The following is an 84,024-nucleotide window of genomic DNA, read 5'->3' on the forward strand; positions in this document are numbered from 1 at the left end:
GGGATCCGTCCGTAATGGACGGGTCCCTTTTTGCATTTGGCACCGAGATGCGCAATGCTGCCGGGCTGTCCACAGGCTATTGGATTGTCGGTGCATGAAAAAAGCCGACATCCCGCCTCGGGGAGGAGGCGGGAACACACCGAGTAGACGGAGGGGTGCGGAGCGCGGTCGCGTCTCGACTGACGACGTTGCCCATCGACAGGACCATTGTAGCGCATGGCGGTTCTTGGTTTATCGTGTCGAGCGTTTGCGTTGTGCCATTGCCTGCGGCAACGGTGTGTTACACTTTTGCACTGCTGAGTGGGCCAGACGGTCGCGCGATGTGCTGCTTGCAGTACGCGTGAGGAAAGTCCGGGCTCCAGAGGGCGGGATGCCGGCTAACGGCCGGGCGGAGTGATCCGACGGAAAGCGCCGCAGAAAAGAAGACTCCCACCTGCGCCGCAAGGCGTAAAGGGAAAAGCTGAAACGGTGGTGTAAGAGACCACCAGCGTCGTGGCAACACGGCGGCTTGGCAAGCCCCATCCGGAGCAAGCGCGAATAGGAACGCTATGGGCCGGCCCGGTCCGCGTTCGGGTAGCGTGCGTGGAGCTGCACGGTAACGTGCAGACAAGATAAATGACCGTTCACGACAGAACCCGGCTTACAGGCCCACTTAGCAACTATGTTGACGCTGCGACGGCGTCAGCTGGCCGATTTGGCGCTCATTCGTCGGTCGCCGCCATAAGGCGTGCTCCCTCCTCTTTCGGGCCAAATCGACTCAGCTGACGCCGTCTCGCTGTCTTTATCTGATCATCGATAGCCTCATTTTTGTTGCGGCCTCGCCTTTCAAGGCACCTTGCTCACGCTGACGGGTTCTCGCTTTCGTTGACGGAATCATCGGCGGTTCCGTTCTTAGCGTTTCGCTGCCTTTGCCTGGTCATCGGCGTCGCCGTTCTTTTTACCGGGGTTATCGGTACGGCCTTTGCCGTATTATTGAGGCTGTTTGTTGCTTTGCTTGTTGTTGAGGGGCTTTTTTGGACAGCTATTTTACTCTGCAATTGAATATTGAGGCTTCGGGCGAGTTTGTGGACCGCAAGAGCCGGTTTATTGCCCAGTTGATCCATATTGAGTCCGAGGACGAGGCGAATGCTTTTATCGAGATGGTTCGCAAGCGTCATTATGACGCTCGGCATAATGTGCCCGCGTGGATTTTGGTCGATGGACGCGAGCGCCAGAGCGATGATGGCGAGCCAAGCCGCACGAGCGGAATGCCGACGCTCGAGGTGTTGCGCGGTGCGGGACTTAAAAACGTATGCTGTGTTGTGACGCGTTATTTTGGCGGCACGTTGTTGGGGCCCGGTGGTCTGGTACGAGCCTATACGACGGCGACACAGGAGGCGGTGGCGGCTGCTCGGGAGGCCGGGCAAATCGTCGAGATGACAAGTGTCGTGCCGGTTGACGTGTATGTTGCCTATCCGCAGTATGAGCAGGTGCTTCGTTTGGCGCAGGATTCGGGTGCCAAGGTTTTGGATACCGATTACGCGGATGCCGTGACACTTCACTTGGCGTTTAAGGCGGGGGAGCAGGAGCTGTTTTGCGCCAAGATGCGCGAGCTTATGGCGGGGCGTGAGGAGATTGAGGTCGGCGCTCCCGAATTTGCTGAGTTCTAACGGCGACGGCTGGCGTGCTTTTGGATGAATCTCAAGCGCGCCGGCCGTCGTTTTCTGTTGCTATCGTTTACTCAGCGAGCTGCTTTAGCATATCGCAGGCGATTTCGACGGCATCGTCGATGCAGCCGGGACAGCTGCGGAGCGGACCCTTGTCCGATCCGACGCCCTTGAGCGTGCCGCAGACGGTCGTCGTGTTCTTCTCGCCAAAACGCTTGGCGATTTCGCGCGACAGCTTGTAGGTCTGGCCCTTGGTCTTGGGGTTTTCCATGCCGTCGCTCATTACAAAGCCCATGATGGCCACGGCGCCCGAGATGGCGCCGCAGGTTTCGGTCATGCCGCCCATGCCGGCGCCAAAGCCCTCGGTGAGGGTAAAGGCGACTTGGGGGTCAAGCCCGACGGCGGGTGCGAGCGTGCAGGCGACGGCCTGCGCGCAATTAAAGCCACGGGCGTGGTACTCGGCAGCCTGAGCCTGACAGGCGGTGATGTCGAGCTGGGCTGTATCGATTTGCTTCATCGTTGTCTCCTTGGTCACGGTGTACCCGCCTATGGTACCCGTGACGGGGCATGTAATCATCGAGAGCTTCATGTATGCCTCATGTATATCCATCGAATAAATGCCTAAGGCTGAGACGAATGCCCCTGATTTATTTGTCTCATAACCTATCGGCGGGATGGGTTGAGAGGGGTGCGGGGTAGCGGTATCGTGAACCGAATAAAATCAAAACCCAAGTAAGGGAGTTGGATATGAGCGAGCAGACCATCGGTACCACGTGTGTTCAGGGCGGTTATCGCCCGGGCGATGCAGAGCCGCGTCAGGTGCCTATCTACCAGTCAACCACGTGGAAGTACGACACGTCCGAGCACATGGGCAAGCTGTTTGACCTGGAGGAGTCGGGCTACTTCTACAGCCGTCTGCAGAATCCCACGTGTGATCTGGTTGCCGCCAAGATCTGCGAGATGGAGGGCGGCACTGCTGCGATGCTCACGAGCTCGGGCATGGCTGCGAACTTCCTCGCGATCTTTAACGTGGCCGGTGCCGGCGATCACGTGGTCGCGAGCTCTGCCATCTACGGCGGTACCTACAACCTGCTTGCCCATACCATGGGCCGCATGGGCGTTACCTGCACGTTCGTTGCTCCCGACTGCACCGATGAGGAGCTGGAAGCAGCCTTCCGGCCCAACACCAAGCTCGTCTTTGGCGAGACGATCGCCAACCCCGCCCTCGCCGTGCTCGATATTGAGCGCTTTGCCAAGGCCGCGCATGACCACGGCGTGCCGCTGATGGTCGACAACACCTTCCCGACGCCCGTGATGTGCCGTCCCTTTGAGTGGGGCGCCGATATCGTCACGCACTCCACGACCAAGTACATGGACGGTCACGCGGCCTACCTGGGCGGTGTGATTGTCGATCACGGTCAGTTTGACTGGATGGCCCATGCTGACAAGTTCCCGGGTCTCACCACGCCCGATGAGAGCTACCATGGCGTGACCTATGCCGAGAAGTTCGGTCGCGAGGGTGCCTTCATCACCAAGGCCACCGCGCAGCTCATGCGTGACCTTGGCCCCATGCAGAACCCGCAGGCGGCCTTCTTCCTGAACAGCTCGCTCGAGAGCCTGCATGTGCGCATGCCGCGTCATTGTGAGAACGGCCTGGCCGTTGCCAAGTTCCTGCAGAGCCATCCCAAGGTACGCTTTGTGAGCTATCCGGGCCTGGAGGGCGATAAGTACTATGACCTGGCTCAGAAGTACATGTCCAACGGTACTTGTGGCGTCGTGAGCTTTGGCTTTAACGGTGGTCGCGCGGCGGCCGAGACCTTTATGAAGAGCCTCAAGCTCGCCCAGATCGCCACGCATGTGGCCGACGCCCGCACTTGCTGCCTGCATCCCGCTAACGCCACGCATCGCCAGATGAACGATGAGGAGCTCATCGCCTGTGGCATCTCCGCCGACATGGTGCGCCTGTCGTGCGGCCTCGAGGACACGGCCGACCTGATTGCCGACCTTGAGCAGGCTCTCGAGCAGTGCTAGGCTAGCGTTCGCATAAGTCGCCGATGCCGACAGAGGGCTTCGGCGACCTTTACGTTCCGATTCCGTAGGCGGGACCCCAATCGCGGCTGTTTGCAGGCGATTGGGGCCCCGTTTTTGTGTTGGGCCACTCGAAAGGATGGATATGGAGAAAACCGCAGAGCAGCTGCGCCGCGAGCACATTGCCCTAGAGGGCGACACCCATGGCAAGAACAAATGGGCGATTCTGTTTACCGTGCTCATCATGACGTTTATGGCGTGTCTGGATTCGACCGTCGTGACCGTGGCACTGCCCGTGATGCAAAAGGAGCTGGGCGTGGGCCTCGACCGCATCCAGCTGGTGAGCTCGGTGTATCTGCTTGCGACATGCGTGGCTATGCTGCCGTTTGGCCGTCTGGGCGACGTGCGCGGCAAGGTGGGCGTATTCCAACTGGGCGTCATCGTCTTTACGGTCGGCTCGCTGCTGTGCGGCCTTTCGGCCTCGCTCGAGGTTCTTATCCTGGCACGTATTGTTCAGGGAGTCGGTTGCGCGGCGGCCATGGCTAACAACATGGGTATCATCACCGAGTCGTTTCCGGCGCGCGAGCGCGGTCGTGCCATGGGTATCCTCGCGACTTTCGTGGCCCTCGGCATGATGTGTGGCCCCGTGCTGGGCGGCATGCTGGTGGCAAGCTTTCCCTGGGAGAGCATCTTCCTCATCAACCTGCCCATTGGCGTCATCTCGTTTATCGTGGGGCTTTACACACTGCCGCATGTTAAGCCGGAGGCCGGTGAGCGCCCCATGTCGCTGGCGGAGGCCGCGCGTCGCTGCTTTGCGAGTTCGGCTTTTACGATTAACTTGGCATGCATGCTTATTGTGTTTATCGGCATCGGTGCATCTGAGTTTGTGCTGCCGTTCTATTTCCAGGATGCTCATGGCTTTAGCTCCGATATTTCCGGACTGCTCTTTTTGGCGCTGCCGATGGTAAATGCCTTTATCGGGCCGCTTTCGGGTACGGTTTCGGACCGTGTTGGCTGCGAGGGTCCCACGGCGGTCGGCCTGGGTGTGTACGTGTGCGGTCTCTTTGCGGTAAGTACGCTCGACGAGCACTCTTCCATCCCCGTGATCGTGTGCTGCGTCGCGTTTATGTCGTGCGGCACGTCGATTTTCCAGAGCCCCAATAACTCCCTGTACATGGGCTCGGCTCCGCGCGAAGCGCTCGGTTTTGCTGGCAGCTTGGGCAGTTTGGCGCGCTACGCCGGCATGGCACTCGGTATTACGGTGGCGTCGAATATCCTGTATGGGCAGATGAGTGTGGCGATGGGCGAGGCCGTGACCAGTTTCGTTGCAGGCCGTCCGGATGTGTTCTTATTCGGCTTTCGCTCGGTGTTCTACGTGCTCATGGCTGTGGCCGCTGTGGGCTTTGCGCTCGCCATGGTGCGTTTGGTGAAGATGCGCGCCCGCCATTAGCGTGTTGGGAGGCCGTCTGCCACGATTCGCGCCGTCCCAAAAAGACTGGTTTGTGGTGCGATGTGGCTTGTGGGACGGGCGGGGGTCGGTCCGTGGTAGACTATCGAACAACGTTTATTAATCGCGCGGTATCGTTGCCGCGAGAAGGGGTTGCGCCATGCAGGAGCTTGAGGATCGTATTCGCCATGACGGCATCGTAAAGGCCGGTAACGTCCTTAAGGTTGATGCCTTCCTCAACCACCAGTGCGACGTTGAGCTGTTCGATCACATGGGCGCTGAGTGGGCCCGTCTGTTCGAGGGCGTCGAGATCAACAAGATCCTGACGATCGAGGCTTCGGGCATTGGCATGGCCTGCATTGCAGCTCAGCATTTTGGCGGCGTGCCGGTGGTCTTTGCCAAGAAGGCCCAGTCCATTAACCTCGACGGCGAGCAGTATGCCACGACCATCTACTCCTTTACCAAGCAGAAGGAGTACCCGGTCATCGTGGGCAAGCGCTTCCTGTCCGAGGGCGATAAGGTCCTAATCATCGATGACTTCCTGGCCAACGGCTGCGCACTTGAGGGTCTTATCAAGATCTGTGAGGCCGCGGGTGCCGAGGTTGCTGGCATTGGCATTGCGGTGGAGAAAGGCTTCCAGGGTGGTGGCGATAAGCTCCGCGAACGCGGCTTCCGCGTTGAGAGCCTGGCTCGCATTGCCGATATGGACTGCGAGAACGGCGAGATCACCTTCGCCTAAGCGCGCAACACAAGCGATTGGTATGCGATGTGACAAAGGGACTGTCCCTTTGTCACATTTTTTTTGTATGAGGGGAGGTGTTGATATGGATGAGAACAAGATGGGATGGCGCGAGTATGCGCGCTATGCCGCGATGGCGGCCGAAGAGTTGGCGCGCGATTGCGAGGTGCAGGTGTTTCGCGCTACGGGCCCGGGTGGTCAGGGTGTGAACACAACGGATTCAGCGGTGCGCATGAAACATATCCCTTCGGGGATTACCGTGACGGCGCGCGAGAGCCGCAGTCAGTTCCAAAACCGTAGTAGCTGCCTGCGTAAGCTGCGCGCTGAGCTTGAGCGTCGCGGGCGTCCACCGCGCCGACGCGTAAAGACCAAGGTACCCCAGCGCTCTCGCCAACGCAGGCTTAATGACAAGCACTTCAAAGCCATTAAAAAGGCCAACCGTCGCAAGCCGGGCAGCGACGAGTAGCCGTTTGTCCCGCTGGCCTTGCTAGCGGGCGGGGTGCCAAACTTGGAGGGCGCTGCCGAGGACGTCAACCTCGATGTGCGAGGCGACAATGGGCTCGCCGTCGGCCTGGATGGGGTAATCGGGCTGCTCGAAGGTGAGCTCGGCATGGCGGCAGCGGCGCATACGAACCGGCGGCAACTTGGTGTGGTGGCCGTCCTTGGCCGAAAGAAACATAGGCAGGGCAACGGCGCGGGGGACGGGGCCGCAGGCGTAGCAGACATCGAGTATGCCGTCGCAGGGGTCGGCATCGGGGCAGATGCGATAGCCCGAGCCATAGGTGGGGCCCAGCTGAATCGCCATGATAATCGCCCGCACGCGCTCGGCGGGCGCGCCGTCAAAGCTGACTGTCATGGGGTAGTTGCGATAGCGCAGACCAAACTGCTCAAGCCCCGAGAGGGTGTAGAGCGGCGCGCCCGTCAAGCCGGTCTTTTTGCGCAGCTCGGTGGTGCCAAGGCCGATGGCGGCATCGATGCCGACCGAAAGCGTCTGGTCGTTGTACTCCACCGAAGCCTCGCCGCTTCCGCTTGCGGGATTCCATGAGCGAATGCGTCCGATATCCTGGTGCTGCAGCTCGCAGGTGAGCAGGGCGCCAAAATCTTTGCCGGAGAAATCGTCGATACCGAGGGTCTGGGCAAAATCATTGCCGGAGCCTACGGGCAGGACGGCAAGCGCCGGTCGAACCGTCTCTTCCTGCGTCATAAGCCCGTTGACGACCTCGTGAATCACGCCGTCGCCGCCAAGGGCGATAACGGTGCGATAGCCCTGAGCCTGTGCGGCCAGCTTCTTGGCGTGCCCGATGCGCTCGGTCAGCACCAGGTCAAACTGGGATGCGCGTGCAGTCATGTCCAAAAAGCGTTGCAGGCGCTCGGCAACTTCGCGCGCCGCACCCGACTGGGCGGCTGGGTTGGCGATGATGAGCGTGCGACCAAAATCAGTTGCGTGCATGGGGCGACTCCCGACGTATAACGTGACGGTGCGGTCGCGCTCGGGTCGAATTGCCCCCGATTGTGGCTGCACGGCGAATACTAACGTCTACTCTATCAGGTCGTTGTGGCGCTCGATAGCATCCGCTACCGTACCGCCCTCATCCACAATAAGCGAACGGCGCTTGGGTGAGATGATGCGCTGGGCGGGGTACACGCCGCGGTGTCCGCCGGTTAGGTAGCTGATAAAGGCCACGATGACAAAGAACCCGGCGGCCGTGCCGTGGAACAGGTCGATGGCCATCATGCAGGTGGTGATGGGCACGTTGAGGCCGGCGCAGAACACGCCGAGCATGCCGAGAGCCGCCAGAAAACTGGGGTCGAGCCCAGTAAGGCAACCGATCCAGCCACCGAGTGCCGCACCGATGCCAAACAGGGGCGTGACCTCGCCGCCTTGGAAGCCCGCGCCCAGGGTAAGCGCTGTGACGACCAACTTGATGACTGCGTCCGCCAGGGTGGTGTTGCCTGCAAATCCGGCGCCGGAAAGCCACGTGGAAAGGCCGGCGTAGTCCCAGGCGTCGAGGAGGGCATAGGCGGCCAAAACCACGAGTGCGCCTATAAGTGCGCGAATGAGGTAATTGGTGATAAAGCGACCGTACAGGTTCTTGACGGTTCGAACCGACCACGCAAAGAGGCGCGCGGTGAGACCAAAGATAATGGCGCTGATAACAACGATGGCAACCGTCCGCGGCGTCATGTCGGGGACGCTGGCGATGACATTCACTTCGTACTCGGTACCCAGGGCGAGTGATGTAAAGTAGCCGGTAAACGAGGCGACCAGACAGTAGATGCCCGCGGTGTAGTCGATCTTGCCGATAAAGCACATCTCCATGCCAAAGAAAGCTCCGGCAAGGGGCGAACCGAATACGGCTCCAAAGGCCGACGAGATGCCGGCGAGCATGAGGTCGTGGTGGTCATGCTTTTTGAGGTGGGCGAGGTTCGAGATGTTGCTGGCGATGGTGCCGCCAATCTGCACCGCGGCTCCCTCGCGACCGGCCGATCCGCCCGTTAGGTGCGTGAGCGTGGAACAGACGAAGGTGAGGACGGCCATGCGCATATGGATGAGGCGTGTGCCCAGAGCGGAGTCGATGACCAGGTTGTTGCCACGCTTGGCGGCGAGGCCGTGGTTTTTGTACACCCATGCGGTGGCAACGCCCACAACGGGGAGCAGCGCGTAAATCCACTCATGGTGCTCGCGATAGTCGGTCGCGATATTCAGCGAGGCCAAAAACGCCCAAGCGGCAACGCCCATGGCGAGCGAGACGATAACTACGAGCACGAGCAGCTTGGCGCTCGCGAGTAGGTTGCGGGCGTTGCGGCGCGTGTCGGCAGCCAAGAGATGCTCGGAGCGGGTGAGCTGTTGCCTGCCTGCCATGATGACGTCGTTAAGGGAGAAAAGGCCGCCGTCGTCGAGCGGCTGGGAATGGTCCTGCGCCTCGTTTGCGCTTTCGGGTTTGTCGGTAAAAGCCATACGTTCCTCTTTTTGGGTTGCAACACGAGCATTATAAAACGCGGTAAACGCGACGAGCCGGTGGGTTGGTTTCCATTCTGTTTCGCGGCTTGCAACCGACAGGTGTATTTGCGGGTACAGGCCGAGTCGCGGTCGTGCGTCGGGGGATTATACTGAGACAAGCATAAAGAATCGGCGCTCCCGTTGTGCGCCGTGGCATTAAGAGGTGCATATGGCTGAGAAACTCATTCCGTTGGAGGACGCACAGGCGATCGTCTTGTCGCACGTGAATCGCACCGAAGTTGTCGAGATTCCCGTGTGGCAGGCCGCCGGTCTTCCCTTGGCAGAGGACGCGGTGGCCGATATCGACATTTCGCCGTTTGCCAACAGCGCTATGGACGGATATGCCGTGCGCTCGGCGGACTTGGCGCAGGCATCTGGCGAGGTGCCGGTGACGCTCGACGTTGTCGGACACGAGGCCGCGGGCCATGTCTTTGAGGGCGTGGTCGGCGTGGGCGAGACGGTCCGCATCATGACGGGCGCGCCGGTACCCGAAGGTGCCGATGCCGTGGTGAAATACGAGATCGTCGAGGTGCTTGACGGCGACGGCAACGAGGGCTCGCACGTGAGCTTCTCGGCGCCTGCCAAGGTAGGGGAGAACGTTCGCTCTGCCGCCGAGGAGGCCCATGTCGGCGATGTTGTGATGCACGCCGGCGAGGTTGTGGCCCCGGCCGGCGCTGGCCTGCTGGCGAGCGCCGGGTATGCGAGCGTGAAGGTGCATGCTGCGCCGCGTGTGGGCATTATCTCGCTGGGCACGGAGCTGGTCGCGCCGGGTGAGCTGCCGGCGCGCGGGCAGATTCGCGACTCCAACTCGTCGGCGTTGATGGCCGAGGCACTCGATGCCGGCGCCGAGCCGGTGTTCTTTGGCATCGCTCCCGATGATGAGCAGGCAATCGCCGAGCTCGTGCATCGCGCCGTGCAGGAGTGCGATTTTGTCATTACGAGCGGCGGTGCCTCGGCGGGCGATTACGACTATGTGACGGCGCTCGTCCGGCGCGAGGGCGAGGTGCTCTTCGACCGCATCTCGATGCGTCCCGGCAAAGCCATCACGTTTGGCCTGCTTGGGGGCAAGCCGTATTTGGGGCTTTCGGGCAATCCCGCGGCGGCGTATGTGGGCTTTGAGATGCTCGCCCGCCGCGCGATCCGCAAGATGCGCGGCTTTGCCGAGGGTACGCGTCCCGTGCAGCAGGCGATATTGACGCACGGCGTAAAGAAGCGCCAGGACCGACGCTTCTTCGATCGCGCCACGGTTTTGCGTGACCCCGAGACCGGTGAGCTGTTGGTGACCGAGGCCAAGACGCAGAATTCGGCGCTGCTCGGCACGATGCAGCGGGCCAACTGTCTGCTGCGTATTGACGAAGGGCCGTGTGAGCTCAAGCCGGGCGACGTCGTGGGCGTCGTTCGTGTCGATCTGCCTGAGGATGCCGTGTTGTAGGAGGAATGCTATGGAGCTGAAGATATCGATCGTGACGTGTTCGGACACGCGCGATCTTGCCCAGGATGAGGCCGGAGCCGCACTCGAGGAACTTATCGAGGCGCAGGGCTGGACGGTCGCCTCACATGTGGTTGTGCGCGACGACGTCAGCGAGATCGGTGATGCCATTGTGGAAGCCGCCGATGAGTGCCACGCCAATGTCGTGCTCACCTGCGGCGGCACGGGGCTTTCGATGCGCGATGTGACGCCCGAGGCGACGCGTGCCGTCTGCGACCGCGATGTGCCGGGTATTGCAGAGGCGATCCGTGCGTACTCCATGACCAAGACGCACCGCGCTATGCTCTCGCGCGCTATTTGCATGCAACGAGGTCATACACTTGTCGTAAACTTTCCCGGTTCTACGAAGGCCGCCCGCGAAAGCTGGGAGGCCGTGAGCGATCAGCTGGAGCATGCGGCTCAGATGACAGCGGGCGGCGGACATACCAACTAAGCGGTTTACCTGCGGCGGGGCGACCTGAACGGCTGCTCCGCCTATTATTTGCGCCCAAGGGAACGGCATTCTGTAGGCATGCCTGAAACTATATTCTCAGACGAGAATAATTTCTCAGAATCATTATTCGCACCGAAGTATAATCTAATTACAGAATAAAGCCTGCGGCGAGGTGCCCGGGTGTACCGTTCGAAAGGGTTGAACATGTTCGATATGGTTTCTCGCCGCGGATTCGTCTCGCTCTCTGCTGTCGCCGCTGCCGGCCTTGGCCTTGCCGGCTGCTCCGGCAACAAGACGTCTGAGCCGACTGGCTCCGATGCCGGTTCTGCTAAGGCATCTTCCAAGAAAGCTGTCGAGCTTCAGGTCTTCGCTGCCAACTCTCTCGAGAAGGCCCTGCCCGAGGTTCAGGAGCTCTACACCGACCAGACCGGCACTACCTTTGCCGACACGCAGTTTAAGGCCTCCGGCGATCTCGTCGAGCAGATGCGTGCCGGCGCCACGGTCGATGTGCTCATTACCGCTTCCAAGGGCACCATGGATGATGCTGAGACCGCCGAGCTCGTCGACACCGACACCCGTGAGGATATGTTCGTCAACGACCTTGTGATCATTCGTGCTGAGGGCTCCGACACCAAGATCGAGGCCATCGCCGACGTCGCGAATCTGGACGGCAAGATCGCCATCGGCGACGCCAAGACCGTCCCCGCCGGCAAGTACGCCAACCAGGCCTTAGCTTCTGTGGGTCTCTACACCGGCACCGAGGGCGACGACGGCGAGTATGCACCCGAGCTTGCCGACAAGGTGGCCCTGGCCGACAAGGTCGGCACCGCTGCGTCTTACGTCTCTACGGGCGACTGCGTGGCCGGTTTTGTCTACAGCTCCGATATCTTCCGCTATGACGGCATCGAGGAGGCCTTCGTGTGCCCCGAGGATTCGCACAAGCCCATCGTGTACCCGGGCGCCGTTGCCGAGAGCTCCGAGAACGCCGATGAGGCCAAGGCGTTTATCGACTTCTGTCTGACCAACAAGAAGGCTCAGAAGATTTGGGCTAAGTACGGCTTTGAGCTTTCCGAGTAGTGCGGCTTGGCGCGATAATTCCATCGTTTTGTGTTTCACTTCGTCCTTGTATTCGCTTGGAGCTTTTCGTGCTTAATAGATTCCGCATGCTTGTCGCCTGTGCTTTGACCTTCGCGCTTTGCTGGGTGCCGGGATTTGCGTTTGCTGGGGACGCTGAGGACGGGGCCCAGGTTGCTGCGACCGCTCATGGGCTTTCCTATGGGATCGAGGGTTTTGAGCGGTTGGCCAAGGGGACCGCTCGTGCCATGGAGGGCCAGCCTGAGGGCTACCGGTTTCCCGTTGACGAGGACGTGGACCTTGTAGTGGTGCCTGCTGCCGATCGCGTTGTGGTGTGGATATCGCCCAAGGCGGTCGAGAAGTTTGGATTGGATTCGCAGGACAACGAGTGCGTATCGGGTCTCAAGGCCCTCGTCTACGAGCTCGACAGCGCAAACTCCATGGGAGGTGCGCAGCTAGGGGACGTTGATCTTCCTTGGTATGTCACGGCGGAAACAACTTTTGATGCCGGCGGTTATACCTATGGCTTTGACGAGCACGGTGCGGATGGGGACCGCTATGTGGTGATTGCATCGGCCTCGGGTGATGCCAAGGGCGGCGCGCGTTGGCTTGATAGCGCTCAAATGGTAGAGGCATCGTCTGTCGTGTTGCGGGATGAGCAGGGGCCCTTGACCTCTCTGGCTTCCTTTTTGGGCGACATCGACTATCGCCCGTTTTGGGTGTCCATTAAAACGAGCGGCCTTGCCCTGCTGATCTCCTTTGCGCTGGGCTTGTTTGCCGCGTGGAAGACTATGGGTACCTCGAGTCGCATCAAGGGCCTGCTCGATTCGGTTTTTACGATTCCTATGGTGCTGCCGCCCACGGTCTGCGGCTTTCTGCTCCTCATGCTGTTTGGCCGCTCGACCGGGGTGGGCCAGTGGCTGATCTCGCACGGCATCTCGATCGTCTTTACCTGGCCCGCGGCGGTTATTTCGGCCGTCGTTGTGTCGTTTCCGCTGGTCTACCGCACAGCGCTCGGAGCCTTCGAGAGCCTCGACACGCAGATGCTCGACGCCGCACGAACCCTGGGATGGTCCGAGCGTCGCATCTTTACCAAGCTTATGATGCCGCTTGGCTGGCCTTCGATTGCCGCCGGCGCGGTGCTTGCCTTCGCGCGTGCCATGGGCGAGTTTGGCTGCACCCTGTTCTTTGCGGGCAACTACGCCGGCATTACCCAGACCATCCCCATCGCCATCTACTTTGAGTGGATGGGCGGCAACACGTCGGTGGCCCTCTTTTGGGTCGCCGTCGTGATCGTGTTCAGTTTCCTGGTCATCCTGTTCATCAATATGTACACGGCGCATTCGCAAAAGTACCGCGGGCGCGGCCTGTCCCGCGCGGAGCGCAAGCAGGCCAAAGAGCTCGCCGGACAGGGCGATTCGCTTGACCCGGTGGGCGGTGATGCCTTGCGTATCGATCGCGAGGCGCTGGCCGAGCTTATGCGCGATGGCGCGGTCGCAAAGGGAGGTCGATAAGCCATGTCGCTCGTTCTGGATATCAAAAAGCGCTATCCGGGCTTTACCCTCGACATTCAGCTCGATGCCGGCGAGGAGCGTGTGGCGCTGCTGGGCGCCTCGGGTTGCGGCAAGAGCTGCACGTTGCGCTGCATTGCCGGCGTGGAGACACCCGACGAGGGCGAGATCGTCGTTAACGGCGTGACCTTTTTTGACTCGGCGGCGGGTGTCAACCTGTCGCCCCAGGAGCGAAAATGCGCCCTGCTGTTCCAGAACTATCAGCTGTTTCCCAACATGACGGTGGCCGATAACGTATGCGCCGGTGTTAAGGATGCGGGCGACGCCGCCGCGCGCAAAAAGCTCGCCGAGCGCTATCTGGGCATTTTCGGTCTGGCCGATTTTGCCGACCGCTACCCCGCGCGCCTCTCGGGCGGTCAGCAGCAACGCGTGGCGCTTGCGCGCATGGTGGCGGCGCATCCGGGCATTTTTATGTTCGACGAGCCCATGAGCGCGCTCGATTCCTATCTTAAGAGCGCGCTCGAACAGAACATGCTCGACCTGTTCGATGTGTGCAACCGTACCGTGCTCTACGTGAGCCACGACATCGACGAAGCGTGCCGTCTGTGCGAGCGCATTTGTGTGATGCACGACGGGCATATGGAGGAGATCGGCTCCGTCGAGGACGTGGTCCGCCGGCCGCAAACTTTGGCTGCGCTGCGCCTGACGGGCTGCAAGAATACGAGCCGCGCGCGCAAGATCGGCGACGAAGAAGTTGAGGCCCTCGACTGGGGCATGACCTTCAACGTGGGCCGTGAGGTTCCCGATAACGTGGCGTACCTGGGTATTCGTGCGAGCTACTTCCATGTGGACAACCGTGCTGAGCGGGGTCGCAACAGCTACGACCTGCATGTGGCCCGCGTGAGCGATTCACGTTTTGAGCGCCTGGTGCTGCTGGACGTGCCGCGCGCCGACGCGCCGACGCGCCTGCAGTGGAAGGTCAACAAAGTGCGCATGCCTGTTGACGAGCTGCCGCAAGCAGGCGAGACGCTGCGCATGCATTTTGATGCCAGCAGGATCCATTTGGTTTGTCGATAGCGCCGGGTAATGCCGTCGGGGAATATAAGCCTCGGCGGCTTTGTTTTTGCCGTTCGCCGAATGAGGAATGACAAACTCTTATCAATCAAGATAATTATTTATTAAACGACGGCACACGACGCTGTCGTACGAATGTCAACGGTGTTCGCATGGTCGATGACCGTTGGTATAGTTGACCTCAACTTGTAAAGGAGGGTGCGCACATGCCGCAGACGACATGCATTCGCCGCGTTGCCGCGCGTGCCCTATATATGGCTCGGAGCCGCATATGAGCAGGTATGTTCACGGCTCCGGGAGAGACGACGCACAACTAAATAATCGACCGCAAAGCAGGTTCCCTAAAATTCCGGGTTTGAGCACGGTCGGGCAATCGCCGTCCGTCGTGCATCGATACCGCTGTTATCCGTTTTTGGTTCGAGAGGGGAACCGTTATGGCTGAAGAATTTGATTTCCATCCGATGTGGGAGAGCCTCGGCATGAATCTTGCCGACCACGACATGCTGCTGGGCGCCGTGGGCCAGATGTACGGCGATATGTTCCTGACGCAGAACAATCGCCCCAAGTCCACGTCCTACCTGGATTTTGTCGCCACCAACATCCACAGCGGCCGTATTAAGGAGATGCTCGACAAGAAGGAGGCCGGCGAGGCCACCAAGATCGTGGGCAGCTTCTGCGTCTACGTGCCCGAGGAGATTGTGCTCGCCTGCGACGGTATCCCCGTGGGTCTGTGCTCGGGTGCCGATTGGGCGACCGACAAGGTCGAGGAGCACTTGCCGCGCAACACTTGTCCGCTCATCAAGAGCTTTGCCGGCTTTAAGCTGGGCGAGGTCTGCCCCTACATTGAGTCGAGTGACTTGGTGGTAGGCGAGAACACCTGCGACGGCAAGAAGAAAGCCTACGAGTTCTTTGCCACGCAAAAGAACATGTACGTCATGGATATTCCCAACGTACACGACGAGTCGACGCTTGTGACCTGGAAGGCCGAGGTCAAGAAGCTCGCCGCCAAGATCGAGGAAGAGTGCGGCGTCACGATTACGCCTGAGCGTCTGAAAGCCGCCATCCACGCCGTCAATGAGAAGCGCCGTGCCCTGCAGCGCCTCGCTGCCACGCGCGCTGCCGACCCAGCGCCCATCAGCGGTCTCGACAGCCTGCTGACCGTTCAGGCCGCCTTTATGGACGACACGCCGCGTCTGACCGGGGCCATCAACGATATGGCGGCTGAGTGCGAGCAGCGTGTCGAGGCCGGCGAGGGCGTGGCGCCCAAGGGGACCAAGCGCATCCTGTATACCGGCACGCCCATGGCCGTGCCCAACTGGAAGCTGTTCAACCTCATCGAGAAGGCCGGCGGCGTTGTGGTAGGCGAGGAGTCCTGCACGGGTTCGCGCTATTACAAGGACCTGGTCGACGAGTCCGGTGAGACGGTTGACGAGATGCTCGATGCCATCGCCGAGCGCTACTTTAAGATCAACTGCGCCGTCTTTACGCCCAACGACCAGCGCATGAAGGACATTGTCCAGATGGCCAAGGACCTGCACGCCGACGGCATCGTCGACGTGGCCCTGCAGTTCTGCACGCTCTACGAGATGGAGTCGTTTGCCGTGGAGAAGGCCGCCGAGGAGGCAGGCATTCCATTTATGCACATCACGACCGACTACGCCGGCGAGGATGCAGGCCAACTGCAAACCAGGATTGAGGCTTTCTTGGAAACCATTTAGGACTATTCGTTCCGGCGGCTTCCCCAGGCACCCGATCTTGCTGTTCAAACCGTCGCTTGCGTACCAAAGTACGCGACGCTCCTCTTTCACGGCAACCTCGGGCACCTGGGAAAGCCGTTTCCTTGGTTGGTTAAAAGGTTTGTTAAGGAGTTATATGTCGGAAAATATTGAGCAGCCGTTGCCGTCCACGTTTGAGGAGTTCAACGAGCAACGCAAGGCGGCGTTTATTCGCGTCAAGGATTATAAGCAGGCGGGTAATCGCCTGGTCGGCTATTTGTGCAGCTATACGCCGCTCGAGATTATCGATGCCGCGGGCGCTGCAAGTGTGGCCTTGTGCGGTACATCCGACGAGGTGATTCCCGAGGCCGAGAAGGTGCTGCCGGCAAATCTGTGTCCGCTCATCAAATCGACGTACGGCTTTGCCTACTCGCAAAAGTGCCCGTTTACGTACTTTAGCGACATGATCATCGGCGAGACCACCTGCGACGGCAAGAAGAAGATGTACGAACTGCTCAACGAGCTCAAGCGCACGCACATTCTGCATCTTCCGCAGGGTCGCGATCGCGCCTACGAGCGTAAAGGCTGGTACGAGGAGTGCCGCCTGCTCAAGGAGGAGCTCGAGGGCTTCTACGGCATCACGATTACCGACGATGACCTGCGCGCTGCCGTCCGTCGTCGCAACCGTCTGCGTGCGGCCCAGCTCGAGATGTTTGCGCTGCAGGCCAACCAGCCGGCTGCCATGAGCGGCGTTGACCTGATGAGCACCATGTTCGCCGGTACGTTCAGCTTTGATATCGAGGCCTATACGCAGCAGCTGGAGCAAAAGGTTGCCAAGCTGCGCGAGACCTACGACGCGGGCGAGCGCCCGGTTGCGGCGGATGCCAAGCGCATTCTGATCACTGGCTGCCCGGTGGGCGGCGTGATCAACAAGATCGGCCGTACTATCGAGTTCAACGGCGGTGTGGTCGTGTGCATGGACGACTGCTCGGGCGAGCGCACGGCGGCCATGATGATCGACCCGGAGGCTCCCGATATCCTGCGCGCCATCGCCGACCGCTACCTGGATATCAACTGCTCGGTCATGACGCCCAACGACGGTCGTATGGAAAACACGCTGGCCATGTGCGAGAAGTATCACGTCGATGGCGTAGTGGAGAGCGTGCTCCAGGCGTGCCATACCTTTAACGTGGAGAGCGCACGCATGCAGGAAGCTGTCGAGGGTGCGGGCATTCCGTACATGAAGATTGAGACCGACTACAGCAACGGCGACATGGGCCAGATCGAGACGCGCATCGCTGCCTTCATCGAAACCCTGTAGGTGACGGTATGTGACAAAGGGACTGTCCCTTTGTTACATGTGAGGGAGGATGCCAAGGCGCCTGAACGCGCCGCTACCTTTGATGTTTAGATTTGGAGAGAGCCATGATAGGGATCGGGATCGATATCGGGTCTACGGCGGCTAAGGCTGCTGTGGTCGATGGGGAGGGTTCGGTGGCGTGGACGTGCGTGCAGCCAACCGGGTTCTCCTCGGTCGATGCGGCCGAGCGCCTCCGCGGTGAGCTCGCTGCAGCCGGCTATGACGTGACGGGCGACGATGTTCGCGTGGTCGCGACTGGCTACGGCCGTGTCGCGGTGCCCTATGCCAACAAGGTAGTGACCGAGATCACCTGCCATGGTGCCGGTGCGGTCCGCCTGTTTGGCGAGCAGGGCACGGTGATCGACGTGGGCGGCCAGGATACCAAGGTCATCCAACTCAAGGGCGGCCGCGTGGTCAAGTTCGCCATGAACGACAAGTGCGCCGCCGGCACGGGGCGCTTTCTGGAGATCATGGCCGACCGCTTGGGTATTACCCAGCAGCAGATGGCAGACCTCGCCCGCACCGGCGAGCCTACCAAGATTTCCAGCATGTGCACCGTGTTTGCCGAAAGCGAGGTTATCAGCCTGATCGGACGCGGTGAGCCGCGCGAGAACATTGCGCGTGGCGTGATCGACAGCGTGGTCTCGCGCGTGGCGACCATGGCCGGGCAGGCCGCGGGCGCCCCGTACTACCTGACCGGTGGCCTGTGCGAGAACGCCTTCGTGGTGGAGCGGTTGGGCGAGCTACTGGGGTCGCCGGTGACCACCTCGCCCCAGGCTCGCTTTGCCGGAGCGATCGGCGCGGCTGTCCGCGCCGCCGCCTTGGCCTAGGGGTGTACCGCGACATGCGCATCCTCAATATCTCGGCACAAAAACCAGATAGCACTGGCAGCGGCACCTACCTTGCCGCGCTCGTACGCGAGCAGATCGAGACGGGGCATCGCGCCGCCGTGCTTTGCGGCGCGGCACCGGGTGATACCCAAGGCGAGCTGGACCGGCGTGCTGCCGTGTTTGCCGTACCGTTCGAGTCGCCCGAGCTGCCGTTTCCCATCTGTGGCATGTCCGATGTCATGCCCTATCCCTCCACACGCTATCGTGATCTGACGCCTTCGATGCTCAAGGCATTTGAGCGGGCATTTGCTGCTGCAATCGATCGGGCGGTGGCTGAGTTTCGGCCCGATCTGGTGCTCTGCCATCACCTGTATCTGGTGACCGCATTGGCGCGCGAGTGCGTCCGAGGCGTGCCGGTTGTTGCCGTGTGTCATTCGACCGACCTGCGCCAGCTGCGTTCGCATGCGCTCGAGCGCGATCGCATCGTAAGTGCGGTTCGTCGGCTCGATGCCGTCTTTGCGCTCCATGCTGAGCAGGCTGAGCAGATTGGCCTGGTGTGCGGCGTCGATGCCGATCGCATCCACGTGATTGGGACGGGCTACGACCATCGCGTCTTCTGCCGCGACGCAAGCGTGGCGAGGCAGCCGGGGTCGCTTGTGTACGTGGGTAAGATTTGCTTTAAAAAGGGCGTCGAGTCGCTGGTTCGAGCCGTGTCATTGCCGATTGACGATGGCGTCCGCCCATCTGGCTTGGTACTTGTGGGCGGCCGCGGGGACGATGCCGAGTACGCGCGTATCGAGCGCTTGACCGCGGCCTCGGATGTGCCGGTGACGCTGGCGGGGCGCCTGGATGGCGATGGTCTCGTGCGTGCCTACCGCAGTTCCGACGTCTTTGTGCTGCCTTCGTTTTACGAGGGTCTGCCGCTCGTGACGATCGAGGCCCTCGCGTGCGGCTGCAAAGTTGTGGCGACCGATTTGCCCGGCGTTCGTCCCTGGATGGAGGCGATGCTTCCCGGTGCTCCCGTGACGTGGGTGGCGTCGCCGCGTATGACGGATGTCGACACGCCCGTGGCGGCCGACCTTCCGTTGTTTGAGCGCGCACTGGCAGATGCTATCGCGCAGGCGCTTGCGGCGCCGCCTCCGACGTTCGAGCCGTCGGCGGCCTCTTGGGAAGCGTGCCTGGCGCGTATACTTAAAGTCGTTGATTTGTTGGAAGGGGGTTCGTATGGCTAAGGACACCATGAGGCTCACGTCTATGACTGCCGCGAGCGGTTGAGCCGCTAAGTTGGCTCCTGGAGCCCTCGCCCAGGTCCTGGGCGACTTGCCCAATGTGCATAACGACAACCTACTCGTGGGGTTCGATACCTCCGACGATGCGAGCGTCTTCCGCGTTGGCGAGAACTTGGGTCTCGTGCAGTCCATCGACTTCTTCCCGCCGATGGTCGACGACCCGTTTCTGTTCGGTCAGATTGCCGCGGCCAACTCGCTGTCGGACATCTACGCCATGGGCGGGCGGCCGAGCCATGCCATGAACCTGCTCTGCATACCCAGTTGCCTGGGTGTTGAGGTTGCCGGCAAGATTTTGGCAGGCGGTGCCGATAAGTGCGTCGAGGCCGGTTGCTCTATCGCGGGCGGCCATACCATCAACGACGACGAGCCCAAGTACGGCCTGTCCGTGAGCGGCTTTGTCTCGCTCGACCGCATGCTCGCCAACAGCGGCGCACGCGTGGGCGATGTTCTGCTGCTGACCAAGGCGATCGGCTCGGGCATCATCACCACGGCCATTAAGGGCGAGCTCATCGAGCAGGACGAGGCCGCAGCCATGTTTGACTCGATGCGTACCCTCAACGAGGCCCCGATTCGCCTGGCCGAGGGACTCGAGCTTCACGGCTGCACCGACATCACGGGCTTTGGCCTGATCGGGCATGCGTGCGAGATGGCCGAGGGCTCGGGCGTGCAGATTGAACTTACGTCGGGGGCGGTGCCGCTCTTTGACCAGGTGCTCGATATGGCGCGTCTGGGCATTATTCCTGCCGGTGCCTACCGCAACCAGGACTTCTTTGGCCCGCGCGTGGCTGCCGACGAGGACCTGGAGCCGGGCATGTTGGATGCGCTGTACGATCCGCAGACCTCGGGCGGTTTGCTCATCGCGGCGCCTGCTGCCGATGTGGATGGGCTTGCGCGTCGCCTGCATGCCGAGGGGCGCATCGCGGCCGTTGTCGGGCGCGTGTGCGAGGCGGAGCCGGGCGGTCCTGCCGTCCGCGTTGTTCGCTAGCCCGCACGTTTATGTAACTGTTTGCCGTTCTCTAGAACGGCTCTTTCGAAAGGAATTTGCTATGTCTACCAAGATTGAAGTCAATGCCATGGGCGATGCCTGCCCGCTGCCCGTTGTCAAGACGCTTAAGGCGCTCAAACAGCTTGACGGCGAGGGTGCCGTGGTGACCTCGGTCGATAACGAGACCGCCGTCAAGAACATCTCCAAGATGGCGCAGGAGAAGGGCTGCACGGCCTCGGTCGAGAAGGTTTCTGACGCTGAGTGGCACGTGACCGTGGCGACCTCTGGCGCCATTGCCGTGGCCGATCCCGAGCAGGATGGCGCTGCCTTCTGTGGTGCCAGCACCGGCAAGGGCGAGCTCGTCATTTCCGTCTACACCGACTGCATGGGCCGCGGCGACGACGAGCTGGGCCACAAGCTCATGAAGGCCTTCATCTTTGCCGTGACGCAGCAGGAGGAGCTGCCCGCGACCATGCTGTTCTACAACGGCGGAGCCAAGCTCACCGTCGAGGGCTCTCCGGTGCTCGACGACCTGAAGGGGCTGGCTGAGCAGGGCGTCGAAATCCTCACCTGTGGCACCTGCCTCGACCACTATGGCATTAAAGACCAGCTTGCGGTGGGCGAGGTCACCAACATGTACGTGATCGTGGAGAAGATGGAGCAGGCCGTGCGCGTCGTGCGCCCGTAGCGTATTGGTTGGAGTTGCCATGAGGGAGAAGCGCCCGGCGCTTGTCATCACGTTTCCCACCACGGCGGCCGCCATGGGCTGCGAGTCCCTGTGCATCGAGCGCGGCCTTCCCGGGCGAACGATTCCCGTGCCCGGGGAGGTCGCTGCCGGCTGTGGTCTGGCGTGGAAAGCGTTGCCTGCCGATGAGGAGCTGCTGCGCGGCGAACTCGCCGCGGCGGGCGTTCCCACCGAGGGCTATACCGTGATTGATATGTGGGAGGTCGTGCGATGATCTACCTGGATAACGCGGCGACGACCATGCACAAGCCGCAGACGGTCATCGATGCCGTGACGCAGGCGATGTGCTCGCTCGGCAATGCCGGGCGCGGCGCCACGTCGGGTGCCCTCGATGCCGCTCGTACGATTCACGGTTGCCGTGCCAAGCTCGCGCGCCTTTTAGGTTGCCCGAGGGCGGACCATGTGTGCTTTACGCCCAACTCTACGGCGGCGCTCAACACCGCCATCTGTGGCGTGGTGCGCCCCGGCGACCGCGTGGTCACGACGGTGCTCGAGCACAACTCCGTGCTACGTCCGCTCAATCGCTTGGCGGCAGAGCAGGGTGTGACGGTTGAGCATGCGGGTTGCGACGCGAACGGCGCGCTCGACTACGACGAGCTCGAGCGGCTAGTCACGCCCGGTACGCGTGCCGTGGTGGTGACGCACGCCTCAAATGTGACCGGCAACGCGGTCGACATTGCGCGCGTGGCGGCCATGGCCCATGCGGCCGGTGCGCTGGTGATCGTCGATGCCTCTCAGTCTGCCGGCACGGCGCGTATCGATATGCATGCCATGGGGCTCGACATTGTGTGCTTTACCGGCCACAAGGGGCTCATGGGACCCCAAGGCACCGGCGGCCTGGCCGTGGCGGAGGGCATTGACGTGTCTCCGTGGGCCATGGGCGGCACGGGCGTGCACAGCTTTGACCCACTGCAGCCACTTGAGTGGCCCACGCGTCTTGAGGCGGGCACGCTCAACGGCCACGGCATCGCGGGACTTTCTGCCGGTCTCGACTTTATCGAGGCGCAAGGCGGGGTCGAGGCGATTGCGGCGCATGAGCGCTCGCTTGCAGAGCGCTTCCTCGCCGGTGCTCGCGAAATCTCCGGCATTGCGCTCTACGGTGCGTTTGACCAGCCCGTGCGCTCGGCGATCGTCTCACTCAACGTGGGTGATATCGACTCGGCCGAGATCTCGGACGCGCTCATGCAAGGGTGGGGGATTGCGACGCGCCCCGGTGCCCATTGCGCTCCGCTCATGCACCGTGCGTTAGATACCGAGCGCCAGGGTGTCGTCCGCTTCTCGTTTGGGTATTTCAACACGACCGAAGAAGTCGACACGGCTATCGATGCTCTGCGCAATTTAGCCTGCTAAAGCTGCTGGACCGTTTATACTTGCGGGACGGGTATTTTGCCCGTCCCGTTTTTGTTTCGACCCGAAAGGTGTGCCTATGGCTTCATCCGCCCCGCGCGGTCTGCGTTCCGACCATGTCGTTACCGTCGGCATTGCGCTGTTCTCGATGCTCTTTGGCGCCGGTAACCTCATTATTCCGCCGCTGCTGGCGCTGCAGGCAGGTTCTGCCACGCCGGTTGCCATGATCGGCTTTTTGATTGCCGCTATCGGTCTGCCCGTTATGGGATTTATCGCCGTCGCGCTCGCTGGCACGGCCCGAGAGCTGGCCGGGCGTGTGCATCCTAAGTTTGGCGAATTCTTCGTTGCGGCGGTCTACCTGGCCATCGGTCCGTGCCTGGCCATTCCGCGCACAAGCTCTACGGCGTTCGAAATGCTGGTGCCGCTGCTACCCGAGGGCGTTTCGCTCGGCACGGCACGTCTGGTGTTTGCCATCGGGTTCTTCGTCGTCGCGTTTGCGCTCACGCTACGTCCAGGCGTCATCACGCGCGTGCTCGGCCGCATTACGGGCCCTGCGCTCATTGCGCTCATCGTGCTGGTCGTGGGTGCTGCCGTGATCTCGCCGCTGGGACCGGCTGCCGCGCCGCAGGCCCCTTACGATGCAGGCGCCGCTGTGCAGGGCTTTCTGACTGGCTATCAGACCATGGACCTGCTCGCGTCACTTGCCTTCGGCATCATCATCGCCGAGACCATCCACGAGCTGGGTGTTACCGATGACAAGCGCGTGGCCTTCGAGATCTCGCGTTCCGGTGTTATCGCCGGCGTGCTCATGGCCATCATCTACTGCGGCTTGGGCCTTGCCGGTATGCAGCTCGGCACCGTGATGCCCGACGCTACCAACGGCGCCGCCATCCTCGCCCGTTCGGCCTCCATGCATTTTGGGCTTGCCGGCACGGTCGTGGTCTTTGCGATCTTTTTCCTCGCCTGCATGAACGTGTGCATCGGCCTCATCAGCTGCTGCTCGCGTTACTTCTGCGAGACGTATGTGGTCGAAGGGGGAGCGGAGGCCTCTGAGGAGGCCATGCGCCGTCCCTTTGCGGTTCTCGCCTTTGTGTTCGCAGCGTTTTCGTGCGTGCTCTCCAACGTGGGCCTCGACGTGATCCTTATGTTCTCGGTGCCCATGCTCAACGCTTTGTACCCCGTTGCCATTGTGCTGGTGCTTATGGGCCTGGTGCACGGCTTTTGTGACGCTCATCCGCAGGTGTGGGTCTGGGTCGGCGGCGTAGTCGCTGTGCAGAGCGTGATCACCTCGGTCCGCGATGCGTTCTTTGCTGGAGCGTGGCTACCGTTTGATGTGCTGCCGCTGGCAGACATCGGTGCCGCGTGGGCGCCGGTCGCCGTAGTTGCCTTTGTGATCGGTCTGCTCCACAGCAAGTTTGTCGCACATTCGAGGAGCTAGGGTTTCTGCGCTTGCACGGGCGGGGAGTCTCCCCTATAATTTCCTTCGCTTTGGGACACGCAAGGTTTAGACCTTAGCTGCTCAACACCTTCGGGACGTGGCGCAGTTTGGTAGCGCGCCTGCTTTGGGAGCAGGATGTCGCAGGTTCAAATCCTGTCGTCCCGACCATATCTTGCGGGCGTAGTTCAATGGTAGAACCCCAGCCTTCCAAGCTGATGACGCGGGTTCGATTCCCGTCGCCCGCTCCACAAGATAGATGAATGGCTCTGCTTCCTTTTGGGAACAGAGCCATTTTCATAAGTGTGCCGGGTGACGGAAATCGATCCCGCACCGCAACTTAGGAGGGGATGGGGTTAGCTGCGGGGGCGGTGGCGGAGCTTGTCGATGGTGGAGTCGATGCTGCGGCTGCGGGCTTCGGCGGCGGTTTGGCGCTTGCGGCGGTAATCGATCATGCCTTGGATGATGGGCTTGCCAAAGCTCACGACATCATCGTTGTAGATGGCGGTTCGGGTTGCGAGGAGGCAGTCGGTAAAGTCCATATGGGTCTTGCCAAAGAGTTTGATGGCAAGGGCGACAACGGTGGGCTCGTCGACCATGACGTCATCGAGCAGCCTTTTCATGGCCGCAGCAATCTCAACGCGGGGAACCTTATAGACGTCGCGCAGCGTGACCACGACGCGCGTGATGATTTCGGGGTAGACACGAGCGGTGCGGGTGGCGATGACCTTGGCGGCGCGCGGTGACAGAACTTCGTCGTCGTCAAGCAGGTAGCGTAGGATGACGGTCTCGTCGATGATGGTGCTACTCATGGATATCTACTTCCTCGGGACCCAAAATCGAATCGTCGCTTTCTGTAGCAAGGTATTCAATCCAGACATTGCGCTCCTTGGAGCGGCGATTGGGGTCCCCATATGCTTTGAGCGATCCATAGGCGGCGGTGCCGTCCTTTGAGCGCACGGCGACCGGCTGAAAGGGGAGCTTGCGCATCAAAATGCTCTGCGCGACAAATAGACGTACGGCCTCGGCGAGCGATGTGCCCATGGCGTCGTAGAGACGTTCGGCATGCTGCTTGTCTTCCTCGCGAATGCGCACCTGCAGGATGGCTCGTTTTTGAGTCGATGACATCACTGGCCCCCTTAATGAGCGTGCAATACAGTCGGTCAAATGCGGCATGTGCCGATACTTGAGCATCTTATAACGATTACTTTATTTCACTCAAGTTGATAACCATTAACACGAATACAAGCGTAGTACATCCAAAACGAGAGCGCGTAAAAATCTCTGCAGCGTACGCGTGTAATACACTCGCCTTTATATCCTATTGAGAATAATCCTAACCAGCCCAAACTCCTGCAATACACCCGTATTGCAGGGCCTATGCTCAAGCTTACCCCCTGCAACTGCGTATATTCAACTTGTATACCGTTGGAGAAATTCTACCGAGTGCCTGTTTCGCCGCATGCATTCGATACGCCGATGCCAGGCCACGGGCTGCTTGGGGCAACGTCGACAGGATCTCTCCAGCATGGGATTCAGGAGGGAGTGAACAACATGGGCAATAAACGAGTCGTAGCCGATTCCTCGCGCTGCATTGGGTGTCAAACCTGCATGGCAGCGTGCATCGAGGCACACGACATCCCCGGCAACATCGCCGCGCCGCGCCTGCGCGTGACGCGTACGTACGAGATCTCCGCACCGGTGGCGTGCCATCACTGCGAGGATGCTCCGTGCGCCAAGGCCTGCCCCACGGGCGCCTTGTTCTTTGATCCAAAGAACCATCGTATCGGCGTCAACGAGGACAACTGCATCGGCTGCAAGAGCTGCGTCATGGCCTGCCCCTTTGGTGCCGTGAGCGTGGCGACCACGCAGGTCCCCGTCTTGATGGGCGACGTGCGCGTGGGTTCGCAGACTAAGAGCTTCGTGCTCAAGTGCGACCTGTGCGTGGACCGTCCCGGCGGTCCGGCGTGTGCCGAGGCGTGCCCGACCAAGGGCCTCACCCTGGTAGACGAGGAGCGCCTGGCAGAACTGACTGCCGAGCGTGCCCGCGCCACCATCGAAAACGAGGCGTAGGCGGGCGGCCATACAGGCCCAAAGATTGTCAAATACGTACCGATTAATCGGTAGCAGAGAAAGGAAGGAGGGTGTTATGGAGAAGCATAAAGTGATCTGCCCGTACTGCGGCGCCGGTTGCCAGTTTAACCTCCTGGTCCAAAACGGCCAGGTCGTGGGTACCGAACCGCTCAACGGCATCACCAATCAGGGCGAGCTGTGCCTTAAGGGCATGAGTGGCTACGACTTCATCAACGACACCAAGATCTTGACTCCTCGCGTACTGCACCCGATGATCCGCCGCACCAAGGGCGCGGATCTTGAGCGCGTAAGCTGGGACGAGGCACTGGATTTCACCGCATCTAAGATGCAGGCCATAATTGACGAATATGGTCCTAACGCTGTCATGACCACCGGCTCTTCGCGAGGCGGCGGCAATGAGGCGAACTACGTCATGCAGAAGTTTACGCGTGCGTGCATCGGCACCCACAGCGTGGACAACTGCGCCCGTACTTGACACGGCCCTACTGTCCTCGGTCTGATGGACACGGTTGGTTCAGGTTGCATGTCATGCTCCATCCCCGGTATGGAGGATGCGGGCTGCATTTTCCTCTTCGGCTATAACCCTGCCGATTCGCACCCCATCGTCGCAAGGCGTATCGTGCGAGCCAAAGAAAAGGGTTGCAAGATCATCGTCGCCGACCCGCGCCATATCGAAACCGCGCGTATCGCCGATCTCTACCTTCCGATCAAGAACGGTTGCAACGTTGCGTTCCTCAACGCCTTTGCCAACTGTCTGGTCAACGATGGCCTCTACGACAAGGAATTCGTCGCCGAGCACACGAACGGCTTTGACGAGTGGTGGGAGACCATCAAGAACTACACTCCCGAATCCGTACAGGACATCACGGGTGTCGAGCCCGCGTTGATCCACCAAGCTGCCGAGATGTACGCCACGGCGAAGCCCTCTGCCATCATTGGCTGGGGCATGGGCGTATGCCAGCAGAAGCAGAACCTGAAGACGGTGCACACCATCGCCTCCATCGCCTGCGTTGCCGGCCAGATCGGCAAACCCAACTCCGGCCTCGCGCCCGTGCGTGGCCAGAATAACGTCCAGGGCTCCTGCGATATGGGCATGCTGCCCAACCTGTACCCTGGCTACCAGAAAGTCACCGACTCCGCAGTGCGTGCCAAGTTTGCCAAGGCTTGGGGCGTGCCCGAGGAAAAGCTCCCGCTCGAGGAGGGCTACAAGCTCACCGACCTGGGCCACCTGGTCGACGAGGGCAAGGTGCACTGCTTCTACAACTACGGCGAGGACCCGGTGCAGACCGAGCCCGATTCGGCCGGTATGCGCAAGACGCTCTCCGAGCTGGATCTGTTCATTTGCCAGGACATCTTTATGACGCAGACGACCATGCTCGCCGACGTCATCCTGCCCGCCACCTCTTGGGGCGAGCACGAGGGTGTCTTTACCGCATCCGACCGTAGCTTCCAGCACTTTGACGCAGCCGTTCCGCCCAAGGGCGAGTGCCGTCACGACTGGGAGATCTTCGCGGACCTGTCCACGCGTATGGGCTATCCCATGCACTACGACAACACCGAGCAGATCTGGAACGAGTGCATTAGCCTGTGCCCCAACTTTGTGGGCGCGACCTACGAGAAGATGGCTCCCGAGGGCGGCTACGCCCAGTGGCCCGTCAAGAGCACCGATGTCAACGACCACGGTACGCCCGACATGTTCGCTGGTGGCAAGTTCACCACCAAGGACGGCCGCGCCAACCTGATGGCGCACGACTGGGAGGCGCCCTCCGAGCTTCCCGACGATGAGTACCCGCTCATCCTGTGCACCGTCCGCGAGGTCGGCCACTACAGCTGCCGCTCGATGACCGGCAACTGCAAGACGCTGGCGCTGCTTGCCGACGAGCCCGGCTTTGTCCGCATGAATCCCGCGGACGCCCAGGCGCGCGGCATCAAGAACGGCGACATCGTCTCGATTCACAGCCGCCGCGGCCAGGTATACAGCCGCGCCGACGTGAGCGACCGTATCAACAAGGGCACGGTCTATATGACCTACCAGTGGTGGATCGGCAAGTGCAACGAGCTGACCATGCACAAGGTCGACCCGGTCTCGCACACGCCCGAGGACAAGTTCTCCGCCTGCCAGGTCGACGCCATTGCCGACCAGGTTTGGGCCGAGGGCGAAGTCGAGCGCCAGTACACCGAGCTCAAGCAGGCTCTGGTCGACGCCGCCGCTCCCCAGGACGTTGAGCCTGGCGCCGCCAAGTTCGACGACGAGACGCACGTGAACCAAATCGTGTAGTCCCGTTCTCGTTGGCTTTTTGGGCCGGGCGTCCCGTACGTTCGGGAGCCCGGCCCGTTATTGTGAAAGGAAGTGGGGATGAACCGCTTCATCGACATCAACCCGGAGAGGTGCATCGGCTGCGGAACATGTCAGTCCGCCTGTGCCGACGCCCACCGGATGCAGGGTCTTCAGGATACGCCGCGCCTGGCGCTCGTGAAGACCGGCGGTATTTCGGCCGCCCTTGCCTGCCACCATTGCGAGGGTGCCCCCTGCGCCGAGGTCTGCCCGGTGAATGCCATCGAGCACGATGGCGATCGCATCCACGTCAAGGAGCAGGAGTGCATCGGGTGCAGGCTGTGCGCCATCGCGTGCCCCTTCGGAGCCATCCACCCCGATGGCACGTCTATCGCCGGTGTCGCAGGCATGTGCGACCCGACGCCTTCGTATCCTAAGTCCCTGAGCAGCCTTCTTACGTGGGCTCCCGGCCAGTACACCTGCGCTGTCAAGTGCGACCTGTGCGCCTTCGATCCGGACGGCCCGCATTGTGTGGCGGCGTGCCCCACCAAGGCGCTGACCGTCATGGGCGGCGCGGCCGATCGCGAGCTCGACGAGGCCAAGCGCCTGCGCTCGATCGAAAACGGTCCGGTCGTCGACGTTACCGCTGTGGCCCAGGGCCTGTCCGAGAAAGCAGAAGGGAGCGTAAACAATGGATAGCATGACGCTGTTTATCGCATCGCTTGCCGTCTCGTGCATCGGTGCGCTCGCCTCGGTTCTGCTGATCAAGGCCGATAACGCCGCCAAGACCGCCGGCTGCCTTATCGGCGCCGTCGCCGCGGTGCTTTCGTTCATCGCGGGCCTCGAGGCCGTGCTTGGCGACGTTTCGTCCCTCAACACGGTCTTCTTCTTCCCGTTCGCCCGTCTCGAGCTCTTGCTCAACGGCCTTGCGGGCCTGATCGTGGTCCTCATCTCGATTCTCGCCTTTGCGGGCTTCATCTACGGTCTGTCCTACTTCGACGAGTACCCGGGCAAGGTCGGGCGCGCCGGCTTCTTTATGAACACCTTCGTCGCCTCGATGATGCTCGTCATCACCGCCGACAACGTGTTCTGGTTCCTGGTCGCCTTTGAGCTCATGTCCCTTACGAGCTACTTCCTTGTCGTTATCGAGGAGAACAAGAACTCCATTAGGGGCGGTTGGCTCTACTTCGTCATCGCGCACGTGGGCTTCGTTCTCATCATGGCGAGCTTCCTGCTCATGACCAACGGCGTGGGCGGTTCCTTCAGCTTCAGTGATTTCCGTACGCATGACTTTGGACCCGCCGTCTCCTCCGCGTGCTTCGTCCTCGCGTTCTTCGGATTTGGCGCGAAGGCCGGTATCATCCCGCTGCACTCCTGGCTGCCCCAGGCGCACCCCGAGGCGCCGTCCAACGTGTCCGCCCTCATGTCCGGCGGCATGATCAAGATCGGCATCCTGGGAATCCTCAAGGTCGGTCTCGACCTGCTCGCGGGTTCGGGCGTCCAGCTCTGGTGGGGCCTCATGGTCCTGGTCTTCGGATCCATCTCGTCGGTCCTGGGTGTCGTCTACGCCCTCCACGAGCACGACATCAAGCGCCTGCTTGCCTATCACTCCGTCGAGAACATCGGCATCATCTTGCTCGGTGTCGGCGCGTCCATGACGGCGCACGCCCTGGGCAACGACGTCATCGCGACGATCGCGCTCATGGCTGCCCTCTACCACACGCTCAACCACGCCATGTTCAAGGGCGAGCTGTTCCTCGGCGCGGGCTCCCTGCTCTATGCCACGGGTACGCGCAACATGGAGAAGATGGGCGGTCTGTTCCGCCGCATGCCGGTCACGGCCGTCTGCTTCCTCATCGGTGCCCTTGCCATCTCGGCCATCCCGCCGCTCAACGGCTTCGTTTCCGAGTGGTTCACCTACCAGTCCCTGTTCAACATCTCGACGCTCTCCGACCCGGTCGTCATGGTGTTCGCCGTCGCCTCCGCGGCCGCCCTCGCCATCACCGGTGCCCTGGCCGTCACGTGCTTCGTGAAGGCCTACGGCGTCTCGTTCGCGAGCAGCCCTCGTTCCCAGGAGGCCGCGAACGCCAAGGAGTCCCCGGCTCCGATGTTGTTCTCGCAGATGCTCCTCGCGGCCATCTGCGTGGTACTGGGAATCGGCTCCCCGGTCATCGCCCCGGTTCTGGGCGACGTCGCCCAGAGCGTGCTTGCCGGCTCCGCCGTCACAGCCACCTCGGGCGTGTCTCTCGTGAACGAGATTTCCGGTGCCGCCACCTCCACCCCCGCGATCGCCATCGCGCTCGTGGTCCTCACCGACCTCGCGTTCGCGCTGAGGTCCTGCCTCGGCGCCAAGGCCCCCGCTAAGAAGACCGACCCTTGGGCGTGCGGCTACGAGCCCAACGAGCACATGCCCGTCGTCGCCACGAGCTTCGCGTCCGACGTCGAACTCTTCATGGGCCCGCTCTACACCCTGCGCGAGGTATGCACCAAGATCTGCTGGTCCATCGCGCACGTGTTCCAGAAGCTCACCGGTGTCGCCCAGGGCGTCGAGCCCCTGCCCGACCGTTTCCTGGTCGATGCACCGAGCGAGGGTGCCGACAAGCTGGCCGGCCTCGCCTCCAAGATCGAGGGCGGCAACTACTCCGTATACATCTGCTACATCGTCGCGGCGCTCGTGGTCTTCCTCGTGCTCGCCGTGGTCATGGTCTAGAGAGGGGAGAGGATATTATGAACATCGTTCTTGCGATGGCGCAGGGCCTCGTGGTCATGCTGGTCGCGCCCTTCTTCTCCGGCCTCGCCCGTGTGATTCGCGCGAAGATGCACAATCGCCGCGGTCCGTCCATCCTTCAGGATTACCGGGACCTCGCGAAGCTCATGGCGCGTCCCGAGTCCGTGAGTTCCGACTCGAGCTTCGTGCTGCGCATCATGCCGCCGCTGTTCCTCGCGGTGTCGTTTATGCTCGCCATGGGCCTGCCCATGTTCACGCTCCAGAGCCCCATGCCCGTCTTTGGTGACGCCATCACCATCATGTACGCGCTCGCGCTGTCCCGCTTCTTCTTCGCGCTGTCCGGCGTGGATTCCTCCAACGCCTACGCGGGCTTCGGCGGTATCCGCGAGCTCCTCATGAGCGTGCTCATCGAGCCGTCCATGCTCATCGCGCTGTTCACCGTCGCCATCGTGTGCGGCTCCACGGACATTGCGACCATGGGTCAGCACATCGTTACGGGCAACGTCTCGAGCGTCGTCGCCGTTATCCTCGCCGGCGTCGCCTTCGCGGCCGCCTGTTACATGGAGCTCGGCAAGCTTCCGTTCGATCAGGCCGAAGCCGAGCAGGAGCTCCAGGAGGGCCCGCTCGCCGAGCTCTCCGGCCCGTCCCTGGCCATGATGAAGCTCGCCATGGGCATGAAGCAGGTCGTGGTCGTCGCTTGGTTCACCTCCATCTTCATCCCCTGGGGAGAGCCCGCGACCATCGGCGTCACCGCTCTCGTGGGCGCCGTCGTCTTCCTCGTCAAGTGCCTGGTCGATTTCGTCGTCTGCGGCGTGCTCGAGAACTCCGTTTCCCGTTCGCGCTTCAAGGTGCTCGGTAACCAGACCTGGGCCGTCGTCGGCATCGCGGTCCTCGCGTTCGTCTTCGTCGTCGTAGGCGTGTAGGGAGAAGGGAGAAACTATGTCAATCGAATCGAGCTTGTCCCTCTTTGCCATGGTGGCGATCGCCGTCCCCATGCTGGGCTCCCTGCTCATCGTCATGCTGCCGCGTCCCTACGCTAAATGGATCTGCGCCTTTGCCGGCGGCATCGCCACGGTCGCTTCCGTTGGCTTGGCCGCGACGTTTGCCGGAAACGGCATGAACGCGGTCGATGTAACCTGGGCGAGTATGGGCCAGACCTTGGTCATGGGCTTCATATTCGACCGGATGAGCACGCTGCTCGCACCCGCGTTCGTCGCTATCGGCCTGCTCGTCGTCATCTATTCGTTCCCGTACATGAGCGATAAGAATAAGGAGCATCCCGACGCGCCCCGTCGTCGCTTCTACGTGTACTTCTCCACGTTCATCGGCGCCATGGCCGGTCTCGCCTACAGCTCCACCATCGTCGGCCAGCTCGTTTTCTTCGAGATCACCGGTGTGTGCTCCTGGGGCCTCATCAGCTACTACATGACGCCCACGGCCAAGAAGGCCGGTATGAAGGCGCTCATCATCACCCATATCGGCGCTCTGGGACTCTACATCGGCGCGGCCTTCCTGTTCGCCGGAACCGGCACGTTCGCGCTGAGCGCGATCTCCCAGCTCGATTCCGGTATGAAGACCGTCGTGCTGCTGCTCATCCTGTTCGCTGCTTGGGCCAAGTCCGCCCAGTTCCCGCTCTACATGTGGCTGCCCTCCGCAATGGAGGCCCCCACGCCCGTTTCCGCCTACCTTCATGGCGCGTCCATGGTTAAGGTCGGCGTGTGCGTGTTCGCCCGCGCTCTTGCGAGCGCCGGCGATATCCCCGAGATCGTCGGTTGGGTCGCCATCATCGACGCCGTCGTGACCATGCTCTTCGGCTTCCTCATGTACCTGCCCCAGAAGGATATGAAGCGCCTGCTCGCCTTCTCGACGATCGCGCAGCTCGCCTACGTGTTCTTTGGCCTGGGCCTCTCCGTGTTCGGAAGCCAGATGGCGTTTAACGGCGCCGTCGAGCACATCTTCAACCACGCGTTCACCAAGACCCTGTTCTTCCTCATCGCTGGCTCTCTCAGCTTCACGCTGGGAACCCGTATGCTGCCCAAGATCCAGGGCCTCATGAAGAAGTACCCGGTCACGGGCGTGGGCTTTGCGGTCGCCGCGACCGCTATCGCCGGCGTGCCCCCCATGAGCACGTTCTTTTCCAAGTTCCAGATCATTTCCGGTGGCTTCGCGGTTGGTGCTACCAACACGGTCATCTTTGTCCTCGTGTGCGTCATGGTCGTCGAGACCGTCGCCACCTTCGCATGGTTCCTGCGTTGGATGGGTAAGGTCCTGCCCGGTGAGCCGAGCGAGACCGTGGCCGCCGGCCAGCCCCTTCCGCGCGCCATGGCGTTCGTGTTCGTCGTCCTCATGATCATGGTCGTCGTCGCCGGTCCTCTGTCCTCTAGTTGGATGGGTTAGGAGGTAGGACATGGGTTATTCGTTAGTCAATATCCTGGGCGGTCTTCTGATCGTGACCTCCACCATGGTGGTCGTCTCGAAGACCATCCCGTCCGCCATCAAGTGGTACGCGATCCAGTCGGTTGTCCTGGTGGGCGTGCTGCTCACCCTGGGCCTCACCACCGGTGCCACCGAGCTTCTCATGTGGGCCGCGTCGGCCTTCGTCACCAAGGTGATCCTCGTTCCGTTCATTCTCAACCGTGCCTACAAGAAGATGGGTTCGCCTGCCGATAGCACGCTGACCTCCTCCATCAAGCCGGCCTGGACCATCATCCTCACCGGTCTGGAGGTGGCCGTCTGCTTCGCGGTGGTCACGCGCCTGAGCCTGCCCACCGCCGAGGTGGCCACTCCGGCCCTCGCCATCAGCTTCGCGCACTTCTTCGTCGGCCTCACGTGCATCATCTCCCAGCGCAACATCCTCAAGCAGATCTTCGGGTACTGCCTTATGGAGAACGGTAGCCACGTGACGCTCGCTCTGCTCGCGCCCACGGCCCCCGAGATCATCGAGATCGGCATCGCCACCGACGCCATCTTCGCCGTCATCATCATGTCCGCCGTCGTCGTGAGGATTTGGAACGACACCAAGTCGCTCGACTCCCACGACCTGACCGAATTGAAAGGGTAGGCCATGGATGTTTCAATGCTGACGGTCGCCCTGCTCGCTTGTCCTCTCGTGTTCTCCCTGATTATGGCTGCGCTCCCCAAGACGACGTCCTACAACGTCTTCGCGGGGCTCAACACCATCTCCGTCGCGGCGACCCTTGTCCTTTCGGTCGTCACCGCGGGAACCATGCTCTCGAGCGGGCAGAATATCGACGCTTTGGGCCTGTGGCTCCATCTCGATTCGCTCTCGTCGATCTTCGTCCTTCTGGTAGGCATCATCGGGTTCATCACCGGCGTGTACTCCATCTCCTATATCAAGATCGATATCGAGGAGAAGACCATGCCGGCCGAGCGCACCAAGCAGTACTACGCGCTGTTCAGCCTGTTCGTCTTCACGATGCTGCTCGCCTGCCTGTCCAACAACATCATCCTCACCTGGGCGGCGGTCGAGGCCACTACGCTGTCGACCGTGTTCCTCGTGGGCATCTACAAGAACAAGCAGGCGCTCGAGGCGTCTTGGAAGTACGCGATGGTCTGCACCGCCGGTGTGGCCTTCGGCCTGTTCGGCACGCTGCTCATCTACGCGAACGCCGCCGATATCATGCCCAACGCGCATGAGGCCGCCTTCCTCACCTCCATCATGCCCTACGCCGACCAGTTCGACCCGATGCTCGTGCGCCTCGCGTTCGCGTTCATTGTCATCGGCTTCGGCACCAAGGCGGGCCTGTTCCCCATGCACACCTGGCTGCCCGACGCGCACTCCCAGGCTCCGAGCCCGGTCTCCGCGCTGCTCTCGGGCGTGCTGCTCAAGTGCGCCATGCTGGTGATCATCCGCTTCTACTCCCTGTCCATCATCACGGTGGGCGACACCTATCCGCGAACGCTCCTGCTCATCCTGGGCACGCTGTCCATCCTGGTGGCTGCCCTGTGCATCTTCAAGCAGGACGATATCAAGCGCCGCTTCGCGTACTCCTCCGTCGACAACGTCGGCGTGGTCGCGCTGTGCCTGGGTATCGGTGGCCCGCTCGGTATCGCCGCCTGCCTGCTGCACTGCATCTTCCACGGCTTCACGAAGGCGCTCGCCTTCTGCATGGCCGGTAACATCCAGCACATCTACCACACCCGCGACCTGAACAAGATCAAGGGCGTCGTCGAGATCGCTCCCGTCACGGCAGCGCTCACCATCATCGCCCTGCTCGCGCTCGCCGCCTTCCCGCCGTTCGCCCTGTTCATCTCCGAGTTCCTCACCTTCGTGGCCGGCGTTCAGTCCGGTCCCATCTGGGTGGTCGTGCTCGTGGCCATCGGCCTCACCGGCGTGTACTTCGCCCTTACCGGCATCGCGCTCAAGTCCATCTTCGGCAAGGCGCCCGAGGGCATGAAGCGCCACGAGGTGCCCGCCCTCATGATCATCCCCGAGATCGCCCTCGCGATCGTGGTCATGTGGTTCGGTATCGCCACCCCGGTCGCCATCACGAGCGGCGTCGAGGATGCAACGTCCGTCGTTTTGAACCAGAGCGTCGAAGAGCTCCACGAGGCCCCTCTCTACCGCATGGTGTTCAGTTCCCAGACCAAGACAAGTGAGGTGAATTAGCACCATGGCAGAACCTGAAAAGAAGGACTACGCTCGTCGCTGCGAAAGCCACGTCGAGGCCCTGCGCGCTGCAGTGCCGGGCGCTATCGAGAAGGTCGAATGGCAGTGCGAGGACCAGCTGACGATCACCGTCAAGCAGGACAAGCTGCCCGAGGCCGTCCACTACCTGTATTACGAGCGTTACGGCTGGATTCCCGTGATCATCGGCAACGACGAGCGCAGCCTGTGCGGTCGCTACGCCGTGTACTACGTCATCTCCATGGAGGGGGAGGACCCCGGCTGGGTGACCGTGCGCACCGAGGTCGATCCCGCCAAGATGACGTTCCCGTCCGTGACGCCGTTCGTCCCCGCCTGCGTGTGGGGCGAGCGCGAGCTTCGCGACATGTTTGGTCTGATTCCCGAGGGTCTGCCCGATCGTCGCCGCCTGGTGCTGCCCGACGATTGGCCCAGCGGCCTGTATCCGCTGCGCAAGGACTCCATGGACTACCGTTTCCGTCCCGCTCCCGCGAGCGACATGGAAAACTACGAGTTCTTGGCCGATACCAAGGGCAAGGAGACCACGCTCGTCCCCATGGGCCCGCTGCACATTACCTCCGACGAGCCCGGCCACTTCCGCCTGTTCGTTGAGGGCGAGACGATCGTGGACGCCGACTACCGTCTGTTCTACGTGCACCGCGGCATGGAGAAGGTCGCCGAGACGCGCCTGAACTATGACGCCGTGACGTTCCTCGCCGACCGCATCTGCGGCATCTGCGGCTGCGCCCACTCGGTGGCCTATGCCGAGGCCGTCGAGCGCGCCCAGGGCATTCATGTTCCGCCGCGCGCCCAATACATCCGCGCCATCATGCTCGAGGTCGAGCGTCTGCACTCGCATCTGCTCAATATTGGCCTCGCATCGCACTACACGGGCTTCGACTCCGGCTTCCAGCAGTTCTTCCGCGTCCGCGAGAAGTCCATGGACCTGGCCGAGAAGCTCTCCGGTCACCGCAAGACCTACGGTCTCAATGTGATCGGTGGCGTGCGTCGCGATATCCTGGCCGAGCAGAAGCTTTCCACGCTCACGACCATCCACCAGCTGCGCTCCGAGGTCACCGAGCTCGTCGACGTCTTGCTCTCCACGCCCAACTTTATTGAGCGTACGAGTGGCATCGGCATCTTGGATCGCAAGATCGCACGCGACTTCTCGCCGGTTGGCCCGCTCATGCGTGGCTCGGGTTATGCCCGCGACGTGCGCTTTGACCATCCCTTCGACGGCTACGCCGATCCGGACATCCAAAAGATGCATGCCGCCACGGCCGACACCTGCGATGCTTTCGGCCGTACCGCCGTCCGCATTCAGGAGGTCTACGATTCGATCGACATGATCGAGACCATGCTCGAGAACTGCCCGTCGGGCCCCATCCTCACCACGGATTGGGAGTACACCCCGCACAAGTACGCCATCGGTGCCACCGAGGCGCCGCGCGGCGAGGACGTGCACTGGGCCATGCTCGGCAATAACCAGAAGTGCTACCGCTGGCGCGCCAAGGCCGCCACGTACAGCAACTGGCCGGTCCTGCGCTACATGTTCCGCGGCAACACCGTGGGCGATGCGGCGCTGATCGTCGGCTCGCTCGACCCGTGCTACTCCTGCACCGACCGCGTGACGGTGACCGATGTTGCCGCCAAGCGCGACCACGTGCTCGACAAGGAGCAGTTCGAGAACGTCTGGCGCGACAAGTCGCCGCTTGCGGGCGAGGGCACCATGGCCGCTCCGCTCGATGAGGAGGCGCTCTAATATGCTGAAGCTTTGGAAGATTAACGCCAAGGCCGGCGACGCGACGGTCAAGTACCCGTTTGCGCCGTTCCCCACCAACAAGGACATGCGCGGCAAGCCCGAGCACAATGCCGAGCTCTGCATCGCCTGCGGTGCCTGCGGCGTGGCGTGCCCGGCCGATGCCATGCGCATGGACACCGACCTTGCGGCCGATACCATCACCTGGTCGATCGACTACGGTCGCTGCATCTTTTGCGGCCGCTGCGAGGAAGCCTGCCCCATGGAGGCCATCAAGCTCACCGAGGAGTTTGAGCTGGCCGTCATGAGTAAGGACGACCTCACCAGCAAGAGCGTCTACACGCTCGAGCACTGCTCGCGTTGCGGCAAGCCGTTTGCCCCGCACAAGGAGATCGACTACGCCAAGCGCCTGCTGCAAAAGGCCGGCGGCATGGAGGCCGAGCAGGCCGCCCGTACCGTCGGCATGTGCCAGGAGTGCAAGCGCGAGCTCGACGCTCTGCGCGCCGCCTCGGCCGTCAAGACCGGCAACGCGCGCGGCATGGCTGCCAACGAGACGCTTGCGTCCGGTGAGCCCCAGGGCCCCGGCATGGAGTATCTGGGCGGCCACGGCGTGAACCCGGAGTATATCGACCGCGAGCTCAACCCCGATGCGCCCGAGATTCCCGCCGGTCCTGCACCGGTCGAGGGCATCATCATGAATTTTGATACGAAGGAGGAGTAACCATGGCCGAACCCACGCTTTTGCCCGAGCGGCTTCAGTACCGCCCGACCAAGATCGAGCTCGACGAGAGCATCGAGAAGGCCAAGGCGACCCTTCTTAAGAAGATCAAGCGCTCGGTGTACGTCTACCGTGTTGACTGCGGCGGCTGCAACGGCTGCGAGATCGAGATCTTTGGTTCCATCACGCCCGTCTTCGACGTCGAGCGCTTTGGCATCAAGGTCGTGCCCTCGCCCCGTCACGCCGATGTGCTGCTGTACACCGGCGCCGTAACGCGTGCCATGCGCATGCCGGCCCTGCGCGCCTTTGAGGCCGCGCCCGATCCCAAGATCGTGGTGTCCTATGGCGCGTGCGGCTGCACCGGTGGCATCTTCTACGACAACTACTGCGTCTGGGGCGGCACGGACAAGATTCTGCCCGTCGATGTCTACATCCCCGGCTGCCCGCCCAGCCCTGCGCAGACCATCTACGGCTTTGCTATGGCGCTCGGCCTGCTGGACCAAAAGCTCCATGCCGAGACCACGGTGGAGGCCGCCGGCGAGCAGGCTGATATCCTGCACTCCGGCGTGCCGTACAAGCTGCGTGTTGCCATCGAGCGCGAGGCTCGCGCCATGAGCGGCTACCGTTATGGCCGCGACCTGGCTAACGAGTTTATGGATACGCTCGAGGGCGCGCCCAAGGGCGATATCCGCGGTGCCATGGCGCTGCTCATCGACAAGCAGGACGATCCGCGCCGCGTCGAGGTGTACTCGGCGCTGCAGGATCTGGTGCTGGCCGGAGGTCGCTAGATGGAGCTCACGGACCGCTCTGGTTACTTTGCGGGCCCCGGCATGCTCGGCGGCTCCTTTGGCGATGCCTCGCGCGCAAGCGACGAGGCTGCCGAGGGCGTCGCCGACCCTTCCCTGGGCCATGCGCCCGACCAGGTGGTCTTTTACGAGCTCACGCGTAAGTTTGTGGAGACCGAGGAAGACGTTCCCCAGGAGGCCTGCGACGTGCTGTACTACACGCTCGCCGTGGGCCACCACACCGGCGTGCTCGACTGCTTTGAGCCGCGCCTGTCGGTGCCGGTGGATGTGTTCTATACGCTTATCGACGCGCTGCCGGAGGGGGAGGCCAAGACCAAGTTTGAGGCCATCCGCTCCTTTGGTGAGTGCCAGCTCGACAAGGCGGCGGTGCCGTCGCTGCTCGAGGCCTGCGATGCGCTGCTCGACGAGCGCGGTTTTCGCGGGTCGGCCAAGGCCGGCATCTCGGTGTTCGACGACGACTTTGGCTTACATGCCCAGCAGGTCGCGTTTCTGATGAAGTTTCGCGATCTGGTGGAGCGCGTGCGCGATGTGTCGGGCGTGTATCTGACGGGGAGGTTGCAGTAATGGGTTGCGTTGTGGACGGACGTGTGAACGGCGCCCCGTTTGCGGGCATTGTGCTCACGGCGGGAAGCGTGTTGCGTGCCGACGATGCCGCCGGCCCCGTGCTCTCCAAAAAGATGGAGGACGCGCCCATTGCCGGTTGGTACACCATCGACGGTGGCCAAACGCCCGAGGATGACATCATCGAGGTCAAGCGCGAGCGTCCGCCTCGCCTGGTCTTGGTCGATGCCGCCGACATGGCGCTGCCCGTCGGGTCCATCCGTTTGCTCGACAAGCGCGATGTGGCCCGCAAGTCGATGTTCACCACGCATTCGCTTCCCTTGTCGATTCTGATCGAAGAGATTGAGCAATCGTGCGATGATATCGTCTTCGTCGGGATTCAGCCGGGCGACACGGAGTTCTATAACCCCATGTCCCCGGAAGTCTTTGACGCCGTCGACGCCGTGTACGACGCCGTGGCCGCCAACGACTTTTCCCACTTTGTCCGCTTGGGGCAAGAGCAATAGGTTCACTTGTCCCTGCTGATTAGGAAAGAAGTGATTGACATGGCAGATTCCAAGGTGGAGTATCCCGCTCCCGATTGCCTGGCGCCCGCCGCGATCGAGGCCAAGACCGAGGCCGCCGGCGTGACCAAGGCCAACCTGCCGGTCGCTAAGGCCTTTCTGTTGGCAATGTTCGCCGGTGCGTTCATTGCCTTCGGCGGCCTGTTCTTTACGGTGTTTTTGAGCGACAACACGCTGGGCTGGGGTGCCCAGCGCGTCGTGGGCGGCCTGTGCTTTTGCCTGGGCCTGGTGCTGGTACTGGTGTGCGGCGCCGAGCTGTTTACCGGCAATTCGCTTATGGTCTGTGCGCTCAAGAGCAAAAAGATCACCCTGGCTCAGATGCTCAAGGCCTGGGTCGTCGTGTGGGTCGGCAATTTTGTCGGTGCCCTGTTCATCGTCTTTTTGGTGTACATGGCCGGCATCTATAAGCTCAACGGCGAGGCGGTCGCCAATTCCATGGTGAGCGTCGCCGCTGGCAAGGTGACGATCGACTGGGTGACGATCTTCTTCCGCGGCATCCTGTGCAACATCTTTGTATGCCTGGCCGTGTGGATCGGTACCGCCGGCAAGACCGTGGTCGATAAGGTTGTGGGCATTCTGCTGCCCATCGCTGCCTTTGTGGCCTGCGGTTTTGAGCACTGTGTCGCTAACATGTACTTTTTGCCCATGGGTGCCGTGATGCACGCGTGCGGCTATGGTGCCGACGTCGCCGGCGCCGATGCGCTCAACGTTGCGGGCATTGCGTTTAACCTGTCCGCTGCCACGCTGGGCAACATTGTGGGCGGTGCGGTTCTGGTCGCGCTCGGCTACTGGTTTATCTACGCCAAGAAGTCCGAGGCGTAAGATACCGTCTGTTTGACGTTGGGCCTCCCGCGGGGCGTTGCCGTGCGGGAGGCTTTTTTGGTCTGGGGCTCGTTGCCGGGCTGTTGACCTGTTGTGTTTGGCTGGTGAAAGGGGTAATCGAGATGGCATCTGCTGTGAAGCGTGACGGTCGCGCCGTGGTGACCACATGCGGGGGATGCTATGCCGATTGCGCCTTTGCGGCCCGCGTTGAGGACGGTCGCGTGGTGGCCGAGTTGCCGGTGCCGGGGCATCCATGCGCGGCGCGTGCCCTGTGCGCCCGCGGGCGGCATCGCCTGGACATGCCGTTTGACGAGCGCGATCGCATCGTGCACCCCATGCGCCGACGAGCTGATGGCTCGGGGTTCGATGCGATTTCGTGGGACGAGGCGTTCGCGCAGATCGCGGCGCGCCTTGGGTGGATTATTGACGAGCGTGGTCCGCGTGCGCTGGGCATGACGCTCGGTGTGCCCTCGTTCGACCGCTACTGGGCGTATCGCTTTATGCATGCGCTGGGCTCGCCCAACGTATACGGAGCCGACGGTGCCTGCGAGGTAAGCCGACTTACCGGCTGGGAGCACAGCCTGGGCTACAGTCCCGCCTCCGACCTGGCACATACCGATTGCATCATGTATTTGGGGCGTTCCATTGTCGATTCGTCGACGATGGGGGCCGTTGATGCGCTCAACGATGCCCGTCGCCGTGGGGCGAAGATTATCGTGGTTGACCCCCGGCGCAGCGGCTCGGCTGCACTTGCCGACCGCTGGTTGCGCGTGCGCCCGGGCTGCGACTTGGCGCTGCTGTTGGGTATTGCGCATGTCTTGATTGCCGAGGACCTGTATGACCACGAGTTCGTGACCCGCTATACCACGGGTTTTGACGAGCTGGCGCAGGCGGCCCGTGCTTGGACGCCCGAGTGGGCCGAGTCGATGTGCGACGTGCCGGCCGCAGAGATTGTCGCCACGGCGCGCGATCTGGCTGCGGTCGCGCCTGCCGCCGTGGTCGATGCGGGCTTTCACGGTGGCATCGGCATTGCGTATGCCAACAGCACCCAGACGGCGCGCGCCATCTGCCTGGTCGATGTGCTGCTGGGCTGCATCGGGCACGCGGGCGGTGCCCTCAATCCGCCCACGCCGCTTGCGCTGGGCGACCTTGATCCCGCGCGCTTTGCGACGCCGCCGGTGCCGCGTATGTCCAAGCTGGGGTCCGAGCGCTATCCGCTGGTCGATCCGGTGCGCGGCCTGTGCACGACCATCGGCCAGTCGATTCTTGCCGGCGATTTGTGCGGGCTCATTGTCTATGCCAGCAATCCCGGTGCGGGCTATGGCAATGCGCAGGCTTGGTTGGGTATTTTGCAGCAGCTCGACCTGCTCGTGACGATTGATATTCGCTGGTCCGAGACGGCGCGTGCTTCTGACTTCGTGCTGCCCGACGTGACGTATCTGGAGGCCGACCGCGGTGTGGGCACAGTCGTGGGCGTCAACGATGCGCGGGTGTTCTACCGCAACGCCGTGCTGCCTGTGCGGCATGACGACACACGTCCCGGTCGGGAGATTTTTGCCGGTCTGGCGCATGCGTGTGGCGCGGGCGAGTACTTCCAGTTTACATCTGACGATCTGGCGGCTGCCCAGGTGGCGCCTTTTGGGATCAATCTGGACGAGCTCAAGGAGCGCGGCTGGGCCGACACGGGTGCTGCGTTGCCGTCGCGTACGGGCGAGCCGGTGATCCCCTTGAACGGCGGCAGGATCGCGCTGGCAAGCGACGTATGGGAACGAGCCGGTCTGGGTCGTGTGCCCAACTGGATCGCTCCCATGGTGGAGCCTGGCCCGGGGATGTTTCGCCTCATTAGCGGCAACCGTCCCTTTGAGTCGCATACCTCGCGAAGGCTTGCAGCCCAAGGTGCCGCTGAGGCTGGGTCGGACCTGGATGCCGTGCAGATGAATGCCGATGCTGCTGCGCACATGGGCATCGCCGACGGCGAGATCGTCGAACTCGTGAGCGATATGGGCCGCGACCGCGCGCGTGTGGAGACGACGCCGTATCTGCATCCGGCGTGCATCTTCACCTCGGCCGCCCCCGGTGGGCGTTCGTTTGACGCCGATGCCGGTGGCGCTCAAGGCTTGGGCGTGGGCCCGCTCGACCATACGCCGTTGCGTTGGGACCCGTTGACGGGTGCCGCGCTCACCCAGGAAAACGCCGTTCGCGTGGAAAAGGTCGCGGCGCGCGAGGATAATAGTGATTGATTGACTCAGCCGATCGAATTGGCTGATAGTTTGATGTCCGAACGATTGATTCACCTTTGGTTTTGAAAGGCCGCACATGAGCGATAGCCAGAACATGTCCGATGAGGTGCGCGCCCGCCTGCGCGCCATTCCTTCCGTCAACGAGCTGCTTGCCGAGTGGCCGGTGGTGAAGGCGGCGGGGGAGACCTGCGACGCGGTGGTCCATGCTGCCGTGACGGCCGAGCTCGACGAGGAGCGCGCCGCCATTCGCGCCGGTGCCGCCCCGCGCTCTAAGCGCGACCTGGCCTCGGCCATCGAGTGGCGTGCGCATCGCTCCGCACTGCCGAGCCTGCGCCCCGCCGTCAACGCCACGGGTGTGGTCATCCATACCAATCTGGGCCGTGCCCCGCTTGCGGAGTCGGTGGCAAAGGCCGTGGCCGAGGTTGCGCGCGGGTATAGCACGCTCGAGTACAGCGTCGACACCTGTTCGCGCGGGTCGCGCAAGGAGCACGCTGCGCAACTGATCCGCTCGCTCACCGGTGCCGAGGACGCTCTCGTGGTCAACAACAACGCCGCTGCGGTGCTGCTGGTGCTGGCAACCCATGCCGCGGGCAAAGAGGTCATAGTCAGCCGTGGCGAGCTCGTCGAGATCGGTGGCAGCTTCCGTATTCCCGACGTCATGGCGGCTTCGGGCGCCAAACTCGTCGAGGTCGGCGCCACCAACCGCACGCACCTGTCGGACTACGAGCGCGCCATCACGCCCGATACGGCCATGATCCTTAAGGTCCATCCTTCTAACTATCGCATCGAGGGTTTCCACGAGGAGGTGGGTTCTCGGGAGCTTGCGGCGCTTGCTCACAAGCATGGCCTGCTGTTCTACGAGGACCAGGGTTCGGGCGCGCTGCTGCCCGATGACATCTTGGTTCGCGGCGGCGAAGAAACCACGCCGGCTTCGGTTTCGGCAGGGCTCGATCTGGTGTCGTGCTCGGGCGATAAACTGCTCGGTGCCGCACAGGCGGGCATTATCATGGGCCGTCGCGATCTGGTCCAGGCCTGTGGGTCGCATCCGCTTATGCGCGCCCTGCGCCCGGGTAAGTTGGCACTTACTGCGCTCGAGGCCACGTTGCGTATCTACATGGACGGCGCCGATGTTGCCCACCGTGATATTCCGGTGCTCAGTATGCTTACGCTGCCGCAGGCCCATTTGGAACGACGTGCCCGCAAGCTTCGCGATCGTATGGTTGTCGGGCTCGATAAGGTCGGTTGCCCGTGCGCCGTTCAGGTGGAGATCGTCGAGGAATCGTCGACCCCCGGTGGCGGCTCGCTGCCTACCGTGGAGCTGCCCACGATGTGCGTGGCCGTCTGCCCGGTCGACGGGCGCCTGTCCGTCGATGCGCTCAAGCGCTCGCTCGTCCAAGACTTCGATACGCCGGTCGTCACGCGAACCTCGCACGATCGCATTTTGTTTGACGTCCGTACGCTCGTGGGCGATCGCGATATCGAGACGGCGGCATCGACGCTCGTCGCGTGCGTTGAGAAGGCGATTGCTCGATGAGTGAGGTTCAAGCACTGGTGGAGTGTCCCGTTATCGTAGGTACGGCGGGACATGTTGACCACGGTAAGTCGGCGCTCATCGAGGCGCTGACGGGTAAAAACCCCGACCGCCTGGAAGTTGAACGTCGTCGCGGCATGACCGTTGAGCTTGGCTTTGGTGAGCTGGCGCTGCCGAGTGGCAAGATCGTTGGCCTGGTCGACGTGCCGGGCCATGCGCATTACTTGCGTGCCATGGTGCAGGGCGCCACGGGTATCGACGTGGCCGTGCTGGTGGTTTCGGCCGTCGAGGGCGTGATGCCGCAGACCCGCGAGCACGTGCATGTGCTGGAGCTGCTGGGCGTCACACACATGGTGGTCGCGCTGACGATGTGCGACCTGGCCGATGCCGAGATGACCGAGCTTGCCGAGCTCGACGTGGACGATTTTCTTTCGGGTACCGTGTTTGCCGACGCGCCGATCGTGTCGGTGTCGTCCAAGACCGGCGCGGGGATTGATGACCTGCTGGCCGCGCTCGACGAGCAGGTTGCTGCTTGCTGGGATGTCTGCCGTGCCCGTGCCGAGCTCACCGATGCCGCACCGCGTCTGCCCATCGACCGCTGCTTTACGATCAAGGGCGCCGGTACCGTGGTGACGGGAACGTTGCACGATGCGCCGGTTGCGGTGGGCGATGAGCTCGTCGCGCTGCCGTCGCGTACGGTCTGTCGCGTGCGCGGGATTCAGGTGCATGGCGATACGCCGCGGGCATTGCCCGGTCAGCGTGTGGCGCTCAACTTGGTGGGCGATGCCGTCGCCGCGCTCGATCGCGGAGAGATGCTCGGCGTGCAGGGTCGCTTTGGCCAGACGATGCGCTTTATGATGGTGTTCACTTACCTGGGCCGCGAGGGTGCCAAGCCGCGCGTGCTCGAGTCGGGCGCGCGCGTGCATGTGATGGCGGGTACGGCCGAGGTTGTCGGTCGCATCATGTTCATGGAGGGCGAGGCCCCCATGGCGGTGGGCGAGACCCGTATTGTTCAGGTGCGCTTGGAAAACTCGCTGCCGCTACGTGCCGGGGATCATGCCGTGGTGCTGTCCTATTCGCCCGTGATGCTTATCGGCGGCGGGCGCGTGCTGCTTTCGCGCTGCCGTCGCTCGCGCGAGCTTGCTGATGGGGAGCGTGCACTGTATGCGGCGCTCGAGTCCGGCGATACCGCGGGCGGTGTGGGCGCTTGGCTGGCGCTGCAGGCGCTGCCGGTTACGGCGGTTGATGTTGCCGAGGCGCTGGATCTTGGCGTCGGCGAGGTCGATGCCGTACTGCGCGGGTTGGTGGCGCAGGGCTCCGTTCGCAAACTTGCCGCGGGTGATTCGGGCCTCTTGGCGGACGCCGTGGTGCTCGACGCCGCGATGGATGCACTGGCAGCGACCTTGTCGGCCATGCATGCCGCGGCTCCCAAGGAGACGGGCTTTACGCCCGGCGCCGTTGCCCATGCTGCGTGGCCTTCCGCTGATGAATGCGTTTCCGCGGCTCTGATTGCCGAGGGCTGCTCGCGTGGCGTGTGCGCCGCCGAGGGTGCCGAGGTGTTCGACCCGCATTCGGCCGCCGCTGCGGCGCGCGTGGTGCACGAGGCTTGCGAGCGCATCGTTTCCTTGCTGGACGAAGCTGGCCTCGATGCGCCGACGTTGCCAGAGGTAGGCGAGCAGTTGCAGCTCGATCGCGACACCATGACGCGAGCTCTGCGCGAGCTTTCGCTTAACCGTTCCATCGTGAAGATCGAGCGCGACGTTGCCCTGTCTGCTATCTCGGAAGCCCATGCGCGCGAGCTTGTTGCCGTTGCCATTGAGGCAGCCGGTGGCGCTGCCACCACGAGTGTGTTGCGCGAGGCCCTGGGTGTGTCGCGCAAGCGTGCCATCAGCATCTTGGAGCACCTGGATGCCGTGCGCTTCACGGTGCTCGACAAGGAGGCCGGCGGCCTGCGCTCCCTGCGCTAGATTGGCTGCTCGGTTTGGTAAAATACCGCCGCACTTGGGAACGGATGGGCTCCGGTGGGCTCCGCGGTCCTCAAAACCGTTGCGAGGCGTGCAAAACGTCTTGGATGTGTTCGATTCACATACGTTCCCGCCATACGCTACCAGCGCTTTTGTGCTCGCGGTCTTGCTGCGTGCCGCAAAGGCGCTGTTTTGTTTTTGCACGAGCTTTTCGAAGCGCCGTTATTTCGGCGGCTGTATTTAGCTTCGTGCACCGGGTTTCGAGCATGCCGATGGAGGTGTTTTGCCGTATGACTACCGTAAGACGGGCCGATCTTTCTTGTGTCGTTCAAGCGGGCGGGTTGTCGTCGCGCATGGGCCGCGATAAGGCTCGCATGGCGTTTTGCGGCGAGCCGCTCATCGAGCGCGTGCTGGGTCGGCTGGCGCCAATTGCCGGCGAGTTGGTTGTGACGACTTCGCGTCCCAGCGAGCTTGCCTATCTTGAGGAACTTATGTTTGATGGCCTGCGCCCCCGCGTGGTGATGGACGTCGACGGTCCCGCCGGTGCCATGCGTGGCATCGCGAGCTCGTTGGCCGCGGCCCGATTGCCGCTCGTGGCGATCGTCGCCTGCGACATGCCGTTTGTCTCGCCGGAACTGATCGGCGCGCTTGCCGATCGTGTCGAGACCGAGGCGCTCGATGTGTGCGTGCCGCGCGAGGAGCGGGGGATTGAGCCGCTTTGCGCCGTCTGGCGCTGTGATGCGTGTGCGCCGGTTGCCCACGAGCTGCTTGCCTGCGACCGCCAGCGCATTCGCTGCCTGATCAATCGCGTTCAGGCTGGTTATATGGATGAGCCGCAGATTGTTAAGGCCGCGGGCTCGACGCTCTGCTTCGAGAACGTCAATACGCCCGAGGAGTTTGCGGCGGCCGAGTTACTCGCCTAGACGATGGGAGATGCCATGTCTCACGATATTTGCCCCGACACGGGAGAGCCTTGCACTTGCGACGGGTCCGAACCCTGTACCTGCGGATGTGGTGGCTGTGGACATACCGCGGAAGAGGAAGCGGCTGCCGCGGCGTATCGTGAGGCACACCGCGAAGGCCCGTCCGGTGATGCCCTCGACCACGAACGCAAGATCATCGTGTCGTTCGACAGCACCTTCAATGTGATGGAATGCGAGCAGCTTTGCCTTGCCGCCGGCGTGCCCGGGCGCATCATGCCGCTGCCCGGCTCCATTACCGCAGGTTGCGGGCTGTGCTGGGCTATGCAGTTCTCGGGCGATGCGCTCGCCGCCTTCCGCGCTGCCACCGAAGGCCGCATAACCCCCGCCGACTACCATCAGCTCGTCCTCTAGCCACCAAAACCACCACAAAGGTGCCTGTCCTCAATGTGGTGGTTTGGAACACGTGGACGAAACAGGTTTGAAACACGGGTTTTGCGCGTCAGGCACTCAAAAACGCTTCTACCTGCATCGTAATCAAAACGAAACATCTGCTCGTCGGCTTATGCGAAACTTTGCTGCAACAGTGCGATATTATCCATACTCGATAAAGCTCGGGGCGCATGGGGCGCCTCGAACGACACTTTTCTTTTCCATCAATTGGAGGAAGCATGAGCTACACGCAGAAAGTTCTCGACGAGCTCAAGGCCCGCTATCCCGAGCAGCCTGAGTTCATCCAGGCCGCGACCGAGATCCTCGGCACCATCCAGCCGGCGCTCGACGCCCATCCCGAGTACGAGGAGGCCGCCCTGCTTGAGCGCCTCGTCGAGCCCGAGCGCATCGTCATGTTCCGTGTTCCCTGGGTCGACGACCAGGGCAAGGTCCAGGTCAACCGCGGCTACCGCGTCGAGTTCAACTCTGCCATTGGACCCTACAAGGGCGGCCTGCGCTTTAACCCGACGGTCACCCTGGGCATGCTCAAATTCCTGGGCTTGGAGCAGATCCTCAAGAACAGCCTGACCACCCTTCCCATGGGCGGTGGCAAGGGCGGCTCTGACTTTGACCCCAAGGGCAAGTCCAACAACGAGATCATGCACTTCTGCCAGTCCTTCATGACCGAGCTCTATCGCCACATTGGCCCCAATACCGACGTTCCCGCCGGCGACCTGGGCGTTGGCGGCCGCGAGGTTGCCTACATGTTCGGTCAGTACAAGCGCCTGACCAACGAGTGGACCGGCGTCCTTACCGGCAAGGGCCTCTCCTTTGGCGGCTCGCTCGCCCGTACCGAGGCCACCGGCTACGGTTTGGTCTACTTTGTGGACGAGTACCTCAAGAGCCGCGGCGACTCCTTCGAGGGCAAGAACGTCGTCGTTCACGGTTCCGGTAACGTCGCTATCTACGCGGTCCAGAAGGTCTCCCAGCTCGGCGGCAAGGTGCTGGCCTGCTCCGACACCCACGGTTGGGTCGAGGATCCCGACGGCATCGACTACACCGTGCTCGAGCATGTCTACAACAAGAAGCGCTCCGGCCACGACAAGGGCGTTACGCTCGCCATGTACGTTGACGAGAAGCCCAAGGCCGTGTGGCACGAGGGCGACGGCCGCGGCGTGTGGCAGCTTCCCTGCGACATCGCGCTGCCCTGCGCTCGCGAGAACACGCTGCTGCTCGAGGATGCCCAGGCACTCGTCGCCAACGGCTGCAAGGTGGTCGGCGAGGGCGCGAACATGCCCACGACCATCGAGGCCACGACCTACTTCCAGGAGAACGGCGTCGCCTTTATGCCCGGTAAGGCTGCCAACGCCGGCGGCGTGCTCGTGTCCGGCCTGGAGATGAGCCAGAACGCCGAGCACCTGTCCTGGACCTTCGAGGAGGTCGACGGCAAGCTCGAGCAGCTCATGCGCGGCATGTTCCACAACGTGGACGACACCGCCAAGGAGTACGGCGAGGAGGGCAACTTCGTCATGGGCGCCAACATCGCCGGCTTCCTGAAGGTCGCCGACGCCATGCTCGCCCAGGGCGTCTGCTAAATCTTCGCTCGATATAGCATCGCAGAAGGCTCCCAGTCATCTTGGCTGGGAGCCTTTTTTGATCCGCATGCGACGGAGGAAAACGGTTCATTTTGTCCCGACACGAGCTATGCCCCCTCGTTTGGTACACTTAAAGGTACTGGACAAGTGAAGAGATGGGGGAGAACGTGCTCAAGTTCGGTACCTACGTCCGTGTTGGAAACGCGGCCGAAGCCTATGAGCTCTTACAGAAGAACCGCAATAACAAGATTGTGGGCGGTGGCATTTGGATGCGCCTGGGTTCGCGTCGCGTCGCGACGGCGATTGACCTTTCGGCCTGCGGACTCGATCAGATCGAGGAGACCGAGACCGAGTTTCGCATCGGTGCCATGTGCACCCTGCGCCAGCTCGAGCGCCATGCCGAGCTCAACGCGCTTGTCAACAATGTCTTCGAGTTCGCCGTTCACGATATCGTGGGCGTGCAGCTGCGCAATACCGCCACGGTGGGCGGCAGCATCTACGGCCGCTTTGGCTTCTCGGACGTGCTCTCGGCATTCCTGGCGCTCGATTCGTATGTCGAGCTGACGGGTGCCGGTCGCGTGCCGCTCGCCGAGTTCGTGGACATGGGCTATGTGCGCGACGTGATCGAGCACGTCGTGGTCGTTAAGCACGACTACCGTGCGAGCTACGAGGCCGTGCGCAAGGCCGCGACCGACTTCCCCTCCTTAAACGTCACCGCCGCCTGGTGGAACAACACTTGGCACGTCACCGTGGGCGCCCGCCCGCTGCGCGCGACCCTGCTGCAGGGCGTGGCGTGCGGCCTTACCAACGAGCAGCCTTCCGAGGACGAGCTTCGCGCCCTTGCTGCATCCGTGCGTGCCCTGAGCTACGGAACCAACCTGTGGGGCTCGGCCGACTACCGCCGTCGCATCTCGGCCCCGCTCGCCGTCCAGGCCGTGCGCCGCGCCGCCGGCATCGAGCTTTCGGCCGCGCTTGCCCGCGAGCTCGAGACCGTGCAGGTCCCTAAGTTTGCCACGGACGAGTATTCCTGCCGCCGTGTGCCCGGTGTCGATTCTAGCGAGGTGCGCTAATGGCTGCCAAACTCATCGATCTTTCCTTTACGCTCAACGGCCGCAAGGTCAAGGTTCAGATTGCCCCCGACACTATGCTCCTTGCGCTTTTGCGTGAGCAGGGTTGCGTGTCAGTGCGCTGCGCCTGCGAGACCACCAACTGCGGCCTGTGCACGGTGTGGCTCGACGGCGACCCGGTGCTGAGCTGCTCGGTTCCCGCCGCGCGCGTCGAGGGCCATACCATCACCACGCTCGAGGGTCTCAAGGCTGAGTCCGAGGCGCTTGCCCGCGCGATGGCTGCCGAAGGCGCCGAGCAGTGCGGTTTTTGCGCCCCCGGCCTTATCATGAACGTGCTGGCGCTTGCCCGCGCCGCCAAGGAGGACCCGAGCCTCGTCGCCACGCGCGAGGAGCTGTCGCGCCAGCTCGCCGGCAACCTCTGCCGTTGCAGCGGCTACGAGAGCCAGCTGCGCGCCATTGTCCGCTTCCTCAACGAGTCCGGCGTGCAGGTGGGCTTTGAGATGCCCGAACTGCCGGTCAACGACACCAGCTGCGACGGTGTCTCGTACAAGCAGATCACCCATAAGCAGCCTAAGAAGGACTCGAAGGCGCTGCTCGAGGGCCGTCCCGTCTACACGGGCGATATGGTGCCCGCCGGCGCGCTCATCGTCAAACTCAAGCGCAGCCCCTATGCCCGCGCCAAGATCCGCTCCATTGATACGTCGCGCGCCCTGAAGGTGCCCGGCGTGGTGGGCGTTTACACCTATGAGGATGTGCCCAAGCGCCGCTTTACCATCGCCGGTCAGAGCTATCCGCAGCCGAGTCCCTACGACCGCTTGATCCTCGAGAACCTCGTCCGTTACCAAAACGAGGAGGTGGCGATTGTCGCCGCCGAGACCGAGGAGGCCGCCGACAAGGCGCTCAAGCTCATTAAGGTCGACTACGAGGTGCTCGAGCCGCTGCTCGACTTTACCCAGGCGCTCGATAACGACATCGTGGTCCACCCCGAGGGCGACGTGACCTTTATGTTCCCGCAGGGCGGCGACGTCCCGCGCAACTTGGTATGCAGCGGCACGAGCGACTTTGGTGACTTGGACGAGGCCTTCGCCCAGAGCGATATCGTCTTTGAGCGCACCTACACCAGCCAGGCCACGCAGACCGCGCCCATGGAGACTTTCCGCGCCTTCGCGACGACCGACGCGTTTGGGCGCATCTCGGTGACCACTTCTACGCAGGTGCCCTTCCACGTGCGCCGCATGGTCGCTCAGTCGCTCGATATTCCGCAGTCGCAGGTGCAGGTCATCAAGCCGCGCATCGGCGGCGGCTTTGGCTCCAAGCAGACGGGCTGCTGCGAGATCTTCGTGGCATTCGTTACCCAGCAGACCGGCCGTCCGAGCTACTGCTGCTACACCCGCGAGGAGACCATCACCGCGGGCAACTCGCGCCACCAGATGCAGATGACCGTTAAGCTGGGCGCCATGAACGACGGCACCATCACGGCCATCGACCTGCACACGCTGTCCAACGCCGGTGCGTATGGCGAGCACGCCACCACGACGATCGGCCTCTCGGGCCACAAGAGCCTGCCGATCTACAACCACGTGAAGGCGAGCCGCTTTAGCTGGGACGCCGTCTACACCAATACCAACCGTGGCGGTGCGTATCGTGGCTACGGTGCCACCCAGGGCCAGTTTGCCGTGGAGAGCGCCGTCAACGAGCTCGCCGACATGCTGCACATGGACCCCGCCGACCTGCGCCTTAAGAACATCGTGCGCGAGGGCGAGATCATGCCGCAGTACTACAACGAGAGGCTCAACGCCTGCGCGCTCGACCGCTGCTTGCTGCGCGCGATGGACATGATCGGCTGGCGCGACAAGCCGCTTGCCGTCGATCTGGGCGACCGCGTGCGCGCCCTGGGCTGCGCGCTCACCATGCAGGGCTCGGGCATTTCCAACGTGGACATCGCCGGCATCGACATGCGCCTGGAAGAGGACGGCTTCATTACCATCGGCACCGGCGCCACCGATAACGGCATGGGCGTCGACACGATCCTGGCGCAGATTGCCGCCGAGGAGCTGGGCGTGGAGAGCTCGCTGATCGTGGTGCGCGGCGTGGACACCGACGTGTCGCCGTTCGACGCCGGCTCGTACGCGAGCTCCGGTACCTACGTGACGGGCCTTGCCGCCAAGAACGCCGCGACCGAGCTGCGCGAGAAGATTTGCGCCAAGGCCGCTCAGATGTGGGACGTTGACGCCGCCGACGTGGTCTTCGACGGCCAGTACGTGCGCCTGTCCGACGAGCGTGCCGCTCGTGAGCAGAACCGCTACCTCACGCTGCGCGAATTTGCCAACCTATGCGTCAAGAACATCGCGGGCGGCGACGCGCTGACCTCGCACGCCTCTGCCTGCCTGCCCGTTTCGCCCCCGCCGTTTATGGCCGGCATTGCCGAGGTCGAGGTCGACAAGGCCACCGGCAAGGTGACTGTGGTGGACTACGCGGCGGCTGTGGACTGCGGCACCGTGATCAACGAGGCACTCGCGCGCGTCCAGGCCGAGGGCGGCATTGCCCAGGGCATCGGCCACGCGCTCTACGAGATCGTCGAGCACGACGACCGCGGCCGCCTGCGCACCGGCAACTTTATGAGCTACAAGCTGCCCACGCGCCTGGACATCGGCAGTATTCGCGTGGCCTTTGAGCCGAGCTACGAGCCTACGGGCCCGTTTGGCGCCAAGTCGATCGGCGAGGTCGTCATTAACACGCCGCTCGCCGCCGTGGCCTCGGCCGTGGCACACGCCACCGGCCACCAGGTGCGCTCGCTGCCGATCACGCCCGAGAAGGCCCTGCTGGGGGAGTAGCGGGTCGGCGAACAAGTCGTAATGGGCGGGGCGGGGCAACTCGCCCCGCCTTTCGCACTCGTGGTGAGGTCGTGAGCCTGTAAAACGTGTGCGTGCGCTTGTCGTTCGTATCTGCTATCATTCCTAGTCTGTGCGCTCATGCGGGCGTGGCGGAATTGGTAGACGCGCCAGATTTAGGTTCTGGTGGGATTCCCGTGAAGGTTCGAGTCCTTTCGCCCGCACCAACGCATCTGCGTCGGCTTCGGCCGTCGCGACTCTTTGTTGCATAAAGGTACCAGCACCTCAGATAAGCTGGGCAGTATGAGGAGGAACGTGTTGAACATCACCGCTTCTGACGTCAAGGACGCCAAGCTCACCGCTACGGTCACCATCCCGGCCGCCGACGTCGACGCCGCGATCAAGAAGGCCTACAAGGACACCGCCAAGAAGTACCGCTTCCCGGGCTTCCGTGCCGGCAAGGCTCCCCGTCCGGTCATCGATTCCGCTCTTGGCGCCGAGGCTACCCTCGCTCAGGCCACCAACGACCTGATCGCCGCCAACGAGCCCGCCGTCCTCAACGAGCTGGACATCGTCCCCACCAAGAGCGGTGACTACAAGGAGCTCGACCTCGCCAAGGATCACGAGGACTACACCTACACCGTCGAGTTCTCCCTGCGTCCCGCCGCTGAGCTCTCCTCCTTCGACGCTGTCGAGATCGAGATGCCCCCTGCGGAGGTCACCGAGTCCGAGATCAACAACCAGGTCGAGATGCTCCTCAACTACCGTGCCACCTTCGAGGACGTCGAGGGTCGCGCCGTCGAGGCTGACGACTATGTGACCGTCGACCTCAAGGCCGTCGAGAACGCCGACAACTTTGCCGCCGAGGGTCGCATGCTCATCGCCGGTAGCGACAGCAACCCCAAGGAGTTCAACGAGGCCCTGATCGGCGCTAACGTTGACGACGTCAAGACCGTCACCTGGACCGACGAGGTCGAGGAGGGCGAGGAGGCCGAGACCCACACCGTCGAGGTCACCGTCAAGGGCATCAAGGTCCGCAACACCCCCGAGCTCACCGACGAGCTCGTTAAGTCCGACTTTGGCTTCGACAGCATCGACGCCATGCGCGACGCCATCAAGATCGAGATCGAGCAGGACAAGGCTTCCCGCCTCCCTGCCGAGAAGGAGAACCGTTGCGTCTCCGCTCTCGCTGAGCGCCTGCAGCTCGACGAGATGGATGCCGACTACGAGCAGTCCGTCTTTGAGGAGCTTGGCCAGAACTTCCTGTCCAACCTCGCTGCCCGCGGCATGACCCTGGACACCTGGCTGCCCGCTTCCGGTCTGACCATGGAGCAGTTCATCGGCGACCTGCACAAGCAGGCCAACGACGTTGCCCGTGAGTCCCTGGCGCTCGACGCCCTCGCCCGTGAGCTCAAGATTGAGGTCACCGAGGACGACATCAACGCCGAGTTCGAGAAGGCCGGCGTCAAGGACGTCGAGGCTTCCAAGGCCGAGTTCATCGCCGATGGCCGCATGCCTGCCGTCCGTGAGTCCATCCGTCGCTCCAAGGCCGTCGACCACCTGGTCGAGAACGCCAAGGTGACCGAGGTCGACGAGACCGCCAAGGACGCCGAGTAATTCTCGCCACCTTGCCCGCGAGCGCATGCGTGCGCCTGTGATGGGGTAAAGTTATAAGCCGGTTATCCGGTTGCTTCGTACGGTGCCAGCCAATGCATAGCATGCGGGCACCGTACGTTTATCTAGAACCAATTTGGTCCGCAAGAGAGAAATGGAGATGCGTATGATCGCTAAGTTCGATTCCGCCCTCGTGCCATACGTTATCGAGCAGACGCCGCGCGGCGAGCGCAGCTACGATATCTATTCGCGCCTGCTCAACGATCGCATCATCTTCTTGGGCGAGGAGATCAACTCCGTCAGCGCCAACCTGGTCGTTGCCCAGCTACTGCATCTTGAGAGCCAGGATGCCGAGAAGGATATCTCGCTCTACATCAATTCGCCCGGCGGCGAGGTTTACTCCGGCCTGGCGATTCTTGACACCATGAACTTTATCAAGCCGCAGGTCTCCACCATTTGCGTGGGTATGGCCGCGTCCATGGCCGCCGTGCTGCTTTCGGCTGGCGCCAAGGGCAAGCGCTTCTGCCTGCCGCACTCCAAGGTTATGATTCACCAGCCCAGCGGCGGTGCCCAGGGTCAGCAGACCGAGATCGAGATCGTTGCCGAGGAGATCAAGAAGACCCGTCGCGAGCTCAACCAGATCCTGTCCGATGCCTCGGGCCAGCCCATCGAGAAGGTCCAGGCAGATACCGAGCGTGACAATTACCTGACCGCCGCCGAGGCCCTCGACTACGGCCTGATCGACCGCATCGTCACCTCGCGCGACTTGGCCGCGAAGGACGCCTAGGATGGCCGGTAACATGCAGGACAACTTTGACGAGAACGGCAACCCCATTCGCTGCTCCTTCTGCGGAAAAGAACAGGGCCAGGTCCGACGCCTCGTAAAGGGCCCGACCAACATCTTTATCTGTGACGAGTGCGTCGCCGCCTGCTCCGAGATTCTGGAGGAGTCGCTGGCTTCGGACTTTATGGACGCTGCCCGCAACGGCAAGCTGCCGGGCTTCCTCAATGATCACGGCCAGGCTGCCGGGCAGCCCGCCATGGATCCCGAGGCCGAGGGCTTTGAGCTCGAGGACGACCGCCAGGTCATCACGCACGTGCCGACGCCGCACGAGATCTATGACGAGCTTTCGGCCTATGTCATGGGCCAAGAGGACGCCAAGCGCGCCATGTCGGTTGCCGTGTACAACCATTACCGCCGCGTCATCGAGGGCGGCGCCGCGGTGTCTGCCTTTGACGAGGCATCGGGCATGGGCTCGCAGTTCGATGACGATATGGACGAGGTAGAGCTCGCCAAGTCCAACATCCTGCTGCTCGGTCCCACCGGTACCGGCAAGACCCTGCTCGCCCAGACGCTCGCGCGCATCCTCGAGGTGCCGTTTGCCATCGCCGATGCTACCGCGCTTACCGAGGCTGGCTATGTGGGCGAGGACGTGGAGAACATCCTGCTCAAGCTCATCAACGCTGCCGATGGCGATATCGAGCGCGCGCAGGTGGGCATCATCTACGTTGACGAGATTGATAAGATCGCCCGCAAGGCAGAGAACCTCTCCATCACTCGCGACGTCTCGGGCGAGGGCGTTCAGCAGGCGCTGCTTAAGATTCTTGAGGGCACGGTGGCCAGCGTTCCGCCCACCGGCGGCCGTAAGCATCCCCAGCAGGAGCTCCTGCAGATCGACACGACCAACATCCTGTTCATCTGCGGCGGTGCCTTTGTGGGCCTGGATAAGATCATCGCCGATCGCGTGGGCAACAAGGGCGTGGGCTTTAACTCCGAGATCGCCGGCCCCACCTCGGTCGACGAGAACGACCTGCTGCGTCAGGTGCTCCCGCAGGACCTCAACGCCTTTGGCATGATCCCGGAGTTTGTGGGACGTACGCCCGTTGTCACCCAGACGCAGGCGCTCGACGAGAACGACCTGGTGTCGATTCTGACCGAGCCCAAGAACGCCGTGGTGCGCCAGTACCGCAAGATGTTCCAGCTTGAGGATGTCGATCTTGAATTTGAGGACGCGGCCCTGCACGAGATCGCCCGCATGGCGCTCGCCCGCAAGACCGGCGCCCGCGGCCTGCGTTCCATCTGCGAGGACGTGCTTCAGCAGACGATGTTCGACCTCCCCAGCGAGGAGGGCGTTTCCAAGGTCATCGTGACCGAAGCCTCCGTAAAGGGCGAAGAACAGCCCCAGCGCATCTATGGGTAAATAGCGCCCGTTTAGGTCCCGCGGCAACCACCGCGGGACCTGCTATTTAGGGACAGGTTTATTTTGGTCGGTTTTATATGGGCAACTGTCGTTTCCCCTGATAAAACCTACCAGAATAAACCTGTCCCTATTCGGCAGGTATGCCTGTGCTATTCTGTGAGATTGTCAAGTTAGTACCTTCAGACTGAAGTAATCGATACCTAAGGCGTGTCCGCCTGCTTGGTTTTCGTAGATTCCGCACGAGCCGAAGAGCACTAAATGTGCTCTTCGTGCGAGCCAGGACCTGACCGAGCGAAAACCAAGCAGGCGGACACGCCGGCGGGACAGGGAGAGATATATGGAAGAAATGCCCAAGAACTACGATCCGTCGACCAACGAGCCGGCGATCTTGCAGAAGTGGCTCGACGGCGGCTACTACAAGCGCCGCGAGGGCGTGGGCGATTGCACCGTCACCATTCCGCCTCCCAACGTGACCGGCAAGCTCCACATGGGCCACGCCACCGACGACTCCATCCAGGACGCCATCATCCGTATGGCCCGCATGCGCGGCAAGTCCACGCGCTGGGTGCTGGGCACCGATCACGCCGGTATCGCCACGCAGACCAAGGTCGACAAGAAGCTCAAGAGCGAGGGCATCAGCCGCCTGGAGATCGGTCGCGATAAGTTTGTCGACGCCTGCTGGGACTGGACTCACGAGTACGGCGGCATCATCGTCGAGCAGATCAAGCGCATGGGCTGCTCCGTCGACTTCGACAACGAGCGCTTCACCATGGACGAGGACTATGCCCAGGCCGTGCGTAAGGTCTTCTGCGACTGGTACCACGACGGCCTGATCTACCGCGGCAAGCGCATCGTCAACTGGTGCCCCAACTGCACCACTGCCATCTCGGACGACGAGGCTGAGTACAAGGACGAGAAGGGCCACCTGTGGCACCTGCGCTACCCGCTGACTGAGCCGGTCAACGGCCAGGACTACATCGTCGTCGCCACCACGCGCCCCGAGACCATGCTCGGCGACACGGGCGTCGCCGTCTCCCCGAAGGACCCCGAGAAGGCCGCCTTCGTGGGCAAGACCGTCATGCTGCCGATCGTCAACCGTGAGATCCCCATCTTTGAGGATTGGCATGTCGACGCCAACTTTGGCTCCGGCTTTGTTAAGGTCACCCCGGCCCACGACCCCAACGACTACGCCATGGGTCAGGCGCACGACCTGCCGCAGATCAACATCTTCGACGAGCACGCGGTGGTCGTCGAGGGCTACGGCGAGTTCACCGGCATGAACCGCGACGAGTGCCGCGAGGCCGTCATCAAGTGGTTCGAGGAGCACGACCTGCTCGATCACGTCGAGGACCTCGATCACTCCGTCATGCACTGCTACCGTTGCGACTCCGCCCTGGAGCCGTGGCTGTCCGAGCAGTGGTTTGTGGCCGTCGACAAGCTCAAGGGGCCGGCGCTCGACGCCGTCAACTCTGGCAAGGTGACCTTCCACCCCGCGCGCTGGACGCAGACCTACACCACCTGGATGGAGAACCTCAAGGACTGGTGCATCAGCCGTCAGCTGTGGTGGGGCCACCGCATCCCCGTGTTCTACTGCGAGGACTGCGGTTGGGAGGACGCCCTGACCGAGGACACCGACGTGTGCCCCAAGTGCGGCGGCCATCACGTGCATCAGGACGAGAACGTGCTGGACACCTGGTTCAGCTCGCAGCTGTGGACCTTTGCCACGCAGGGCTGGCCGCAAAAGCCGGAGCTGCTCGAGGGACATCACCCCACGACGGCGCTCGTCACCGCGCGCGACATCATCGCGCTGTGGGTTGCCCGCATGGTCATGAGCTCGCTGTACTTCCTGGACGAGGTGCCGTTTAAGGATGTCGTCATCTACCCGACGATCCTTGCCAAGGACGGCAGCCGCATGTCCAAGTCCAAGGGCAACGGCGTTGACCCCATGGACCTCATTGGCATGTACGGTGCCGACGCCATGCGCTACAACTTGCTCACGCTGTGCACCAACAACCAGGATGTCAAGTTTGACGCGAACATCGACAAGAAGACCAAGCGGCTCATCGACAGCCCGCGCACCGAGCAGGCCAAGTCGTTTGTGACCAAGATCTGGAACGCCAGCCGCTTCCTGCTCATGAACATGGAGGGCTACACGCCCGGCGAGCCCGTCGTGGAGACGCCGGCCGACGCCTGGATGTTCAGCCGCCTGGCCAAGGCTGTCAAGATGGTCACCGAGGGCATCGAGAACTACACCTTTGGCGACATGGCCCGCGGCGTGCAGCAGTTCTTCTGGAACGAGGTCTGCGACTGGTACGTCGAGGTCACCAAGTCCCGCCTGAAGGGCGAGGGTCGTCTGCAGGCGCAGCGCAACCTGATCTTTGTGCTCGACACCTCCATTCGCCTGATGCACCCGCTCATGCCGTTTGTCACCGAGGAGATCTGGGACAACATGCCGGCGAGCGTGCTCGACCTGGACGCCGAGGGCAACGTGAACCGCGCCGAGGCGCTCATGATCGCCAAGTGGCCCGAGCCCGCCGACTACGACAAGTATGTTGACGAGGACGCCGAGCGCGCGTTTGAGCTGTGCCGCACCGTCGTGTCTGCCGCTCGCGCCACGCGTTCGCGTTATCGCTTGAGCCCCAAGGCCGAGCTCGACGTGGTCGTGCGCGCCGGCGCCGAGGACATCGAGAAGCTCGAGAGCCTGCGCTCGACCATCGAGCCGCTGGCGAACGCCGTCTCGCTGATCATGGGTACCAACGTTGAGAAGCCGGCCGCGAGCATCGCCGTGGTCGACAGCGGCGTCGAGGTCTTTGTGGTGCTCGAGGGCAAGGTTGACCTTTCGGCCGAGAAGGCACGCCTGGAGAAGGAGATCGCCGCGGCCCAGAAGGAGCTCGCCGGCTGCGAGAAGACCCTTGCTAACGAGGGCTTTGTTGCCAAGGCCGCGCCTGCGGTGGTCCAGAAGAAGAGGGACCGTGCAGCTGAGCTCAAGGAGATCCTGGCGGCGCTGACTGCTCAGGTTGCTGACTTCTCGTAAGGTTTACTCGGGGGCGCGTCCCGACGCTTTGCTCGCTACTGCGGACACCTATTCCGCCGTTCTAACGAACGGCGGCTGACTCGACGCTGCAAACGCCTCTGATGGCCAATCTGCCGTTCAACTTCGGGCGCATGGGCATAAGCCCTATGCGCCCTTGTTTCACGGCACCTTGGCTCATCAGAGGCGTTTTCGCTGACTATCCTCAACCTATACTGTTTTATTTTTCTATGAATGGCGGTTCTAAAAATGCCTAAGCGTTCCGGCTTGTATACCGTTCCTTTTGAGTTTGATTTGCTTTCGTTTGATGAGGCTGTTGGGCTGGCTGCTGATACGGGGCGGATTTCTGGGGATGCTGGTCCTTTGCTTGAGACGGTTGTCGATATGCTTGATGAGCTGGGACGTCCGGACGAGTATTTCGATTGCATTCAGGTTGCCGGTACTAATGGCAAGACTTCGACCACGCGTTTTTCGGCTGCCATCCTTCGTGGTGAGGGGTTAAAGACCGCGCTGTATACGTCGCCGCAGCTGGTGCGCTATCCCGAGCGCATGGAGGTTGATGGGCGCGTTGTGAGCGACGAGTCGTTTGCCCGTGGTGTTTCTGCTGCTGTTGAGGCAGGACATCGCGTGAATGCCCGTCGTGTGGCGGCGGGGGAGCGCGCCTATTCCATTACGCCGTTTGACCTGCTGACGGCTGCCGCACTTGTCGTGTTTGCCGAGGCCGCGGTGGATGTTGCCGTGCTCGAGGTCGGCATGGGCGGACGCTGGGACGCCACGAGTGCGACCGATCCCGTCGCCGTTGCCATTACGGGCATTGGGCTCGATCACACACGCATTTTGGGCGATACGCTCGAGGCCATTGCGGGGGAGAAGGCTGCGGTTATTAAGCCTGGACGCCTGGTTGTTTTGGGCGAGGGTACGCACGAGGCGAGCGTTCAGCGCGTGATGGATGCACGTTGTCGCGAGTGCGGCATAGTGCCGCTGGTGGTGAACCATGCCACGACCAAGGTGCCGGCACATGTGGGCGACACGGTTGAGTTTAGCTGCACCACGCCGCGTGCGATCTATACGTCTAGCATGGTCAAGCCGGCGTATCAGCCGCAGAATGCCGCGTGCGCGATTATGCTGTGCGAGGGGTATCTGGGTCGCGAGCTCGATCATGACAAGCTCGATGCGTCGCTTATGGGCTGCCCCACGCCGGGTCGCTTTGATGTGCTGGGAACCAATCCGCTCAAGCTGATCGACGCCTGTCATAACCCTCAGAGCTGCGAGAACTTTGTGAGCGCACTGGACGAGATCGATTCGTGCGTAGAGAATCGCCCCACGTTGCTGTGCGCCGCGCTGGCCGATAAGGACGTGGCGGGCATCGTCGACGTGCTAATCCCGGCCTTCCCACGCGTGGTCGTGACGCAGACCGATTCCGATCGCGCCTTGCCCGCGCAGAAGCTTGCCGCCCTGGTGGATGCCGACAAGCTTGCGGGCGTGTATCCGAGCGTACCCGAGGCCCTCGCCGCCTTCGAGGACGCGGGCGAGCCCTTCGTAGCAGCCGGCACCATTACCCTAGCCGGCGAAGTGGCAGGCTTGCTGCGCTAACCCATCCCCTCATCAGTTGCGGTGAAATAGGGACTGTTTTATGGGCTAGAAGCCTTAAACAGTCCGTATTCCACCGCAACTTCTAGGGGAGCTTTGGTGGCGTGCCTAGTCTAGGCGGACCGGATCGTGGGGGTAGGCGTTGAGAATCTCGACGCCGTTCTCGGTCACCAGGGCCAGGTCCTCGATGCGGACACCGGTGCGGCTGGGGAGGTAGATGCCCGGTTCGATGGAGAACGTCATGCCCGGCTCCACGACCTGCTCGTTGACGAGCGAGACGTCGCCTGGCTCGTGGTCCTGCAGGCCGATCGAGTGTCCCAGGCGATGCGTAAAGTATTCGCCGTAGCCCGCGTCCTCAATCACGTCGCGCGAGGCACGGTCCAGGTCGCACATGCGCACGCCCGGTGCGATGAGCGCCTCGGCGGCCTCGTTGGCGCGGCGCACGATATCGTAGATGCGCGCCGTCTCCTCGTCCGGCTCGCCCCAAAAGAACGTGCGCGTCATGTCCGAGCAGTAGTTGCGATGGCGTCCGCCAATATCGAACAGCACCACGTCGCCGCGCTTGAGTGCGGTGTCGTCGGGCTCGTGGTGCGGGTCGCCGGCGTTGGCGCCAAAGCTCACGATGGGCGGAAAGCTAAAGCCCTCGCAGCCGTGCTTGCGGTACAGACCGAGCATCTGATCGGCAATTTCGCGCTCCGTCACGCCTTCATGGACGAGCTTGATGGCGTCGGCCATCACGGCGTCGTTGGCGGCCGAGGACGCGCGCATAAGCTCCTGCTCGGTAGCGTCTTTGTAGGTGCGTGCGGCGGTGACGGCAAAGTCACCCAGGAAAAACTCGCTTGCGGCCTGGCGTTCCATGAGGGGCATTAAGAAGCCAGAACGCATGACGGTATCGATGCCGAGCGGCTTGGTCGGATCGATCTCGCGAGCGATGGCGTCGGCCACGATATCGGTATCGGTGTGGTAGGCAACGCGGGCGTTGTCATACTCTGGCAGCTGGTGCAGGGCGTTGACTAGGATCACCGGCTCGGCATTGCGCGCGAGCAGCACGCCACAAAAACGCTCGAACATATCGGCATAAAACCCGGTCAGATAGTAGATCGACCACGGGTCATTCACAAGCAGCTGCGCGCCGGGGTGCTGAGCCTCGAGCGCATCGAGCACGCGTGCCACACGCTGGTCATCGACATGTGCCATGAAACATCCTTTCGCTAGGCTGCCACCATGGTATCCCAAGCCCGGCACATGGGGACGTTCCTTTTATGCCGGCACCTCGGGACATTCCTTTGCATCCCATGCGCACCCTCATAAGTTGCGGTGAAATACGGACTGTTTAGCGGCCTGAAGCCATAAAACAGTCCGTATTTCACCGCAACTGCGGAGGAGGACCGGGCGGATGGTGGAGTAGCTAAAAGAGCTCCGTCCCTAATTAGCTACTTGGGCTCGGTCGATGTTCATGCTGGCGACTAGGTCAATGTTGGTGCCGAGAAGATCTTCCAGCACGACGTCGCCCATGCGGATGGGGGCGTTGACGACTAGGCCTCGGATGAGGTTCATGGCTTGGGCGTGGAGTTCTAGCGGGATGGCTTCGGCCGTGCGGACGGGGAGTAGGGCTTCGTCGCCGCCGGAGACGGCCACGGTCGTTGTGAGCAAGCGCATGGGGCAGGTGAGCTCCTGATGTGCGAACTTATCGCCGCGCGGGCAGTTGTTGCCGGTTACGGAGCGTACTTCCACCACGGCGCCATTGGCGTCGCGCTCTACCTCTACGGTCAGGAGGCACTCGGACGGGCAGGTGGTGCAGTTGAACTGCAACGTTTCGATTGCATTCGTGCTCATGAGCTATGCCTCCTCAATGGGATCGACGGACAAGACAATCTCGGTAACACCCATGTCGAGCGCCTGCTGAAGCACCTTTGCCGGCAGCGGGAAGCTTTCCATGACGCTCGGTTTAAACGCGCGGACCTTGCCGGCGAACAGTTCCTCGCCGTCGGCCAAGATCCTCACGCGGGCGGCATCGACTGGCCGGCGCACACGGAAGTCGAGTTTGGTGAGCGCCACAGCCGTAATGCGTCCCGGCAGTGCGTATCCCGCAATGCCGGCAGGGGAGACGGTGAGCTTGCAGTCCGGAACGAGGCCCGCGCCGGTTTCCAGCGCGTACGCCGCTGCAGCTGCGCCAGCCCTCTCGGACTCAGTCGTCACGTTGTCGGCCAGGTCGTGCACGTGCAGCACGTTTCCGCACGCAAAGATGCCCGGCACGCTTGTCTGCAGGCTCTGGTCCACCACGGCGCCACGCGTGCGCGGGTCAAGCTCAACGCCCGCCCCCACCGAAAGCTCGTTCTCGGGAATCAGGCCCACCGAAAGCAGCAGCGTGTCGCACGGAACAACGCGCTCGGTCCCCGGAATGGGTGCAAGATGCTCGTCGACCTGGCTTACCTCGACAGCCTCCACACGATCGTGCCCGATCACACGCGTGACTGTGGTAGACAGATGCAGTGGAATGCCAAAGTCTTCCAGGCAGTTCTTAACATTGCGACGCAGGCCGTTGGCGTACGGCATGAGCTCGTACACACCCTCGACCGAAATCCCCTCGAGCGTGCAGCGGCGCGCCATGATCAGCCCGATATCGCCCGAGCCTAAAATGACGGCGCGCGAGCCGGGTTTGAGGTTCTCGATATTGATGTATCGCTGCGCCAGGCCCGCCGTGAAAACGCCGGCGGGGCGGCTGCCGGGTATCTTGATCTCGCTGCGGGTGCGCTCGCGGCACCCCATGGCAAGGACAACTGCGCGCCCGGTGAGCTGCAGCATGCCGGCGCGGCTCATGAGCGTGACGGTATGGCCCGCGGTGTCTTCCGCAGGCTCGCCTGAATCAATCCCAAGCACCATGCTGTTCAGGAACAGCGCAATGTCGGTTGCGTGCACCTGGTCGATAAAGCGCTGCGCGTACTCGGGACCGGTGAGCTCCTGTTTAAAGTGCGACAGGCCAAAGCCGGGGTGGATGCACTGGCGGAGGATACCGCCCAGATGCTGCTCGCGCTCCACGATGGCCACGCGCGCTCCGGCCTTATGAGCGGCCAGCGCGGCCGCCATGCCGGCAGGTCCGCCGCCGATAACGACCACATCGAACGCCTGCGTTTGCACGGGCGTTGAGGCTCCGACCTCTGCGGTTCGAGCCTCCGCGCGTTCGTCGCGCATATCAAACGTCGCCATCCTAGCGTACCCCCTTCAGCGGTCCCTGGACCAGCCAAGATCCGGCATCCTCCAACAACACCTCGCTGGGGTCGCAGCCCAGTTCGCGCGCCAGGATCGCTACCACGCGGCTCTGGCAAAAGCCGCTCTGGCACCGACCCATGCCGGCGCGGCAGCGGCGCTTGACGCCCTCGACCGAAATCGCGCCCGGGTGGCGTCGGATCGCGGCAACAATCTCGGCCTCGGGCACCGTTTCGCAGCGGCAGACGATTTGCCCCCAAGCGGGGTCGGATTCAATGAGCTCTTCCTTGCGCGCAAGCGGCACGCGGTCAAAGTCGTCCGGCGCGCGGCGAATCGGGTCCCAATCGGCCCTTTCGCGCAAAGCAACGCCCGCCTCGCGCATCACGCGCTCCATGCGCTCGGCAATGGCCGGCGCGCTCGCCACGCCCGGCGACTGAATACCTGCCGCCTGGAACAGCCCCGGCACCACGGCCGACTGCCCAATAAAGAAGTCGTTCGTTCCCTGAATGACCGGTCGACCGCCGGCAAACGCGCGCACCACGCGACGCGTGTCCAGATCGGGCACCAGCTTGTGCGCACCGGTCAGGAGCGCGTTGACATCGGTCGCGTAGGTCTGCGTGTCGCCTGGCTCGCGCACGGCAGCCGTCGCGGTAATCACGGTGTTGCCATGTACGGTACCCGTGACGATAACGCCCTTGGACACTGGCGTGGGAACAGGGTAGAGCGGCATGAGCGTGCGCGGCTCCTTGTCCAGCACCACGATGTTGCCCTGACGCCAGACCATATGGAACTCCTCGGCGCCCGCCATATGCGAGATGTCCGCGGCTCCGTTGCCCGCGGTGTTGATCAGGTAGCGGCAGCGCACGTTGCCAGCGGGGGTTGCCAGCGTAAAGCGTGCGTCTTCGCCCGAGTCCGTAACCTCAATCGCTTCCACCGACGCGGAACGCATAAACGTCACGCCGTTGGCTACGGCGTTCTCCAGCGCGGCGATGGCGACCTCAAACGGGTCGACAAAACCGGTCGAAGGGCACCACAACGCGCACGTTGCATCGGCACTGGCGCGCGGCTCTAATTCGTGGATGCGGTCGGATCCGACGATCGACAGCTCGGGCACCCCGTTGACCAGGCCATTGCTGCGCAGCTGCTCCAGATGCGCTCGGTCCTCGTCGTTAAACCCCAGCACCATCGACCCGGTGCGGCAGAACAGAAAGCCCAGCTCCTGGGCCCACGCGCCATATAGCTCGCAGCCACGGGCGTTGACCTGCGCCTTTACGGTGCCCGGAGCCGGATCGTAGCCAGCGTGCACCAGGCCGCCGTTGGCCTTCGACGCGCCCAGCGCAATATCGTTAGCCTCCTCGACCACGCAAATGGACAGGTCATAGCGCGCGAGCTGCCGCGCGATGGCGCATCCGGTGATGCCCGCGCCCACAATCGCGATATCAAACGTTTCTGTCACAGTGCCTCCCAGACGAGTTGACAGGCTGTCAATACGACTATCCTACGGTCTGCACACCCCCAGTGCGGCGGCAATGCGGCGAACAGCCCCGCAACACCCGCCAACGGCAGACGAGGGGAGACTCAGTAACGTCGATAACCTCGTCTGCCGACAACTAAGGCAACTGTTCGTCTCCATCTGTAACAGTTAGACGAGGATCTGGGTTCTAGATGTTACAGATCAAGACAAACCTTCCGGCGGATTTTGAATGTCTCGATCTGTAACAGTAAGAGGGGTTTTGGGGCCCAAGATGTTACAGATCGAGATTGAAGTCGGGGAGGGACCCCTGTGTCTCGATCTGTAACGTTTAGACCCGGATTCCGCTCCCGCCTGTTACAGATTGAGATGTTTGTGTCCGCGCCAGCCCCGCCCCTAGCCGTGGTCCCATATAAACAAACCCCGTGGTAAACTTGACCGGACTGTTAATATCCCGAAAGGTATCCGTAATGTCCAAGTACATCTCCGAGCTCATGTCGCCGCAGCTTATGGGCGTCGTCTATGCTTTCGTTGGCTTTATCATCGCCCTGTATGTGCTGTCGGTCGTCTATGTGTTCATCGACGCTCGCCGCCGCGGCGCCAGCGCCTACGTGGCATGGGGCATCATCGCCCTCATCCCGTTTGTGGGCCTCATTGCCTACCTGGTCCTGCGCCCGCACTCCTACGCGTCCGACCGCGAGGAGCAGGAGCTGGACATGGCCCTGCGTGAGCGCCAGCTTGCCCAGTATGGCACCTGCCCGCAGTGCGGCGCGCCCATCGAGAAGGACTTTGTGGTCTGCCCGGTGTGCGATACCCAGGTTCGCAACGTGTGCCCCAGCTGCCATCGCCCGCTCGACGCGCACTGGAAGGTCTGCCCCTACTGCCGAACTCGCATCCAGTAACGCATCCATCGCCGGGCCGGCCGCAACCCACGGGCACCGCGCATCTCGCGCACGCCGCAAGCACGCGCCCCACAGCCCCGCCCCCACACGATGAAGCATGCGTAGAAAATCGCCCGCCGTGCCATTAAGGTGCGGCGGGCGCTTGTATACCAAGGCAACCTGCCTATAATGATGCAAGTCAAAAACGCCGAGCGCATCGCACGCACTTGCATTAGGCATCCGAGAGGAGAAAACATACCCATGAAGGCACTCTACAATGACGGTTCGGTGGCCGAGCTCCCGCAGGACGAGGTCACGCACGTCATCCGTCACTCCGCCGCGCACATCATGGCACAGGCCATCAAGCGTCTCTATCCCGAGGCCGACTTTGCCTACGGTCCTGCGACCGACAACGGCTTCTACTACGACGTCGACCTGCCCGAGGGCGTCAAGATCAGCGAGGACGACTTCCCCGCGATCGAGGCCGAGATGAAGAAGATCGTCAAGGAGAACCTCAAGTTCACCGTGTACGAGAAGCCCCGCGCCGAGGCCATCGCCCTTATGGAGGAGCGCGGCGAGAAGTACAAGGTCGAGCACATTGGCGACCTGGACGACGACGCCCGCATCACCTTCTACCAGCAGGGCGACTACATCGACATGTGCGTCGGCCCCCACATCTGCTATACCAAGGCGCTGAAGGCCTTTAAGCTCACCGGCGTCTCGGGCGCCTACTGGAAGGGCGACAAGGACAACAAGATGCTCACCCGCATCAACGGCGTCGCCTTTGCCACCAAGGAAGAGCTCGACGAGCACATGCACATGCTGGAGGAGGCCAAGAAGCGCGACCACCGCAAGATCGGCCGCGAGATGGACCTCTTTATGATGCGCGACGAGGCCCCTGGCTTCCCGTTCTTCCTGCCCAACGGCATGATCCTTAAGAACACGCTGCTGGACTACTGGCGCGAGATCCACCACAAGGCCGGCTACGTGGAGATCTCCACGCCGCTCATCATGAACAAGCAGCTGTGGAAGACTTCGGGCCATTGGGACCACTACAAGGACAACATGTACTCCACCGTCATCGACGACGAAGAGTACTGCATTAAGCCCATGAACTGCCCGGGCGGCGTGCTGGTGTACGCGAGCAAGCCGCACTCCTACCGCGAGCTGCCTATCCGCGCCGGCGAGATTGGCCTGGTGCACCGCCACGAGCTGCGCGGCGCCCTCCACGGCCTGTTCCGCGTGCGCTGCTTTAACCAGGACGACGCCCACCTGTTTGTGCGCCCCGACCAGCTGACCGACGAGATCGTGGGCGTGGTCAACCTCATCGACTCCGTGTACCAAAAGTTTGGCTTTAAGTATCATGTTGAGCTTTCCACCCGCCCCGAGGACTCCATGGGTTCCGACGAGGACTGGGCACGCGCTGAGGAGGGCCTGCGCACCGCTCTGGAGAAGCTGGGCATGGACTACGAGGTCAACGAGGGCGATGGCGCCTTCTACGGCCCCAAGATCGACTTCCACCTGGAGGACTCGCTCGGACGTACCTGGCAGTGCGGCACCGTCCAGCTCGACTTCCAGATGCCGCTCAACTTTGATCTTGAGTACGTGGACGCCGACGGCACCAAGAAGCGCCCCATCATGCTGCACCGCGTATGCTTTGGCTCCATCGAGCGCTTCATTGGTATTCTGATTGAGCACTTTGCGGGCAAGTTCCCCACCTGGCTGGCTCCCGTGCAGGTCAAAGCGCTTCCTGTCTCCGAGAAGAGCCGCGACTACGCCCACGAGGTGTGTGCCAAGCTGGAGGAGGCCGGCATTCGCGTGGTCTGCGACGACCGCGACGAGAAGATCGGCTACAAGATCCGCGAGGCCCGCAGCATCGACCGCGTGCCCTACATGCTCATTCTGGGCGAGAAGGAGGTCGAGGCCGGCAGCATCTCCGTCCGCGATCGCTCCAACGAGACCGTTCAGATGAGCGTTGACGAGTTTGTTGCGAAGGTGCTCGAGGAGATCAAGACTCGCGCCTAAGGCAAACTTCACAACAATTAACAAAGGCGACCGTCTACACAGGGCGGTCGCCTTTTTCATGCCGAAATAAGAAAAGCCGCTGGTTGAGCGGCTTTTTTTGTTGCACAAAAAGGTACAGGTTTTTATAGAGGGGTATGGAGATGTACCTACTAGCAGTACATTTTGCGTAATCTGGGCAAACGCTGATTAATTGCTCGTATAATGTCGTCTGTCGAAAGATACAAAAACCTGTACTTTTGCGACTGCGCCTAGCTGCGAGCGAGAAGCCTGTTCTAAACGCCCCTGCATTTGCGTGCATCGCAAAGCCAAAAAGAGGGGGCGAGAACATGGAACAGACGGCACGGCGCCAAGAGCAGCTGCCGGGCGCATTTAACGGCGCCACCACCAACAGCCAGCACGGCCGCGTCCGCTGGTATCTGGTCCACACCCCCAATGGAAAAGAGCGCGAGATCTGCGAAAAGGTCCGCTGCATTATCCCGCACAACCTTATGCAGGACGCTTTTGTGATGCAAAAGGAGTTCTGGTTTAAGCGGGACGGCGCATGGTCGCTCCAAACCAAACCCATGTACAAGGAATATTTCTTCGTCGCCACGCACGATGCCGCAGCGCTCGATAGGGCTTTGGCTCAGTTGAGCTTTGGCTGCCGCATCGCCGGCAGCAGGGAGCGGGCCTATGCGCCCATGCCGGACGATGCGCAGGACTGGTACCGCAGCGTGCTCGACGACGACGGCGTGGTGCGCAACAGCGTTGCGCGCATTGAAGACGGTGTGCTGCACATAGAGCAGGGCCCACTTGTGGGGCAAGAGGCCCACGTAAAAAAGATCGACCGTCACAAGCGCTGGTGCCTGGTGGACGTGGGCGAAGGCGACTCCGCATTTAGGGAGCTGCTTCCGTTAGACGTGCCGAGCAAAACGTAAGGAAGACGTTACGCCGGCAATTTATTTGGTTTTTGAATTTGTGGATTGGGGGGGGGGGTTCCTGGGGACAGGAACGAAATTTTTATTGTGACTACTAAAGAAGTAACAGAGGATAATGCGCCCGTGGGCGCGGCGCTCATTGCTCAGGCCATGGACCGGCGCGAGAGCGCGGCGGGCGCCGGTGCCGGATCCGCTGCAAGCACGGGCACGATGAGCCTCCCAGGCTCGCCCGAGTTTGCCGCAGAGTCCCGCGCGCTCGACACGAGGTCGCTTGGCTACCGCTTCGTCAAGCGCACCTTCGACATCGCGTTCAGCGCGTGCGTCTGCGTCGTGGGGCTCATCCCTGGCGCGGTGCTCTGTGCGTTCATTGCGGCCGATACCAAGGGCGCACCCATCTACGCTCACGAGCGCGCGGGGCGCTTCGGTCGCCCCATCCGCGTGCTCAAGTTCCGCTCCATGGTCGCCGACGCCAACGACGTGGAGAAGTACCTCAGCCCCGAGCAGATCGAGGAGTGGCACCGCGAGCGGAAGGTCACAAACGATCCCCGCATCACCAAGCTAGGCCGCGTCCTGCGCAAGACTTCCCTGGACGAGCTGCCCCAGTTCTTCAACGTGCTCGCGGGCCAGCTCTCCGTCATCGGCCCTCGCGCCATCACCTACGAGGAGCTCGGGAACTTTACGCACGAGCAACAGGTGCAGGTGCTTGCCGTCCCGCAGGGCATTACCGGTGCCTGGCAGTCGGGCCCGCGCAACCTCGCGACCTTCGAGAACGGCCTGCGCCAGGAGTTCGAGCTTGCCTACGCGAAGGGTGCCAGCCTCAAGGCAGACTGGAAGGTCTTCTTCAAGACCTTTGGCGTCATGTTCGGCAAGAAGAAGACGGGGAGGTAGCGCATGAGTGCTGACAAACCCCTCGTCTCGATCGTGGTGCCGACCTACAAGCGCTCTGACAGGATTCGCGTGGCCCTGGACTCAATCGCCGCGCAGGACTACGGCGCGGAGAACATCGAACTGATTGTAGTGAGCGACAATCGGCCGGAGTGGCCGGAAAGCGCCGAGACTGACGCGGCGGTCGCCCCCTATGCCGCGAGCCTTCCGCACTTTAGGCTGCTGCACACCTCCGGCCAGACCGGCGGCGGGGCGGCGCGCAACTACGCCTGCCGCCAGGCGACGGGCGAGTACCTCACGTTCCTCGACGATGACGACGAGTTCCTGCCTGACAAGGTGTCCACCCAGGTCGCCTTCATGCAGGAAAACTCCCTCGACATGAGCTGGCAGGATGTCTCGTGGTATGACGAACGTGGCCGGCTTGTGGAGCACCGCAGGCTCGACCATTGCGAGGACTTCTCCACCGAGGGTCTGCTGCGCGCGCACCTCCTAACGCCGATAAGCCCAACGGCCATCTATATGCTCAGGCGCGACCTGTTCGACCGCACTGAGGGTTTCGGCGAGGTGGCGACCGGCCAAGACTGGTGGCTGATGCTGCGCTGCATAGAGGCTGGCGCCCACATGGGCTACATGCCCGAGGTGCACGTGAGGCAGTACCTCCATTCCGGCGAGAGGCTCTCGCTTGGCAAGAACAAGGTAAACGGCGAGGTCGCAAGGCACGAGGTGGTGCGCGGCTACTACCCGCGCCTCAGCAAGAAGGATGTGCGCTACATCGAATTTCGCCACAACGCCGTGCTCGCCTTCGCTATGAAGCGCAGCAACCAGCCAGGCCAGGCTGTGATTTACGCCTTAAAGGCCATTGCCTCATCGCCCGCCGCCTGCGTCTCTGAGGCGCTGAAGTTCTTCGGCAAGGCGAAATCCTAACTATTTCATATGTGTGCCTGCTCTTAACGAAAGGTTGAATGATATGTCCGAAAAAATGAAGATAGCAGTCGCCGGCACCGGCTATGTGGGGCTCTCGTTGGCCGTTCTGCTCTCGCAGCACAACGAGGTGCGCGCGCTCGACATCGTCTCTGAGAAGGTAGAGAAGATTAACGCTTTTCAGTCGCCCATCCAGGACGACGAGATTGAGCTCTTCCTGGCCGAGGCTAAGGCGGGCACGAGGAAGCTCGACCTGCATGCAACCGTGGACGTCGCCGAGGCCTATACAGGCGCGGATTTCGCCATCGTGGCCACGCCAACGAACTACGACTCGGACCGCAACTTTTTCGACACCTCGTCTGTTGAAGCCGCAATTTCGGCAATCCGCTCGGTGAACCCGACGGCCTGGATTGTCATCAAGTCGACCATCCCTGTGGGTTACACTTCGTCGCTTCGCGAGACGCTTGGCGACAGCCGCATCATCTTCAGCCCCGAGTTCCTTCGAGAGAGCAAGGCGCTCTACGATAATTTGCACCCTAGCCGCATCGTTGTGGGCGCGCCCAAGGACGACGAGGAAGCTGTGAAGGCCGCAAAGACGTTTGCTGGGCTGCTCGCCCAAGGCGTCGGCCCCGCCGAGCTTGAGCGCACCAACCCTGATGGCACGACGGGCATCCCGCAGCTCGTTCTTGGTACCACCGAGGCGGAGGCCGTGAAGCTGTTCGCCAACACCTATCTGGCACTTCGCGTGGCGTACTTCAATGAGCTGGACACTTACTGCGAGATGAGGGGACTCAACACCAAGGACGTCATCGATGGCGTGTGCCTAGAGCCCCGCATTGGCTCCCACTACAACAACCCCTCCTTCGGCTACGGCGGCTACTGCCTGCCCAAGGACACCAAGCAGTTGCTGGCCAACTATAAGGACGTGCCTCAGAACCTTATCGAGGCCATCGTCGATGCCAACCGCACTCGCAAGGACTACATTGCAGACGAGGTACTGCAACTGCTGTGGGACAAGGTATACGAAGGCAAGGAGAAGCCCGTGGCGGGCGTGTACCGCCTGACCATGAAGTCGAACTCCGACAATTTCCGCGCCAGTTCCATCCAGGGCGTTATGAAGCGCGTGAAGGCCAAGGGAGTGCCGGTCGTTGTCTACGAGCCAACGCTGGACGCGCCGGAATTCTTCGGTTCCGAGGTGACGCATGACCTTGAGAGGTTCAAGGCCGAGTGCGACGTGATCATTGCCAACCGGTGGAGCGACGATCTGGCCGATGTTGCCGGCAAGGTGTATACCCGCGACCTATTCAAGAGGGATTAGTATTTGTGGCGATTACTGCTGATAAAAAAAAGAGACGGCTGCTCCTTCTGACGAGGAGGTTCCCCTTTAACCGCGGCGAGGTCGCCGCTGAGTCCTATCTCGAGAACGAGATAGGCGTTCTTTCGACCTATTTCGACGAGGTGCTCGCCGTGGGGACCGAGGCGCAGCCGGGTGACGCGCCCACCTGCGCGCTGCCGGGCAATGTGACGCCCCTGGCCTTGGGTTGCGGTAATACCTCCAAGGACAAGGCTTTGCTTGCAGTCAAAGGGATCGCGTTTCCCCTTTTGGGCGGTGCGGACGTTCGTGAGGCCTATGCCACAGAATCCGTTCATGGAATCGGAAAGCGCGTGTTTCGGGGCTACTTTGCCGCGAGGGCGAAGGCAAAGGCGGACGTGCTTGCGGAGGAACTGGTCCGCTTTGGCTTTGAGCCCACGCACATATACAGCTTTTGGCTTTACGACACCGCTTTGGTCGCTGCTTGGCTGACCGGCACGTACCCATGTGCACGCGCCGTTGCGCGTGCACATGGGTACGATCTGTATGCAGATCGTACCGATGTGCATTATTTGCCCTTCCGGGGATACCTCCTATCCAAGCTTTCCGGAGTGCTTCCCTGCTCGAAAGACGGGGAGGAATACATAAACGCGAACTGGCCGGGCCATGAGGGCAAGGTGACGACCTCCTATCTCGGAACGCGGGAGATGCCAGACAAGTCCGGCGAGCCGTTGACCTGCCCGTTGCGGGTCGTCTCGTGCTCGCGTATTGTCGACGTTAAGCGCGTGCCTCTTCTTGCTAAGGCTGTCACCCTTCTTGATGCCGAAGGGCTTCGCGTCGAATGGACCCATTACGGCGACGGCCCACAGCTCGAGGAGGCGAGGGCCGCCTGCTCGTTGCTGACGCACTCCACCGCGAAGTTCGCGGGGGCTTTGCCGAACGACGCGCTTTTGGGGGAGTACGCAGCGAAGCATTTCGACGTCTTCGTGAACGTCTCGTCAAGCGAGGGCCTGCCGCTTTCGATCATGGAGGCCTGCGGATTCGGCATTCCCGTCATCGCCACGGACGTTGGCGGAACCCACGAGATAGTAAGCGATGGCGTCAACGGCTTTCTCCTACCTAGTGACTGTGGACCGGAAGATGTCGCCGCGGCCATAAAGCGATTCGTCTTTTTGGGCAAGGCCGAAGGGTCTTCTATGAGGCGCGCTGCAAGGGCCGTTTGGGAGAGGGACTTCCGTTTGGAGGCCAACGTGGAGGGGCTTGTGCGCTCGCTCGGAGTCGATTACAGAAACGAAGGTGAATGATGGGCCAGATTGCGCAGAAGATGACCATGCTCAAAAGGTGGAGCAAAATGCTCACTGGCAAGACGGCTGTGGCCGTAGAGCAGAGCTTGGGCAGGGCCTATAATGTCGGACAGTTGTCCGGGTACTACAACGATTTGACCGGCAAGGTCACTGGCAGTACTCTGCTCGACGAGGGCGGTGTCCCTGTTAGCGTCATCGCCGGTGGGGCGCGGGTGCATTTCCCCATCGCCATTTTCCAATACGGTTTGGGCTGTTACGACTTGAGCATTCTCAGGTCGGATGAAGTTGAGCGCTTTCTCGACGCACTAAGGGTATGCTCGGATTGGGCGATCGGCGCCCAGCGGGATGACGGCTCTTGGGACGCATTTGGTCCGATAGGCAGCGCTAAGTACTCCGTCTCCTCGATGGCCCAAGGCGAGGGGTGCTCGATGCTGCTGAGGGCCCATGCGGCTTTCGGGGACGAGTGCTATAGAGTTGCGGCGCTGAAAGCTGCCGAGTTCATGCTTATCGACATGGACAATGGCGGCGTGTCGTCGCATGACGGGGGAGAACTGTTCCTGGAGGAGTACCCTCAACGCCCCAGGCGCAGTGTCATGAACGGTTGGGTGTTTAGCCTTTTCGGTCTCTATGACGCATCGTTGGTCGACGCGCGCTTCGCCGGGCCATTCAAGCACTCTGCGGAGACGTTGGCTTGCCATTTGGATGACTACGACGCCGGCTTCTGGTCTTATTACGACATGGAAAAGCATATCGCCTCTCCCGCCTACCATCATCTACATATAGCGCAGCTCCGCGCAATGGCGGATCTTTCAGGCGACGCAAGGTTCGCGGTGAAGGCCGAGGTATACGAGCGCTATCAGGAATCTCCGGCCAACCGCAGGAAGGCGATTGCTAAAAAGGCGCTGCAGAAGCTGATCGAGAAATCCGATGCGGTGATCGTCCAATGAAGAAGGCCCTCTATATCGTGACCTCGATGGACACCGGCGGGGCCGAGACGGTATTCATGAAGTATTACCGGGCTTTGGACAAGTCGCGCTATCAGCTCGACTTCTGTGTGTCGTCCGACGTGCCGGGCTTTTACGACGCCGAAATCGAGTCGATGGGCGGCAGAATTGTGCACACAGTCAAGAAGACCGAGGCCGGGCCGGTCGCATCGTTCAAGCGGCTCATGCAGATAGCCCGGGACGGCGGTTATTGCTGTGCTGTCAGGTCGTCTCAGCACAGCCTTTCCTGTCTTGATTTGCTCGCCATGAGATTCGGAGGCGTGTCCAGAACCATATTCAGGTCAAGCAACACGGGTACAGTTTCGAACAGCAAAAAGGAGACCCTGCTGCACAATCTTTTCAAGCCCCTTGTCAGGGTTGCGGCGACCGACTTCGCCGCCCCGTCTACCGAGGCGGGCGTCTACATGTTCGGCAAGGCGGGGGTATCGGGGCCGCGTTTCCATCTCATGAAGAACGCGCTCAACCTCGAGGACTACGCCTATGACGCTTCGACACGGGACGATGTTAAGCGCGAACTGGGCGTTCCTGCCGAGTCCTATGTCGTCGGGCACGTCGGGAGGTTCAGTGAGCAGAAGAACCACCTCTTCCTTGTCGATGTTTTTGCTGAAATCGCCCGGAGAAGGCCAGACGCCGTCCTCATTCTCGTCGGCAAAGGCGAGACACGCACGGCCGTTGAGAGGCGCGTTGCCGAGCTCGGATTGACCGATAGGGTGGTGTTTGCCGGGGTTAGGAGCGATGTCCGCCGTCTCTATTCGGCTATGGACGTCTTCATCTTCCCCTCTGTCTACGAAGGCCTGCCGAACGTCGTCGTCGAGGCGCAGGCAAACGGACTCCCTTGCGTGATTAGCGACTCCATCACGCGGGAGGTTGGCATTTGCGAGAACGTCGTTTACAAAAGTCTGGGCGACGCTCTGGACGAATGGGCCGACGCCGCGCTCTCCGCGGATCGCATAGGGTCAAGCGCCAGTGCGAGGGATTTGAAAGGCTCGGGCTATGAAATCAATTCGGAGCTTCCCGGTTTCGTGAGGCTGGTATTCGGATGAACTTTATCGAAACATCGCTTTTCTACTTTCTTGTCGTTTTGCTTTCAGCGGCGCTTGCGCGCATGTCGGAAAACGGCAAGAGTAAGGCTGGGCTGGTCGCTGCCGTGGTTCTTCTTACCGCCATCGGGGGCTTGAGGTCGTATGCGGTTGGGCAGGATACCCTGGGTTATAAAGAGGGAATCGAGTACTTCTACGCGTATGGGACCACGATGTGGAACCATACGTTCAGCGTTCCGTACGGTGTCTTCACAAGTGCGGTGCTCCATATCTGTAACAATTACTCGTTCTTGCTCGTCGTCGAGTCGCTGATCACCAACGCCTTTTTTGCTTTCAGGCTTTGGGATTTTAGACGAACGGCATCGCTCTCGTTTGCGATGTTCGTCTATACGGCAACGGTGTTCCCGCTGTCTATGTGTCTGACGTGCCAGATGATTGCAGTCTCGCTGGTTTTCTACGCAACCAGGTTTTTAGAACAGAATAAGCCGTTGCTTTTTTGCGCTTGGTGGGCTGTTGGCGCTCTTTTGCACGCGTCCGCCCTGATAGGGGTCCTATTCCTCATCTACTACCTATTTTCCAACAAAAGCAAGAGCCGATCGCAGTTCGCCGCGAAGATGCTTGCATCGGTTGCCCTGCTGTTCCTGGCAGCTTATGCGGGCTCTAAGCTCGTCGACCGGTATGCGCGTTACTCCGTGAACGAATCGAGCATCGGGTTGATGGTTTTTGCGCAGGCGACCGTCCTCGCGATCGCATATTTCGTCAGCCGCGAAACTGCGAATGTTGCCCCGGTTGAGAGCGACGGAACGTCGCGGCTCAAAGCCAACCGGATGCCGCTCGTGTTTTACGCTTTAGGCATTTTGGCTTCGGCGTCCTCTTATGTGATTGCCAACGCCGGCCGCATAGCCTATTACTTCACCGTATTAGGCCCTGTGATTTTCGGAGGCTTCGTGAAGGACGCTCGGAAAATAAAAGCCCGTTTTTGTCTTGGCTGTTTTCTAGTTGTCTGGTTCCTTTTCTACGCCTTTTATGCCTATCTGCTTCATACCGGGCTTGGTATCGAGTCTTATTCGTTCGTCTGGATGGGGTAAATAGTGCCCGAAACCGTTTCGGGCATATACGAGCAAAGTCTACGTTGGTGGTTTGCATACGCCCAGGGCTTGTTCCATGTGTAGCGCAGAGAATTAAAAAGTAAAACGCTTTGTTTAAGCTCGGACTTAAGGAAATTGTATATATGGAAAGCAAAATTAAAAAATACCTAAGTGACCCGTGGATGGCCTACTGTGCCTTTACGTCGAAGGGTCTAACGAAATGGGTTTCCGACAGGACGCACCTTCGATTGATGCATCGCGCCAAGTTGGGCATGTGGCCTAGCATAGACTCGCCGGTGACCTTCACTGAGAAGATGCAGTGGCTGAAGCTTAACGATCACAACCCTGCGTACACGACCATGGTCGACAAGTACCGCGCTAAGGACCTCATTGCCTCGCGTGTGGGCTCCGAGCACGTGGTCAAGACGTTGGGCGCCTGGAATTCCGCTGATGACATCGATGTGAGTGGGCTACCGGAGAAGTTCGTACTCAAAACGAACCACGACTGCGGCGGCGTGCTCATCTGCACTGACAAGGGACACTTCGATCTCAACAGTGCCAAGGACTTTTTTCGGGGTCATTTGAAGCAGAATTATTTTTACGGGTGCAGGGAATGGCCTTACAAGAACGTGAAGCCCGTCGTGTTCGCCGAGGAGTTCTTGGAGAGCGAGGGCGATAATGCCCGTGATGAAGACGATAACTGGGAAGGCATCGACGAGTTCGACTTCTTCTGCTTTGACGGGGAACCCCGGCTGATTTCTTATTGTCACGGGGACAAGAACGATTCTGAGAAGAGGTACAACGATTTCTACGACACTGAGTGGAATCTGCTGCCTTTGGCGATGGGATACGCGAGTTCCGAAGAGACGATCCCTGCCCCGGAGCAGCTCAGCGAGATGCTCGAGCTATCAAGGAAACTGAGTGACGGTGTACCTTTCTTGAGGGTCGACCTCTTCATCTGCAAGGGGCGCGTTCTCGTCGGCGAGCTGACTTTCTACCCGTGGGGCGGGTTTACGCCTTTCAGCCCCGCTGAGGCGGAGAGGACGTTGGGGCAAATGGTTTCTTTGCCCCAACGTGAAAACGAGGAATGATGGCAAACGAAAGCTGCATTCAGTGCGTGCGCATGGATAATCAGCCAGTAAGCGCGCTCCGGCGTTTCTTCATGGAGGTTTAGTATGTCCGACACAAAAGACCTCCGGGCGAGGTCGGCAAGCGCGGCAAAGTGGTCTCTGGCAACCGAGATTATCGCCAAAATCATCTCGCCTATCTCGCAGCTCGTCTTAGCGAGGCTGCTGGCGCCAGAGGCGTTTGGCATGGTGGCGACCGTCACCATGGTAGTGAGCTTTGCCGACATGTTCGCGGACGCCGGGTTCCAGAAGTACCTGGTGCAACACAGCTTCCGAGACAAAAAAGACCTGCATGCCAACGCTAACGTGGCCTTTTGGACGAACTTCGGCATATCGGTGGTCCTGTGGTGTCTCATTGCCATATTCAACGATCCGGTGGCCACCTTCGTGGGCAATCCGTCGCTGGGCTTTCCCTTGGCCGTGGCCTGCCTCTCTCTCCCGTTGACGTCGTTTTCGAGCATTCAGATGGCGTTGTTCCACCGTAATCTCGATTTCAAGTCGCTTATGCCGGTGAGACTGACGTCGACCTTACTTAACTTCGGCTCGACGCTTGTACTGGCGTTTATGGGATTTGGTTACTGGTCGCTTATCGTTGGCACTTTGGCGGCGAATATTGTAAATGCAGTGGGGCTGACTCTGCTGTCTGAGTGGAAGCCGCGTTTTTTCTACTCCTTCAACATGCTGAAGGCTATGTTCTCATTCAGCGGATGGACGCTTTTGGAGTCGTTCACCATATGGCTTTCCTCTTGGGCGGGCACCTTTATCGTGGGGCATTTCCTGGGTGCGGCTGAGTTGGGATATTACAAGACGCCAGTCACCTTTGTGAGCGGGTGCTTCGGGATTATCACGAACGCTACGACGCCCATCTTGTTCTCGTCACTTTCGCGCCTTCAGTTTGATCGGGAAGAATACGTTGCTTATCTGCGACGCTTCCAGTTCATGGTGGCATTGTTCCTGTTGCCGTTGTCTGCGGGTATCTTCGTATTCCGCGAGCCTTTGGTGGCCCTGTTGCTCGGCGATCAGTGGGGCGAGGCGACGCTCATGTTCGGGTTGTATGGGCTGGTGCAGGGGCCGATGGTGCTGCTCTCATACTACAGCAGCGAGATGTATCGCTCTCTTGGTAAACCGCGCGTGTCTACGCTTGTGCAGGTGATGTACCTCGTGTTGATGACGCCGCTTATGACCGTGGCGGCTATGCAAGGGTTCGATGCCGTCGTGTGGGCTGATGCGGGATTGAGAATCCTTTTGATTGCTATCAACCAAGTGGTCACATATTTCGTGGTTGGCCTTTCGTTTGGGCGCACTATGTTGTCGCTCAAGGAGCCCATTTTCTGCACATCGATGATGTGCGCATTTGCATGGGTGACGTATGGACTCGCATCTAGCAACTGGCTTGGCGTCGGGTTGGACATTGTAGGGTGCGTCGTTGTCTATTTCGCGATTTGCTTTGCTTTGCCCAAGAGTAGGAGGGTGCTGCTGAAGCTGGTCAAGGGCGGCGGCTTTAAAACGTTTTGAGGTCTGTAATTAACTTGTTGGGAGTTCCATCTCAGGACTTCCTTAAAACGAAAGAGTGGGGTATATATGCAGGATAGAAAAGTCCTCGTCACTGGCGCCGCCGGCTTCATCGGGGCGTTTCTGGTGAAGCGGCTGCTCGAAACCACCGACGACGCGATCATCGGTCTGGACAACGTGAACAGCTACTACGACCCTGGCATCAAGGAGGCTCGCCTGCGAATGCTGGCGGAGGTGGACAAGGCGGGGCGTTTCGCCTTCGTGCGCGGCGACCTGTGCGATGCCGCGTTGATAGAGCGCCTGTTCGCTGAGAACGGCTTCGACGTTGTGGTGAACTTGGCCGCCCAGGCCGGTGTGCGATACTCCATCGAGAACCCCAAGGCCTACATAGACAGCAACCTGGTAGGGTTCTTCAATATATTGGAGGCTTGCAGGCGCCACCCGGTGAAGCATCTTGTCTACGCGAGCTCTTCCTCCGTCTACGGCGGCAACGAGAAAGTGCCTTTCTCGGAGGACGACCGTGTAGACTCTCCGGTGAGCCTGTACGCCGCCACAAAGAAGTCCAACGAGCTAATGGCCGCGGCCTACTCCAAGCTTTACTCCATCCCAGCCACGGGCCTGCGCTTCTTTACGGTGTATGGGCCCATGGGAAGGCCCGACATGGCATACTTCGGCTTCACCGAGAAGTTGCGTCGTGGCGATACGATTAAGATTTTCAACATGGGCGATTGTAAGCGCGACTTTACGTACGTGGACGATATTGTGGAGGGCGTGCGCAGGGTCATGGACGGCGCTCCTGAGGTCAAGATCGGTGTTGATGGTTTGCCAATGGCCGCTCATCGCGTGTATAACATCGGCAATTCGAATCCCGAGAACTTGCTGATCTTCGTTGATACGCTGCAGCGTGTGCTGGTTGAGGAGGGCGTGCTCCCCGCCGATTACGATTTCGAGGCGCATAAGCAGCTCGTTCCTATGCAGCCTGGTGACGTGCCTGTAACCTATGCGGATACTGGCGCCTTGGAGCGCGATTTTGGTTACAAACCCGCAACGCCGCTCGAGGACGGTCTTCGTGAATTCGCGAAGTGGTATCGCGAGTTCTACGGGAATTAGCTGGGTGATAGCAATGTCGAATGTATACAGCAGTGACCGTATTCGCTTTGGGGGGGGGGTCTATTCTCTCAAACCATGCTTTGAGGTTTGTTTGGCTACTTCGAAAGTGCCAGAATTCGCACAATCCTTTATGGCATCTTTTTCGAAAGAGGATGGCTTGCAAATATGGTCTCGAGATCGCGCCTGCCACCTCGATTGGCGAAGGCTTGTATCTGGGTCACGCTTTTGGCATTACGGTAAACCCGAATGCCGTTATCGGTCGCAACTGCAATATGCACAAAGGTGTGACAATTGGTCGGGAAAACCGCGGCAAACGAAAAGGTGCGCCTGTTCTTGGCGATTGCGTTTGGCTTGGTGTCAACTCAACTATTGTTGGTGGCGTTCGTTTAGGCAACGACGTTCTCGTTGCACCGAACACTTATGTTAACTGCGACGTACCAAGCCATTCGATTGTGATTGGGCACCCATGCAAAATCATTTCTCGAGATGGGGCAACAGACGAATATATAAACAACAGGGTCTGAATAATAAAATCGGTTTTACATGTCTTATCCAGGATAGAGGGGGGGGGATCGTCTTCGCTAATTACAGCGAGTTAGCGACTCAGTGAGCTTTGGCGCGCTCTGATGCGAGCGGAAGGTGAAGCAAACTGGAACGGGTAGTAGATTCCCAGAAGCTATATGCAACGTGAGTGTCAAAGATAGCGCGTCTTAACGCATAACCCTGCATTCCTCCTTTCACCGACTGGCAAAACGATTTACACCTAATTGTCGACATTACCCACGCGATTTATCTTTGCCCCCGCATCGATCTCGCTAAACTAATAACTGCTGCTACCAGGGCATTTTCTGGTGCACATTCTATTGGCTCCTGCGAAGATCGGAGCGGGTATGTTTGCTGCCGAGTCCCACGCCAGCCGTCATCACATCGCGATCGCTGCCATGGCCTGCCTATGCGTTTTGCTGGGCGGGCCTTCTTATGACGCGGGCGCGGAGAGCCTCATCATCGCGGGCGCGACGTACTGCGAGCCGGGCGTGTCTGGCCCCGGCTGGGCCTGGACCGATGCCGACCACCTGGAGCTTGACGGCTACGCGGGTGGGGCCATCGGCGCCGAGGGCGACCTGGTGCTGACGCTTGCCGGGCAAAACTCCGTGACGGAGTCGCATGCGCCCGATGCGGACATCACGCTGTGCGGTATGGAGGTGTGGGGCAACCTGACGCTTCGCGGCACCGGGACCCTGACGGCGACGGGCTCGCAGTGCGGGATCCACGTTTCGCAGGCGCTCGTGGTGGACGGCTGCACCGTCGATGTCCGGGCGGACGGGGCCGATATTACGGACGAGGCGTTCGCCGGCGTGATCGCAGGCGACATGGCCGTGCGCGGCGGCGGGCGCATCGCCGCCGTCGGGACCGCGCCCGCCGCCGGCGCGCGTGCCTACGGCGTGTACCTGCAGGGAGCGGGCGCGGGAGTTGGCTCGGCCGGGTGCACGCTTTCCGTCGACGCCTCGTGGCTCGATGCGACCGGTACCGATGGCGGTGTTGCATGCACGAGCGGGTCGCTTGTGCATGCGCGCTTTGTGACGCCTGCGGGCGGGGCCTTCGGTGCCGGCGGCGTTGTGGATGCCTCCGGGGCCATGGCGCCGCATGTGGTGATCGAGCCCGAGGACACCACGGCGCCGGCGGGGGAGACCGACGACGCGGGCGAGCCGGCCGGCGGTGCCGGTCCTGCCGTCGAGCGGCCCGGTGCCGGGTCCGCGACCGATCCCGTCCTGAAGCCCGCGACTGCGCCGACCAAGACGACCACGACAACCGAAACGACGGCGACCAGGACCACGGCGCCCGCGCCATCCAGGGCCAAGACCGCCAGCGCTGCCACCGTCACGCTCCCCAGGACAGCCGACAGCAACTGGATCGCCGCCTCCTTGGCGCTACTCCTGCTGGGGACAGCGCTTGTGTTTGTTAACGTCGTGATTGCGGTTCTAGGTAGGCCAAAGCGTAAAGGCGATTGATCGAACTGCCATACACTTCTAGGTAGGGGCAATTGCAACGTGTATGACGCATAGCAGGGGCGCGCCGGCAAACGCC

Annotated in this window: 69 protein-coding genes, 4 tRNA genes, 1 other RNA gene and 2 pseudogenes; 67 read left to right on the top strand and 9 right to left on the bottom strand. The window is 61.6% G+C overall.

Annotation, left to right across the window (positions count from 1 at the left end):
- Positions 1–297 precede the first annotated feature (297 nt).
- Positions 298–659: RNase P RNA component class A (gene rnpB, locus DWZ15_RS03915), an RNA gene on the top strand.
- A gap of 354 nt (positions 660–1,013) precedes the next feature.
- Positions 1,014–1,649: a YigZ family protein gene (locus DWZ15_RS03920; RefSeq protein ID WP_118449501.1), complete on the top strand. Its 636-nt coding sequence runs from the start codon at positions 1,014–1,016 to the stop codon at positions 1,647–1,649.
- A gap of 67 nt (positions 1,650–1,716) precedes the next feature.
- Here DWZ15_RS03920 and DWZ15_RS03925 read toward each other — a convergent pair whose 3' ends face one another.
- Entirely contained in the window at positions 1,717–2,235 is a 519-nt protein-coding gene (locus DWZ15_RS03925; RefSeq protein ID WP_118449503.1) for a C-GCAxxG-C-C family protein, read from the bottom strand.
- A 158-nt stretch (positions 2,236–2,393) separates the two neighbouring features.
- Here DWZ15_RS03925 and DWZ15_RS03930 point away from each other — a divergent pair, with 158 nt between their 5' ends.
- From DWZ15_RS03930 to DWZ15_RS03945, 4 genes and pseudogenes are all read left to right on the top strand, one after another.
- On the top strand, positions 2,394–3,677 hold the full coding sequence (locus DWZ15_RS03930; protein ID WP_118449505.1) for an O-acetylhomoserine aminocarboxypropyltransferase/cysteine synthase family protein: 1,284 nt from the start codon (positions 2,394–2,396) through the stop codon (positions 3,675–3,677).
- 142 nt (positions 3,678–3,819) lie between these two features.
- On the top strand, positions 3,820–5,124 hold the full coding sequence (locus DWZ15_RS03935; RefSeq protein WP_118449507.1) for an MFS transporter: 1,305 nt from the start codon (positions 3,820–3,822) through the stop codon (positions 5,122–5,124).
- Between the two features lie 157 nt (positions 5,125–5,281).
- Positions 5,282–5,860: a xanthine phosphoribosyltransferase gene (locus tag DWZ15_RS03940; protein ID WP_089571612.1), complete on the top strand. Its 579-nt coding sequence runs from the start codon at positions 5,282–5,284 to the stop codon at positions 5,858–5,860.
- A gap of 157 nt (positions 5,861–6,017) precedes the next feature.
- Positions 6,018–6,326 (top strand): annotated as a pseudogene (locus DWZ15_RS03945) (peptide chain release factor-like protein); the annotation flags it as partial.
- A 21-nt stretch (positions 6,327–6,347) separates the two neighbouring features.
- Here DWZ15_RS03945 and DWZ15_RS03950 read toward each other — a convergent pair.
- Both DWZ15_RS03950 and DWZ15_RS03955 read right to left on the bottom strand, forming a co-directional pair.
- The gene (locus DWZ15_RS03950) at positions 6,348–7,310 is read right to left on the bottom strand and encodes a diacylglycerol kinase family protein (protein ID WP_118449509.1); all 963 of its coding nucleotides are present in this window, start codon (positions 7,308–7,310) and stop codon (positions 6,348–6,350) included.
- A gap of 87 nt (positions 7,311–7,397) precedes the next feature.
- Positions 7,398–8,819, bottom strand: coding sequence for a chloride channel protein (locus DWZ15_RS03955; RefSeq protein ID WP_199580023.1), 1,422 nt, complete (start codon positions 8,817–8,819; stop codon positions 7,398–7,400).
- 211 nt (positions 8,820–9,030) lie between these two features.
- Here DWZ15_RS03955 and glp point away from each other — a divergent pair, with 211 nt between their 5' ends.
- The 16 genes from glp to DWZ15_RS04035 all read left to right on the top strand — a co-directional run bounded on the left by glp (position 9,031) and on the right by DWZ15_RS04035 (position 24,399).
- The gene (gene glp, locus DWZ15_RS03960; protein ID WP_118449511.1) at positions 9,031–10,293 is read left to right on the top strand and encodes a gephyrin-like molybdotransferase Glp; all 1,263 of its coding nucleotides are present in this window, start codon (positions 9,031–9,033) and stop codon (positions 10,291–10,293) included.
- Between the two features lie 10 nt (positions 10,294–10,303).
- The gene (locus DWZ15_RS03965; RefSeq protein ID WP_118449513.1) at positions 10,304–10,783 is read left to right on the top strand and encodes a molybdenum cofactor biosynthesis protein B; all 480 of its coding nucleotides are present in this window, start codon (positions 10,304–10,306) and stop codon (positions 10,781–10,783) included.
- A gap of 204 nt (positions 10,784–10,987) precedes the next feature.
- A complete protein-coding gene (gene modA / locus DWZ15_RS03970) occupies positions 10,988–11,860 on the top strand; it encodes a molybdate ABC transporter substrate-binding protein (protein ID WP_118449515.1) in 873 nt (290 codons plus the stop codon).
- Between the two features lie 68 nt (positions 11,861–11,928).
- Entirely contained in the window at positions 11,929–13,371 is a 1,443-nt protein-coding gene (gene modB / locus DWZ15_RS03975) for a molybdate ABC transporter permease subunit (protein ID WP_233544630.1), read from the top strand.
- 3 nt (positions 13,372–13,374) lie between these two features.
- A complete protein-coding gene (locus DWZ15_RS03980; RefSeq protein WP_118449519.1) occupies positions 13,375–14,445 on the top strand; it encodes a sulfate/molybdate ABC transporter ATP-binding protein in 1,071 nt (356 codons plus the stop codon).
- 431 nt (positions 14,446–14,876) lie between these two features.
- On the top strand, positions 14,877–16,160 hold the full coding sequence (locus DWZ15_RS03985) for a double-cubane-cluster-containing anaerobic reductase (RefSeq protein ID WP_117584066.1): 1,284 nt from the start codon (positions 14,877–14,879) through the stop codon (positions 16,158–16,160).
- A 154-nt stretch (positions 16,161–16,314) separates the two neighbouring features.
- Positions 16,315–17,478 (top strand): double-cubane-cluster-containing anaerobic reductase, encoded by a 1,164-nt coding sequence (locus DWZ15_RS03990; RefSeq protein WP_118449521.1) that lies wholly within the window; start codon positions 16,315–16,317, stop codon positions 17,476–17,478.
- A 104-nt stretch (positions 17,479–17,582) separates the two neighbouring features.
- Positions 17,583–18,347: an acyl-CoA dehydratase activase gene (locus DWZ15_RS03995; RefSeq protein ID WP_118449523.1), complete on the top strand. Its 765-nt coding sequence runs from the start codon at positions 17,583–17,585 to the stop codon at positions 18,345–18,347.
- Positions 18,348–18,361: 14 nt separating this feature from the next.
- The gene (locus DWZ15_RS04000) at positions 18,362–19,579 is read left to right on the top strand and encodes a glycosyltransferase family 4 protein (protein ID WP_147352311.1); all 1,218 of its coding nucleotides are present in this window, start codon (positions 18,362–18,364) and stop codon (positions 19,577–19,579) included.
- A complete protein-coding gene (gene selD / locus DWZ15_RS04005) occupies positions 19,572–20,621 on the top strand; it encodes a selenide, water dikinase SelD (RefSeq protein WP_118449527.1) in 1,050 nt (349 codons plus the stop codon). Before DWZ15_RS04000 ends, selD begins: the two co-directional genes overlap by 8 nt.
- Positions 20,622–20,682: 61 nt before the next feature.
- Entirely contained in the window at positions 20,683–21,309 is a 627-nt protein-coding gene (yedF, locus tag DWZ15_RS04010; RefSeq protein WP_118387729.1) for a sulfurtransferase-like selenium metabolism protein YedF, read from the top strand.
- A gap of 19 nt (positions 21,310–21,328) precedes the next feature.
- On the top strand, positions 21,329–21,580 hold the full coding sequence (locus DWZ15_RS04015) for a DUF3343 domain-containing protein (RefSeq protein ID WP_022095212.1): 252 nt from the start codon (positions 21,329–21,331) through the stop codon (positions 21,578–21,580).
- The gene (locus tag DWZ15_RS04020) at positions 21,577–22,716 is read left to right on the top strand and encodes an aminotransferase class V-fold PLP-dependent enzyme (RefSeq protein ID WP_118449529.1); all 1,140 of its coding nucleotides are present in this window, start codon (positions 21,577–21,579) and stop codon (positions 22,714–22,716) included. Before DWZ15_RS04015 ends, DWZ15_RS04020 begins: the two co-directional genes overlap by 4 nt.
- Before the next feature lie 76 nt (positions 22,717–22,792).
- Positions 22,793–24,151 (top strand): branched-chain amino acid transport system II carrier protein, encoded by a 1,359-nt coding sequence (gene brnQ / locus DWZ15_RS04025; protein ID WP_118449531.1) that lies wholly within the window; start codon positions 22,793–22,795, stop codon positions 24,149–24,151.
- Positions 24,152–24,242: 91 nt separating this feature from the next.
- Positions 24,243–24,319 (top strand) — tRNA-Pro (locus DWZ15_RS04030).
- A 6-nt stretch (positions 24,320–24,325) separates the two neighbouring features.
- A tRNA-Gly gene (locus DWZ15_RS04035) sits at positions 24,326–24,399 on the top strand.
- Between the two features lie 105 nt (positions 24,400–24,504).
- Here DWZ15_RS04035 and DWZ15_RS04040 read toward each other — a convergent pair.
- Together DWZ15_RS04040 and DWZ15_RS04045 are read right to left on the bottom strand one after the other, a co-directional pair.
- Positions 24,505–24,960 carry a PIN domain-containing protein gene (locus tag DWZ15_RS04040; RefSeq protein ID WP_199580025.1) on the bottom strand — a complete coding sequence of 152 codons (456 nt, stop codon included), beginning with the start codon at positions 24,958–24,960 and terminating at the stop codon, positions 24,505–24,507.
- Positions 24,953–25,276, bottom strand: a complete 324-nt coding sequence (locus DWZ15_RS04045; protein ID WP_158572492.1) for a type II toxin-antitoxin system RelB/DinJ family antitoxin — start codon at positions 25,274–25,276, stop codon at positions 24,953–24,955. The genes DWZ15_RS04040 and DWZ15_RS04045 overlap by 8 nt, the downstream gene beginning before the upstream one ends.
- 426 nt (positions 25,277–25,702) lie before the next feature.
- Here DWZ15_RS04045 and DWZ15_RS04050 point away from each other — a divergent pair, with 426 nt between their 5' ends.
- The 30 genes and pseudogenes from DWZ15_RS04050 (at position 25,703) to DWZ15_RS04185 (ending at position 62,138) form a co-directional block, all read left to right on the top strand.
- A complete protein-coding gene (locus DWZ15_RS04050) occupies positions 25,703–26,221 on the top strand; it encodes a 4Fe-4S dicluster domain-containing protein (RefSeq protein WP_022095206.1) in 519 nt (172 codons plus the stop codon).
- Positions 26,222–26,297: 76 nt separating this feature from the next.
- Positions 26,298–28,520, top strand: a complete 2,223-nt coding sequence (gene fdhF, locus DWZ15_RS10810; protein ID WP_118449535.1) for a formate dehydrogenase subunit alpha — start codon at positions 26,298–26,300, stop codon at positions 28,518–28,520.
- Between the two features lie 78 nt (positions 28,521–28,598).
- The gene (locus DWZ15_RS04060) at positions 28,599–29,216 is read left to right on the top strand and encodes a 4Fe-4S dicluster domain-containing protein (protein WP_022095203.1); all 618 of its coding nucleotides are present in this window, start codon (positions 28,599–28,601) and stop codon (positions 29,214–29,216) included.
- Positions 29,209–31,227, top strand: coding sequence for a hydrogenase 4 subunit B (gene hyfB, locus DWZ15_RS04065; protein ID WP_118449537.1), 2,019 nt, complete (start codon positions 29,209–29,211; stop codon positions 31,225–31,227). Before DWZ15_RS04060 ends, hyfB begins: the two co-directional genes overlap by 8 nt.
- A 17-nt stretch (positions 31,228–31,244) precedes the next feature.
- Complete coding sequence (locus DWZ15_RS04070; RefSeq protein ID WP_006234113.1) at positions 31,245–32,168, top strand: respiratory chain complex I subunit 1 family protein; 924 nt, start codon at positions 31,245–31,247, stop codon at positions 32,166–32,168.
- Between the two features lie 16 nt (positions 32,169–32,184).
- Complete coding sequence (locus tag DWZ15_RS04075) at positions 32,185–33,642, top strand: hydrogenase 4 subunit D (RefSeq protein ID WP_006234112.1); 1,458 nt, start codon at positions 32,185–32,187, stop codon at positions 33,640–33,642.
- Between the two features lie 10 nt (positions 33,643–33,652).
- Positions 33,653–34,306, top strand: coding sequence for a hydrogenase 4 membrane subunit (gene hyfE, locus DWZ15_RS04080; RefSeq protein WP_099431574.1), 654 nt, complete (start codon positions 33,653–33,655; stop codon positions 34,304–34,306).
- A 3-nt stretch (positions 34,307–34,309) separates the two neighbouring features.
- Positions 34,310–35,875, top strand: a complete 1,566-nt coding sequence (locus DWZ15_RS04085; protein ID WP_099431575.1) for a hydrogenase 4 subunit F — start codon at positions 34,310–34,312, stop codon at positions 35,873–35,875.
- Between the two features lie 4 nt (positions 35,876–35,879).
- On the top strand, positions 35,880–37,652 hold the full coding sequence (locus tag DWZ15_RS04090) for an NADH-quinone oxidoreductase subunit C (RefSeq protein ID WP_118449539.1): 1,773 nt from the start codon (positions 35,880–35,882) through the stop codon (positions 37,650–37,652).
- 1 nt (position 37,653) lies between these two features.
- On the top strand, positions 37,654–38,370 hold the full coding sequence (locus tag DWZ15_RS04095; protein WP_118449541.1) for a formate hydrogenlyase complex iron-sulfur subunit: 717 nt from the start codon (positions 37,654–37,656) through the stop codon (positions 38,368–38,370).
- 2 nt (positions 38,371–38,372) lie between these two features.
- Entirely contained in the window at positions 38,373–39,155 is a 783-nt protein-coding gene (locus tag DWZ15_RS04100; RefSeq protein ID WP_118449543.1) for an NADH-quinone oxidoreductase subunit B family protein, read from the top strand.
- Complete coding sequence (locus DWZ15_RS04105) at positions 39,156–39,737, top strand: formate hydrogenlyase maturation HycH family protein (protein WP_118449545.1); 582 nt, start codon at positions 39,156–39,158, stop codon at positions 39,735–39,737.
- Positions 39,737–40,240, top strand: coding sequence for a hydrogenase maturation peptidase HycI (hycI, locus tag DWZ15_RS04110; RefSeq protein ID WP_089571638.1), 504 nt, complete (start codon positions 39,737–39,739; stop codon positions 40,238–40,240). The genes DWZ15_RS04105 and hycI overlap by 1 nt, the downstream gene beginning before the upstream one ends.
- 39 nt (positions 40,241–40,279) lie before the next feature.
- Positions 40,280–41,119 carry a formate/nitrite transporter family protein gene (locus DWZ15_RS04115; protein ID WP_118449547.1) on the top strand — a complete coding sequence of 280 codons (840 nt, stop codon included), beginning with the start codon at positions 40,280–40,282 and terminating at the stop codon, positions 41,117–41,119.
- Positions 41,120–41,241: 122 nt separating this feature from the next.
- On the top strand, positions 41,242–43,359 hold the full coding sequence (locus DWZ15_RS04120) for a molybdopterin-dependent oxidoreductase (protein WP_118449549.1): 2,118 nt from the start codon (positions 41,242–41,244) through the stop codon (positions 43,357–43,359).
- A gap of 76 nt (positions 43,360–43,435) precedes the next feature.
- Positions 43,436–44,893, top strand: a complete 1,458-nt coding sequence (gene selA, locus DWZ15_RS04125) for an L-seryl-tRNA(Sec) selenium transferase (RefSeq protein WP_199580027.1) — start codon at positions 43,436–43,438, stop codon at positions 44,891–44,893.
- On the top strand, positions 44,890–46,857 hold the full coding sequence (selB, locus tag DWZ15_RS04130; protein ID WP_118449551.1) for a selenocysteine-specific translation elongation factor: 1,968 nt from the start codon (positions 44,890–44,892) through the stop codon (positions 46,855–46,857). Before selA ends, selB begins: the two co-directional genes overlap by 4 nt.
- A 36-nt stretch (positions 46,858–46,893) precedes the next feature.
- Positions 46,894–46,990 (top strand) — tRNA-Sec (locus DWZ15_RS10485).
- A gap of 154 nt (positions 46,991–47,144) precedes the next feature.
- On the top strand, positions 47,145–47,777 hold the full coding sequence (locus DWZ15_RS04135) for a molybdenum cofactor guanylyltransferase (RefSeq protein WP_158572493.1): 633 nt from the start codon (positions 47,145–47,147) through the stop codon (positions 47,775–47,777).
- A 15-nt stretch (positions 47,778–47,792) separates the two neighbouring features.
- Positions 47,793–48,188: a DUF3343 domain-containing protein gene (locus DWZ15_RS04140; RefSeq protein ID WP_158572494.1), complete on the top strand. Its 396-nt coding sequence runs from the start codon at positions 47,793–47,795 to the stop codon at positions 48,186–48,188.
- A gap of 257 nt (positions 48,189–48,445) precedes the next feature.
- The gene (gdhA, locus tag DWZ15_RS04145) at positions 48,446–49,801 is read left to right on the top strand and encodes an NADP-specific glutamate dehydrogenase (protein ID WP_118449557.1); all 1,356 of its coding nucleotides are present in this window, start codon (positions 48,446–48,448) and stop codon (positions 49,799–49,801) included.
- A 155-nt stretch (positions 49,802–49,956) separates the two neighbouring features.
- On the top strand, positions 49,957–50,871 hold the full coding sequence (locus tag DWZ15_RS04150; RefSeq protein ID WP_118449559.1) for a xanthine dehydrogenase family protein subunit M: 915 nt from the start codon (positions 49,957–49,959) through the stop codon (positions 50,869–50,871).
- A pseudogene (locus tag DWZ15_RS10885) lies at positions 50,871–51,314 on the top strand ((2Fe-2S)-binding protein); the annotation flags it as partial. The gene DWZ15_RS04150 and the pseudogene DWZ15_RS10885, both read left to right, overlap by 1 nt.
- A gap of 177 nt (positions 51,315–51,491) precedes the next feature.
- Positions 51,492–53,702, top strand: coding sequence for a xanthine dehydrogenase family protein molybdopterin-binding subunit (locus DWZ15_RS04155; protein ID WP_369833217.1), 2,211 nt, complete (start codon positions 51,492–51,494; stop codon positions 53,700–53,702).
- A gap of 140 nt (positions 53,703–53,842) precedes the next feature.
- Positions 53,843–53,926 (top strand) — tRNA-Leu (locus DWZ15_RS04160).
- 88 nt (positions 53,927–54,014) lie between these two features.
- Positions 54,015–55,316, top strand: coding sequence for a trigger factor (gene tig, locus DWZ15_RS04165; protein WP_233544631.1), 1,302 nt, complete (start codon positions 54,015–54,017; stop codon positions 55,314–55,316).
- Between the two features lie 163 nt (positions 55,317–55,479).
- Positions 55,480–56,100, top strand: coding sequence for an ATP-dependent Clp protease proteolytic subunit (locus DWZ15_RS04170; RefSeq protein ID WP_022095182.1), 621 nt, complete (start codon positions 55,480–55,482; stop codon positions 56,098–56,100).
- Between the two features lies 1 nt (position 56,101).
- On the top strand, positions 56,102–57,514 hold the full coding sequence (gene clpX, locus DWZ15_RS04175) for an ATP-dependent Clp protease ATP-binding subunit ClpX (RefSeq protein ID WP_118449565.1): 1,413 nt from the start codon (positions 56,102–56,104) through the stop codon (positions 57,512–57,514).
- A gap of 337 nt (positions 57,515–57,851) precedes the next feature.
- A complete protein-coding gene (locus tag DWZ15_RS04180) occupies positions 57,852–60,548 on the top strand; it encodes a valine--tRNA ligase (protein WP_118449567.1) in 2,697 nt (898 codons plus the stop codon).
- Positions 60,549–60,794: 246 nt separating this feature from the next.
- Positions 60,795–62,138, top strand: a complete 1,344-nt coding sequence (locus DWZ15_RS04185) for a folylpolyglutamate synthase/dihydrofolate synthase family protein (protein ID WP_118449569.1) — start codon at positions 60,795–60,797, stop codon at positions 62,136–62,138.
- 105 nt (positions 62,139–62,243) lie between these two features.
- Here the strand turns inward: DWZ15_RS04185 and DWZ15_RS04190 are convergent, their stop codons facing one another.
- The 4 genes from DWZ15_RS04190 to DWZ15_RS04205 form a co-directional block, all read right to left on the bottom strand.
- Positions 62,244–63,332, bottom strand: a complete 1,089-nt coding sequence (locus tag DWZ15_RS04190; RefSeq protein WP_118449571.1) for a Xaa-Pro peptidase family protein — start codon at positions 63,330–63,332, stop codon at positions 62,244–62,246.
- Between the two features lie 228 nt (positions 63,333–63,560).
- Complete coding sequence (locus tag DWZ15_RS04195) at positions 63,561–63,971, bottom strand: DUF1667 domain-containing protein (RefSeq protein WP_118449573.1); 411 nt, start codon at positions 63,969–63,971, stop codon at positions 63,561–63,563.
- Positions 63,972–63,974: 3 nt separating this feature from the next.
- Positions 63,975–65,342: an NAD(P)/FAD-dependent oxidoreductase gene (locus DWZ15_RS04200; RefSeq protein WP_255413742.1), complete on the bottom strand. Its 1,368-nt coding sequence runs from the start codon at positions 65,340–65,342 to the stop codon at positions 63,975–63,977.
- Position 65,343: 1 nt separating this feature from the next.
- On the bottom strand, positions 65,344–66,798 hold the full coding sequence (locus tag DWZ15_RS04205; protein WP_118449575.1) for an NAD(P)/FAD-dependent oxidoreductase: 1,455 nt from the start codon (positions 66,796–66,798) through the stop codon (positions 65,344–65,346).
- A gap of 485 nt (positions 66,799–67,283) precedes the next feature.
- On the opposite strand from DWZ15_RS04205, the gene DWZ15_RS04210 reads away from it, so the two are divergent.
- The 15 genes from DWZ15_RS04210 (at position 67,284) to DWZ15_RS04280 (ending at position 83,948) form a co-directional block, all read left to right on the top strand.
- Positions 67,284–67,715 (top strand): zinc ribbon domain-containing protein, encoded by a 432-nt coding sequence (locus DWZ15_RS04210; protein WP_055251579.1) that lies wholly within the window; start codon positions 67,284–67,286, stop codon positions 67,713–67,715.
- Positions 67,716–67,955: 240 nt separating this feature from the next.
- Complete coding sequence (gene thrS / locus DWZ15_RS04215; RefSeq protein WP_118449577.1) at positions 67,956–69,719, top strand: threonine--tRNA ligase; 1,764 nt, start codon at positions 67,956–67,958, stop codon at positions 69,717–69,719.
- Between the two features lie 326 nt (positions 69,720–70,045).
- Entirely contained in the window at positions 70,046–70,636 is a 591-nt protein-coding gene (locus DWZ15_RS04220) for a hypothetical protein (RefSeq protein ID WP_118328470.1), read from the top strand.
- Positions 70,637–70,723: 87 nt separating this feature from the next.
- Positions 70,724–71,524 carry a sugar transferase gene (locus tag DWZ15_RS04225; RefSeq protein ID WP_199407920.1) on the top strand — a complete coding sequence of 267 codons (801 nt, stop codon included), beginning with the start codon at positions 70,724–70,726 and terminating at the stop codon, positions 71,522–71,524.
- A 3-nt stretch (positions 71,525–71,527) separates the two neighbouring features.
- The gene (locus tag DWZ15_RS04230) at positions 71,528–72,445 is read left to right on the top strand and encodes a glycosyltransferase family 2 protein (protein ID WP_117564578.1); all 918 of its coding nucleotides are present in this window, start codon (positions 71,528–71,530) and stop codon (positions 72,443–72,445) included.
- A gap of 43 nt (positions 72,446–72,488) precedes the next feature.
- Complete coding sequence (locus DWZ15_RS04235) at positions 72,489–73,760, top strand: nucleotide sugar dehydrogenase (RefSeq protein ID WP_267489784.1); 1,272 nt, start codon at positions 72,489–72,491, stop codon at positions 73,758–73,760.
- A 5-nt stretch (positions 73,761–73,765) separates the two neighbouring features.
- Positions 73,766–75,058 carry a glycosyltransferase gene (locus DWZ15_RS04240; RefSeq protein ID WP_117638202.1) on the top strand — a complete coding sequence of 431 codons (1,293 nt, stop codon included), beginning with the start codon at positions 73,766–73,768 and terminating at the stop codon, positions 75,056–75,058.
- On the top strand, positions 75,055–76,005 hold the full coding sequence (locus tag DWZ15_RS04245; RefSeq protein ID WP_117646550.1) for a D-glucuronyl C5-epimerase family protein: 951 nt from the start codon (positions 75,055–75,057) through the stop codon (positions 76,003–76,005). Before DWZ15_RS04240 ends, DWZ15_RS04245 begins: the two co-directional genes overlap by 4 nt.
- A complete protein-coding gene (locus tag DWZ15_RS04250; RefSeq protein WP_117564575.1) occupies positions 76,002–77,105 on the top strand; it encodes a glycosyltransferase family 1 protein in 1,104 nt (367 codons plus the stop codon). The genes DWZ15_RS04245 and DWZ15_RS04250 overlap by 4 nt, the downstream gene beginning before the upstream one ends.
- Positions 77,102–78,190, top strand: coding sequence for an EpsG family protein (locus DWZ15_RS04255; RefSeq protein WP_117564574.1), 1,089 nt, complete (start codon positions 77,102–77,104; stop codon positions 78,188–78,190). Before DWZ15_RS04250 ends, DWZ15_RS04255 begins: the two co-directional genes overlap by 4 nt.
- A 110-nt stretch (positions 78,191–78,300) precedes the next feature.
- Entirely contained in the window at positions 78,301–79,281 is a 981-nt protein-coding gene (locus tag DWZ15_RS04260; RefSeq protein WP_117855789.1) for an ATP-grasp fold amidoligase family protein, read from the top strand.
- 84 nt (positions 79,282–79,365) lie between these two features.
- On the top strand, positions 79,366–80,832 hold the full coding sequence (locus DWZ15_RS04265; protein WP_117564572.1) for a lipopolysaccharide biosynthesis protein: 1,467 nt from the start codon (positions 79,366–79,368) through the stop codon (positions 80,830–80,832).
- A 66-nt stretch (positions 80,833–80,898) separates the two neighbouring features.
- On the top strand, positions 80,899–81,939 hold the full coding sequence (locus DWZ15_RS04270) for an NAD-dependent epimerase/dehydratase family protein (protein ID WP_117638206.1): 1,041 nt from the start codon (positions 80,899–80,901) through the stop codon (positions 81,937–81,939).
- 152 nt (positions 81,940–82,091) lie between these two features.
- Positions 82,092–82,463, top strand: a complete 372-nt coding sequence (locus DWZ15_RS04275) for a serine O-acetyltransferase (protein ID WP_117564570.1) — start codon at positions 82,092–82,094, stop codon at positions 82,461–82,463.
- Positions 82,464–82,829: 366 nt separating this feature from the next.
- Positions 82,830–83,948, top strand: a complete 1,119-nt coding sequence (locus DWZ15_RS04280) for a hypothetical protein (RefSeq protein WP_118449579.1) — start codon at positions 82,830–82,832, stop codon at positions 83,946–83,948.
- The last annotated feature ends 76 nt before the right edge of the window (positions 83,949–84,024 follow it).

This window comes from Collinsella sp. AF29-7AC (assembly GCF_003475665.1).
In the GTDB taxonomy this organism is placed as follows: Bacteria; Actinomycetota; Coriobacteriia; order Coriobacteriales; family Coriobacteriaceae; genus Collinsella.

What these genes read in the sequence shown, in the direction of transcription:
- glp (WP_118449511.1), top strand. Translation starts at nt 9,031, where the DNA reads ATGGCTGAGAAACTCATTCCGTTGGAGGACGCACAGGCGATCGTCTTG.
- DWZ15_RS04265 (WP_117564572.1), top strand. Translation starts at nt 79,366, where the DNA reads ATGTCCGACACAAAAGACCTCCGGGCGAGGTCGGCAAGCGCGGCAAAG.
- DWZ15_RS04150 (WP_118449559.1), top strand. Translation starts at nt 49,957, where the DNA reads ATGGGGGAGAACGTGCTCAAGTTCGGTACCTACGTCCGTGTTGGAAAC.
- DWZ15_RS03935 (WP_118449507.1), top strand. Translation starts at nt 3,820, where the DNA reads ATGGAGAAAACCGCAGAGCAGCTGCGCCGCGAGCACATTGCCCTAGAG.
- DWZ15_RS04060 (WP_022095203.1), top strand. Translation starts at nt 28,599, where the DNA reads ATGAACCGCTTCATCGACATCAACCCGGAGAGGTGCATCGGCTGCGGA.
- yedF (WP_118387729.1), top strand. Translation starts at nt 20,683, where the DNA reads ATGTCTACCAAGATTGAAGTCAATGCCATGGGCGATGCCTGCCCGCTG.
- DWZ15_RS04245 (WP_117646550.1), top strand. Translation starts at nt 75,055, where the DNA reads ATGATGGGCCAGATTGCGCAGAAGATGACCATGCTCAAAAGGTGGAGC.
- selA (WP_199580027.1), top strand. Translation starts at nt 43,436, where the DNA reads ATGAGCGATAGCCAGAACATGTCCGATGAGGTGCGCGCCCGCCTGCGC.
- DWZ15_RS04210 (WP_055251579.1), top strand. Translation starts at nt 67,284, where the DNA reads ATGTCCAAGTACATCTCCGAGCTCATGTCGCCGCAGCTTATGGGCGTC.
- DWZ15_RS04020 (WP_118449529.1), top strand. Translation starts at nt 21,577, where the DNA reads ATGATCTACCTGGATAACGCGGCGACGACCATGCACAAGCCGCAGACG.
- DWZ15_RS04100 (WP_118449543.1), top strand. Translation starts at nt 38,373, where the DNA reads ATGGCCGAACCCACGCTTTTGCCCGAGCGGCTTCAGTACCGCCCGACC.
- hyfE (WP_099431574.1), top strand. Translation starts at nt 33,653, where the DNA reads ATGGGTTATTCGTTAGTCAATATCCTGGGCGGTCTTCTGATCGTGACC.
- DWZ15_RS04220 (WP_118328470.1), top strand. Translation starts at nt 70,046, where the DNA reads ATGGAACAGACGGCACGGCGCCAAGAGCAGCTGCCGGGCGCATTTAAC.
- DWZ15_RS04170 (WP_022095182.1), top strand. Translation starts at nt 55,480, where the DNA reads ATGATCGCTAAGTTCGATTCCGCCCTCGTGCCATACGTTATCGAGCAG.
- DWZ15_RS03925 (WP_118449503.1), bottom strand. Translation starts at nt 2,235, where the DNA reads ATGAAGCTCTCGATGATTACATGCCCCGTCACGGGTACCATAGGCGGG.
- DWZ15_RS04250 (WP_117564575.1), top strand. Translation starts at nt 76,002, where the DNA reads ATGAAGAAGGCCCTCTATATCGTGACCTCGATGGACACCGGCGGGGCC.
- clpX (WP_118449565.1), top strand. Translation starts at nt 56,102, where the DNA reads ATGGCCGGTAACATGCAGGACAACTTTGACGAGAACGGCAACCCCATT.
- DWZ15_RS03990 (WP_118449521.1), top strand. Translation starts at nt 16,315, where the DNA reads ATGTCGGAAAATATTGAGCAGCCGTTGCCGTCCACGTTTGAGGAGTTC.
- DWZ15_RS04255 (WP_117564574.1), top strand. Translation starts at nt 77,102, where the DNA reads ATGAACTTTATCGAAACATCGCTTTTCTACTTTCTTGTCGTTTTGCTT.
- DWZ15_RS04120 (WP_118449549.1), top strand. Translation starts at nt 41,242, where the DNA reads ATGGCATCTGCTGTGAAGCGTGACGGTCGCGCCGTGGTGACCACATGC.
- DWZ15_RS03980 (WP_118449519.1), top strand. Translation starts at nt 13,375, where the DNA reads ATGTCGCTCGTTCTGGATATCAAAAAGCGCTATCCGGGCTTTACCCTC.
- DWZ15_RS04075 (WP_006234112.1), top strand. Translation starts at nt 32,185, where the DNA reads ATGTCAATCGAATCGAGCTTGTCCCTCTTTGCCATGGTGGCGATCGCC.
- modA (WP_118449515.1), top strand. Translation starts at nt 10,988, where the DNA reads ATGTTCGATATGGTTTCTCGCCGCGGATTCGTCTCGCTCTCTGCTGTC.
- DWZ15_RS04140 (WP_158572494.1), top strand. Translation starts at nt 47,793, where the DNA reads ATGTCTCACGATATTTGCCCCGACACGGGAGAGCCTTGCACTTGCGAC.
- DWZ15_RS04190 (WP_118449571.1), bottom strand. Translation starts at nt 63,332, where the DNA reads ATGGCACATGTCGATGACCAGCGTGTGGCACGCGTGCTCGATGCGCTC.
- DWZ15_RS04105 (WP_118449545.1), top strand. Translation starts at nt 39,156, where the DNA reads ATGGAGCTCACGGACCGCTCTGGTTACTTTGCGGGCCCCGGCATGCTC.
- gdhA (WP_118449557.1), top strand. Translation starts at nt 48,446, where the DNA reads ATGAGCTACACGCAGAAAGTTCTCGACGAGCTCAAGGCCCGCTATCCC.
- DWZ15_RS04045 (WP_158572492.1), bottom strand. Translation starts at nt 25,276, where the DNA reads ATGTCATCGACTCAAAAACGAGCCATCCTGCAGGTGCGCATTCGCGAG.
- DWZ15_RS04085 (WP_099431575.1), top strand. Translation starts at nt 34,310, where the DNA reads ATGGATGTTTCAATGCTGACGGTCGCCCTGCTCGCTTGTCCTCTCGTG.
- DWZ15_RS04135 (WP_158572493.1), top strand. Translation starts at nt 47,145, where the DNA reads ATGACTACCGTAAGACGGGCCGATCTTTCTTGTGTCGTTCAAGCGGGC.
- DWZ15_RS04280 (WP_118449579.1), top strand. Translation starts at nt 82,830, where the DNA reads ATGTTTGCTGCCGAGTCCCACGCCAGCCGTCATCACATCGCGATCGCT.
- DWZ15_RS04275 (WP_117564570.1), top strand. Translation starts at nt 82,092, where the DNA reads ATGGCTTGCAAATATGGTCTCGAGATCGCGCCTGCCACCTCGATTGGC.
- DWZ15_RS04095 (WP_118449541.1), top strand. Translation starts at nt 37,654, where the DNA reads ATGCTGAAGCTTTGGAAGATTAACGCCAAGGCCGGCGACGCGACGGTC.
- DWZ15_RS03940 (WP_089571612.1), top strand. Translation starts at nt 5,282, where the DNA reads ATGCAGGAGCTTGAGGATCGTATTCGCCATGACGGCATCGTAAAGGCC.
- DWZ15_RS04090 (WP_118449539.1), top strand. Translation starts at nt 35,880, where the DNA reads ATGGCAGAACCTGAAAAGAAGGACTACGCTCGTCGCTGCGAAAGCCAC.
- DWZ15_RS04015 (WP_022095212.1), top strand. Translation starts at nt 21,329, where the DNA reads ATGAGGGAGAAGCGCCCGGCGCTTGTCATCACGTTTCCCACCACGGCG.
- DWZ15_RS04195 (WP_118449573.1), bottom strand. Translation starts at nt 63,971, where the DNA reads ATGAGCACGAATGCAATCGAAACGTTGCAGTTCAACTGCACCACCTGC.
- hycI (WP_089571638.1), top strand. Translation starts at nt 39,737, where the DNA reads ATGGGTTGCGTTGTGGACGGACGTGTGAACGGCGCCCCGTTTGCGGGC.
- DWZ15_RS04040 (WP_199580025.1), bottom strand. Translation starts at nt 24,960, where the DNA reads ATGAGTAGCACCATCATCGACGAGACCGTCATCCTACGCTACCTGCTT.
- hyfB (WP_118449537.1), top strand. Translation starts at nt 29,209, where the DNA reads ATGGATAGCATGACGCTGTTTATCGCATCGCTTGCCGTCTCGTGCATC.
- DWZ15_RS04050 (WP_022095206.1), top strand. Translation starts at nt 25,703, where the DNA reads ATGGGCAATAAACGAGTCGTAGCCGATTCCTCGCGCTGCATTGGGTGT.
- brnQ (WP_118449531.1), top strand. Translation starts at nt 22,793, where the DNA reads ATGGCTTCATCCGCCCCGCGCGGTCTGCGTTCCGACCATGTCGTTACC.
- DWZ15_RS03995 (WP_118449523.1), top strand. Translation starts at nt 17,583, where the DNA reads ATGATAGGGATCGGGATCGATATCGGGTCTACGGCGGCTAAGGCTGCT.
- DWZ15_RS04115 (WP_118449547.1), top strand. Translation starts at nt 40,280, where the DNA reads ATGGCAGATTCCAAGGTGGAGTATCCCGCTCCCGATTGCCTGGCGCCC.
- DWZ15_RS04270 (WP_117638206.1), top strand. Translation starts at nt 80,899, where the DNA reads ATGCAGGATAGAAAAGTCCTCGTCACTGGCGCCGCCGGCTTCATCGGG.
- DWZ15_RS04230 (WP_117564578.1), top strand. Translation starts at nt 71,528, where the DNA reads ATGAGTGCTGACAAACCCCTCGTCTCGATCGTGGTGCCGACCTACAAG.
- DWZ15_RS03965 (WP_118449513.1), top strand. Translation starts at nt 10,304, where the DNA reads ATGGAGCTGAAGATATCGATCGTGACGTGTTCGGACACGCGCGATCTT.
- DWZ15_RS03955 (WP_199580023.1), bottom strand. Translation starts at nt 8,819, where the DNA reads ATGGCTTTTACCGACAAACCCGAAAGCGCAAACGAGGCGCAGGACCAT.
- DWZ15_RS04185 (WP_118449569.1), top strand. Translation starts at nt 60,795, where the DNA reads ATGCCTAAGCGTTCCGGCTTGTATACCGTTCCTTTTGAGTTTGATTTG.
- DWZ15_RS03930 (WP_118449505.1), top strand. Translation starts at nt 2,394, where the DNA reads ATGAGCGAGCAGACCATCGGTACCACGTGTGTTCAGGGCGGTTATCGC.
- DWZ15_RS04200 (WP_255413742.1), bottom strand. Translation starts at nt 65,342, where the DNA reads ATGGCGACGTTTGATATGCGCGACGAACGCGCGGAGGCTCGAACCGCA.
- DWZ15_RS04180 (WP_118449567.1), top strand. Translation starts at nt 57,852, where the DNA reads ATGGAAGAAATGCCCAAGAACTACGATCCGTCGACCAACGAGCCGGCG.
- DWZ15_RS03985 (WP_117584066.1), top strand. Translation starts at nt 14,877, where the DNA reads ATGGCTGAAGAATTTGATTTCCATCCGATGTGGGAGAGCCTCGGCATG.
- DWZ15_RS04000 (WP_147352311.1), top strand. Translation starts at nt 18,362, where the DNA reads ATGCGCATCCTCAATATCTCGGCACAAAAACCAGATAGCACTGGCAGC.
- DWZ15_RS03950 (WP_118449509.1), bottom strand. Translation starts at nt 7,310, where the DNA reads ATGCACGCAACTGATTTTGGTCGCACGCTCATCATCGCCAACCCAGCC.
- DWZ15_RS04155 (WP_369833217.1), top strand. Translation starts at nt 51,492, where the DNA reads ATGGTGCCCGCCGGCGCGCTCATCGTCAAACTCAAGCGCAGCCCCTAT.
- DWZ15_RS04235 (WP_267489784.1), top strand. Translation starts at nt 72,489, where the DNA reads ATGTCCGAAAAAATGAAGATAGCAGTCGCCGGCACCGGCTATGTGGGG.
- DWZ15_RS04070 (WP_006234113.1), top strand. Translation starts at nt 31,245, where the DNA reads ATGAACATCGTTCTTGCGATGGCGCAGGGCCTCGTGGTCATGCTGGTC.
- thrS (WP_118449577.1), top strand. Translation starts at nt 67,956, where the DNA reads ATGAAGGCACTCTACAATGACGGTTCGGTGGCCGAGCTCCCGCAGGAC.
- selB (WP_118449551.1), top strand. Translation starts at nt 44,890, where the DNA reads ATGAGTGAGGTTCAAGCACTGGTGGAGTGTCCCGTTATCGTAGGTACG.